This window comes from Enterobacter sp. QK-SA4, from assembly GCF_056856775.1.
Genome location: NZ_JBXFXH010000007.1, coordinates 230,687 through 346,029, shown reverse-complemented (window position 1 = coordinate 346,029; position 115,343 = coordinate 230,687). Strand labels below are relative to the sequence as shown.

Below are 115,343 nucleotides of genomic sequence, written 5' to 3'. Positions count from 1 at the left end.
GTAGACGCCGCTGTCGCGGAGCTTGCTGACAATTTCCACCGGCACGGTACCGAGATCTTCACCGATCACCATGCACTGATGGCGCTTGCTTTCCAGCGCGAGGATCGACAGCAGATCGTCAACCGGATACTGCACGTACGCGCCGTGATCGGCCGTTTCACCGTAGGGGATCCACCACAGACGCAGCACGGACATCACGTGGTCGATACGCAGCGCGCCGCAGTTCTGCATGTTCGCGCGCAGCAGGTCGATAAATGGCTCGTAGGCGCGCGCCGCCATGACGTGCGGATCCATCGGCGGCAATCCCCAGTTCTGGCCGAGCGGGCCAAGGATATCCGGTGGCGCGCCGACGGAGGCTTTCAGACAGTAAAGCTCGCGGTCGCACCAGGTTTCCGCGCCGCCTTCCGCCACGCCCACGGCCAGATCGCGATATAGGCCGATCGGCATCTTATAGCCCTGGCTCACCTGCCAGCAGGCGGCAAACTGGCTGTACGCCAGCCACTGCAGCCACAGGTAGAAGTCCACTTCATCGGCATATTTTTTACAGAACGCTTTTACTTCAGGCGTGTCGACGGACTGATACGCTTCCGGCCAGACCGGCCAGCCCCAGCGCATTTCGTCCTCTTTCACCTGATACGCGTGCAGCGCATCAAACGCCGCCTGCCAGTACAGGCTCTCGCCCTCCTGCGTTACAAACTGGCGGAACGCGGCCATCTGCTCGTCATCGCGCTGCGAAAAGCCTTTCCACGCCAGACGCAGCGCGGCCATTTTCAGCGCCGTGACGGTGGAATAGTCCACCCAGTCCGCGTCGCGCGCCTGCTTCAGTGCCTGCTGCGTGGTGCTGAGTTTCCACCACGCCTGCGCCTCTTTGCTGTTTTTGAAGTCATCTAACGCGTTAACGTCGATATAAATCACGTTCAGCCAGCGGCGGGACGACGGGCTATACGGGCTGGCGCTCTCCGGGTTGGCCGGATAGAGCGCGTGGATCGGGTTGAGCCCGATAAACGCGCCGCCGCGCTCTCCTACATCCACCAGCATCTTTTTCAGATCGCCAAAATCACCGATGCCCCAGTTGCTGTCGGAGCGCAGGGTGTAGAGCTGCACGCAGGCGCCCCACAGCTTTTTGCCTTCGAGCAACGCCTGCGGCTCGTAGCAGCGTTTTGGCGCGACGATCACCCGGCAATGGAAACGCAGGTCATCCTGGGTGAGCGTGAGGGTGTGATACCCCTCCGGCAGCTTCGCCGGAAGGTTTAACGTTTTGCCGCCGGTGGCGTGGCCTTTGTGCTGATGCCCCTCTTCGGTGGTAAGCAGCCAGCTAAACTCGCCGCGCCCCTCCACCGCCAGCGGCATCTTTTTGCCTGCGGTGAACACCTTCACGTTCGGCACCGGCGCAACCGACGCTTTCGCGTCGGCCTTGTGCATGGCATCAAGCAAACGTCTTTTGGTGTCGGCGCCAATAGACTGCGGTTTGCCGTGCGCATTAATGTAACTGAGGCTGATTCCCGCCGCCTGCGCGGCGCTGTCCAGACGTTTACTCTCCATCGCGCTTCCTTAGCGTTTTGCCTGCCAGATACGGGCCTGATAATCACGGATTGAACGGTCAGAGCTGAACATACCGCAGCGCGCAGTGTTCAGAATGCACGCGCGGGTCCAGGCCTCCTGGTCGCGATACAGCACGTCGACCTGCTTTTGCGCTTCAACGTAGGCCGTGAAGTCCGCCATCACCAGATACGGGTCACCGCCGTGTTTGTCCATGCTGTGCAGCATCTGGTCAAACGCGTGCTTGTCGCCGTCGCTGTATTTACCGCTTTCCAGCTCCTTCAGCACCGCGTCGAGCACCTTGTCTTTCTTACGCCATTTCACCGGGTCATAGCCTTTGGCCTTGATGGCTTTCACCTCTTCCACGGTGTGGCCGAAAATAAAGATGTTCTCTTCGCCCACCTTCTCTGCAATTTCGACGTTGGCCCCGTCGAGCGTACCGACGGTCAGCGCGCCGTTCAACGCCAGCTTCATGTTGCCGGTACCGGATGCTTCTTTACCTGCGGTAGAGATCTGCTCGGAAATATCCGCCGCCGGGATCAGCATTTCAGCCGCCGAGACGCAGTAGTCCGGCAGGAACACCACCTTCAGCTTGTCGCCCACTTTCGGATCGCTGTTGATCGCCGCCGCCACTTTATTGATGGCGAGGATAATGTTTTTCGCCAGGTAGTAGCCCGGCGCCGCTTTCGCACCGAACAGGAACACGCGCGGCACGCGGTCGGCCTGCGGGTTCTCGCGGATCTCTTTGTACAGCGCCAGAATGTGCAGCAGGTTCAGGTGCTGACGTTTGTACTCGTGCAGACGTTTGATCTGAATGTCGAAAATGGCATTCGGGTTGATCTCAATCCCGGTACGCATTTTCACGAACTCAGCCAGGCGAACCTTGTTCTCCAGCTTGATCGCGCGGTACTGCTCGCGGAATTTCGCGTCGTCAGCCTGTTTTTCCAGGTTGATGAGCTGGTCCAGATCGTTGGCCCACTCTTTCTTCAGGGTCTTATCCAGCAGACCGGCCAGCAGCGGGTTGCACTGCTTGATCCAGCGACGCGGCGTGATGCCGTTGGTCACGTTGTGGAATTTGGTCGGCCACAGCTGGTGGTATTCCGGGAAGAGATCTTTGACCACCAGATCCGAGTGCAGCGCCGCCACGCCGTTCACCGCAAAGCCGCTGACCACGCACATGTTCGCCATGCGCACCTGCTTATCGTGAACCACCGCCAGCTTCGCCCAGACCGCTTTGTTGCCTGGCCAGGTTTTATCCACCAGGATTTTAAACTGGTCGTTAATCTTGTTGATGATCTGCATGTGCCGCGGCAGCAGCGTTTTCACCAGCTTCTCATCCCAGCACTCGAGCGCCTCTGGCATCAGAGTGTGGTTGGTGTAGGCAAAGGTACGGCTGGTGATGGCCCAGGCGTCGTCCCAGCTCAGCTGATGCTCGTCGATCAGCACGCGCAGCAGTTCCGGGATCGCAATGGTCGGGTGCGTGTCATTGAGCTGAATCACTTCGAAGTCCGGCAACTGCGCCAGCTTGCGGCCCGCCAGGTGATGGCGACGCAGAATGTCCGCCACGGAGCAGGCGCACTGGAAGTACTGTTGCATCAGGCGCAGCTTTTTACCGGCCAGGTGGTTGTCGTTCGGGTAGAGGACTTTGGTCAGCTTCTCGGCGTCGATGCCCTGCTGCTCGGCGCGCAGGAAATCGCCGTCGTTAAATTTGGTCAGGTTAAACGGATGCGCGTGCTTCGCCTGCCACAGACGCAGCGGCTGCGCCACGCCGTTACGATAGCCAAGCACCGGCAGATCCCAGGCTTCACCGGTAATGGTGAACGCCGGTTCCCAGAGCCCCTGCTTTGTCACTTTCCCGCCAATGCCGACCTGCACATCCAGCTGCGCGTTGTGGCGGAACCACGGATAGGTATTGCGATGCCAGTCGTCCGGCGCTTCCATCTGATGGCCATCGGCAAACGACTGACGGAACAGGCCGTACTGGTAGTTCAGACCATAGCCGATCGCCGACTGGCCGACGGTCGCCATGGAGTCAAGGAAACAGGCTGCCAGACGTCCCAGGCCGCCGTTGCCCAGCGCCGGGTCAATCTCTTCTTCGAGCAGGTCGGTCAGGTTAATGTCGTGTTCTTTGAGGACGTCACCGACGTCCTGATACCAGCCAAGGTTCAACAGGTTGTTGCCCGTCAGACGGCCAATCAGGAATTCCATAGAGATATAGTTCACGTGACGCTGGCCCTTAACAGGCTTCGCCACCGGTTGAGCATCCAGCTGCTCTGCGAGCGCACCGCTCACGGCCTGCCACCACTGGTGAGGCGTCATCTCGTTTGCAGCATGAAGGCCAAAACGCTGCCACTGACGCGTCAGGGCAGCCTGGAATTGAGCTTTGTTGAAGGTAGGCTGTGACATAGGGGATCGGCATCCTTTAGAAAGAAAACACAAGTTGGCGCTAGTGTGCCTGGCTCATTTCCCCTCTTCCTCCTCCTGTGGGGGATTAGACAGGGAGGAGTAGCGGGGATGAGCATAAAAGTGTGATCGAGGCCACTCTCAGAGCATAGTTCGAGTGTGCCCGGAAGATAAAAAAGTAATCGGGGAGAATGTCAAAGAAATGAAATGCAGTTTCGGGTGAGATTAATCCGTTCTGAAATGATTACTTACGTAGAATAATAATTTAGTCATCGGGTTACATCTCCGGAGACTATTACTCTCACTCAACTTTACCCGCACTTTATTAAATTTGACGTCACTATACCTTTCTGAAACCAGTTTCAGCGCAGCGGCAATGTATACAGACAAGCCAGCAGTGACGCGGCGTTACGGCCCTTTCGAGAAAGTTCCAACATTTGCCTGAATGTTTTGTGACAGAGTGCAAATTCAGAACCACAAAACCCAGACATAACTTGCAATAGTTCTCTTTCTGTTCGACCTTATATCGTATTAATTACGAAGCGCAAAAAAAAATAAAATCTCTCGTTCCCCACAGTGAAGTGAAACCTATGTTGATTCCGTCTAAATTAAGTCGCCCGGTTCGTCTTGACCATACAGTGGTCCGCGAGCGTCTGTTGGCTAAACTTTCCGGCGCGCATAATTTCCGACTGGCGCTGGTTACGAGCCCTGCAGGCTATGGAAAAACAACGCTCATTTCGCAATGGGCCGCGGGTAAAAGCGATCTTGGCTGGTACTCCCTCGACGAGGGCGATAACCAGCAGGAGCGTTTTGCCAGCTATCTGATTGCCGCCATCCAGCAAGCCACCCATGGACACTGCGTCGCCAGTGAGGTGATGGTGCAAAAGCGCCAGTACGCCAGCCTGTCCTCCCTTTTCTCTCAGCTGTTTATCGAACTGGCCGAATGGCATCGCCCGCTTTACGTGGTGATCGACGATTACCATCTCATCACGAATCCGGTGATTCATGAATCGATGCGTTTCTTCCTGCGCCATCAGCCGGAAAACCTGACTTTAGTGGTGCTGTCACGCAACCTGCCGCAGCTGGGCATTGCCAACCTGCGCGTGCGCGATCAGCTTCTGGAAGTGGGCAGCCAGCAGCTGGCCTTTACCCACCAGGAAGCGAAACAGTTCTTTGACTGCCGCCTGACATCACCGATTGAGGCCGCCGAAAGCAGCCGTCTGTGTGATGACGTTGCCGGCTGGGCCACGGCGCTGCAGCTTATCGCGCTCTCTGCCCGACAAAACAACAGTCCGGCGCATCAGTCTGCGCGGCGTCTGGCGGGCATCAACGCCAGTCACCTTTCTGACTACCTGGTGGATGAGGTGCTGGACAGCGTCGATCCATCGACGCGTAATTTCCTGCTGAAAAGCTCTCTGCTGCGCTCCATGAACGATGCGCTCATCGTGCGCGTGACGGGGTGTGAAAACGGTCAGCTGCAGCTCGAAGAGATTGAACGTCAGGGCCTTTTCCTGACGCGCATGGACGATCCCGGCGAGTGGTTTAGCTATCATCCGCTGTTTGGCAGCTTCCTGCGCCAGCGCTGTCAGTGGGAACTGGCGGTTGAACTGCCGGAGATCCACCGCGCCGCTGCCGAAAGCTGGATGGCGCAAGGCTTCCCGAGCGAGGCCATCCACCACGCGCTGGCCGCCGGTGATGCCAGCATGCTGCGCGATATCCTCCTCAATCATGCGTGGGGCCTGTTTAACCACAGCGAGCTGACGCTGCTGGAAGAGTCTCTCAAAGCCCTGCCATGGGAAAGCCTGCTGGAGAACCCGCGTCTGGTGCTGCTGCAGGCCTGGCTGATGCAGAGCCAGCACCGCTACAGCGAAGTGAACACCCTGCTGGCGCGCGCCGAGCAGGAAATGGAAAGCGAAATGGATACCACCCTGCACGGCGAATTTAACGCGCTGCGCGCTCAGGTGGCCATTAACGACGGCGACCCGGACGAAGCTGAACGGCTGGCGATGGTCGCGCTGGATGAACTGCCGCTGGCTAACTTCTACAGCCGCATCGTTGCGACCTCGGTGCACGGTGAAGTGCTGCACTGCAAAGGCGACCTCACGCGTTCGCTTTCACTGATGCAGCAAACCGAACAGATGGCGCGTCGTCATGATGTCTGGCATTACGCGCTGTGGAGCCTGATCCAACAGAGCGAGATTTTATTCGCACAGGGGTTCCTGCAGGCCGCCTGGGAAAACCAGGAAAAAGCGTTCCAGCTGATTCGTGAACAGCACCTGGAACAGCTGCCGATGCACGAGTTCCTGTTGCGTATTCGCGCTCAGCTGCTGTGGGCCTGGTCGCGTCTGGATGAAGCGGAAAGCTGCGCCCGCCAGGGTGTGGATGTCCTTTCCAGCTTCCAGCCTCAGCAGCAGCTGCAGTGCCTGGCGCTGCTGGTGCAGTGCTCGCTGGCGCGCGGCGATCTCGATAACGCCCGCAACCATCTGAACCGCCTGGAGAACCTGCTCGGCAACGGTCAGTATCATAGCGACTGGGTCTCTAACGCCGATAAGGTGCGGGTGATTTACTGGCAGATGACCGGCGATAAAAAATCCGCCGCCAACTGGCTGCGTCAGACGCCAAAACCGGAATTTGCTAACAACCACTTCCTGCAGAGCCAGTGGCGCAACATTGCCCGCGCGCAGATCCTGCTCGGTGAAATAGAGCCCGCAGAGATTGTGCTGGAAGAGCTGAACGAGAACGCGCGCAGCCTGCGTCTGATGAGCGACCTGAACCGTAACCTGCTGCTGCTGAACCAGCTTTACTGGCAGGCGGGTCGTAAAAACGATGCCCAGCGCGTGCTGCTGGAAGCGCTGCAGCTGGCTAACCGCACCGGGTTTATCAGCCACTTTGTGATTGAAGGTGAAGTGATGGCGCAGCAGCTGCGTCAGCTTATTCAGCTCAACACGCTGCCGGAGCTGGATCAGCATCGCGCCCAGCGCATTCTGCGCGAGATTAACCAGCATCATCGGCACAAGTTCGCGCATTTTGATGAGAACTTCGTTGAACGTCTGCTGAACCACCCGGAAGTGCCGGAGCTTATCCGCACCAGCCCGCTCACGCAGCGCGAATGGCAGGTTCTGGGGCTGATCTATTCAGGCTACAGCAACGAGCAGATTGCCGGCGAGCTGGCGGTGGCGGCGACCACCATCAAAACGCATATCCGCAATCTGTATCAGAAGCTGGGCGTGGCGCATCGTCAGGATGCGGTACAGCATGCGCAGCAGCTGTTGAAGATGATGGGGTATGGCGTTTAGGTTTTGTGCGGCCTGATGCCCTCACCCGGGCCCTCTCCCACAGGGAGAGGGAGAAAGTTTTGTAGGTCGGGTGAGCGCAGCGCCACCCGACACAAGTCCTAGCACAATTCCAGCTGCAAATTATTATCTTTAATCACCTGCATCACGCCCGCTGGCGGCATCACGTCGGTGTAGACCGCATCCACCATGCTGATGCTGCCCATGTTCACCATCGCATTTCGGCCAAACTTCGAATGGTCTACCACCAGCATCACGTGGCGTGAGTTCTCAATAATCGCGCGCTTGGTGCGCACCTCGTGATAATCAAACTCCAGCAGCGAGCCGTCGCTGTCGATGCCGCTGATCCCGAGAATGCCGAAGTCGAGGCGGAACTGAGAGATAAAATCGAGGGTCGCTTCGCCGATAATCCCGCCGTCGCGGCTGCGCAGTTCGCCGCCCGCGAGGATGATGCGGAAGTCATCTTTCTGCATCAGGGTATTGGCCACGTTCAGGTTGTTCGTGACCACGCGCAGGTTCTCGTGATCCAGCAGCGCATGGGCGACCGCTTCCGGCGTGGTGCCGATATCAATAAACAGCGTCGCGCCGTTAGGGATCTGGCTGGCGACCTTGCGGGCAATGCGCTCTTTCTCTGCCGTCTGCGTGGCTTTACGGTCGTGCCAGGAGGTGTTGACCGAACTGGACGGCAGCGCCGCGCCGCCGTGGTGGCGAAGAATGCGGTTCTGATCGGCCAGGTCGTTCAGGTCACGACGGATGGTTTGTGGGCTGACGGCAAACTGCTCCACCAGCTCTTCGGTGCTGACGTATCCCTGTTTTTTTACCAGTTCGATAATAGCGTCATGACGTTGTGTTTGTTTCATCAATTATCCCTGAGAATTATGTTCGTTTTCGCGCATGGAGCGTGTCGGCAAAGGCCATCGCCAGCCCCACGACCAGCCCGGCAACGTGTGCACCGTTGGCGATAGACATACCAAACAGATCAAACCACCCGGCAATTAGCCATATTAACGCAAAGGTTATTAATCCGCGCTGCAGATAGATGCCGCTTTCCGGATCGCGCTCCCCGCGAAGCCAGACATAGCCCATCAGGGCGTACACGACGCCCGACAGCCCGCCGAACCACGGCCCGCTGAACTTGTGCTGCACATAGCCGCTGAGCAGGGCGCTGATAAGGGTGATAACGATCAGCTTGCCGCTGCCCAGACGCTTTTCAACGGCGCCGCCGAGATACCACCACCAGAGCAGGTTGAAGAGGATATGCATCACCGAGAAGTGCATCAGCGCGTGGCTAAAGTAGCGCCAGACGTCAAACTCAAGAGATGGGTCATAAGGCCAGGCCAGAGCAATCATCACGCTCTGGTCGCCCACCACGTTCATGATAATGAAGACGATAATGCAGGCCGCCATCAGCAGCAAAGTAAACGGACCCGCGCGCTCGCGGATGGTGGCGAGGAAGGGAAAACGGCTGTAGTGCAATCCGCTGTCGGTCTGCCCGGACTGCCAGCTGGCCGCCAGATAGCGCGGGTCGCCGGGGTTCTCAAGAAAACGCGCCAGCTCTTCGTTTACGCGCGCGACCTGGCTCTCGTCGGCCAGCCAGACGTCGGTCTGGTTATGTTGCTGAATGGTCAGAATAACGCCCTGCGTCGCCATATAGTCGACAAACGCCTGGGCGACGCGCGGGTTGGTAAAAGAGGTGATCATCAACATGGGCAGCGGTCGCTTATTTCCACACAAAAGGGGACAGTATAGCGGGATCAGCGCTCAAAAGCGTATTCCACTTCTGCCGGGAAATGACGATGCCAGGCATCGAAGCCGCCGTCGACGCTGTATACCGCGTCGTAGCCCTGCTGAAGCAGATACTGCGCCGCGCCCTTGCTGCTGTTGCCGTGGTAGCACATGACCATGACCGGCGTCTCGAAGTCGTTATCGCGCATAAACGCGCCCAGCGTGTCGTTAGTGAGATGAAACGCGCCCGGCGTATGGCCCATCGCAAAACTCTGCGGATCGCGGATGTCCACCAGCACCGCTTTTCCCTGGTGCATCTTCTGGTGGGCTTCTTCTACGTTAATACATTCAAACTGATCCATGGTGTTCTCTTTCTGTTGTTCAGGTTGGGTGCGCGCTGATGCCCTCACCCCAGCCCTCTCCCACGGGGAGAGGGAGAAAAGTTAGTCGCACTATTTTACCCCGTAGTGTACGTCCTGGCGGCGGGTAAACGCCATTATGTTATCCATATCACTCTAAATTGTTTTTTTGATGTTACCAAAAGCGCGTTCCTTTGCTATTATGAGCGATATCGAACATTTCTGAGCTTTAACGAAAGTGCATGAGGGTGTTATGGAAACCAAAGATCTGATTGTGATAGGCGGTGGCATCAACGGTGCCGGTATTGCGGTCGATGCCGCAGGACGCGGTTTATCCGTACTGATGCTGGAAGCTAACGATCTCGCCTGCGCGACGTCGTCCGCCAGCTCCAAACTGATTCACGGTGGCCTGCGCTACCTGGAACACTACGAATTCCGCCTGGTCAGTGAAGCACTGGCCGAACGTGAAGTGTTGCTGAAAATGGCACCGCATCTGGCGATTCCGATGCGCTTCCGCCTGCCCCATCGCCCGCATCTGCGTCCGGCGTGGATGATCCGCATTGGTCTGTTTATGTACGATCATCTGGGTAAACGCACCAGCCTCCCGGGTTCGAAAGGTTTGCGTTTTGGCTCAGAATCGGTCCTTAAGCCTGAAATCGTGCGCGGTTTCGAATATTCAGACTGTTGGGTGGACGACGCGCGTCTGGTGCTGGCGAATGCCCAGATGGTCGAGAAGAAAGGTGGCGAGGTGAAAACCCGTACCCGTGCGACCTCTGCACGTCGTGAAAACGGCCTGTGGATTGTGGAAGCGGAAGACATCGATACCGGCGAGAAATTCAGCTGGAAAGCGCGCGGCCTGGTGAACGCTACCGGCCCGTGGGTGAAGCAGTTCTTCGACGACGGCATGCATCTGCCTTCGCCGTACGGCATTCGCCTGATCAAGGGCAGCCACATTGTGGTACCGCGCGTGCATACCCAGAAGCAGGCCTACATTCTGCAGAACGAAGACAAGCGCATCGTGTTTGTGATCCCGTGGATGGACGAATTCTCGATCATCGGCACCACCGACGTGGAGTACAAAGGCGATCCGAAGAACGTCGAGATCGACGAGAGCGAAGTGAACTACCTGCTCAAAGTGTATAACGCGCACTTCAGGAAGCAGCTGTCACGCGACGACGTGGTCTGGACCTACTCCGGCGTGCGTCCGCTATGCGATGACGAGTCTGACTCACCGCAGGCGATTACCCGCGACTACACGCTCGATATTCACGACGTTGACGGTCAGGCGCCGCTGCTTTCCGTGTTTGGCGGCAAGCTGACCACCTACCGCAAGCTGGCCGAGCACGCGCTGGAAAAACTGGCGCCGTACTATAAAGGCATTGGCCCGGCATGGACCAAAGGCGCGGTACTGCCCGGCGGTGATATCGGCGACAATCGCGATGATTACGCCGCCAAGCTGCGCCGTCGCTTCCCGTTCATCACCGAAGGGATGGCGCGCCACTATGCCCGCACCTACGGCAGCAATACCGAGCTGTTCCTGGCCGACGCGAAGGACATTGCGGATCTGGGCGAGCATTTCGGCCACGAGCTGTATGAAGCCGAGCTGCGCTACCTGGTTGAGCACGAGTGGGTTCGTCGCCTGGATGATGCTATCTGGCGTCGTACCAAAGAAGGGATGTGGCTCAACGCCGAGCAGCAGTCTCGCGTGGCGAAGTGGTTACAGCAAAATGCGGGGAAGCGTGAGCTGTCGTTAGCGTCGTAATACGATCGGTGCGGGCTGATGCCCCCTCACCCTAATCCTCTCCCCGAAGGGGAGAGGGGACTTTAACACCCTCTCCCCTTCGGGGAGAGGGCTGGGGTGAGGGGTTGTTTTTACAACCTCACCGGATCAATATGCCAGATCGTCTCGGCATACTCCTTGATGGTCCTGTCGGACGAGAAATAGCCCATATTGGCGATGTTATACATCGCGGCGCTGGTCCACTTCTCCTGCTGACGATACAGTTCGTCCACCTTATCCTGACAGTCCACGTAGCTGCGATAATCCGCCAGCACCTGGTAGTGATCGCCAAAGTTAATCAGCGAATCCACCAGATCGCGATAGCGGCTCGGTTCATCCGGGCTAAACACGCCGGTCGCGATCTGCGTCAGCACCTGACGTAACTCTTCATCCTCTTCGTAATACTGACGCGGCGAGTAGCCTTTCCTGCGCAGCGCCTCCACCTCTTCCGTCGTGTTACCGAAGATAAAGATATTTTCTTCGCCCACGTGCTCCAGCATCTCGACGTTCGCCCCGTCAAGCGTACCAATGGTCAGCGCGCCGTTAAGGGCAAACTTCATGTTACTGGTGCCGGATGCCTCCGTACCCGCCGTGGAAATCTGCTCAGAGAGATCCGCCGCCGGGATGATCATCTGCGCCAGGCTCACGCTGTAGTTAGGAATGAACACCACCTTCAGCTTGTCGCCAATGTCCGGATCCTGGTTGACCACCTTCGCCACATCGTTGATGAGATGAATAATGTGCTTCGCCATGTAGTAGGCGGAAGCCGCCTTACCGGCGAAGATCTTCACGCGCGGTACCCATTCGGCCGTTGGATCGGCCTTGATGCGGTTGTAATGGGTGATCACGTGCAGCACGTTCATCAGCTGACGCTTGTATTCGTGGATGCGTTTGATCTGAACGTCGAACAGCGCTTTCGGGTTTGCCACCACGTTGAGGTGCATCGCCAGCCAGACCGCCAGACGCTTTTTGTTCAGCAGCTTGGCTTCGCGCACGGCTTTGTTCACCGTCGGGAAATCAATATGCTGTTCCAGCTCGCTCAGCTGGCTCAAATCGGTACGCCAGGTACGGCCGATATTCTCGTCCAGCACCTCAGAGAGCGGCTGGTTGGCCAGCGCCAGCCAGCGGCGCGGCGTGACGCCGTTGGTCACGTTGCAGAACCGCGTCGGGAAGATCTTCGCGAAGTCAGCAAACAGCGACTGCACCATCAGGTTCGAGTGGAGCTCGGACACGCCGTTGACCTTGTGGCTGATGACGACCGCCAGCCAGGCCATGCGCACGCGGCGCCCGTTCGATTCATCAATGATGGAAGCGCGGCTCAGCAGCCCGGTATCGTTCGGGTATTGCTCCTGCAGGGTCTTGAGGAAGTAGTCGTTAATCTCAAAGATAATCTGCAGATGGCGCGGCAGGATTTTGCCGAGCATGTCCACCGGCCACGTTTCCAGCGCTTCGCTCATCAGCGTGTGGTTGGTATAGGAGAACACCTGACAGGTCACTTCAAACGCGTCATCCCAGCTGAACTTATGCTCGTCAATCAGCAGGCGCATCAGCTCCGGAATGGAGAGCACCGGGTGGGTGTCGTTAAGGTGGATCGCGGTTTTCTCCGCCAGGTTGGCGTAGGTTTTGTGCAGCTGATGGTGGCGGCTGAGGATGTCCTGAATGGTCGCCGAAACGAGGAAATACTCCTGACGCAGGCGCAGCTCGCGGCCGGAGTAGGTCGAGTCATCCGGGTACAGCACGCGGGACACGTTCTCGGAGTGGTTTTTATCTTCCACCGCCGCAAAGTAGTCACCCTGGTTGAATTTACCGAGGTTAATCTCGCTACTGGCCTGGGCGCTCCACAGGCGCAGCGTGTTGGTGGCATCGGTGTCATAGCCGGGTATAATCTGGTCGTAGGCCACGGCCAGGATCTCTTCCGTTTCTACCCAGCGGGATTTTTTGCCTTCCTGCTGGATACGTCCGCCAAAGCGCACCTTGTAGCGCGTATTGTGGCGCTTAAACTCCCACGGATTGCCGTACTCCAGCCAGTAGTCCGGCGACTCTTTCTGGCGCCCGTCGACGATGTTCTGTTTGAACATACCGTAGTCGTAGCGAATACCGTAGCCTCTGCCCGGCAGCGCCAGCGTTGCCAGCGAGTCGAGGAAGCAGGCGGCGAGACGCCCCAGGCCGCCGTTGCCGAGGCCCGGGTCGTTCTCTTCGTCGATCAGTTCTTCTAAATCTAACCCCATCTCTTCCAGGGCGGTTTTGACGTCGTCATAAATACCGAGCGACAACAGCGCGTTGGAAAGCGTGCGGCCAATCAAAAATTCCATCGACAGGTAGTAAACCTGACGCGTTTCCTGCGAGAGCTGGGCGCGGTTTGAGCGCAGCCAGCGTTCAACTAAGCGGTCACGCACCGCAAACAGGGTGGCGTTCAGCCACTCGTGTTTGTTGGCGATAACCGGATCTTTCCCGATGGTGAACATCAGCTTGTAGGCGATGGAGTGCTTTAACGCCTCAACGCTGAGCGTGGGTGAAGAGTAGCTAAATGGAGCGTTCATATCAGTAACTTCGCCTCGTTACATCAAGCGTTGATAGAGATCGCGGTATGACTGCGCCGCGACATGCCAGCTAAAGTCCATGGACATCGCCTGACGCTGAACGTAACGCCAGAGCGATGGACGGGACCACAAGACGAAAGCACGCCGAATCGCCCGAAGCAGCGACCAGGCATTACTGTCCTCAAAGACAAACCCGCTGGCGATACCGTCCGCCAGGTTTTCCAGAGAGCTATCGGATACGGTGTCCGCCAGCCCGCCCGTGCGGCGCACCAGCGGCAGCGTGCCGTATTTCAGGCCGTAAAGCTGCGTCAGGCCGCAGGGTTCGAAACGGCTCGGCACCAGGATGACGTCCGCGCCGCCCATGATGCGGTGCGAGAACGCTTCGTGGTAGCCAATCTGCACGCCCACCTGCCCCGGATGTTCCGCCGCGGCGGCAAGGAAACCTTCCTGCAGCACCGGGTCGCCCGCGCCGAGCAGCGCCAGCTGTCCGCCCTGCTCCAGTAAACCGGGCAACGCCTCCAGCACCAGATCCAGCCCTTTCTGGCTGGTCAGGCGGCTGACCACCGCGAACAGCGGCACTTTGTCGTTAACCTTCAGGCCCATCGCAATCTGCAGCTGGCGTTTGTTTTCCGCTTTGTCCTCCACGGAATCACGTCCATAGCGCGCCGCCAGCAGGAGATCGGTCTCCGGGCTCCAGATCTGTTCATCGACGCCGTTCAGAATGCCCGACAGACGACCTTCGCGGTGGCGCTGCTGCAGCAACCCTTCCATGCCGTAGCCAAACTCCGGCTGGGTGATCTCACGCGCGTAGGTTGGGCTCACGGCGGTAATATGGTCGGCGTAATAGAGCCCGGCTTTCAGGAACGAGATCTGCCCGTTAAATTCCAGCCCGTGCATGTTATAGAACGATAATGGCAGATCGATTTCACTCATGTGATGGGCATAGTACATCCCCTGATACGCCAGGTTGTGCACGGTAAAGACCGATTTGGCCGGATGGCCGCGCGCCGCGAGATACGCCGGGGCAAGCCCGGCGTGCCAGTCGTGCGCGTGCACCACATCCGGGCGCCAGAACGGATCCAGCCCCGTCGCCATTTCTGCCCCGACCCAGCCGAGCAGCGCAAAGCGCAGCACGTTGTCGGTATAGGCGAACAGGTTCGTATCGTGATACGGGCTGCCCGGTCGATCGTATAAGTGCGGCGCGTCGATCAGGTAAATCCCTACGCCGTTGTAATGTCCAAACAGCAGGGTGATGCGTCCGGCGAAGGTCTCACGGCGGGTCACCACTTTTGCATCGGGAATACCGCGCCGGATATCCGGAAAGGCGGGCAGCAGGACTCGGGTATCCACGCCTCCGGCGATTTGCGCTGCCGGTAATGCACCCAGAACATCTGCCAGACCGCCCGTTTTTAATAACGGGAACATCTCAGAACATACATGTAAAACCTGCATCATCGCTCCTGTTTGATCTGCAGCTTCCGCAACATTTCCCGTGTGACTAACACGATCCCCTCTTCCGAACGATAGAAACGACGCGCGTCTTCTTCCGCGTTCTCACCAATCACCATCCCTTCTGGAATGACGCAGGCACGATCGATAACGCAGCGACGCAGACGGCACGAGCGCCCTACCCAGACATCAGGCAGTAAGACTGCCGAATCGATATTACAGAATGAATTTATCCGCACGCGGGGGAACAGCACCGACTGCACCACCACCGAGCCTGAAATAATGCAACCGCCGGATACCAGCGAGTTCAGCGTCATACCGTGGCTGCCGGAGCGATCCTGCACGAATTTGGCCGGGGGCAGCGATTCCATATGGGTACGAATCGGCCAGTTCTGGTCGTACATATCCAGCTCAGGCGTGACTGACGCCAGGTCGAGGTTCGCTTTCCAGTAGGCTTCCAGGGTTCCCACATCGCGCCAGTAAGGTTCCGCGTTGGGGTCGGACTGCACGCAGGACAGCGGGAAAGGATGTGCATACGCCATGCCAGCTTTAGTGATTTTCGGAATGATGTCTTTACCGAAGTCGTGGCTGGAGTTTTCGTCTTTGTCATCGTCTTCCAGCAGCTCATAAAGATAATCTGCATCAAAGACATAAATCCCCATGCTGGCGAGCGATTTGGTGTCATCGCCCGGCATGGTTGGCGGGTTAGCCGGTTTTTCAACAAAGTCGATAATTTTGTCGTCGGCATCCACGTGCATGACGCCAAACGCCGTCGCTTCAGCAACGGGCACAGGCAGACACGCCACGGTGCAGCGCGCCCCTTTTTCGACGTGGTCGATCAGCATGTGGGAGTAATCTTGCTTGTAGATGTGGTCCCCGGCGAGGATCACGATATATTCCGCGTTATAGCGACGAATGATGTCGAGGTTCTGGGTCACCGCATCCGCTGTCCCGCGATACCAGTTTTCGCCGTGGACGCGTTGCTGCGCAGGAAGGAGATCGACAAACTCGTTCATCTCTTCGCTGAAAAAAGACCAGCCGCGCTGGATATGCTGAACCAGCGTATGCGACTGATACTGCGTAATGACGCCGATGCGGCGAATGCCCGAGTTCAGGCAGTTGGAGAGCGCAAAGTCGATGATACGGAACTTACCACCAAAGTGAACAGCCGGTTTGGCGCGCTTGATGGTCAAATCTTTCAGACGGGTACCACGCCCGCCCGCAAGTATCAGGGCAACCGTTTTTAATGGTAGCTGGCGTGCCAACATTAAGGGATCGTTCTTCTCTAATCTAACCATGACTAACTCCTTTTTTATCATCTTTGGAATACGCACACTCCGTGCGCAGGCCCGTGCCAGACAGCCATTACTACCGGATTATCCGCTCCGGCAAAGGGAGGAACGGCGCGCCATTCCCCTTCAGGTAAAACAATCTCTGCGACGTCATCCGTCGCGTTCAGCGTGACCAGCCATTTATCCGACAGCAGGATTTGCAGGCGTGGTACGCCGTGTTGCCACTCTTGCGCGCTTAACGGTTGCGCGTCTTTATTCAGCCAGCGAACGTTGCCGTCCCCCTCTTCCCACCAGCTGTTGGCGGTCAGCGCGGGGATCTGCTGGCGAAGATGGATCAGTGCAGCGGTAAAATGAATCAGCCCGCTGTTGGCTTCACCCCAGTCGAGCCAGGTTAACGTGTTGTCCTGGCAATACGCATTGTTGTTACCGTGCTGGCTATGGCCGTGTTCATCGCCTGCCAGCAGCATCGGCGTGCCCTGCGACAATAAAAGCGTTGTCAGCAAAGCGTGAACGCTGGCGCGTCGCCGCTCGATGACGTCCAGGCTTCCGCCTAACCCTTCTATACCATGATTAAAGCTATGGTTATTGTTAGTGCCATCGCGATTCTCTTCGCCGTTTGCCTCATTGTGTTTCTGATTGAAACAAACGCAATCCCTGAGCGTAAAACCGTCGTGTGCCGTCAACAGATTGACGGTGGCCGACGGGCGTTTGCCGTCGCGCTTAAAGAGATCGCTTGAAGCGGCAAAGCGTCCGGCGAACTCCCCCAGCGACAGATTCCGTTCCAGCCAGAAGCGGCGCGCAGCATCGCGGTAGTGATCGTTCCACTCGGCAAACAGCGGCGGGAAATTCCCGACCTGATAACCGCCTTCCCCGATGTCCCACGGCTCGGCAATGAGCTTCACGCGCGAGAGCACCGGACAGTTTTTTATCGCCTCAAACAGCGGAGCCTGCTGGCTGAACGCCGGCGTGCGCCCCATTACGGGCGCCAGGTCGAAACGAAAACCGTCGACGTGGAACGTTTCCACCCAGTATTTCAGGCATTCATAAGCAAAATGCGTGACCGCCGGATGGCTGAGGTTGAGCGTGTTACCGCAGCCGGTCCAGTTCTCATAATCGCCATCCTGCCTGATCCAATAATAGCTACGGTTATCAATTCCGCGCATGGAGAGCGTCGGACCGTCGAGATCGCTTTCAGCACTGTGGTTCAGCACGACGTCCAGAATGACCTCAATGCCCGCCGCGTGGAGCGCCTTCACCGCATCGCGAAACTCGTCCCGCGCCTTTTCCGGATGGGCGGCATAGCGCGGCTCAAGCGCGAACATCGCCAGCGGGTTGTAGCCCCAGTAGTTGCTAAGCCCCAGCCGCTGCAGACGCGGCTCGCTGGCAAAATGGGCGACGGGAAGCAGTTCCAGGGCGGTGATGCCGAGGTGCTTCAGGTAGGCGATCATGGTGGGATGCCCGAGCGCCTTATAGGTGCCGCGCATCTCTTTGGGGATCGACGGGTGAAGGTAGGTCAGCCCTTTGACGTGGGCTTCATAAATGACGGTATTGCCCCACGGCGTCTGCGGCGGGGCATCGTCTTCCCAGTCATAAAGATCGTTCACCACCACGCTTTTTGGCGCGACGGGCGCGCTGTCGCGGTGGTCGGGCTCGCCGTAGCCCACGTGGAAGAGCGGGTCGTCTTTAAATTCACCGTCCACGCGGTGCGCGCACGGATCAATCAGCAGCTTCGCCGGGTTAAACCAGTGGCCCTTCGCCGGATCCCACGGACCGTGTACGCGAAAGCCATAGTGCACGCCTGGCCGTCCTCCGGCCAGGTAGCCGTGCCAGGTATCCCCCGTGCGCGCGGGTAAATCGTAACGGTGCTCGTTACCTTCCCCATCAAACACGCACAGTTCTACCCGCTCGGCATGAGCGGAAAAGAGGGTGAAATTGACACCCTTTCCGTCAAAACGCGCGCCAAGCGGTTCGGGTTTACCTGCCGTAAGCTGCGTCATTCGCCCTCCCGCATCAGCCAGATGGTGCCAAGCGGCGGCAGCGTCAGGCTCAGGGAGTTGGGTCGCCCGTGGCTTTCGATGGCATCGCTCTGTACCAGCCCGCCGTTACCGGCGTTGCTGCCGTGATAGTGCATCGAGTCGGTATTCAGGATCTCGCGCCATTTGCCCGGCTGGTTAATGCCGAAGCGGTAGTGTTCGCGCGGCACCGGCGTGAAGTTGCTGGCGACGATGATCTCGTTACCCGCTTTGTCACGACGCACAAAGACAAACACCGAGCGCTCGTGGTCGTCCACCACCAGCCACTCAAAGCCGTACGGATCGAAGTCGAGCTCGTGCAGCGCTTTGTGGTGGCGGTAGGTCAGGTTCAGGTCGCGCACCAGACGCTGCACCCCGTGGTGCCAGTTATCGCCGCCTTCCAGCAGGTGCCAGTCGAGGCTGGCGTCGTGGTTCCACTCGCGTCCCTGTGCGAACTCATTGCCCATAAACAGCAGTTTCTTGCCCGGGAAGGCAAACATCCAGCCGTAGTAGGCGCGCAGGTTGGCAAACTTCTGCCACGCGTCGCCCGGCATGCGGTCGAGAATCGATTTTTTGCCGTGCACCACTTCATCGTGCGACAGCGGCAGCATGAAGTTTTCGGTGTAGTTGTAGAGCATCCCGAACGTCAGCTTATCGTGATGATACTTACGGTGAACCGGATCCAGCTTCATGTAGTCGAGCGTGTCGTGCATCCAGCCCAGGTTCCACTTGTACCAGAACCCCAGGCCGCCTAATGACGGCGGACGGGAGACGCCCGCAAAGTCGGTCGACTCTTCCGCCATGGTCACGGCACCGTCCACCTGTTCGCCGATAATGCGGTTGGTATTGCGCAGGAATTCAATCGCTTCCAGGTTTTCACGGCCGCCAAACTCGTTCGGGATCCACTCGCCCTCTTTGCGGCTGTAGTCGCGGTAGATCATCGACGCCACCGCATCGACGCGCAGGGCGTCAATGCCAAACCGCTCGATCCAGTACAGAGCATTCCCGACCAGGTAGTTTGCGACCTCACGGCGACCGTAGTTGTAGATCAGCGTGTTCCAGTCCTGGTGATAGCCTTCGCGCGGGTCGCTGTGCTCGTACAGCTTCGTGCCGTCAAACTCTGCCAGCGCGAAATCATCCGATGGGAAATGTCCCGGCACCCAGTCAAGGATCACGTTCAGCCCGGCGGCGTGCGCGGCATCAATGAAATAGCGGAAGTCATCGCGGGTGCCAAAGCGGCGCGTTGGCGCATACAGCCCGGTAGGCTGATAGCCCCAGCTGCCGTCGAACGGGTGCTCGTTGACCGGCAGCAGCTCAAGGTGGGTAAAGCCCATCCATTTGGCATAGGGCACCAGCTGGTCGGCAAGCTCACGGTAGCTGAGCCAGAAGTTGTTATCGGTGTGGCGACGCCAGGAGCCAAGGTGTACCTCATAGACGGAGATGGGCGCGTCAAAACGGTTGGCCTGTTTACGCTCCTCCGTCTGGACGACCTTCTCCGGCAGGCCGCAAATCAGCGACGCGGTATCCGGGCGCATCTGCGCTTCGAAGGCATACGGGTCGGCTTTAATGCGCAGCTTGCCGTTAGCGTCGATCATCTCGAATTTATAAAGCTGCCCGGGGTGCGCTCCGGGGATAAACAGCTCCCAGATGCCGCTTTCCCGGCGCAGGCGCATCGGATGGCGGCGACCGTCCCAGTAGTTGAACTGGCCGACAACGGAGACGCGCTGGGCGTTAGGTGCCCACACGGAGAACCGCGTGCCGGTAATGCCGTCCATGGTATCGGCATGGGCACCCAGGGTTTCATAAGGGCGAAGATGCGTTCCTTCGGAGAGCAGCCAGGCGTCCATCTCTTTAAGCAGAGGGCCGAAGCTGTAAGGATCGTCAATCAGGTTTTGCTGACCGTGCCAGAGAACGGCGAGCTGATAGCGAAAAGGATTTTTACGGCGAGGCATTACGCCCGAGAAGAAGCCACGGGAATCGAGGCATTCAAGATTACCGACCTTGCGGCCGGTTTTGGGTTCAATCACCCAGACTTCTGTGGCATCCGGTAACAGTGCCCTAACTTCAAGGCCATCCTCAGTTTGATGCATCCCAAGCACAGAAAAGGGGTCAGCAAAATGACCCGCAATAAGCGCATTAATCACGTCTCTATCCACACGATCGGACATGGTATTCATCCTGTTTTTTATGTCGTCCTTTTTAAGCGCTCCGGGACGACTTTTAATGTGACCTGAACGGGACAGCACAAAAATGTGCATCCATTCTGCTCCGTTCGAACCTCAGGTAAGAAATGACTCTTCCTTAAAGCATAGCCAACGCTCTAGATGACTCCTGATAAAAAATAAGACATACGCGTGTTACTCCATGTAGTACGCAAAAAAAAGGGGTGAAAATCACCCCCGGTAGTTAACAAATTATTACGCCAGCTGGCGCAGCATGCGGCGCAGCGGCTCGGCGGCGCCCCACAGGAGCTGGTCGCCGACGGTGAACGCGGAGAGATACTCCGGCCCCATGTTCAGCTTGCGCAGACGGCCAACCGGCGTGGTCAGCGTGCCGGTAACGGCAGCCGGGGTCAGCTCGCGCATGGTGATATCGCGATCGTTTGGTACCACTTTCGCCCACGGGTTGTGCGCGGCCAGCAGCTCTTCCACGGTCGGAATAGACACATCTTTTTTCAGTTTAATGGTGAAGGCCTGGCTGTGGCAGCGCAGCGCGCCGATACGCACGCACAGACCGTCAACCGGAATGGTGTTCGCGGTCGCGAGGATTTTGTTAGTCTCAGCCTGGCCCTTCCACTCTTCGCGGGTCTGGCCGTTATCCAGCTGTTTGTCGATCCACGGGATCAGGCCACCGGCCAGCGGTACGCCGAAGTTATCCACCGGCAGCTCGCCGCTGCGGGTCAGCTGAGTGACCTTACGTTCAATATCGAGGATCGCGGACGCCGGGTTTGCCAGCTCGGTCGCGACGCTTTGGTGCAGCTGGCCCATCTGGGTCAGCAGCTCGCGCATATGACGCGCGCCGCCGCCGGACGCCGCCTGGTAGGTCGCCACGGAGACCCACTCAACCAGATCCTGCGCGAACAGGCCGCCGAGGGACATCAGCATCAGGCTGACGGTACAGTTACCGCCGACAAAGGTTTTCACGCCGTTGTTCAGGCCGTCGGTGATGACGCCCTGGTTCACCGGGTCGAGAATGATGATGGCATCGTCTTTCATGCGCAGCGAAGAAGCCGCGTCAATCCAGTAGCCCTGCCAGCCGCTTTCACGCAGCTTTGGATAGATTTCGTTGGTATAATCGCCGCCCTGGCACGTCACAATAATGTCGAGTGCCTTCAGCGCCTCCAGATCGTAAGCATCCTGCAACGTGCCTGTGGTACCACCAAAGGACGGAGCAGCCTGGCCGAGCTGGGAAGTGGAGAAGAAGACCGGGCGGATAGCGTCGAAATCGCGCTCTTCAACCATGCGTTGCATGAGTACAGAGCCGACCATACCGCGCCAGCCGATAAAACCAACGTTTTTCATAGCATTTTTTTCCTGCTGAGGGTGTGTGCTGATTGTGCAAGCCAGTATTGAACTGGGATATGCTTCACATTACAAAATGCTGCCAAAGTCGCAAGCGAAATTAATCGATGATTGCCCGGCAATCAGAAAAAGCGCTAATCATCGAAATAACACTACTAAGTATCAGGGATAATTTAAAGATGAGTGAAATCATTTCCGCGGCGGTTTTATTGATCCTGATTATGGATCCACTGGGAAACCTGCCTATCTTCATGTCGGTGCTGAAGCACACCGAGCCGAAGCGCCGCCGGGCGATCATGATCCGCGAGCTGCTCATCGCTCTGCTGGTGATGTTTATCTTCCTGTTTGCCGGTGAGAAAATTCTCGCGTTCCTGAACCTGCGCGCCGAAACCGTTTCGATTTCCGGCGGGATTATTCTGTTCCTGATTGCCATTAAGATGATTTTCCCGAGCGCGGAAGGCAGCAGCAGCGGCCTGCCCGCGGGTGAAGAGCCGTTTATCGTGCCGCTGGCGATTCCACTCGTCGCCGGGCCAACGATTCTGGCCACGCTGATGCTGCTGTCGCATCAGTATCCGAACCAGATGAGCCATCTGGTGATTGCCCTGCTGATCGCCTGGGGCGGGACGTTTATCATCCTGCTGCAGTCGTCGCTGTTCCTGCGCCTGCTGGGTGAGAAAGGAGTGAACGCGCTGGAACGCCTGATGGGGCTGATTCTGGTGATGATGGCAACGCAGATGTTCCTGGACGGGATCCGCGCGTGGATGAAGGGATGACTTTCTCCCTCTCCCTGTGGGAGAGGGGCGGGGTGAGGGCATCAGGCCGCAGAGGACTACCCATCTACCCCTTACGAATCAAATACCGGTACGGCAGCGCTTCGGTCTGCTGTGCCACCAGTTCATGCTCCATAAAGGTACAAAAGCCGGGAATATCGCGGGTCGTGGCCGGGTCGTCGGCAATAATCAGCAGCGTTTCACCGGTCTGCATGTTGCGCACGGTTTTGCGTACCATCATTACCGGCTCCGGGCAGCGAAGGCCCTGGGCATCAAGAGTGTGGTCTGGGCTGGAAAACAGGTCGGTCATGGTCTTCTCGGTCTGGTAAAAACGGCTGTAGTTTACGCCCGGTTGCGATCAATGCAAACCAGGTTAACGATTGCGCAAAAACTAACCATTGCAATGTCCTGACAAAGCAGTATCATGCTGCGGTTTTTATTGGGTTCCCTCACCCCAACGTATAAAAAGGTCACAATATGACGTCGTTTTCTGAATCACAGCGCGTAAAAGCGTTGTTCTGGCTTTCGCTTTTCCATTTGCTGGTGATCACCTCCAGCAACTATCTGGTGCAGCTCCCGATCTCCATCTTTGGTTTTCACACCACCTGGGGCGCATTCAGCTTCCCGTTTATTTTCCTCGCGACGGATTTGACCGTGCGTATCTTTGGCGCACCGCTGGCTCGCCGTATTATTTTTTCGGTCATGCTCCCGGCGCTCTTCATCTCGTACGTGATTTCCTCTCTGTTTTATATGGGAAGCTGGCAGGGCTTTGAGGCGTTAACCCACTTCAATCTGTTTGTTGCCCGTATCGCCGCGGCAAGCTTTATGGCCTACGCGCTGGGGCAGATCCTCGACGTGCATGTGTTTAACCGCCTGCGTCAGAATCATCGCTGGTGGATGGCGCCAACCGCCTCCACGCTGTTCGGTAACGTGAGCGATACGCTGGCCTTCTTCTTCATCGCCTTCTGGCGCAGCCCGGATGCGTTCATGGCTGAACACTGGATGGAAATCGCGCTGGTGGACTACTGCTTCAAGGTCCTCATCAGCATTGTGTTCTTCCTGCCGATGTACGGCGTGCTGCTCAATATGCTGCTGAAAAGGCTGGCAGATAAATCTGAAATCACGGCATTGCAGGCTGGTTAAGGGTTCGCTTTATCAGTTGTGATAAGATGAGCGAATGAGCCGTTATGGCCGTTTATCGAAAGGAAGAAGTCAATGCGCAATCTGGTTAAATATGTCGGGATTGGCCTGCTGGTTGTGGGTCTTGCAGCCTGTGATAACAGCGACACGAAAACGCCTGCTCAGGGCGCATCCGCAGAGAGCAACGCGACCGGCCAGCCGGTGAATCTGATGGATGGCAAACTCAGCTTCTCTCTGCCAGCCGATATGACCGATCAGAGCGGCAAGCTGGGGACCCAGGCGAACAACATGCACGTTTACTCCGACGCAACCGGGCAGAAAGCGGTCATTGTGATTGTGGGCGACGACACCAGCGAAGATCTGGCCGTCCTGTCCAAACGTCTGGAAGATCAGCAGCGCGGCCGCGATCCGCAGCTGCAGGTCGTGACCAATAAATCCATCGAGCTGAAAGGCCACACGCTGCAACAGCTCGACAGCATCATCTCTGCAAAAGGCCAGACCGCATACTCTTCTGTGGTGCTGGGCAAGGTTGATAACAAACTGCTGACCCTGCAGATCACCCTGCCAGCCGAAGATCAGCAGAAAGCGCAGACGGCTGCTGAAAACATTATTAACACCATCGTGATCCAGTAACGCTTCACGATGATGACGTGGCCTCCGGTGCCTGCACCGGGGGCCATTTTTTTAGCCGCCACGTCAGCAGGAGCGCAATCACCACCAGGCCCGCCGCGGCAAGATAGATCACCGGCACGCCTGCCCAGGACATCACCAGCCCCGCCAGCGGGCCGGTAATCCCTAAAGACATATCCATAAACACCGTATAGGTCGCCAGCGCTGCCCCCTGGTTCTGCTGCGGCACGGCTTTTACCGCCACCACGCCCAGCGCCGGGAAGACCAGGGAAAAGCCAGCCCCCGCGAGGAACACGCCCACTTTCGCGACCCAGGGCACCATCGCTATTCCGGTCAGCAGCAGCCCGACAATCTCTATCGCAAAGCAGATCATCGCCACGTTCAGCCCGCCAAGACGGTTGATGCCGTTAGGGAAAAGCAGGCGGGCGCCAACAAACGCACAGCTAAACAGGGTTAACGCAAAGGCTGCGCCGTCCCAGCCTTTGGCGTCGTAGAACAGGGTAATGAAGGTCGCGATTACGCCGAAGCCGGTGGTCGCCAGCGCCAGCGCCATGCCGTACGGCCAGACGCGCCCCAGCACCGCCCGAAATGGCAGCGGCTTGCCTTTGCTGGCCTTCACTTTCGGGCGCGGCAGCGCAAAGAGGATTGCCAGCAGCGCGACCGCCATAATGGTGATAGCCAGCCCATGCAGCCCGCCCAACGCATAGCAGGCCACGCCGAGCGGCGCCCCGAGCGCCATCGCACCGTAGGTGACAATCCCGTTCCAGGAGATCACCCGGCCAATGTGGGGCGCGCCTACCACCCCCACGCCCCACAGCGTTGAGCCGGTTCCCGCCAGACTTTGCCCAATGCCCAGAATGACGCGGCCCAGGCAGAGCAGCGCCAGGCTGACCAGCGGCCAGTGGCCGGTTGCGGCAGCCAGCAGGTAGCTCAGGCCACTGAGAAAACAGCCGCACAGTCCCACCACCACGATGCTTTTTGGACCGAACGTATCCGCGTAGCGCCCGGCATGCGGGCGGCTGAGGAGCGTGGCGAAATATTGCAGGCTAATCACCAGCCCCGCCCAGAAGGCGCTGAAGCCCATCACGTCATGGACATAGCCCGGCAGGACCGCCAGCGGCAGGCCAATGGTCAGATAGCTGGCAAAGTTGAAAATCACAACGGAAACGATGCGCAGATTGAGGCGCAGTCCGCTCAGTGCCGTTTCAGCGGCAGGTTCGGGCATGGGGTTCTACCTGGATTTTTTACAACAGTGTTTCACTATTACCACGGCGCAATAAGAAAATCAGCCCCGACTTTCAGATTAACGGTGCCAGACGAAGCGAAGCCCGGGCACTACACTTATCGGGTCATCATATTAAGGAACACGCATGATCGCTAACCCGTCCGACAAAGCAGGACTCCACATCTTATTAAAACTCGCCTGTCTGGTGGTTATCCTTGCGGGTATCCATGCTGCCGCTGACATTATTGTTCAGCTCCTGCTGGCGCTCTTTTTTGCCATCGTGCTTAATCCTCTGGTCACCTGGTTTTTACGCCGGGGCGTCAGCCGTCCGGTAGCCATCACCATCGTGGTTATTGTCATGCTGATTGGCCTGACGGCGCTCTTCGGCGTGCTGGCGGCATCGCTGAGCGAATTCTCCACCATGCTGCCGCAGTACAACAAAGAGCTGACGCGTAAAATTGTCGCGCTGCAGGAGATGGTGCCCTTCCTTAATCTGCATATCTCACCCGAACGGATGCTGCGCAGGATGGACTCCGAGAAGGTCATGACCTACGCCACCACCTTGATGACGGGGCTTTCCGGCGCGATGGCCAGCATTCTGCTGCTGGTCATGACCGTTGTGTTTATGCTGTTCGAAGTCCGCCACGTCCCCTATAAGCTGCGCTTTGCGCTGAACAATCCGCAAATTCACATTGCCGGCTTACACCGGGCCCTGAAGGGCGTCTCCAAATATCTGGCGCTGAAAACGCTCCTGAGCGTATGGACCGGGGTGATTGTCTGGCTGGGGCTGATGCTGATGGACGTGCAGTTCGCGCTGATGTGGGGCGTGCTGGCCTTTCTGCTGAACTACGTGCCCAATATTGGCGCGGTGCTTTCCGCCGTGCCGCCGATGATTCAGGCGTTTCTGTTTAACGGCTTCTACGAATGCATGCTGGTCGGCGCGCTGTTCCTCGTGGTGCATATGGTGCTGGGCAATATTCTTGAGCCGCGCATGATGGGGCACCGGCTGGGCATGTCGACGCTGGTGGTCTTTTTATCCTTACTGATTTGGGGATGGCTGCTGGGCCCGGTCGGTATGCTGCTGTCGGTCCCCCTTACCAGCGTATGTAAAATCTGGATGGAAACCACCAAAGGCGGCAGCAAGCTGGCGATCCTGCTCGGCCCGGGGAGGCCGAAAAGCCGATTACCCGGGTAACGGACCCGCCTGTACAGGTAGGTTTAAACCGTCAGTAATACACCATGAATTACCGCGCCCCTAATCCGTCGCGGTATTTTTATTTGCGTTAAGGCGATATTCATTCCGGTTTTAATTACGCCGCGCGCATTACGTTCAAACGCAATTCATGATTTAACGCAAATTATAAAAAATGAAATCCTTATTTATTTTCCATGCTATTATTCCCGCCTTCGCTTCAACGTAATGTAACCATTAATATTGATTAAAAATTACACCTGGCGATAACAAAAAGCCGGATGAGTATTATTTGTAAAAACCACTGCCTTTAATTGTTATTATTGATATGGAGTTGTTGATGAAAAAGATCGTTAAATGGTGTGCTGCTGCCGTATTCGTTGGCGCGCTGGCAGGCTGCGCGCGTACCGCGCCAATCGCTCAGGTTCACTCAATTGTAAGCGCGGGCCATACTGCCGATCAGGTAAAAACGGCAATTTTGAAAGCAGGCCAAAAACGCGACTGGATCATGACGGAAACCGGCCCGGGAATGATTAAGGGGCGTCTGCAGTCACGCGATCATTCGGTCCAGGTGAGTATTCCGTACACGGCCACAAGCTATTCAATCAACTATGAAAACAGCCTTAACCTGAAAGCGGCAGACGGTAAAATCCACAAAAATTATAACCGCTGGGTGAATAACCTCGACCACGACATTCAGCTGAACCTCTCCGCTGGCGCCGCGCTGTAATTTTTTTCTAAAGTCGGGCCGCGTATGGCCCGATAACCTCTCTTTATTGCCCTCAAAGGTTACGCAGGAATGTACGAAAAGGACACACTCAGCGCACTGGATGCCATTACCGAAGCGCAACGCATCGCCTTTGCCCCGATGTTATTCCAGACTGCGCTTTGTCTGCGTAACTCAGGCGTTCTCGCCTGGCTCGATAAACAAGGAAAAGAGGGGGCAAGCCTCGAGGAAATAACCGAACACAGCACGCTCGGCAGCTATGGCGTCAGCGTACTGCTGGATATGGGATTAAGCGGTCGAATCGTTACCCAACAGAATGGACGTTATTTCCTGGCAAAAGTGGGCCATTTTTTACTGCACGACGAAATGACCCGCGTAAATATGGATTTCACCCAGGACGTTTGTTATCAGGGGCTATTTCACCTGGCGGACGCCCTGCAGGAGGAAAAACCGGCCGGATTAGCCGTGTTTGGCAACTGGCCAACCATCTACCCGGCGTTATCCCAATTACCAGCTCCGGCGAAAGAGAGCTGGTTCGCCTTCGATCATTACTATTCTGACGCCGCTTTTGACGCTGCTTTGCCATATATATTCGCAAGCTCGCCGACAAAATTGTACGATGTGGGCGGAAATACGGGTAAATGGTCGTTACGCTGCTGCCGCTATGACGAAAATGTTGCCGTGACGATCCTCGATCTGCCGCAGCAGATAGCGCTGGCGCAGGAAAACATCGCAAAAGCAGGTTTTTCTCATCGTATTGCATTCCATGCTGTCGATATGCTTAGCCCAGCAAAATTGCCGGGTGACGCCGACGTCTGGTGGATGAGCCAGTTCCTGGATTGTTTCTCTCCGGATCAGATTGTCGCCATGCTGGCGCGCGTCGCACAGGCCATGAAGCCAGGCGCACGTTTGTGCATCATGGAGCTTTTCTGGGATGCTCAGAAATTTGAAGCAGCCTCTTTCAGCCTGAATGCCACCTCGCTCTATTTCACCTGTATGGCGAATGGCAATAGCCGGTTTTACAGCGTAGAGAAGTTTTATCGCTACCTGGAGAGCGCAGGTTTCAGCGTTGAACAGCGGCTGGACAACCTTGGGGTCGGTCATACCCTGCTGATATGCACCAAACGTGAACAATAGAGCAGCTTAGCTGCCCGGGTGGCCCAGCCTGCCCTTTGAATACGGTTTTTTTGTCGCGGACGCGCGTAGATGAAATTTTCACTGAACATTATCGACTGGCAGGCGAGAGCGCCAGGACTCAGCGATGCCACAGAGTGGCAGGCGTGGTCACGCCTGCAGCTGACCGTCGATCCAGCGGCCCCGCTTCCCCGCCTGACCGCTTTACCCATGATGACCGCGCGCCGCCTCAACTCAGGCAGTAAGCTGGCGGTGGATATTGGTCTTGCCATGCTGCAAAACCACGCCATTGATGCCGTCGTCTATTCCAGCCGCCACGGCGAGCTGGAGCGCAACGACCGTATTCTGCATGCCCTGGCGACCGGGCAGTCCGTTTCACCCACCGACTTCGCAATGTCCGTGCACAATTCCGCGGTGGGCAATCTTACGATCACCGCACGCCAGGCCATCGTCTCGTCATCCATTTCTGCCGGGCTGGACACCTTCCAGCAGGCCTTATGTGAAGTGCTGAGCCTGCTGCAGGCGGGCTATTCCCGCGTCCTGCTGGTCGATTTTGACGGCGCGCTGCCGGAATTTTACCATCCGGCGCTACCGCCGCAGATGCCCACCTGGCCCTACGCGCTGGCGCTGGTGATTGAATCCGGCAACGGATTGCAGTGTGAAACCCGTAGCGGCTGCACGGGTGAAGAACCCGCCCTGCCGCAAAGCCTGATGTTCCTGCAGCGCTATCTCAGCGAGGAACGTCAGTTCGTGGTGCCCGGCGAACGTTTGCTGTGGCAATGGACGCGCGCATGAACCGCCTGGCTGCCCGAATTAACTGGCTATGGCGCCTGGCGATGACCGGCTTCTGCTTCGCGCTGTTTGGCGTGGGCGGGCTGCTGCTGTCGCTGGTCTGGTTCAACCTGCTGCTCATCGTCCAGCGCGACCGCGCCAGCCGTCGTCGCCTGGCGCGTCGCAGCATTGCGGCCAGCTTCCGCTTCTTCCTGACCGTAGCGCGCGGCCTCGGCGTACTGGACTATCGCATTCACAATCTTGACGCGCTGCGCAGCGATCGGGGTTGTCTGGTGGTGGCTAACCACCCCACGTTAATAGACTACGTGATTCTGGCGTCGGTGATGCCCGAAACCGACTGCCTGGTGAAAAGCGCGCTGCTGCGCAATCCCTTTGTCAGCGGCGTCATCCGCGCGGCGGATTACCTGATTAACAGCGAAGCCGAGCCCCTGCTCGCGGCCAGCCAGCAGCGTCTGGCTCAGGGCGACACGCTGTTAATCTTCCCGGAAGGCACGCGTACCCGGTTTGGCGAGGCTATCTCCCTCCAGCGCGGCGCGGCAAATATCGCCGTACGCTGTAACAGCGATCTGCGGGTGGTGCTGATCCACTGTAGCGAACACCTGCTGGATAAAAAAAGCCGCTGGTATGATGTACCGCCAGAAAAACCTGTTTTCACCGTGGATGTCCGCGACCGCGTGAACATCGACGAATTTTACGATGCAAATGAACAAGAACCGGCGCTGGCGGCAAGGCAGTTAAACCGGCATCTGCAGCATCGATTAACATCAGGCCTTCAATCTTTGTCAGGAATTAATGATGCAAGCGCTTTATCTTGAAATTAAGAATCTCATAATCACCACGCTGAATCTGGACGAGCTTACCGCAGAGGATATTGATACCGATGCCGCGCTGTTTGGCGATGGGCTGGGTCTGGACTCCATTGACGCGCTGGAACTGGGTCTGGCGGTAAAAAACCAGTATGGCGTGGTGCTTTCTGCTGAAAGCGAAGAGATGCGCCAGCACTTCTTTTCCGTCGCCACGCTGGCGTCCTTTATCAACGCTCAACGCGCCTGAGATGTGAACGATGACTGAACAAGAAACCATTTATCAGGAAGTCTGCGGCCTGCTGACCAGGCTCTTTGAAATCGACCCGCAGGACATTACGCCCGAAGCCCGTCTTTACGAAGACCTGGAGCTGGACAGCATTGACGCGGTGGACATGATTGTTCATCTGCAGAAGAAAACGGGCAAGAAAATCAAGCCGGAAACCTTCAAGTCGGTTCGTACCGTTCAGGATGTGGTAGACGCCGTCGAACAGCTTCTGCGCGAAGAGTAAAACACCGTGCGTGGTGGACGGACGTTGCCGGTTATCCCCCTTCTGACGGGGCTGATGCTGCTGGCGTGGCCCTTCCTGATTGGATTTGGGCTGACGCACAACAGCCTGCAGTGGCTGTTGCCGGTGATGGCGCTGGTATTGCTGCTGCGGCTGCGCCAGGCGCGGCGGAACGCTGGCCCGATGCGGTATGTGGTGCAGTGCGTGGCGCTCGCGGGCATCGCGCTCTGCGCGGCAAGCTACCTGCTGAAAACCCACCAGTGGCTGCTGTTCTACCCCGTGGTCGTCAACCTTGTGATGCTGGCCGTGTTCGGGGGTTCGCTGTGGACCGCGATGCCGCTGGTCGAACGGCTGGCGCGCCTGCGCGAGCCAAACCTGCCCCCGGAGGGCGTGCGCTATACCCGCAAGGTGACCCTCGTCTGGTGCGGCTTTTTCATCGGAAACGGCGCGATGGCGCTGTTCACCGTGCTCCACGGCGACATACATCTGTGGACGCTGTGGAACGGTATGGTGGCTTATATCCTGATGGGGACGCTGATGGCGACAGAGTGGCTGGTGCGCCAGCGGGTGATTAAAAAAGAGATGCACAATGACTAACCCCCTTCCGCTGGGCCAGTGGTTAAATGCGCCCCGCCCTGACGATACGCCCGTTGCCTGGCTTGACGATCGTACCTGGACGCTTGGCCAGCTGCGCCACGACGTGACCCTGCTGGTCGACACCCTGCGTCAGCAGGATGGCGAGCGCTGGGCGCTGTGCTTTGAAAACAGCTACCTGTTTATCGTTGCGCTGCTGGCCTCGCTGCATGCCGGTAAAACGCCGGTCATCCCCGGCCATAGCCGCGTCTCGCAGCTTGAAGAACAGCAGTCGTTGTTTAGCGGCGTTCTGAGCGATCGGACTCTCGGTTTCCATGGCAAGCTGATTGTGGTGGCCTCCAGCCATCAGACGGCTAGCCGCTGGGCGCCCCTGCCGGCCATTGGCGAAAGCCGCTTCGTTGAGCTGTTCACCTCCGGCTCCACGGGTACCCCGCGCCGGGTGATTAAGCACATCGTCAGCCTGGATCGCGAAGCCCGTCTGCTGGCTGACCGCTTCGGCGAACGTCTGACCGGCTGTAGCGTTGTCGCCTCGGTCGTACCGCAACACCTGTACGGCCTGACATTCCGCATCGTATTGCCGATGGCGCTGGGGCTGCCGCTGCATGCCGCGATGCTCTACTACGCTGAACAGCTGGCCGCCCTTCCTCATGACAGACATTACCTGTTCATCAGCAGCCCGGCGTTCCTGAAGCGCCTGGATACGGAACTGCCCGCGCCGCCCGTCAGAATGCTGATTTCAGCAGGGGGCATGCTGCCCTGGTGTGACGTTTCCACCACCGCGGGCTGGCTTAACATCTGCCCGGATGAAATTTATGGCAGCACCGAAACCGGGATCCTCGCCTGGCGCCATCGCCAACAGGATAACGTCCCGTGGCTTGCCTTCCCCGGCGTTATCTTCCATCAGGAAGATGACGCCTGTCGCGTCACGTCGCCACTGATCCACGAGGCTGAAGGACTCCAGCTGGACGATATCCTGCACTTCGACAGCGAGGGGCTGTTCAGCATCGCCGGTCGTCGCGGGCGGGTGGTCAAAATTGAAGAAAAGCGCATCTCGCTTAACGAGATCGAACGTCGCCTGCTGGAGCTCGACGGCATTTGCGAAGCGGCGGCGCTGCCGGTCACGCGCGGAGGCCGTCAGGGGATTGGCGCCCTGCTGGTGCTGGACGAAGCGGTTCGCCAGCGCGGGTATATGCAGGATAAAAAAGCGCAGGAGTTCGCCTGGCGTCGCGCCCTGCTGCCGTGGCTTGAGCCGGTCGCCGTTCCGCGCTACTGGCGCATTGTCGATGAAATGCCGGTAAACAGTATGAACAAGCGTGTCTATGCGCAGTTAGAGGAGTTATTTCATGAAAATTCCTGAAATTGAGCGCCGCCAGACACAGCCGGAGAAGCTGGAAATCATTTTGCATCTCGACGCGGCGCTGTTCTGGTTTCAGGGCCATTTTGCCGTACAGCCGCTGCTGCCCGGCGTTGCGCAGCTTGACTGGGTGATGCACTACGCCACAACGTTACTGGCGCCGGGCTACCGCTTTCACAGCATTCAAAACGTGAAGTTCCAGGCGCCTCTGCTTCCGGAAACTACGGTGACGCTGGTGCTTGAGTGGCATGCCGAACGTCAGATGCTGACCTTCAGCTACCAGCGTCACGCCGGGGCGGAGCGCCATACCGCCAGCAGCGGGAAAATTCGGCTATGTCAGTAACCTTTCGCCCCTGCGTGCTGATCCCGTGCTACAACCACGGCGCCATGATCGCCCGCGTGCTGTCGCGTCTCGCGCCGTTCGGCCTGCCGTGCCTGGTGGTGGATGACGGCAGCGAAGCGATCACCCGTCAGGAGCTCGAACGCCTTGCGGCAGAACAGCCGCAGATGACGCTGGTCCGTCTGGCACAAAACGCCGGGAAAGGTGCCGCGGTCATCAGGGGACTGGAGGAGTGCGCACGCGCGGGCTATACCCACGCCGTGCAGGTGGACGCGGACGGTCAACACGCCATCGAAGATATCCCCAAACTGCTGGCGCTGGCGGAGCGCCACCCGGATGCGCTGATTTCCGGCCAGCCCATTTACGATGATTCCATTCCACGCTCGCGGCTCTACGGACGCTGGGTAACCCACGTCTGGGTGTGGATTGAAACCTTATCCCTGCAGCTTAAAGACAGCATGTGCGGCTTTCGGGTCTACCCGGTCTCGCCCACGCTGCGGCTGGCAGCGCGTGAAACGCTCGGCAAACGGATGGACTTTGACACCGAAGTGATGGTCCGTCTCTACTGGCAGGGCAACACCAGCGTCTTTCTGCCCACCCGCGTCACCTATCCGCAGGACGGGTTGTCCCACTTCGACGCGTTAAAAGATAACGTGCGGATCTCCCTGATGCATACCCGGCTGTTCTTCGGCATGCTGCCCCGCATGCCCGGCCTGCTTTTCCGTCGACGCCGCCAGCACTGGGCGCAGCAGGACGAGATCAAGGGCCTGTGGGGCATGCGCCTGATGCTGCGCGTCTGGAAGCTGATGGGGCGCCGGGCCTTTACCGTGCTGCTGTGGCCGGTAATCGGCGTGTACTGGCTTATCGCGCGTCCGGCGCGCCAGGCCTCGCGGCAATGGATTGAGAGAGTGAAGCAAGAGCTGCGTCAGCGGAACATGCCCGTTCCCCCGCGGCTCAACAGCTTTTTCCATTTCATGCGCTTCGGCAACGCAATGCTGGATAAAGTCGCCAGCTGGCGCGGTGAGCTGAAGTTTGATCGCGACGTGGTCTTTGCCCCCGGCGCGAGCGAAACGCTTAACGTCGCGGCGCCGCAGGGCAAGCTGCTGCTGGCCTCGCATCTTGGCGACGTTGAGGCCTGCCGGGCGCTGGCCCAGCTGGACGGCAGCAAAACTATCACCGCCCTGGTCTTCAGCGAAAACGCCCAGCGCTTTAAGCAAATCATGAGCGAAATGGCGCCCCAGGCGGGCGTGAATTTGATGTCGGTTACCGATATCGGCCCGGACACCGCGATTGCCATCAAAGAGAAGCTTGAGCGGGGAGAATGGGTCGCGATTGTGGGCGACCGCATCGCGGTGAATCCGCAGCGTGGCGGCGAGTGGCGCGTGATCTGGAGTCCGTTCATGGGCCAGCCAGCGCCGTTCCCCCAGGGGCCGTTTATCCTGGCCTCCATCCTGCGCTGCCCGGTGGTGCTGATTTTTGCCCTGCGCCAGCAGGGTAAGCTCGTCCTGCACAGCGAACCGTTTGCCGACCCGCTGCGCCTGCCGCGCGGTGAACGCCAGCAGGCGCTGCAGGAGACCGTCGATCGCTACGCGCAGCGGCTGGAGCATTACGCCCTCATGTCGCCGCTCGACTGGTTTAATTTTTTCGATTTCTGGCATCTGCCAGAGTCCAGAGAGAAGGAGTAAAGGGTGCTGACCGATCCCCGCTTTACGACTGAAGTTGAGATCACCATTCCGTTCCACGACGTCGATATGATGGGCGTGGTCTGGCACGGTAACTATTTCCGCTACTTTGAGATCGCCCGCGAGGCGCTGCTCAATCAGTTTGACTATGGCTATCGCCAGATGAAGGCCTCCGGCTACGTCTGGCCCGTCGTCGATACCCGGGTGAAATACCGCGATGCGGTGACCTTTGAGCAGCGTATTCGCGTCCGCGCGCACGTTGAAGAGTATGAAAACCGCCTGCGCATTGCCTATCAAATTTTCGATGCGCAGACCGGCAAACGCACAACCACCGGTTACACCATCCAGGTGGCGGTGGAAGAAGCCACCCGCGAAATGTGCTTTGTGAGTCCGGCAATACTGTTTGAACGTATGGGAGTAACGCCATGAAATGGTTGCCTTTGCTGGCGCTGATCGTCAGCCCGCTGGTCAGCGCCGTGACGCTGGATGAACTGCAGCAGCGCTTCACCGGGCAGCCCGTCGTGCGCGCGCACTTCGAACAGGTTCGCACCATAAAAGATATGCCGCAGCCGCTGCGCTCGCAGGGCGAGATGCTGATCGCCCGCGACAGCGGCCTGCTGTGGGATCAAAAAGCGCCGTTTCCGATGACGCTCCTGCTGGACGACAAGCGGATGGTTCAGGCCATTAACGGCCAGCCGCCGCAGACCGTCACCGCCGACAATAATCCGCAGATGTTCCAGTTCAACCATCTTCTGCGGGCCCTGTTCCAGGCCGACCGCAGGGTGCTTGAAGAGAACTTCCGCATCGATTTTAAAGACCTGGGCGCGGGCCGCTGGTCGCTGGTGCTTACGCCAAAAACGACGCCGCTGGACAAGATTTTCGCCACCCTCGATCTGGGCGGCGCAACCTATCTGGAGACGATTCGCCTCAACGACAAACAGGGCGACCGTACCGATATCGCCCTTTCACGCCACCAACTGACGCCCGCCAGCCTGACCGATGACGAACGCCAACGCTTTGCCGCACCGTAAATCCCTGCGCCCGGCGCTGCTGTGGGCCACGCTATGCCTGATTCTGCTGGGCGTGCTGCTGTCCCTGCTGCCCGGCGCGCGTCTGAACAGCAGCGTGCTGGCCATGCTGCCGAAGCAGACGCTGGGGGCGATCCCGCCGGCGCTCAACGACGGGTTTATGCAGCGTCTCGACCGCCAGCTGGTCTGGATGGTCAGCCCCGGCAAAGAGCCCGATCCGCGCGTGGCGCAGCAGTGGCTGGCGCTGCTGCAAAGCAGCGATTCGCTCAGCGAGGTCAAAGGCCCGATGGACGCCGCCGGGCAAAAGGCCTGGGGAGAGTTCTTCTGGCAGCACCGGAATGGCCTGATCGATCCCGCCACCCGCGCCCGCCTGCAAAACGGCGGAGAAGCGCAGGCGCAGTGGATTTTATCTCAGCTCTATTCGGCCTTTTCCGGCGTCAGCGGCAAAGAGCTGCAAAACGATCCCCTGATGCTGATGCGCGGCTCGCAGCTCGCTCTGGCGCAAAACGGCCAGAAGCTGCGGCTGATGGACGGCTGGCTGGTCACACAGGATGAGGCGGGAAACTACTGGTATCTGCTGCACGGCGAGCTGGCGGGCTCGTCATTTGATATGCAGCAGACCCACCGGCTCGTGACGACGCTTAACGCGCTGCAGGAGACGCTAAAAGCGCGTTTACCGCAGGCGCAGCTGCTTTCTCGCGGGACCGTGTTCTACAGCGATTACGCCAGCCAGCAGGCCAAACGCGACGTCTCGACGCTGGGCATCGCCACCCTGCTTGGCGTGTTCCTGCTCATCGTGGCGGTGTTCCGCTCTCTGCGCCCGCTGCTGCTGAGCGTGCTCTCCATTGCCATCGGCGCGCTGGCGGGTACGGTGGTGACGCTGCTGCTCTTTGGCGAACTGCACCTGATGACGCTGGTGATGAGCATGAGCATCATCGGTATTTCAGCCGACTACACGCTCTACTACCTGACCGAAAGGATGGTGCACGGCGCGGAGCATTCCCCCTGGCAAAGCCTGGCGAAAGTGCGCAATGCGCTGCTGCTGGCGCTGCTGACGACCGTCGCCGCCTACCTGATTATGATGCTGGCCCCCTTCCCCGGGATCCGCCAGATGGCGGTGTTCGCCGCCGTGGGGCTGAGCGCCTCCTGCCTGACGGTGATTTTCTGGCATCCGTGGCTGTGCCGGGGTTTACCGGTGCGCCCGGTTCCGCTGATGGTTATCATGCTGCGCTGGCTGGCCGCCTGGCGACGCAATAAAAAACTGTCCGTTGGTTTGCCCGTCGCGCTGGCGCTGCTCTCCGCCGTGGGGATGAGCACCCTGAGGGTGGACGACGACATCGCCCAGCTGCAGGCGCTGCCGAAAGATATTCTGGCGCAGGAGAAGGCCATTACCGCCCTGACCGGACAGAGCGTCGATCAGAAATGGTTTGTGGTTCATGGCGCCTCGCCTCAGCAAACGCTGGAGCGGCTGGAAGCCTTTACCCCGGCGCTGGCACAGGCGCAGAAAGCCGGAGAGATCGCCCGCTGGCGTACCCTGCCGCTGAACTCGCTGGCGCGCCAGAAAAGCGATCTGAAGCTGCTGCGCGAGGCTGCTCCTGCGGTAACGAACGTGCTGAAAAGCGCCGGGCTCAGCGCCGTATCCCCAAATCTCGACGCCATGCCGGTCAGCGTGGACGCGTGGCTTAAAAGCCCGGCCAGCGAAGGCTGGCGTCTGCTCTGGCTGACCCTGCCCAACGGGGAAAGCGGCGTGCTGGTGCCGGTGGACGGCGCGAAAAACAGCGCTTACCTCGGTGAACTGGCCGCGCGCCATGACGGCGTCGTCTGGGTCGATCGCAAAGCCAGCTTTGACAGCCTGTTTGCCCTCTACCGCACGCTGCTGACGGGGCTACTGTTTGCCGCGCTGGCGGTGATTGCCTGTGGGGCGATGCTGCGCCTCGGCTGGCGTAAAGGGCTGATAAGCCTGGTGCCGTCCGTGCTGTCGCTGAGCAGCAGCCTGGCGGTGCTGGCCGCAACGGGCCACCCGGTGAATCTGTTCTCACTGCTGGCGCTGGTACTGGTGCTCGGCATTGGCATTAACTACACGCTGTTTTTCAGCAACCCGCGCGGTACGCCGCTGACCTCCATGCTGGCGATTACGCTGGCCATGATGACCACGCTGCTGACGCTGGGCATGCTCGTCTTCAGCGCCACCCAGGCCATCAGCAGCTTTGGTATCGTACTGGTGAGCGGTATTTTTACCGCCTTCCTGCTGGCTCCGCTGGCGATGCCGGATAAGAAAGAGAGAAAACGTAAATGAACGCTTTTTATCGCGCCGTTGCGCTGGCCGCGGCGCTGCTGCTGGCGGGCTGCAGCCATTCGACCGATACCAAAGAGACGCGGCCTCAGGCCTGGCTCCAGCCGGGTACCAAAGTTACGCTGCCGCCGCCCGGCATCAGCCCGGCGGTAAGCTCCCAGCAGCTGCTGACCGGCAGCTTTAACGGACAAACGCAGTCCCTGCTGGTGATGCTCAACGCGGATGCGCATAAGGTGACGCTGGCCGGGCTCTCTTCCGTGGGCATTCGCCTGTTCCTGGCGACGTACGATGAGACCGGTATTCATACCGAGCAGTCGATCGTCGTGCCGCAGCTGCCGCCCGCCAGCCAGGTGCTGGCCGACGTGATGCTCAGCCACTGGCCGATTAGCGCCTGGCAGCCACAGTTGCCGAAGGGCTGGACGTTAACGGACAATGGCGATCGGCGCGAGCTGCGCAACGCCAGCGGCAAGCTGGTGACGGAGATTGTCTACCTGCAGCGCAAAGGCAAGCGCGAGCCGATCAGCATCGAGCAACACGTCTTTAAATACCACATCACCATTCAATATCTGGGTGACTGAGATGATTTATATATCCGCTGTTGGCATGGTCAACGCGCTGGGCAACTCGCCTGACGAGATTGCCGCGAACCTGACGGCAGGCGTGGCGCCGGGGATGCACGCCCGGACCGGCTGGCTGCAGGGTTTACCCGAAGCCGTACTGGGCGGCGTGGAAGGCGAGCTTCCGCCCATCCCGGACGCCTTCTCCGCACACCGCACCCGCAATAACCAGCTGCTGCTGGCCGCGCTGGCGCAGATTCAGCCCGCCGTTGACGAGGCCATCGCCCGCGTCGGCCGCGACCGCGTGGCCGTGGTGCTGGGGACCAGCACCTCCGGGCTGGATGAGGGCGATGAGCACGTGCGCCGCATGACCCATGGCGAAGCGAGCACGCGCTGGCAGTATCCGCAGCAGGAGCTTGGCGATCCGTCCCGCTTCCTCGCCAACTGGCTTCAGCTCGAAGGCCCGGCCTATACGATCTCGACGGCCTGCTCTTCCAGCGCGCGGGCGATGATCGGCGGCAAACGTCTTATTGAAGCCGGGCTGGTGGACATCGCCATCGTCGGCGGGGCCGATACCCTGAGCCGGATGCCCGTCAACGGCTTTAACAGCCTTGAATCCTTCTCCCCCACGCTCTGCGAGCCGTTTGGTCGCGACCGCCGGGGGATCACCATCGGTGAAGCCGCCGCGCTGATGGTATTGAGCCGGGAGCCCGCCGACGTGGCGCTGCTCGGAACGGGCGAATCCAGCGATGCGTACCATATTTCCGCTCCGCATCCGCAGGGCGAAGGGGCGATAAGGGCGATCGCGCAGGCGCTTAACGAAGCGGGTATGCAGCCGCAGGATATCGGCTACATCAACCTGCACGGCACGGCCACGCCGCTCAACGATCAGATTGAATCGCAGGTGGTGCACGATCTCTTCGGGGAAAGCGTGCCGTGCAGCTCAACCAAACACCTTACCGGCCATACGCTGGGCGCCGCCGGTATTACCGAAGCGGCCCTGAGCTGGCTGATTCTGACGCGCGATCTGCCGTTGCCGCCGCAGGACTTCGCCCGCTACGCGCCGGACGATACTCTGGCGCCGTGCGGCCTGCTGCACCAGCGCACCGCTCTGAAAAAACCGGTCATTTTGTCTAACTCGTTCGCGTTTGGCGGCAATAACGCCAGCATCCTGCTGGGGAGAGCCTCATGAGCTACTTATCACCCGAAGCCTATTTGCCGCACGAGGCGCCAATGATGCTGCTGGGATCCGTTGAGAACGTGACGGACGACACGGCGGTCTGCCGCGTGGCCGTCAACGGGCAAAGCGTGCTGGCGCCGTTTCTCAATGCCGATGGCGACCTGCCGGGCTGGTACGCGCTCGAGCTGATGGCGCAGACCGTCGGCGTCTGGTCGGGCTGGCATCGCCAGCAGCAGGGGCAGGAACATATCGCGCTGGGCATGGTGCTCGGCGCGCGCGAGCTGGTCTGCGCCAGCGGGCATTTCGCCGCAGGCCTGACGCTGGACATCACCGTTAAGCTGCTGATGCAGGACGAACGCTTCGGCAGCTTTGAATGCGCGATTTCCGCGAATGAAGAGACGCTGGCCACGGGCCGGGTCAACACCTTCCAGCCGAGCGCAGAAGAATTAACATCGCTTTTTAATCAGGGATCTAACGCATGAGTCGTTCCGTACTGGTCACAGGGGCCAGCAAAGGCATAGGGCGCGCCATTGCCCGCCAGCTAGCCGCCGACGGGTTTACCGTAGGCGTGCATTACCATCGTGATGCCGCAGGCGCGCAGGAGACGCTGGACGCCATCACGCAGGCGGGTGGCAACGGTCGTTTACTCGCCTTTGATGTGGGCAACCGCGAACAGTGCCGCGAGGTGCTGGAGCAGGAGATTGAAGCCCATGGCGCATGGTATGGCGTGGTCAGCAACGCCGGAATTACCCGCGACGGCGCCTTTCCGGCGCTGAGCGAAGACGACTGGGACAGCGTTATCCACACCAATCTCGACAGTTTTTATAACGTCATTCATCCCTGCATTATGCCGATGATTGGCACCCGTAAAGGGGGACGCATTATCACCTTATCGTCCGTCTCCGGCGTGATGGGCAACCGCGGACAGGTGAACTACAGCGCGGCCAAAGCGGGCATTATCGGCGCCACCAAAGCGCTGGCGATTGAGCTGGCAAAACGCAAAATCACCGTCAACTGCATCGCCCCGGGCCTGATTGATACCGGCATGATTGAGATGGAAGAAGCCGCGCTGAAGGAAGCGATGTCCATCATCCCAATGAAACGTATGGGCCAGGCTGAAGAGGTCGCCGGGCTGGCAAGCTATCTGATGTCGGATATCGCGGGCTATGTTACCCGCCAGGTCATTTCCATTAACGGAGGAATGCTATGACGCGTCGCGTGGTGATTACGGGCATGGGCGGCGTGACCGCCTTTGGCGAAAACTGGCATTCCGTGTCCAGCAGGCTGCTGGCGTATGAAAACGCGGTGCGTAAAATGCCGGAATGGCAGGTGTATGATGGCCTGCACACCCTGCTGGGCGCGCCGATCGATGATTTCACGCTGCCGGAACACTATACCCGCAAGCGTATTCGCGCCATGGGCCGGGTGTCGTTGATGTCGACCCGCGCCACCGAGCTGGCGCTGGAGCAGGCGGGGCTGATTGGCGAAGCGGTGCTCACCAACGGTCAAACCGGTATCGCCTACGGTTCTTCGACTGGCAGCACCGGTCCGGTCAGCGAATTCGCGACCATGCTCACCGAAAAGCACACCAATAACATCACCGGGACAACCTACGTCCAGATGATGCCGCACACTACGGCGGTGAATACCGGCCTGTTCTTTGGACTACGCGGCCGCGTCATCCCGACCTCAAGCGCCTGTACCTCCGGCAGCCAGGCGATTGGCTACGCCTGGGAGGCCATTCGACACGGGTATCAGACCGTGATGGTCGCGGGGGGCGCGGAAGAGCTTTGTCCGTCTGAAGCGGCGGTATTTGATACGCTGTTCGCCACCAGCCAGCGCAATGACGCCCCTAAACACACCCCGTCGCCATTTGATACGCAGCGCGATGGTCTGGTGATTGGAGAAGGCGCAGGCACCCTGATTCTGGAAGAGCTCGAGCACGCCAAAGCGCGCGGGGCCACGATCTACGGCGAAATCGTGGGCTTTGCCACTAACTGCGACGCGGCCCATATCACCCAGCCTCAGCGTGAAACCATGCAGATTTGCATGGAGCAGTCGCTGGCCATGGCGGGATTAAGCGCCCGGGATATGGGGTATATCTCCGCGCACGGTACCGCCACCGATCGCGGCGATATCGCCGAAAGCCTGGCCACCGCCGCTATCTATGGTGACAGCGTGCCGGTTTCCTCGCTGAAGAGCTATTTTGGCCATACGCTGGGTGCCTGCGGCGCGCTGGAAGCGTGGATGAGCCTGCAGATGATGCGTGAAGGCTGGTTTGCCCCGACGCTCAATTTAACGCAGCCGGATGAGCAATGCGGTGCTTTAGATTATATTATGGGAGAAGCCCGTCAGATTGACTGCGAGTATCTGCAGAGCAATAACTTCGCGTTTGGCGGCATCAACACCTCGATTATCATTAAACGCTGGGCGTAACTATGTACCAGTTAGTACTTGGAAAAATCTCCACTCTTTGCGCGGACCCGATGGCGTCAGCGCTCGCAGACAGGGCGCCTCAGGGTGCCCGACAGGCCTCCTGGCTGGCGGGTCGGACGCTGCTCGCCAGAACGTTATCCCCTCGCCCGCTCCCCGACATCATTTACGGCGAGCAGGGCAAACCGGCCTTTGCGAAGGGTCATCCGCTGTGGTTCAACCTGAGCCACAGCGGTGACGATATTGCCCTGCTGATGAGCGATGAAGGTGAAGTCGGCTGCGATATCGAAGTGATTCGCCCGAGGAAGAACTGGCAGGCGCTGGCTAATGCGGTGTTCAGCATGACGGAGCATGACGAGCTGGAGCGTGAAACGCCCGAGGAACGGCTTTCCGCGTTCTGGCGTATCTGGACGCGGAAAGAAGCGATTGTGAAACAGCGTGGCGGCAGCGCATGGCAGATTGTCAGCATCGACAGCACGGCGCAGACGCACGCGGTCAGTCAGCTACAGGTCGGCTCGCTGAGCCTTGCCGTCTGCACATCGACCCCTTATACCCTGACCCACGAGTCGATTATTCACGTTGGGACGTTCGGGGCAGAAAAATCACTAACACGCCCAGAATAATAAACCCGACGCCCACCAGCCCGTGCCAGGAGAAGCGCTCCCCCCAGCCAGGCAGCAGGATCGCGGCGCCCCACACCAGAATATAGCTGAGGCTCAGCAGGGCATAGGCTTTGCTGAGCGCCATACGGTGCAGCGCCAGATACCAGCAGCCCATGGACGCCACATACCCCGTCAACCCCAGCAGCAGCGCGCCCGTGCCGGACGAGAAGTGCCACAGCGCGGAAACAAACACCAGGATCTCACTGACCGGTGGCAGTGCCTGCATGGCATTGCGCAGCAGCAGCTGCGCCGCGCTGACTAACAGCACGCTGCATATGGCCCAGAACGCTCCTTTCACAGGCTCCCTCCCAGGATAACAATCCCAATGATGATGAACCCTACCCCCAGCCAGTGATGCGCAGCAACGTGCTCACGCCAGAACGCCTTCGCCGCCAGCGTCACCCAGACAAAATTGAGGCTCAGCATAGGATAGGCAATACCGACAGGCAGGCGTTGCAGCACCACCAGCCAGACCAGCATCCCGCTGCCCAGCGCCAGCAGTGCCAGGCCAAGCCACAGCGCGATGTGCGCCCCGCGCCGCCCGGCTTTCGCCGGACGGGTGGCCTGTTTCTGGCACAGCTGTCCCGCGCAGCTGAGCAGGCTTGCCAGTATCAGCCAGATCCAGGTCATCACTTCGGCAGATACTCCAGCAGGGCCAGACGCCCCTGAATATACAGGCTGTCCGGTTTCGGCAGATCTGCGCGCGCGATTTCATCGTGTTTTGACAAAAGAATTACCAGCGATACGCGCCCCTGCTGACGATGCTCCGCCAGCCACTGCGCGAAGTCATCTTTATCAACATAACGATCTTTCGCATCGGGATAATCCAGTCCGTAGCGCAGTTCGCCGCTTTGATCGAACATCGTGATGTCATTGCGCTTCAGCTCCCACGCCAGGCCCGCGGCCACGCCAACGTTATTGGCCAGCACGAATCGGCTTTCCTGAAGCGGCTCGCGCACGGTATCGACCAGCGACTGCGGCTGTTTGGAATCCACCACCAGGTTCGGAATGGCAAAACCAATCAGCAGCGCCAGCCCTGCAGGGCACAGTGCCGCCAGCCACCAGCGCTGCTGGCTCTGTCTGAACGTAAACCAGCCTACCGTGGCCCAGATGAGGAACGCCACCACCGCACAGAAGACTTTATACAGTTCAACCGACGTCCAGACCGGATGCTTCGACAGTCCCCACGGCGAGACCACCAGCGCCGCCACCACGCCGATAACGCCAAACGCCAGGTTAATCCCGCCGTTAATGCGTAACGCTCTGGCACCTTTTTCCGCCGCGAGGCAGGCATAGCGCGCCATCAGGATAGCCAGCGGGGCAAAGCAGGGCAGGATATAGGTCGGCAGCTTGCCTTTGGCGATGCTGAAGAACAGCAGCGGCATCACCACCCAACCTAGCAGATAGAACCCGCCACCCGCGTTTTGTCGGTCATTCCAGCCAAGACGAATCGCGCCGGGCAAAAGTGCCAGCCACGGCAGGCTGCCCGCAATCAGGAACGGTATGTAGTACCAGAACGGGGCTTTATGCTGCGCGTCGCTCTGGGCAAAACGCTGAATATGCTCAACCCAAAAGAAGTAACGCCAGAAGTCAGGCTCACGCTGCGCAATGGCCAGCCCCCACGGCAGAACAATCAGCACGCAGCTCAGGATCGCGAGCCAGCCAAAAATCAGCACCTCTTTCCAGCGCTTCCGGGCGATCACCCACGGCAGCACGCCAATCACCGGAACGGCCAGCGCCAGGAAGCCTTTGGTCATCACCCCCATCCCGCAGGCCAGCCCAAGCAGCACATAGCCACCCGCTTTTCCGGAAACGGTTTGGGCCTGCGACGCCAGCCAGAAGCTGCACATCGCCGCCACCAGCCACAGGGTGATTATAGGATCCAGCACCGCATACGTGCCGATGCCATACACCAGGAACAGGGTCAGGAAGATAAGACCGGAGAAAATAGCGGTCCGCTTATCTCGCCAGAGACGCCATGCCATCCAGATGACCAGCAGCGCGGCTAAGCCGGTAGAGAAGATAGACCCGGCGCGCACGGCGAGGTTGGTGTGCCCGAACAGCAGCTGCCCGATGCTGTTGATCCAGTAGCCAGCAATCGGTTTTTCAAAGTAACGCAGCCCCAGAAAATGCGGGACTACCCAGTCTCCGGATGCCAGCATTTCGCGGCTGATTTCCGCGTAGCGCGTTTCATCAGGCTGCCAGAGCAGGCGGATATCGACCGGAATGAGGTAGTAAACGATAAACAGTGCGAGAAGCGCTAAGCCATAACGGGCTGTTTTCATGGGACCGGACTCACGGTTTGTTGATAGCCAAGCCAGCCTTCCCGGCCAGCCATTTCATTACGGACGACTTTGCCCACGGGCAGGGTGCTGAGGTCGTCCGGCAGCAGCTCGCTCAACGGGCAAAATTCAATGCCCTCCTGAGCGGCCATCGTCAGCAGTTCATCGAAATCATGCTGATACGCAATCCCTTCCACTTCGGCATGGATGGTATACACCGGCGTGCCGGCGTCACGATGGATGCGGTCCAGAATGTAGCGATTGAACTCATCCGCCTTCACCTCGCGCCCGACCACTTCATCCCAGGTGGGAAGCGTGACCGGAATTTGCACCGTTCCGTAGCGATTTTCGCCTAACAGCGGCAAAAATGGTCCGGTTCCGCGGCAGTCGCTGTTGTAGCGAAACGCAAAGGCTTCTTTGGCCTTCACGACGCGCTGATCCGCACGCCATCCCGCCACGGCGGAGCAGCGCACGGGCTGACCGGTAATGGCCTCCAGCTCCAGCATCCCACGCTCGACCTCACGGGACAGGCGCGGGATATCCCAGACTCCCGCCCAGGCTTGCCAGGCATGGTGGTCCCAGGCGTGCAGACCCACCTCATGATGCTGCGCCGCCTCGCGGATAACGGCTTCATTACCCGCGCCGATACGTCTGCCGGGCCAGGCGGTGCCGGCCAGCAAAATATCCCAGCCGTAGAGGGATGCTGCGCGCGAGCGCAGCATTTTGAACAGAAATGCCGGTTTAATCAGACGCCATAAATGGCGTCCCATGTTGTCAGGCCCCACGCTGAAGAAAATGCTGGAACGCACATCGTGTTTGTTCAGCAGTTCCAGCAGTTTGGGTACGCCGTCACGCGTTCCCCTGAAGGTGTCGACATCAATGCGTAAACCGACTTTTTTCATGAGGCCTGTTCCGAAAGCTCCACGGTGCGCAGGAAGAAATCGAGCGTTTCGTCAATGGTCTGCTCCATCTTCACCGTCGGCGTCCAGTTGAGGCAGCGCTTCGCGTTGCGAATGCTTGGCTTACGGTGCTCAACGTCCTGGTAGCCCTTACCATAGTAGCTGCTGCTTTCCACTTCGCGGAAACCGGCAAACGGCGGGAACTTGTCGCGCAGCGGATGGCGCTCAAAGCTGGCCAGCAGCATCTCTGCCAGCTCGCGAATGCTCGCTTCGTTGTCCGGGTTACCGATGTTGATGATTTCACCGTTGCAGCGGTTATCTTTGTTTTCGATGATGCGGAACAGCGCTTCGATACCGTCGCTGATATCCGTAAAGCAGCGTTTCTGTTTCCCGCCTTCGATAAGCTTAATTGGCGAGCCTTCTACCAGATTCAGGATCAGCTGGGTGATCGCACGGGAGCTGCCGATACGCGCCGCGTTGAGGTTATCCAGACGCGGGCCCATCCAGTTGAACGGACGGAATAGGGTAAAGCGCAGGCCTTCTTTCTCACCGTAGGCCCAAATCACGCGGTCCAGCAGCTGTTTGGAGACGGAGTAAATCCAGCGCTGTTTGTTGATCGGCCCGACCACCAGGTTGGAGGTGTCTTCATCGAAGTTCTTATCGGTACACATGCCGTACACTTCAGACGTGGACGGGAAGATGATGCGCTTGTCGTATTTCACGCAGTCGCGGATGATCTTCAGGTTCTCTTCGAAGTCCAGCTCGAACACGCGCAGCGGGTTACGGGTGTACTCGATTGGCGTGGCAATGGCGACCAGCGGCAGCACCACGTCGCATTTTTTAATGTGGTATTCAATCCACTCGGAATGGATGCTGATGTCCCCTTCCACGAAGTGGAAACGCGGGTTGTCGAGGAAACGGCTGATGGCATCCGCGCCGATATCCAGACCGTAAATCTCGTAGTTGTCGTCTTTAAGCAGACGTTCCGTCAGGTGGTTACCGATAAAGCCGTTCACGCCGAGGATCAGCACGCGGGTACGGCGCTTGATGGCAACCACCGGCGCGCTAGTAATCAGCGCCCCGGCCACCAGACCCAGAGACTGCGCCAGCTGCGTGCCCTGAACGTACAGGCCGTTGTCGGTTTGTCCGGTGACGATCTCCAGCGCCTGCTCGCCGCAGCTCACAATCAGCGGAGAGACAGAGACGACGGTGCCCGGTTTGGCAGCCGGAATATCGTCACGCACGCGGGATTTCCAGACGATAAATTTGCTTACGCCCGCAAAGCTGTACGCGCCCGGCCACGGGTCGGTCACGGCGCGCACCAGGTTGTGCAGCTGGCGGGCAGGCTTATTCCAGTCCAGACGACCATCTTCCGGCGCGCGGCGGCCAAAGCAGCTTGCCTTGCTCTCATCCTGCGCGGTCTCGCTGAAGGTGCCGTTGAGGATGCCTGGAAGTGCATCACGCAGCAGCGTCTGCGCCGTCGCATTCAGCTTTTGATGCAGCTGCAGCGCCGTTTCGTCCGCATCAATAGCGACCTTCTGCTGTGCCACGATAGCGCCCGCGTCCGCACGGCGCACCATGCGGTGCAGCGTTACGCCCGTTTCCGTTTCACCGTTCACCAGCACCCAGTTCAGCGGCGCGCGGCCGCGGTAGGCGGGCAGCAGAGAACCATGAAGATTAAAGGCGCCTTTTGCGGCCAGACCTAAGATCTCGTCGGAAAGCAGGCTGCGATAGTAGAACGAGAAGATTACGTCAGGCGCGAGCGCGCGGATGCGTTCCACCCACAGCGGATGGTTTACATCGTCCGGTGCATAAACCGGGATCCCGCGCTCGGCGGCGATACGCGCCACGGAGCCAAAAAAGTTATTCTCTCCGGTCGTGTCCGGATGGGTAAAGATTGCCGCAATGTCATAGCCCGCTTCCAGCAGGGCCAGCGTGCCCGTGCACCCCATATCGTGATAGGCAAATACAACAGCTTTCATGGGTGAATTTCCTCTTGAGATGCTTTGTGTTCCTGACGGACAACACGTTGAATAAAGTAGCGCGGACGCGCGCGAACATCGTTATAGATACGGCCAATGTATTCACCGAGAAGGCCCATCCCGACAAACTGGGCGCCGATGAACATAAACAGCACGGCAAAGAGCATGAAGACCCCTTCCGCCGCCCACTGCGGGCCAAAGACCAGGCGCAGCACCACCAGCAGAACGGACAGCGCAAAACCGGCCACGGCGATGATGCTGCCGAACACGCTCAGCAGACGCAGCGGCGTGGTGGTCAGGCAGGTGATGAGGTCATACATCAGGTTGATGAGACGCATAAAGCTGTACTTCGATTCCCCGTGCTCGCGCTCGGCGTGCAGAACCGGAATTTCCGTTGCCTTGCGGGCAAAGGTGTTGGCGAGGATCGGAATAAAGGTGCTGCGCTCATGGCAGTGCAGCATCGCGTCGACAATGTGGCGGCGGTAGGCGCGCAGCATGCAGCCGTAATCGCCCATCGCTTTACCGGTCGTGCGCTGGATAAGGCGGTTGATGGTGCGTGAGGCCAGCTTGCGGAACAGACTGTCCTGACGGTTCTGACGTACCGTGCCGACCACGTCATAGCCTTCATCGGCTTTGGCGACCAGACGCGGGATCTCTTCCGGCGGGTTTTGCAGGTCAGCGTCCAGGGTGATGATCAGATCGCCCGTGACATGGCTAAACCCCGCCATAATCGCCGAGTGCTGGCCGTAGTTGCGGTTGAGCAGCACGGCAACAATATGGCTGCCTTCGGCCTGCGCGGCCTCGGTCAGCATCAGCGCGGAATGATCGCTACTGCCATCATCTACCAGCAGAATTTCATAAGCCTTGCCCATCGTGTCGCAGGCGGCGGTTGTACGGCGGATCAGTTCGGGCAGGCTCTCCTGCTCGTTATAAACCGGGATTATCACGGAAACTTTTTGTACAGGCGGTGCACTGAACATATCAATGTCCTGCAAGCTGATGGAGTGCGGTAATGACGCGGGTTGTGTCGTCATGAGTCATATCCGGGAAAAGAGGGAGAGAACAAATACGCGCGCTATTCCATTCAGAATTCGGGAGCGATACATCAGGAAAACGCTCGCGGTAGTATTTTTGGGTGTGTGCCGCGCGGAAGTGGAGGCCGGTACCGATGCCTTTCTCTTTCAGCGCCGCCATCAGGTTGTCGCGTGAGATCCCGCAGCGCGCTTCGTCAACGCGAATAATAAACAGGTGCCAGGCGTGCACGTGCGGCCATGACGGAATGGTGAGCGGCTGGAACGGCGTATCGGCAAGCTCACGCAGGTAGCGTTCAGCAATTTCCTGGCGACGCCTGTTAGCCTCTTTCAGCTTGCCTAACTGCACCAGCGCCAGCGCGGCGTTGATGTCCGCCAGATTGTATTTATAGCCCGGCGCGATCACTTCCGCCTGCGGCGCGCGGCCGTGCGTCTGGCGGTCATAGGCATCTACGCCCAGGCCATGGAATTTCAGGCTGCGGATCCGCTGTGCCAGCTGGGCATTATCCGTGACGACTAAGCCGCCTTCCGCGCAGGTCATATTTTTAATGGCGTGGAAGGAAAAAATCGCCGTTCCTTTCCAGCCCACATGACGGTTCTTGTAGTACGTTCCGGCGGCATGGGCCGCATCTTCAATAACCGGAATACCGTGACGTTCGCCGATGGCATGAATGGCGTCGATTTCACACGGCGCGCCGGCATAATGAACGGGGATAATGGCTTTGGTACGCGGGGTAATGGCGGCTTCAACGGCTTCTGGCGTCACCATTAATGTATCTTTGTCCACATCAATCATGACCGGCGTGGCACCCAGCAACACGATCATATTCAGCGTGGAGACCCAGGTCTGGGAAGGGGTAATGACTTCATCGCCCGGGCCAATATCCAGCGCCATCAGCGTGACGTGCATACCCGCGGTGGCTGAACAGACGGCAATCGCATGCTGATTCCCGGTAAGCTGACAGAATGCCTCTTCAAGTTCCTGATTCTTTGGCCCGGTGGTGATCCAGCCCGACATCAAAACGTCCTGAAGCGCCGCAATTTCCTCAGCGCCCATCGACGGCCGCGAAAAAGGCAGAAAATCACTCATTATTAATTTCCTTGCAATAAAAATGGCATGTTTTTGATATTAACCAAATGCCAGCCCGTTTATTTCAACGAACCATAAACTTATATCAAAGTAGCTCTCTTTCCTTAGGGAAAAATTAAGACAAGGTATGCAACGTTATAAAACAACTAGCAGCCGTTTGAAAAACAACAAGTTAAATTACGTTTAATTATTTTTAATGTGATCTCCTGCAACATTCTGAAATGAATTGCTTTAAACCAATCCTCAACAAACAAAAAAAATCCCGGCTATTTCATAATAATATGAAATAGCCGGGAACTTTTCTTTTTAGTTAATTGTCGCGCTTATTACAGGTTATCTGGAAAGTTTTTCGGTAATTCACTGGCTGCGCAGGCAATAACGCTTTCATTATTTGCACCGCAGTCGCGTACAAAGGTGATTGTGGCAAATTCATCAATCACTTCGGTTGGATACGCCGGGCCCGCATCGCGATAGCTGTTCATCAGCGGAATATGATCGTTCTGGAAGCAGACGGTTTTTTCCGGGTTGTTCATGACCCAGCGCGGGAAGAAGATGGTGCCGTGGAACAGCTTGTCGCCCAGGTTCACAATCAGGCTGACGTCGGTGCCGGTTGGCTCGGTCCAGGAAATTTTATAGATGCTCTCCCCTACCCGCACGATGTAAGCCTGCTGATCTTTCACCCAACGGTTGGCTACCAGACCGCTGTGAATACGGTAATCAAGCGTGGTCTCATTTTTTACGTAAATCTCGTAGTTCCAGCCGTTATCGTAGGTATATACAAGATGTTTACCAACAAAGCCGCTCAAGTCGTGTTTGTCGAAGGTGTTCATAAAATGTCTCCTTTGTTTTGATGAGAAGATTGTACCCCTTCAAAAAATGAATAAATAACGCTATGTTTTAATTAAATTCATCCAAATTTTAGATAAATCATGCATAAGACGACGCTTGAACAATGGTCTTTACTGGAAAAGGTAGTTGAGGCGGGCAGCTTTGCCAGAGCGGCGGAAGAAACGCACCGCAGCCAGTCCTCGGTGAGCTATAACCTGTCGCTGCTGCAGGAGCGACTCGGCGTGGCGCTCCTGGTCCCGGAGGGGCGACGGGCGGTGTTAACCCCGGCCGGAGAGCTTCTTCTCAACCAGGTTAAACCGCTGCTGAAAGCGTTTTCGTACGTTGAGACGCGCGCAGCGACCCTTCGCAACGGGATGCGCACGCGGTTGGATCTGGTGGTGGACTCCATTTTCCCGCGCCGCCGCCTGTTCGCTATTCTTCGTCAGTTCCAGCAGCAGTATCCGCAGACTCAGGTACGTCTCACCGAGGTGCTGGAAAATACCCGCGCCGACGCCATTAACGACGAAGCCGATGTGATGGTCTTAACCCGCCGCCAGGACATTACCGGACTCGGCGAATGGCTGATGAATATCGACTTTGTTGCCGTGGCCCATTCCCGGCATCCCCTGTTTCACCTCGACGCGCCGCTCAATGATGAGATGCTGCGCCCGTGGCCGCTCATCCAGATTGCGGACAGCCAGCCCGCCGCGCGTGCTGCCGGCGAGTCGTGGACCTTCTCCACCATCGATGCCGCCATAGAGGCCGTCGTCTCTCAGGTCGGCTACGGCTGGCTGCCGGAGGAACGCATCCAGACCCAGCTGGATCAGGGTGTACTAAAACGCCTGCCGCTGAGCCACGGCGCGCGCAGGGCAACGCCGCTACACCTGATTGTTAAGCGTTCCCTCGCCCCGCTTGATGAACAGGTTGAGACGCTATTGCGCCTTTTTAGCCAGGAGCCGTCATCCTCACCTGCTACGCTTTAAGGTCCGAACGTTAAAACGAGAAGGAGCAGATGATGAAAATCGACTTTGCGGGGAAAGTGGCGCTGGTGACCGCCTCAACCGGCGGGATCGGGTTCGCCATTGCCAGAGGTCTGGCAGAAAGCGGTGCGGAAGTGATCGTCAATGGTCGCAGCACGGAATCGGTGAATAAAGGCATTCAGCAGCTCCAGCAGGTGGTGCCGGGCGTGCAGGTGCGCGCCGCGATTGCCGATCTCAGCACGGCGGAAGGGGTCGAGTCGCTTCTGAAGGTGGCGAATGACGTCGATATTCTGGTCAACAACGCCGGGATTTACGGTCCGCAGGATTTCTATGCCACCGACGATGAGACCTGGGAGCGTTACTGGCAGACCAACGTGATGTCCGGCGTGCGTCTGTCCCGCGCCCTGCTGCCGGGTATGGTGCAGAAAGGCTGGGGACGCGTGGTGTTTATCTCCTCCGAGTCGGCCTGCAATATTCCGGCGGATATGATCCACTACGGCGTGACCAAAACGGCGCAGCTCTCGCTGGCGCGCGGGCTGGCGAAGTTCGTGGCGGGGAGCGGCGTGACGGTCAACAGCGTACTGCCGGGCCCGACGATATCTGACGGTTTCGCAGAGATGATGAAAGATGAAATCGAAAAAACCGGCAAATCGCTGGAGCAGCTGGCGAAAGAGTTTGTGATGGCCAACCGCCCCAGCTCGGTTATCCAGCGCGCGGCCACGGTTGAAGAGGTGGCCAATATGGTGATTTATGTCTGTTCGACCCAGGCCTCCGCCACCTCGGGCGCGGCGCTGCGCGTCGACGGTGGCGTCGTGGATGACATCATCTGACGCTGTCAGGCCGCACTGCCTGCGATGCGACGGGCGGTAATGTAGTGTGCCTGCCAGTAATCATCCGTCAGGGTTGAAACCGTTACGCCCTGACTGGTTGAGGCATGAATAAACTGGTTTCCGCCAATATAAACGCCAACGTGCTTGCGGTTCGGGCCCGTCTGGAAGAAGACCAGATCGCCGGCTCTCAGGCGGTATTGCGCCACCTGCACGCCACGATGGATCTGTTCACTCGTCGTGCGCGGCAAATTAAGATGCGCCGCATCGGTGAACAGGTGCTGCATGAGCGCGGAGCAATCTACCCCGCGATGCGTGGTTCCGCCCCACCGGTACTGGGTGCCTTTCCACTTCTGGTATTGATCGAGAATACGCGAGCGCAGCGGGCCTGTTTCCTTATGCACCAGCGCAGATTTCGCCGGTGATGCTGCCAGTTCACTGTTCATCGATAACATCGACGCTGGAAGTTGAAAGCTGAACGCAGAAAACGAAGCAAAACTTAACGTGAGGATTGAAATAAGCGATCTAAGAGTCATATCAAAAAAGAAATAGTGAGTGAGTTTTTCCTTACCTGTGGGGGCCAATGGTTCCCCTAAATATCTTGCGATGTGGCGATAATATAGACAGCTCGTTTTTTCACCAATTGTTATCGAGGCCAAAAATGGACTCACTTTGAGATCGCAAGATCGAGAAAAAATGAGTGGTGATATAAGGACTGTCCAGCTAAAGCAGGTAAACTGATCCGCAGAATGTGTATTTCAGCTAAGACGTATTTATGACCAATATGATTGCCGACGAGACGGTGGCTAAATCCAGCGTGCTCTCTGTCTTTGACTTTGACGGGACATTAACGCACCACGACAGCTTTATTCCTTTCCTGCGTTTTGCCTTCGGTAAACGTTACTTCGCGGGCCGACTGGTGCGCATGGCGCTGCCTACGCTGCACTGCGTGCGTCGCAAGCTGACGCGCGATGAGCTGAAGGAAGTGCTGATTAAAACCTTCCTGACGGGCGTGGATGAACACTGGCTGCGCCAGCAGGCGGAAGCCTTTTGCGAAAAATACTGGAACAAACTGATGCGCCCCGAAGGGGTTCTGGCGGTGGCGGCTGAGGTGAATTCCGGTGCGGAAGTGACCATCTGTTCCGCGTCCCCGGCGCTGGTGCTCCAGCCGTGGGCTGATAAGCTCGGCATTAAGCTAATTGGCACGCAGCTGGAAGTGAAGGACGGCAAGCTGACGGGGCGCATCACGGGCAATAACTGCCGCTGCGCCCAGAAGGTGGCAAGGCTGGAAAAAGTGTATGGCGATCTGAACGCCTATCACCTGCGCGCCTGGGGCGACACCCGCGGCGACCACGAACTGCTGGCGGCGGCGCAGGATCCGCACTGGCGGCACTTCCACCACCCGCGCAAGCGTCGGAATTCACCGATTAAGGGTTAGGTGCGGTCCGGTGCCCTCACCCCGGCCCTCTCCCACAGGGAGAGGGAGAAAACCAAATCACAGGCCCGGTAAGCGAAGCGCCACCGGGCAATGCATCAGGCCTCACGTTTTCCCGGGAACATCACGCTCGCAATAATCCCCAGCGCCAGCACGCCAAGCACCACAAACAGGCTGGCCGTGGCGCCAATGCTGTAACCGTGATGCCAGAAGTGGTCGGTGGCATTTAACCCCAGCTTGAACGCCACGAAGAACAGTAGCAGCACCACGGCTTTCTCGAGGTGCACCAGATACTGCTTCAGCGCTTCCAGCACGAAGTAAAGCGTACGCAGGCCGAGAATGGCGAACATCATGGCGCTGTAGATAATCAGCGGCTCGCGGCTCACGGCAATAATGGCCGGCACGGAGTCAAACGCGAACATGACGTCAGAGAGCTCGACGACGGCCACGCAAAGTAATAGCGGCGTCGCATAGCGCTTCGCCTTCTTCACGCGTCCGACCATCACGTCCTGGTTTTCCGGCTTTTCAAGCTCCGCATCCACCTCTTTCTGCGTCAGAATAAAGGCATTGCTGCTAATTTTTGGCCAGACCGGATAGAAGCGCTTCACCAGACGATAGGCGAGATGACCCGAGTAATCCTCCACTTCGTCGCTCTCTTCATTGCGCCTGAGCATCATCACCGCCGTCCAGCCGACGACCAGCGCGAAAATTACCTCAACGTACGGCCCCAGGCTTAACAGGCTGGTGCCGATAGCCACAAAGATGCCGCGGAAGACAATCGCCCCCAGCACGCCCCAGTAGAGCACGCGGTGACGGTACTTATCCGGCACGCCGAACCAGGCGAAGATCGCCATCATCACGAACAGGTTATCGACGGAGAGCACCTCTTCCAGCGCATAGCCGGTGAGGAACAGGCTCGCCATCTCGGCGCCGTGGTGAACGTACAGGAAACCGGCGAAGGCCATCGCCATCATGACCCAGAAAACGGACCACATCGCCGCGCTTTTCAGCGAGATCGGTTTATCGTGACGGTGCATAAAGAGGTCGATAAACATCGCCCCAACGGCCATCACCACAAAGACAACAACGGTTTCCGTCGGGAAACCGAGATGAGCAGCAGACATACAAAACCCTTTTGGCAGACAAAACACAACACCATGCAAACTGGCGTAAACCAGGAACAGAAAAGGGTGGGCCGTTAATCAGCCTTTTCACCCTCAAAGCCGCAGCCCTGTCGGCTACGTAAAGAGGGGTGTACTTTACCTTACCAGGCGGGGATCGCGCATCTGTCGTTTAGGCGCTCATGCCGCGCAAACGCTGCAGCACCGCCACCAGAACCGCCACGGACCAGCCCACCATCAACGCGCCCACCAGTCCTTCCACCCCGCCGATAAGCCGCCAGTGCTGGGGTAACGTGACGTCGCCGTATCCCACGGTGGCGTAACTGACCAGTGAAAAGTAGAAGCTGGTGTTCCAGTCATTAAACGCATCGATGACAAAATAAAACGCAGCAAACAGCCCGGCCTCAAGGAGATGGGCGAAGATCATGGAGATCACAATACCGACATTGCGTAAAACAATGCGTACCGCAGAATCGACTTCTAATTTGATGAATTTTAAAACGCCAAACATCCATAGCGAATGGATCACCACGGTTAGGGTAAGCAAAATAATAATACTGAGTAGCTGCATGATGCGTGCTCGACCAAAAGGAATATGGCCCCGCTAACGCGGCGGGGCACCTGGTCGAAGCTTAGTTGAATGGAGAGGAAAAGTTGGTGCAATAATTGCGTTGCGTGATTATCTCCCTTGCAGCGTACTCTCTTTGCGGCTGGTTCGGCTGCTGTGAACGATATATCTGAAGCGCACTATCTGTGAGTCACCTCTTATTTACATCATTTAAACCTTCCATTAACTGGATAAAAATAACGCGCCGTCGCTATAGTGGTTTTGTTTAATAAAACTGAGTTGTACCTAATAAAACAAAGAACAAACCCTGCGAGGACACAATGACAGAACATTTACGTAACGGCGCTACCGCCACCGAGGACATAGAAAGAGAGACGATGCGGAAGGTGATCTGGCGTATTCTCCCGTTTCTGATTGTCAGTTACCTGGTCTCCATTATCGATCGCGGGAATATCGGCATGGCTTCGCTGCAGATGAATGAGGACCTTGGCCTCAGCAAAGCGGCGTTTGGCTTCGCCAGCAGTCTTTACTTCGTGGCCTATTTTTTGTTTGAGGTGCCCAGCAACCTGGCCATGCAGAAAGTCGGCGCCCGGCTGTGGATCCCGCGCATTATGATCAGCTGGGGCATCGTTTCCATGTGTATGTCCCTGGTGCAGAACACCACGTCGCTCTATATCGTCCGTTTTCTTCTCGGTGCTGCAGAGGCGGGCTTCTTCCCGGGCGTAGTGCTGTATCTGACCTGGTGGATCCCGTCCCGCTACCGCGCACGCATTATTGCGTCCTTTATGGTCGCCATCCCGCTCGCTAACTTCATCGGTTCCCCGCTTTCCGGATTGATACTGTCACTGGATGGCTGGCTGGGTCTTCGCGGCTGGCACCTGCTGTTCATTATTGAAGGCTTGCCGGCGGTGCTGCTGGGTATTGCGGCCTGGTTTATTCTCCGGGATCGCCCTCATCAGGCGAACTGGCTTAGCAGCGAACAGAAACAATGGCTGGAAACCACGCTGGAAACCGAGCGCAATCAGCAAAAGAGTATCGGGCACCAGACGACGTGGCAGCTGCTGAAGCATCGCCAAATCTGGCTGATGGCGCTGATTTACGCGGGCGCATCTTCCGCGGGCACCACGATCAGCGTCTGGTCTCCTCAACTGCTGAAATCCTTCCATCTCGATAACCTTGAGACAGGTCTGCTTAACGCTATTCCTTACGGTCTGGCATCTGTTCTCATGATTGTATGGGGACGGAATTCCGATCGTACCAACGAACGCCGCTGGCATACCGCACTCACGCTGTTCATGATTGCCGCCGGTGTGTTCGCCGCCTTTGTAAGCGTCTCGCTGTCTGCCACAATCGTTATCCTCAGCATTATGCTGATAGGCGCTTATTCAATGAAAGGGCCTTTCTGGGCGCTGGCATCCGGTTGGATGAGCAGTACCTCAGCGGCGGCGGGACTGGCCGCGATTGGCGCCATCGCAAACCTGATAGGCGGGGCGGTGATGGTAAACGCGTACGGCATTATCAATGAGCGGACGGGCAGCTACACGCTGGCTATGCTTCCGCTGGCCGCGCTGTGCGTGGCCGGGGGTATTGCGGTGCTCATTATGGGGCGGCAGGCCCGCCGCGCTCAGCTACACGAAAAACAGGTCACGCATTAACGATGACAGAAGCGGGACATTTGTCCCGCTTCTGCGTTTAAAGATTTTCTTCCGCCGCGTCGCTCGTTTCACCAAAGAACTGCTGACAGAAGGGCTTACTGGCTCCCATTTTCTGCGAAAGACGGCTTGCAGCCGCCTTCATCAACTGCCCTATCTCCTTCTCACGACGATCTTCCGTCAACCGCGAGATGGGACCGGTCAGGGCTAACGCCGCAACCAGCTTGTCGTGAACGCCGAAGACAGGCATCGCAAACGCAGCGGTATGGGGATCGCGTGCGCCTGACGTGTAGAAAGGGAGTTCAGCGTCTTCCTCCGGCAGGCTTTCATTGAGCCCCCAATGACGCAATACCTTACTGATGGCCGAATTATCGAGCGGGAACTGGCTGCCGGGAAGATTGCTGTGTCGCAGGCCATGCGACGCTTCAGCGCGAAACAGGCAAAGCCGCTGCCCTCCCTCCAGTACATACCAGCTGGCACTCTCCTGAGATGCCAGGGATAAGGCCTGAAGCTCTGGCTGAACCACCCGGGAAAGGTGAAAAGATTGTTCATACAGCTTGCCGAGGTAAAGCAGACGTGGGCCCAGCGCATAATTGCCGTCTTCATGCCTGACGACGTAATTCATCCGTTCAAGAGAATTCATCAAGCGGTAAACCGTGGTTTTGTGATAACCCGACAGCTGTGCCAGCGCGGTCAGCGTCAGGCTCTCATCTCCAGGACGGAAGCAATCCAGTAAAGCCAGCGCTTTTTCAACCGCTACAACGCCTTCATTCCCCATCATTATCTCCTTGTTAGCCCGGCAGTGAGTGTACCTCAAATTTTGTGAGTCACTTCGTGTTTACATCACAAACGCCACCTCGGGTCTGGCTAAAAGGAAAGCAACACCGCTATAGTTGTTTTGTTCTGTACACCTGCATTGTACCCAGTAAAACAATATGGAGGCATTTATGTCCGTTACTGAAAAAAAACCGATTAATCGCCAGTTCGAGCGCGTTTCTGCCGAGGACGTTCGTCGGGCTGCCGAGTATCAGGCAGCTATTCTGGCCGACGTGGCCGGTCGCCGCGGTACGCTTCATGGCCGCATCAAACCGCTGGCCCCACATATGTCCGTTGCGGGTCCGGCCGTCACCGTGGAAGTCCGTCCGGGTGATAATCTGGCGATTCATGCCGCGATGGCGGTGGCGCAGCCCGGTGATGTCCTGGTCGTCGATGGCAAAGGCGACCTGAGCTGCGCGCTGCTTGGGGAAATCATGGCCACTCAGGCTCAGGCGAGCGGCATTGCGGGCATTATTATTGATGGCGCTGTACGTGACGCCGACACCCTGAGCAAAGGTCACTACCCCGTCTTTTCTGCCGGTCTGAACCCCTGCGGCCCGACAAAGTTAATCTCTGGCCGGGTTAATCATCCCATTTCAGTCGCCGGGGCGACGGTTCAGGCCGGGGATCTGGTTGTCGCGGATATCGACGGCGTGGTCGTTATCCCGCGAGATGAGGTTCAGGAGGTTATCGCTCTGGCAAAAGAAAAGCTGGAGATGGAGATCCGGCGCCTTGCCGCCATCCGTGAAGGCGATTTACGTCCACACTGGCTTGATGACGCGCTTCGTAAAGCAGGAATGTTAGCTGACGGGGAGACGCTGTGATGGGGGGCAAAGACGTAGTACTGGTTACCGGTAGCGACCTGGCGGAGCAGGCCATGGTGATGTTGCAGGGCTTTGAGGTAGTGTTTGCGGGCCGTCAGCCCACAGAAGATGACCTGATCGCGCTGTGTAAACGACACAATCCTGTGGCAATCCTGGTACGTTACGGCAGGATCACCGCGAAGGTCATGGATGCCGCCCCGGCTCTGCAGGTCATTTCCAAGCACGGAAGCGGGATCGATGTGATAGACCAGACGGCAGCGGCCGAGCGCAACATCGCCGTCCGCTCTGCGCCTGGCGCAAACGCGGCGGCAGTGGCTGAACATACCTGGGCGCTGATCCTGGCCTGCGCAAAGTCGGTGGTGCCTCTGGACAAGCGGCTGCGAGACGGGCACTGGGATAAGGCGACGCATAAATCCATTGAGCTGGAGGGCTTAACGTTAGGGCTAATTGGGTTGGGTGCTATCGGCTCGCGCGTGGCGACTATTGGTCACGCTTTCGGCATGAAGGTGCTGGCTTACGATCCCTATGCTAAGTCCATGCCTGCCCTGTGCGAACGCGCAGAAACGCTGAACGGACTTCTTTCCCGTTCCGATGTTATCTCTTTGCACTGTCCGCTGACCGATGAGAATCGGGGAATGATCAATAGCCAGACGCTTGCACACTGCAAGCGGAACGCCATTCTGGTCAATACGGCACGCGGCGGACTGATCCACAGTGAATCGTTACTGGCGGCGCTCCGGGATGGCACGCTGCACAGCGCGGCGCTGGACAGCTTTCCCCACGAGCCGCTGACGGCGCCGCACCTCTGGCAGTCCGTAGAAAACGTGGTTATTTCACCGCATATTGGCGGCGTTACCGCAGCGTCATATATCAAGATGGGGACCGTGGCCGCGAGCAATATTCTGGCCGTGACGGACGCAACCACCGTCAGCCCATAAAGCCAACCGTGACGAGTGGCAGCGCGCTTAGGTCACTTGTCCTCTGCTGTGTAGAGACATTAAAGTTGTATCCTTTAACCTGAAAAAGACTTTAAAGTTGTAAAGTTTTAAAAAAACACATACAAAACATGATGCTAAGTGTGTATCACACGCTGTTCCAACATTATGCCTTGATGTTCTTGCAGGAACTGCAATTTACAGGAGGAAAAAGGTGTTTTTGTAGTTATCTGGCGTTACGTGACAGTGTTGGTCAGATACTTCCACCTCTTCAGAGTTAAAGTTTGATATATGGGAAAAAAAACGCTCCCGGACGGGAGCGTAAGCCAGTGACTTCGGCGTCAAATGAGGGTCTAACAAGTGGAGCTGCGGGTTAATTCTGGGTGATCTGACTGCGATGCTTATCAGCCTGCTGCTGGTGAACAACGGAAGACTGACCATTATTCGCCTTCTCATGTACAGCTGCGGCCTTCTCATGCTCGCTCATTTCAGAAAATGACTTTGCTGTTTCGTTGGTAGCTCCGGGTTTAGCTTTCATCATTTTTTTATGCATTTCAGCCATGTCCTGGTGGGCAGCAGAATTGCTGTTTTGCATCATGTCATGGGACATTGCGGCCTGATCGTGACTGCTCATATCCATCATTGTCATGCTGTCTCCCTGAATTGCACTTTTTTCAGCAGATGACTGCATCTGGTGGGCAGGTGCCTGTGCATTATTTACCTGGTCATGCATGTTCATTGTCTCTGCAGCCATGGCAGATGAAGCGGCAGCCATAATGGCAACAAATGATACGAGAATCTTTTTCATGGTTGGGTCTCCGGTGTTTACATACCCAAACAATCAATGGCTTATAACAGAGAAAGCAGTTGATCTCAGGGCGGGTTAATCATCACTCCAGGAACCAGGTGATTGTGTTATCACGCTGCTCCTGATTTATGAATAATTATAAAAAACCGCCTCTGTTTATCGCGTGACTGAATGATGACAATTTTGTCACCTTCCAGGTTTCTCCTGAACAACGGGATTAATCCATTAACAGGCGCACTTTGAACACAATTTCACGCCCCTGCTGTTCTGCTGACAGCTCGCCGCCGTGAGCATGAATGATCGACCTTGTAATTGATAATCCCAGCCCCGCGCCTTCCGTGTTGTAGAACCTTGATGAGTCTGCGCGATAGAACCGGTCAAACAAACGTTCCAGATTAGCGGGAACCTGGCCGGACATCGTATTCGTAATCATCACGTTCACACAGTCACTGTCACGCTCAAGGTGTATCGCTGTACAGGTGTTATCGGGAGAATACTTGATTGCATTGGAAAGCAGGTTACTGAAAGCACGTCGGAGCATATCGCTGTCTCCGGCAACAACGCCCTCTCCTTCAACCGTGATTGTCTTTCCTGTTTCGTCTGCCAGGGGCTCGAACAACTCACGTAATTCATTCAGTTCGGCTGCCAGATCCACATCATGTTTATCCAGCCGCAGCAGACCATGCTCTGAACGTGCCAGAAAAAGCATGTCACTGGTCATTCGTGACAACCTTTTCAGTTCTTCCAGGTTAGCGAATAAAATTTCGCGGTAATGCGAAACATCCCTTTCCTTAGCCAGTGCAAACTGCGTCTGCATCATCAGATTACTGACTGGTGTGCGCAGCTCATGCGCGATGTCAGACGAGAAATCTGACAGTTTCCGGAATGCCCCCTCCAGGCGATCAAACATATTATTGAACTCCTGCATGGTCTCAGAGATTTCCGGCGGAGCCAGATCGGGATTTAGACGCTGATCCAGGCTGTGTACGGTCATGGAGGAAGCCAGACTGGTCATTTCCCGTAGCGGTTTCAGACCAATACGTGTGGTCAGCCAGCCCAGAAAAACAGAAATAAAGACCAGACCGATATTGAACCAGAACAGCCAGGTACTGAGTTTGTCCATAAACAGGGTGTGATACCCAGTATCCGTGGCAACCGTAATGATGACATGTTTGCTTTTACCCTGTTCCGGCGTCACGGCAACCCGCCGCGAGATACTGCGGTACACGGTGTTATTTTCTTCCGTCTGGATCATATAGTCGAGAATATCACCCGACTTATTAAGCAGGACCGCTGGAACAACAGAATTTTTGGCATAGAGTTCAACAATTTTTTCATTTTCCATGTTTTTTATAGAAATGAATAAGCCATTGTGCCCCACCATCGCATCGTTTATTTTTTCTGATAATGACTTAATATCCGTTTTGTTCCTGAACGTCTCTGTTTTAAGAAACTCTTCGGTGAGCTGAAGTTTACCTGTCAGAAAATCGCGGTCCTGATTATCGAAATAGCCATTAAGGGTGCTAATCAGGATAAAACTTGATAACCACCATACCGTAAGCATCACCGCAGAAAAAATCAGGCTCAGGCGTGTGGTCAGGGAAATTTTGAACCTCACTCTTCTCTGATCTCCAGGACATATCCGGCACCGCGAACGGTATGGATCAGTTTTGGCTCAAAGTCATCATCAATTTTACTTCTCAGACGTCTCACGGCGACATCAATCACATTCGTATCACTGTCAAAATTCATGTTCCAGACCAGGGACGAGATAAGACTCCTGGGTAACACTTCTCCGGTGCGTTGCAGCAGCAACTCAAGCAGAACGTATTCTTTACCGGTGAGATGGATCTTCTTCCCCGAACGGATCACGGTCCGGCGCACCATATCAACGGTCATATCGGCGATGGTGCAGACTGTTGCGGCCTGCGAGCGTGCCCGGCGCAGTAGGGTTCTTACACGTGCAACCAGCTCCGTAAAATCAAAGGGCTTAATCAGGTAGTCATCTGCGCCAAGCTCCAGTCCTTTCACTTTGTCCCGCACGTTGTCCTTTGCGGTTAAAAACAGGACCGGTTCTTCGTGCCCGGACTCCCTCAGTGCGCTGATGATTTGCCACCCGTCGAGGAAAGGCAGCATCACGTCCAGTATTATCAAATCATACTGTCCCTTCGACGCGGCCCCGAGACCATCGCGGCCATTATTAAAGAGATCGGCCTGATAGCCTTCCTCAACCAGTCCCTGCTGCAGGTAACGACCTGTTTTTTGTTCGTCTTCAACGATTAAAATACGCTGCATGGTCAACTCGCTGATATGAAAGTAAAAATCTCACGCATGAGCTTTGGCTGTCCCCTAGCTGACCTGAGACGGAGCAAGCATTCCGAGCCACGCTACGGCGCCCAGAATGATAATCGCAACAACGAATTCTGTCAGGATGCTGTTTCGCATCAGGGCAACGCTGCGATCATAATTCCCTTCCCTGACCATAACTTCAAGCCGGGGACCCAGGTGAAACCGGTTTGCTGCAGCCAGAAGAAGCATCAGAACAAACAGAGCCGTCTTGGCAAGCAATATCCTCCCCCAGGAACTGTTGAATAAGGGAGTTAAGTTACCCTCAGCAATATACAGATAGTTGACCAGCGCACTCAGGATCAGGGCTACAACAATCACCGTTCCTGCCGTGGCAAATTTTGCCAGGGAGTCAGATATCACAATGACGCTCTGTGCATTATGCTCGTTTCTGCGCATCAGCAGGATAGCAAATGCAACCAGAGCACCTGTCCAGGCACCTGCAGCGCCGAGATGGGTCAGATCGCTCAGTAAATGGAGATAGTAATGCAGACCGTCATGCATAACGGCGTGTCCTCCCCAGGCAAGTGTAGCCAGCGCCACGCCCCCACTCATCGTCATCAGCAGGCAGGACAATACTCTCTTATTAGTGTAAAGGAACAAAGCACCGAGTGTGGTAAACAGGGCACAGAGCCTGACAATCCAGCTAATACCCACATCAGTTTCTTCTATCACCATCTCGATAACATGGATGGATAATTCTCTGAGGTCAGTTACTCCACTCATGGCATTAGATACCAGGAGCATATTAATGCCAGTAAGAATGATGCCTGTAACAACAGCAAAAGTTATAAACGACCTGAAATTAGTCAGGTTATAGGTTTCATGTCTGACACCGCTTATTCCATATATCTGAAAAAATGGCAATCCAAATATTACCATCAAATCCAGATAAAGAAGAAAACGAATAACAATCATAATCAGGTCGTTCATAATATTACTTCACTGTAAAGGTGTAATTACCGGTAATAGGGTGCGTATCTGAAGAAACCGCGCGCCAGTCAACACGATAAGTGCCAGCGGGTAAAGGCTCTCGCGGAATAATGACCATCGATTTAGGGTCAGCGCCTGGCGCCACTTTTGCCGCGACCGGCATCGGAGAATGTGATGACATGCCTTTCATACCCGTCATCGTTAATTTTGCACCTGAGAATTTCACGGTCAGATTTTCCGAGAAATTAAGCTGAATCTTTTCCGGGGCCGCTACGGCTGAATCAGCCTGTGGCACAGAGCTTTTTAATTCCGGATGGGCCATAGCAGAGAAAGCAACGCCCATAACGAGGCCACCTGTAAGAATGGCTTTATTTAAAATCGACATTTTATTTACCTGTTTAGTTGAGTGTTTTATATCAGTGCGTTAAAACCAGATTCTGGCTCCCGCCAGGAATACTACCTGATGGTCTTTCTCACCTTCTCTTTTCGCCATATCGGATGTTTTCCCGTAAAGTTGATTCCAGGAAACGCCTATATAGGGTGCAAACTCACGGCGTATTTCATAGCGCAGCCGGAGCCCCAGCTCTGTGTCAGTCAGTCCCCTGCCGCGACCCCGCGATTCATCATCCTGACTGTAGAAATTCACCTCATAGGATGGCTGGAGTATGAGCCGGTTAGTCAGTAAAACGTCGTATTCTCCTCCCAGACGAAGGGCTGCTTTTCCGCCATTACTGACAAAACCCGTAATTTCAGACTCAAAATTATAGAGTGCCAGCCCCTGAAAACCGACAGCAGCCCAGGTCCGGGCAGAAGCAGGTCTGAAATCCTGCCTGACACCCGCAACCAAATCCCACCATGGGCCAACCGCATGTCCCCAGAGTAACTGCGCTTCAGCCGCCTCCGTTTCCCCATTGCTTCGTTCACCTTCACTCTTTAGCCAAATCCGATCTGTGTCGCCTCCAATCCAGCTGTTAACACTCCAGCTGAAATTGTTGGTGTTATCCGACCGTTGCCATTCCAGTTGATCCAGCAGAACCAGATAATTAATCGCACTGTCGTGAATCGCATGCCCCTGTAAATTGCCGAATGCAGCCTTCCGGTCGGCATCGGTAACAGGCGGAATTGGCGTTCTGCTCTCAGTTACAATGGGCTCCATTGACGTCATCTCAGTGAAATTCTCATCTGCTGGCATCTGCATGGCAGACATGTCGTGCCCGGCGTGGGGATCTGCAGAGACGGAGCCCGCCGCAATAGAAAGCTGTGAGGTAAACAAACCGGCGACCAGAACAGGTATGGCCTTCAAATTTCTCTTCATTCGCATCATTCCTCCACCCGGACTTCACGAAACATTCCCATTTCCATGTGATAGAGCAAATGGCAGTGATACGCCCAGCGGCCAAGCGCATCTGCTGTCACTCTGTAACTGCGTTTTGTACCAGGGGGAACATCTATTGTGTGTTTACGAACCATGAAATTACCGTTTTCATCTTCCAGATCGCTCCACATACCATGCAGGTGAATGGGGTGAGTCATCATGGTATCGTTGATCAGCGTGATCCTGAGCCGCTCACCGTATTTCAGCAGCACCGGTGCGGCATCTGAAAACTTGATTCCGTTAAATGACCAGGCAAACTTTTCCATGTGGCCGGTTAAATGCAGTTCTATGGTACGGCCAGGTTCACGTCCGTCAGGATCCTCAAAGCGGCTTTTCAAATCCGCGTACGTGAGAACCTTTCTTCCGTTATTTCGAAGACCAATACCCGGATCATTTAATTTCGGAGAGACGCTCATCGCCTGCATATCAACCAGTGGGTTATCCGTTTCTGACGCAGGATGACTTTGCATACCCGGCATTCCGGCCATCCGGGAATGATCCATACCGGCCATGCTGCTGTGATCCATGGGCGCGGAGGATGTCCCGCTATCCGGAAGGTCAGCACCGTCCATAGACATCATCTCTCCGCTGTTATCCATGCCTCCCATCTGGCTGTGGTCCATTCCTGCCATATCATGTCCCATTCCCCCCATACCCATATCTTCCATGGTCAACAGAGGACGGGGATCGAGGGGGGGAACGGCAGCACTTAACCCCTCTCTCGTGGCCAGTGTCCCTCGAGCGTAACCGGTCCTGTCCATGGATTGTGCGAAGATGGTATAGGCCTCACCCTGAGGCTCCACAATGACATCATAGGTTTCGGCAACGGCAATCCTGAATTCGTCAACGGTAACCGGGTTTACATACTGGCCATCTGCAGCCACGACCGTCATTTTCAGCCCGGGGATACGGATATCGAAATAGGTCATTGCCGAGCCGTTGATAAACCGTAAGCGTATCTTTTCACCGGGACGGAACAGTCCGGTCCAGTTTTTCAGCGGGGCCTGCCCGTTCATGAGATAGGTGTAGGTGTAGCCACTGACATCCGCGAGGTCAGTCGGATTCATTTTCATTTCAGCCCACATTTTCCGATCGGCAATGGTGGCTGACAGCCCCCTGGTATTCACGTCGCGGAAAAAAGAGCCAACGGTTGGTTTATTGAAATTGTAGTAATCCGACTGTTTTTTTAATTTTTTCAGCAGGCTGTGAGGATTTTCATCGGTCCAGTCAGACAACATGACCACATGCTCACGATCGTAAGTAAACGGTTCTGGCTCCCCGGCATCGATGATAATGGCACCGTATACCCCCTCCTGTTCCTGCAGACCGGAATGGCTGTGGTACCAGTAAGTCCCGTTCTGCTTAACCTTAAAGGTGTAAACGTAGGTATCATCAGGCTCTATGCCCATAAAACTCAGCCCCGGAACACCATCCATATTGGCCGGAAGAATAATGCCGTGCCAGTGAATGGACGTCTGTTCATTAAGACGGTTTTTGACCTTCAGGGTAATGGTGTCACCTTCTTTCCAGCGAAGAACGGGCCCCGGCAGGCCTCCATTGATTGTTTTGGCCTGACGCTCACTGCCCGTGATATTGACGGCCGTTTCACCAATGGTCAGGTCAAACTGAGTACCCTGCAGGGATGCGGCAACTGGCAGGCTCAGACTGGAACGCGCATTGAAACTCCATACGCCAAGACTTCCGGCTACGCCAGAGAGGGTTAACCCCTTCAGGAAAGTTCGTCGAGACGTTTTCAACAGCATGCGCATTCCCTTATTTAAAGTATGGTTACTGACAGAATTCGAGAACCGATTTAAATTAAATTACTGGTTCATCCACTTACAATGAAATGAATCTAGCACACCTTAAGAAACAAATTCATTACAATCGTGTAATGTACATAGCTGTATTACATTTACGTCATCTTCCCCACAGGTTGATTATTTTTATATATGATCATAAGGACATCTTTTATGTACCTCAGAAGGTAATTACACATGAATATATTAATCACGACCACTGCGTTTACAGCTTTATTTTGTGGGGCAGCTTTTGCTCAGTCCAGTGATATTGCCCATGAAGCACATCGATTTGTTAATAATGCCTCAGCCGTCAGTCATGTGAATTCCTCGACGCATGAAAACTTACCGGACAGGGTTAATAAAAACAACACGCCCTCATTCTCTGAAATGAATGAACATGAAAGGGCCATTGTTGCTCATTCATTTATGAACAACAGCGCGTCCTATGCGCATCAGAAAATGATTGAGGAACATAAAAAAATGCTGTCCGGCAGTGATGCAAATTCAAAGACCTCGTCTTCTTCTTTTAACGAACTGAATGCCGGAGAAAAAGCCGCTCTCGTGCATGAGCAGGTCAATAATGCCGGTGCGGAAGCACATCAGACGCAGGCAAGAAAGCTTCGCGGGCTGTATTCGACCAGGTAACTGCAGGCGGGTTAGTGCTTAGCGTCAGGTGCGCAGCAGGGCTTTACTGACGGGTTACGTAGCAGGACATGAGCCCCATATTGCTCTGCCGTAACCTGTTTCAGTCCCGTTAATCATCACCGTCGGGCTGGTCATACAGTTCCCAGAGCTTCAGGAGCAAACGGGAAACAAGATATGTTACAAAAATGACGACCATCAACGGTGCTCCCGATTAACTGACAGATGACACGCCTCCTGAAAACCCCTAGCATACGCCGCAGTGTTCATGCTAACGGCGAATTCCAGTAAATGTATTCTACCGATGTCGTAAAAGAAAATGCCTACCTTTCAGCCACCCGCTCGGGGCTGGAATCGAACGAGATCGCTACTCTTCAGCGCTCCTTGCCTTCCCGGTTTAATCTGCGGCATTTGAAAAAAAATGAATCATTAAAACTCGTACTGCAAAAGAAAGCGGGAAAATCACGTGTCGTGGCCTATAAATTTACGTCCGGTTCATTTAATTACACGGCGTATCGTATATCAGATAAAAAGTTCTATAACCTTTCCGATACTTCCGGGAAAGGCAGTCTCGATTATCCGTTACCGGCCACAGCAAGACTCAGTTCGCCTTTCAATCCTGCAAGACTTAACCCGGTATCGGGAAAAGTGAGTCCCCATAATGGCATTGATTATTCCATGCCCATGAACACGAAAATAGTCAGCGTCATCGACGGAAAAATCACCCGGGCCGAATACAACAGTACCATGGGATATTTTGTTGAAGTAACGGGAAAAGCCGGTGTTAAAACTCGCTATCTCCACCTCAATAAAATACTCGTTACTAAAGGGGCCAGGGTTACACGGGGAGGTGCTATTGCGTTATCCGGTAACAGCGGACGTTCATCCGGTCCTCATCTGCATTACGAGCTGGTCATCAATAACAACCCTGTTAACTCTCTGGCGTTCCGGGCAGCGGCACCCGCTGATAACAAACTCGAACAGCATGCCTTTGCGCATGCCAGAGACTACGAACGATACCTGGACTGATAACGGGACCGCGACGCGGCCCCGTCTGCCGGATTAATTTTTTTTATCGTTTTCACTTCCGTGATGTTGATGATCTCCATGCCCTCCGTGGCCGTGGAAAAGATGCATTAGCGGGCAGACCAGCAATAACAGATATGGCCAGTAACCTGCCACATGTGACCAGTGTTCGCGCAGGAGGGCAAATGCCGCGATCGCGGCGACAGCAATAAGCGCATAGGTGGTACTTTTCATACTGGACTCCTTCTGTTCGTAACTGACCCTTCACTCAGTGTTATTTCCCGAGCCTGACACTTTTCAGACGCAACGCATTCACAATGACGCTGACGGAGGAAAGAGCCATGGCCGCCGCCGCAATAACTGGCGACAGCAGTATTCCATACACAGGATAAAGCAGACCTGCAGCCACAGGCACGCCAAGTGCGTTGTAGATAAATGCAAAAAACAGATTCTGACGGATATTTTTCATGGTGATCTCTGACAGATGACGGGCCCTGTTCAGTATCATCAAGTCGCCTTTGAGAAGGGTGACTCCGGCACTTTCAATTGCCACATCTGTACCCGTTCCCATGGCTATACCCACGTCAGCCGCTGCCAGCGCCGGGGCATCATTCACACCGTCTCCGGCCATCGCAACCACATGGCCAGACTCTTTCAGTCGGGTTATCACTGCTTTTTTGCCATCCGGCAGAATTCCGGCTTCAACCTCATCTATTCCCAGTTTCCGTGCGACTGCTTCAGCAGTAAGCTGGTTATCCCCGGTGAGCATAACGATGCGGATCCCCGCCTGACGCAAAGCTTTAAGCGCATCCGGCGTGGTTGTTTTCACGGGATCCGAGATAGCTATCAGGCCTGCAAGGTCCCCGTCTGTGGCCACATAGATAACGGTAGCGCCTTCCATCCGCAACGTATCCGCAACGGCCTTTTGATTATCAATAACTATACTGTTTTCCTGCATAGCCAGTTCATTACCAATAACAACCCGTTGACCTTCGACATCGCCTGAGACACCTTTACCCGACGGTGCATCGAAATGAGTGACTGCGGGTATTGCGATCCCCTTTTCCTGTGCTGCTTTAACTACTGCCATACCCAGCGGATGCTGCGAGCCTTTTTCCACTGCGGCTGTTACACGCAAAAGAGATGTTTCCCCACCCGGATTGAGACTGATAATCCCTGTCACCGTAGGCGAACCTTCCGTGAGCGTGCCTGTTTTGTCGACAACCAGCGTGTCCACTTTTTCAAGACGCTCAAGGGCTTCGGCATTCCTGATTAACACCCCGGCCTGGGCTCCTTTGCCCACCCCCACCATTATCGACATCGGCGTGGCCAGCCCCAGCGCGCAGGGACAGGCAATAATCAGGACCGACACAGCCGCAATGAGACCGTGCGCCATCCTGGGCTCGGGCCCCCAGACAGACCAGATCACGAAAGCAACAACCGCGATAAGTATCACCAGAGGAACAAACCAGCCTGAAACGCTGTCAGCCATTCTCTGGATGGGGGCACGCGAACGCTGTGCATCAGCGACCATCTGAACAATTCGTGAGAGCATTGTTTCATCACCGACTTTCTCTGCACGGATGATGAGACTCCCTGTCTGATTAATGGTCCCCCCGATGACAGGGTCACCCTCCGTTTTGGTAACCGGCATAGATTCCCCGGTCACCATCGATTCATCAACGGTTGTTTTGCCTTCGATCACGATACCGTCGACCGGAATACTCTCTCCAGGTCTGATGCGGAGCTTATCGCCAGGCAGGACATCTTCCGCATTAATATCCGTTTCATGACCGTCATGATCCAGCCGTCTGGCGGTTTTGGGGGCAAGGTTCAGAAGCGCAGTAATGGCGCCTGAGGTTTGTTCCCGTGCCCGCAGCTCAAGAACCTGTCCCAGCAGAACAAGCACCGTAATAACTGCTGCGGCTTCAAAATAAACGGCCACCAGGCCATCCATGTTTCTGAACGATGCAGGAAACCAGGAGGGGAAGACGGTTGCAATGACGCTGTAAACCCAGGCTACGCCGGTCCCCATTGCAACAAGGGTAAACATATTCAGGGAGCGGTTACGTAACGACATTCCGGCCCGGGCGAAGAATGGCCAGCCACACCACAACACGACAGGGGAGGCCAGAAGCAGCTGCAGCCATGTGTTGTACTGTGGCGGTACTGTATTCCTCAACTCGGGAAACAGATGAGATCCCATTTCGAGTACCAGAACCGGAAACGCCAGCAACAACCCCAGCCAGAAGCGTCTTGTCATGTCGTGAAGTTCATCACTCGGCCCCGTGGATGCCGTAGCTACGAGCGGCTCCAGTGCCATTCCACAGACAGGACAGCTTCCGGGACCACTGCGGCGTATCTCCGGGTGCATCGGACATGTCCACACACCTTCAGAATTCTCTTTTTCCGCCTGGTGGTGAGGCTGTTTTATCTGATCAGGGCTGACTTCGTGATGATCGTGGTGATGGTGATGGGAATGTTCACTGGCATCTTCGGTAAGATAACGATCGGGATGGGCTTTAAATTTACTCTCACAGCTGGCGGAGCAGAAATAAAGTTGATGGTCCTGGTATCGAATGCTGCTGTGCGCCCTGTCGGGCAGGATGGCCATCCCGCACACGGGATCTCTCACCTTATGCAATACGTGGCCCTCGTCCGGGGATAATGTCTGCTCAGAAGCAGTCTGGTTGTTGTGTTGCACTGCATTGTCATTTTTCACAGTAACTCTCCTTATGCATACCGAAGCATCTTCTGTCTTCAGGGTATGTCATGGATGCGATTACCACGAATATCGCCGGCACAGGAGTGCCTGCTACCGGCGTCCCGTTATCAGCCGTTCCGCTGACTATTCGATTCGCTGGAAGACTTTTTTACTTCCATCCGGTGAGAATGCGATAACATCGTAAGCCTCTTTTCGGGCTCCCATCTCCATTCCAGGACTTCCTGCTGGCATACCGGGGGTGGCGAGACCGTATATACCTGAACCAGACTGCATTGCCTTATGTATCGTTGTCGCAGGCACATGGCCTTCAATGATCAAATTACCGGCAACCGCGGTATGACAACTTCGCAGTCCTGCAGGAATAGCATGCTTTTCTTTCAGGGCTGACAGCGCCTGATCATTCATGACGTGAGTTCGTACTTCAAACCCGTCTTTTTCCATCGCCTTGCCCCACAGGGAACAACAGCCACAGTTTTCAGATTTGTACATATCAATCACTTTTTCACTCGCCATCGCGGGCAGTGAAAGGCCGAGAGCCAGCGCCATCAGAACCACTTTTTTCATACTCACCTCTGTATATTATCGATTTAAACCCTGACGTCAGGGTGAATCAGTAAAGAAGGACACCCACAGGGGGTGCCCTTTCAGGTTCAGGACACGCTTTTTTTATGTCTGCGCAGCCAGATTAATTTGTAGGCGGCAGGAATAATGAACAGGGACAGCAGCGGAGCCGTGATCATCCCACCAATCATGGGTGCCGCGATACGGCTCATGACTTCTGAACCTGCACCGGTTCCCCAGAGTATTGGCAGCAGACCCGCAATGATCACCGCCACGGTCATGGCTTTCGGCCGGACACGCAGTACGGCACCATGATAGAGGGCTTCATCAAGGCCTTCCGGTGTGAACGTCTCTTTACGGGACAATTCCGGGTGCGCTTCAATGGCATGACGCAGATACATCAGCATGACCACGCCAAACTCTGCTGCCACCCCGGCCAGAGCGATAAACCCCGTTCCGGTTGCGACAGACATATGGAAGCCCTGCCAGTACAGGAACCATATCCCGCCAACCAGGGCGAACGGCAGGCTCATCAGGATCAGCAGGGCTTCATCAACCCGGCGGAATGCCAGATACAACAGGATGAAGATGATCATCACCGTCATCGGCACCATCAGCTTCAGTTTCTTGTTGGCATGCTCAAGCAGTTCAAACTGTCCGGAGAATGACACGCTGGTACCCGGTCTCAGTTTCACTTTCTGACTGATCGCCGTTTTAATGTCATTAACCACCGACACCATATCCCTGCCGCGCGCGTCAATGTAAATCCAGCTGGCTGGACGGGCATTTTCCGTTTTCAGCATAGTCGGCCCGGAAACGACCTTAATATCCGCAACATCGCCCAGCGTGATCTGCTGCTTCATCGGGGTCAGGATCGGCATCTGTTTCAGGGCCTGCGGGCTGTTCCGGTAATCCTGCGGATAGCGGATATTAATCGGGTACCGGGCCACGCCTTCAACCGTTTCCCCTACCGTCGCGCCGCCGATGGCTGATGAGATGAACAGCTGCACATCGCCCACCGTCATTCCGTAGCGGGAGGCTTTTTCCCGGTTGATATCCACATCAATGTAGCGCCCGCCTTCCAGTCGCTCTGCGAGAGCAGACACTACGCCGGGTACGGTTTTGGCGACCGCTTCGATACTCTGCGCCGTTGCATCGATATCGGACAGAACCGTTCCGGACACCTTGATACCTATCGGGCTTTTGATCCCGGTTGAGAGCATATCAATACGGTTACGGATTGGCGGCACCCAGAGGTTTGCCAGCCCCGGTAAACGGACGGTCCTGTCGAGTTCTTCAATAATCTTGTCAATCGTCATGCCTGGACGCCACTGATCCTCAGGTTTGAGCTGGATCGTGGTTTCAACCATTTCGAGCGGTGCGGAATCCGTGGCGGTCTCTGCTTTACCGGTCTTGCCAAATACAGAGGCCACTTCAGGAACGCTTTTGATTAACTTGTCCGTCGTCTGCAGGAGCGCTGCAGCTTCAGCCGGAGAGACACCCGGCAGGGTCGACGGCATATACAACAGGTCGCCCTCGTTAATCTTCGGCAGAAACTCACCGCCCACCTGGCTCAGCGGCCAGATAACGGTGAAAATGGACAAGGCCGCAACCAGCAGGGTTGTTTTTGGCCAGTGGAGAACCCGCAACAGCAATGGATGATACGCTTTGATCAGTACCCGGTTCAGGGGGTTACTGGTCTCTGCAGGAATTTTCCCCCGGATCCAGAATCCCATCAGAATCGGAATGACGATGATGGCCAGCGCGGCCGCGCCCGCCATGGAGTACGTTTTCGTGAATGCCAGCGGGCCAAACAGACGTCCTTCCTGACCTTCCAGGGTAAAGATAGGAATAAAGGACAGGGTGATGATCAGCAGGCTGATAAACAGTGCGGGTCCCACTTCAACGGAGGCATCGGTAATCACCTTCCAGCGGGTGGCGTTGTCAATCTGTTCACCCGGATGCTGATGATCCCACTCCTCAAGCCGCTTATGCGCATTCTCAATCATCACAATGGCGGCATCCACCATCGCACCGACGGCAATCGCTATCCCTCCCAGCGACATGATATTGGCGTTCAGTCCCTGGAAGTGCATGACGATAAAGGCGATACACAGACCAAGCGGCAGAGAGATAATCGCCACCAGGGCAGAACGTACGTGCCACAGGAACAGGGCACAGACGATGGCCACCACGATAAACTCTTCCAGAAGTTTGGAACTGAGGTTATCAATCGCCCGGTCGATGAGCTGGCTGCGATCGTAGGTGGTCACGATTTCAACGCCTTCCGGCAGGCTGGCCTTCAGCGTCTCAAGTTTATCCCTCACTGCCGTGATAACGTCGCGTGCATTTTTACCCGACCGCAGGATCACCACGCCGCCAGCGACTTCGCCCTGGCCGTTCAGCTCGGCAATACCACGCCGCATTTCAGGCCCGGTCTGCACGCGGGCAACATCCCGCAGATAAACCGGCACGCCGTTCTCGCCTGTTTTCAGGACGATGTTATTAAAATCATCAATGCTCTGAAGATAACCGCTGGCACGGACCATATACTCAGCTTCGGCCATTTCAACGGATGAGCCACCGGCCTCCTGGTTAGACGATTCAAGGGCCTGTTTCACTTCGGGCAGGCTGATACCATACTGAGACAATTTTACCGGATTGACCTGAATCTGGTACTGTTTCACCACGCCGCCAACCGAAGCGACCTCAGCCACGTTCGGGATGGTTTTCAGCTCAAATTTCAGGAACCAGTCCTGCAGAGAACGCAGTTCTGAAAGGTCGTGTTTTCCGCTGCGATCGACAAGGGCATATTCAAATATCCAGCCCACCCCCGTGGCGTCCGGACCGATTTCAGAACTCACACCGGCGGGCAGTTTTCCCTGTACCTGGTTCAGGTACTCCAGCACGCGGGAACGGGCCCAGTACAGATCGGTGCCGTCTTCAAAAATGACATACACATACGAATCACCGAACTGTGAAAAACCACGCACGGTTTTTGCGCCAGGCACGGACAGCATGGTGGTGGTAAGTGGATAGGTGACCTGGTTTTCTACAATCTGCGGGGCCTGGCCGGGATAGCTGGTTTTGATAATGACCTGCACATCTGACAGGTCAGGCAAGGCATCGACAGGCGTGTTAATAATCGTCCATGTGCCCCAGATGCTGAGAAACAGGGCCCCCATCATGACCAGGAAACGGTTGGCGACAGAGCGCCGGATAATCCATTCAATCATCGTCGTCTCCTCAGTGCCCTGAATGCATATTTACAGGCTGGTCAGACATTGCTGGCATACTGCTTTCTGTTTTTTCAGGGTGGCGCATACGTTCCAGTGCGCCCGTAATATTGGCTTCAGAGTCAATGAGGAACAGGCCACTGACCACCACGGTATCGCCTTCATTCAGGCCGGAGCCGATGCCGGACTGTTGCTGTGACTCATGCAGAACGTGGATCTGTTTCGGCACAAACTTGCCTTCATCATCAACAGTAATCACGCGCTGTTCTTTGCCGGTATCGATAACGGCCTGGCTTGGTATCAGCAGCATCTCCTGGCTTCTGGTATTCAGTTTCAGATAGGCATTCATGCCCGGCTTGAGAAACTCATCCTTATTAGAAACCTGGAGACGGACCTGAAGCGTACGGGTTGTCTGATCCACGCTGGGAAGAATATTCCATTTTTCGACATGGAATGTTTTATCCGGATAAGCCGGTACCGAAATTTCAAACTGCGACGTATCTTTCAGCAGATAGGCGATAGATTCTGGCACTGCAGCGCTGATCCAGACCGGGTCCATTCCCTGAATCTGAGCCACCACCTTATCTTTCGAAATATTCATGCCGGTGCGCAGGTCAAATGCAGTAATGACACCATCAATAGGTGCTTTAATGGTAAAACGGGTCTGAATGCTCCGGGTAGAACGCAGTCTCTGAATATCCTCTTCCGGCATACCTGCCAGGCGAAGCCGTTCCAGAACGCCTTTAATTTGCGTGGAAGTACCACCGGTGCTGGATAACAGAAGGAATTCACTCTGTGCTTCCACCCAGTCCGGAATGGTAATATCGATAAGTGGCGTCCCCTTCTTCACATGATCGCCAATCGTCATGGGGTAGACTTTTTCGACAAACCCGTCAGAACGCGCCTGCACAATAACAAACTGATACTCGTTATAGCTGACATTAGCCGGGATTGTCTGAGAATAATTCAGCATTCCTCGCGTGACTTTTTGCGTTTTTAATCCCAGATTCTGAACCTGGGTTGGGTCGATACGGATCCCGCCACTGCTTTTATCGCCACTGTCATCAGCATATTTTGGCACCAGGTCCATATCCATAAAGGGCGATTTTCCGGGTTTATCAAATTTGGTATCCGGTTTCATTGGGTCATACCAGAAAAGCACCTTTCGTTCCGGTGCCTTTTGTTCTGTTTTTTCTGTCTTTTGTGCTGAGTTTACATACTGCCAGGCAGTAACCGATATCAGCCCCCCTGCTATGAGGCTGCTGATAATTATTGCAGCATATTTTATCTTTAAAGAAGCCATACAATTTTCCGCTAAAAAATCAAAACACCTGGCATATGCGCCTGACGGTTAACTCACACATATACCTATGTGAATGTACAGGCGCACAGGATGTAATCGCTCCGGACAGCCAATCAGGACTGCGTCACGTTAATGCTTTTGAGTAAGGAGATATTGCCCTGCTGAATAAACGAGAAATCGACATGGTTGCCTGTTTTCAGGGCATTAATAGCATCGTCTGCATTAACAAAAGTAAAGCGCATGGTCATTGCAGGCCAGCCCACCGCTGGAATTGCTTCATGCGAAATGGTGATTTTCTTAGTATTCATATCAATGTCTTTAACGACACCGGTGCCCTTGATAACTTGCTGTACCGAAGCATCACTGGCAGTATTCATATCGCCATGCTGATGTGTTTCAGCATGAAGACCGGCAGAAAACATGACAGAGAAGGCACCAAATAAAACGGCTTTAAGTGAATTACGCATTTTAATTTCCTGATTAATTAAATAAATTTACTCTACCCAACCGCCACCCAGCGCGGTAAACAGATTAATTTCGTTAACCTGCCGGGAATAGGTAAGATCGAGAATGGTTTGCTGGGTAGCGAAGAGGGAACGTTCTGCATCCAGCACTTCGATGTAACTGACAGCACCACTTGCATACAATCCTCTGGCACGCTGGAGAGTTATCTGAAGTGAATCAAGATAACGCTGCTGTGACTCAAGTTGCTGGCTAAGGCTGTCGCGCAGCGCAAGCGTGTCGGAAACATCCTTAAAGGCTGACTGAATTTTTTGTTCGTAATTAACCACCGACTGTTGCTGGCGAATTTCAGCCAGCTTCAGATTGGCTTTATTCCTGCCAGCATTAAATATAGGAATTTCAATTTTAGGGATAAAATTCCACATTCCACTTCCTGACGTAAACAGGCTGGACAGCTCCGTACTGCTTGCGGAAAGACCACTGGTCAGGGTAATTGAGGGGAAAAAGGCCGCTCGCGCTGCGCCAATATTGGCATCAGCCGCTTTCAGCTGATATTCCGCTTCCATAATATCCGGTCGCTGCAGCAAAATTTGTGAAGACAGATTTGGTGGCAATTTTACTGGGGCTATCTCCCCGCCTTTCATCCCTTTTTCTGACGGAAGTGCGCGGTACGTTCCCAGCACCAGTTGCAGGGCATTGTTTGCCTGAGCCAGATCGCCTTCTCGTTTGGCTATTTCGGCGCGGGTACTTTCGATTTGTCCTCGCGCCTGTTCAAGTGCCAGAACGTTCGTACTCCCGGTCACGAGCTGCTGCTCAACGAAAGCATAGGACTGTTGATAATTTTTCAGCGTTTCCCGCGCAATACGAAGTTGTTCGTACGCCAGTTGCTGGCTGAAATAGCTTTGTGAAACGTTGGATACCAGCAGGATGTGTACGGCCCGACGGGCTTCTTCGCTGGCAAAGTAGTTCTGGCGATCAGCATCACTCATGTTCTTAAGTTTGCCGAAAAAATCGAGCTCATAGCTGAGCTCCAGTCTCGCGTCGTACTCCTGTGTGGTCGGCTTGTCACCTTTCAGACCACCGCTGTATGTTATCCCGGATGAGGCATTCAGCTGGGGATAACGATCTGCATCCGTGACGTTGAACTGGGCTCGGGCCTCTTCAACCTTCAGGGCAGCCATTCTCAAATCACGGTTATTAGTCAGAGCTTCACCGATCAACCGGGTAACCTGGGGATCGACAAAAAAGTTACGCCAGCCCGTATCCTGATAGCCATTTACCGCTGGCGTCAGGCTGTTATGGGACAGTGAAAACTGCTGGGGTACCGGTGCTGCGGGCCGCTGATATTCAGGCGCAAGCGACACGCAGCCTGCCAGGATGAATATCGTGCTAATGCTGAGTAATTTTAATTTGAACATAACGCTTCTCGTCCAGGCAGACCTGGTAAATGGTTCAAATGAAGTCCAGAGTATTGATAGGGGTACTTTACCTAACGCTCTCTGTTTGCCGGGTGACAGGATAATGACAATGTTGTCATTTTTGCTGTAATCCGTTGATAACGATCGTGGGCGCAATAGAATGACATTAGCAGCCAGCCGGGGAGCAAGATGAAAATATTGATCGTCGAAGACGAAATTAAAACAGGTGAATATCTCAGCAAAGGGCTTACAGAGGCAGGGTTCGTAGTGGATCACGCTGATAATGGTCTTACCGGATATCATCTCGCCATGACAGCCGAGTATGATTTAGTCATTCTGGATATCATGCTACCTGATGTGAACGGCTGGGATATCATCCGCATGCTGCGCACTGCCGGAAAGGGTATGCCGGTCTTACTGCTGACAGCCCTCGGCACGATCGAACATAGGGTCAAAGGACTGGAACTGGGTGCGGACGATTATCTGGTTAAACCCTTTGCGTTTGCCGAACTGCTCGCCCGGGTGAGAACCCTTCTGAGGCGGGGAAACACGATGATCACGGAAAGCCAGTTTAAGGTGGCTGACCTCTCGATTGATCTCGTATCCAGAAAAGTCAGTCGCGCCGGAAACCGCATTGTGCTCACCAGTAAAGAGTTCAGCCTGCTGGAATTCTTCATTCGCCATCAGGGAGAGGTTCTTCCCCGCTCCCTGATTGCCTCTCAGGTCTGGGACATGAATTTTGACAGCGACACTAATGCGATCGATGTCGCAGTAAAGCGACTCCGCGCTAAAATAGACAACGATTACGAGACAAAGCTGATCCAGACAGTCCGGGGCGTGGGCTACATGCTGGAGGTCCCGGATGCATAGCAAACCTTCCAGACGCCCTTTCTCACTCGCTCTGCGGCTGACCTTTTTTATCAGCCTGTCCACGATACTGGCTTTTATCGCATTCACCTGGTTTATGCTGCATTCTGTTGAAAATCATTTTGCCGAGCAGGATGTCAGCGATCTTCAACAAATCAGCACCACACTGAACCGTATACTGCAGTCCCCGGTGGATCCGGATGATAAAAAAATAAGCAAAATAAAGGAATCAATTGCCAGCTACCGCAACGTTGCCCTTTTGCTCCTCAATCCCAGGGGGGAAGTGCTCTTTAGCTCAGCTCAGGGGGCGGCACTACGCCCGGCAGTGAATTCAGCAGATTTTAGCGAGCACAGCCGCGCACGGGATGTCTTTCTCTGGACGGTGGAGGATCCTGCGGGACCGATGGATACCGGGTCCGAAATGAAGATGGAAACATACAGGATTATCGCCTCCTCTGGTCAGGCGATATTTCAGGGCAAACAGCAGAACTATGTCATGCTGACTGGCCTATCCATTAATTTCCATCTCCATTACCTCGATGCGCTGAAAAAGAACCTGATTGCGATTGCCGTCGTGATAAGCCTGTTGATTGTTCTGATCATTCGAATCGCTGTCCGTCAGGGGCACCTGCCCCTTCGTAATGTCAGCAATGCCATTAAAAACATCACCTCCGAGAATCTTGATGCGCGACTGGAACCGACACGCGTTCCCATTGAGCTGGAGCAACTGGTTATCTCGTTCAATCATATGATTGGAAAGATTGAGGATGTCTTTACCCGCCAGGCCAATTTCTCTGCCGATATCGCGCATGAGATCAGAACGCCCATCACCAATCTGGTGACGGTGACGCAGACTGAAATCGCACTGAGTCAGGATCGAACACAGAGGGAACTTGAGGATGTCCTCTATTCCAGTCTTGAAGAGTATAACCGGATGACCAAAATGGTCAGCGATATGCTGTTCCTGGCACAGGCAGATAATAATCAGCTGATACCTGACAGGGTCATGTTTGACCTCAGAGCGGAAGTCATGAAAGTCTTCGAGTTTTTCGAAGCCTGGGCCGAAGAACGCAATATCACGCTCAAATTTAACGGGATGCCCTGCCTGGTTGAGGGAGATCCACAAATGTTCAGAAGGGCGATCAATAATCTGTTATCCAATGCCCTGCGTTATACCCCGGAGGGACAGGCAATCACCGTCTCAATAAGAGAGCAGGAGAGCTTTTTTGACCTTGTGATTGAAAATCCGGGGAAACCAATCCCTGAAGAGCATTTATCAAGGTTGTTTGACCGTTTTTATCGGGTGGATCCGTCCAGACAACGAAAAGGAGAAGGCAGCGGCATCGGCCTTGCGATTGTGAAGTCAATCGTGGAAGCACATCACGGAAGAGTGCAGGTGGAATCGGACGTACACTCAACGCGTTTTATCTTATCCGTGCCCAGACTGGAGAAAATGATTCCGGACACCCAGTGCTGGGAATAAAGATTTAAATGACAAAGATGTCATTAGCCTGTCATGCAGCAAACAGAAGCCATTCGATATAATTAGTGCAACTTATCAGGAAGGCTGGATTGCTTTATCAATATCCGGCGTCAGTGGACGCCAGGAAATGAATATCCAGTCCCCTCCCGGAGAAATAAACACTTCCGAACCTGTTTCAGTTATGGAACTGAAAACACCGGTTGTACTCCCCCGGACATCACTAATTAAGAAATGGAGAGTTATCATGAAAAATATCGTATTAGCATCCTTGCTGGGCTTTGGCTTAATTTCTTCGGCCTGGGCCACTGAAACCGTGAATATCCATGAGCGGGTCAACAATGCACAGGCACCTGCTCACCAGATGCAGTCTGCTGCGGCTCCTGTCGGGATCCAGGGGACTGCACCTCGTATGGCCGGTATGGACCAGCATGAACAGGCCATTATTGCTCATGAAACCATGACGAACGGGTCGGCGGATGCGCACCAGAAAATGGTGGAAAGTCATCAGAGGATGATGGGAAGTCAGACCGTTTCCCCTACCGGGCCGTCGAAGTCATTAGCGGCAATGAATGAGCATGAAAGAGCTGCAGTTGCCCATGAATTTATGAATAACGGTCAGTCTGGCCCACATCAGGCCATGGCCGAAGCGCATCGTCGCATGCTCAGTGCAGGCTGACGGCGAGGGAAGTATCTGTGCTGTCCTTATTTCCTTGATAGATTTTTCCGTAACCGGATATATGGCAACATCTTTGCCCCCTACAGGGGGCATTTTTATCAGATTCTGCTACAGTTAACGGGCATCAACGCTAAAAGGATATTTTTTATGAAAGCCAGAAACACTTTATTTGCAGTATTAATGTTATCCCTGCCAGCGATTTCAGCAGAACATTCAGAAATGAAAATGACTGATATGTCTACCTCGGCTTCGTCACAGGAATATATGGCTGGCATGAAAGACATGCATGACAAAATGATGGCTGCCGTAAATGAGTCCGATCCCGACAAGGCTTTTGCGAAAGGCATGGTAGCGCACCATGAAGGGGCAATAGCAATGGCTGAGACCGAGCTCAAATACGGAAAAGATCCGAAAATGAGAAAGCTCGCGCAGGACATCATTAAAGCTCAAAAAGGTGAAATTGAGCAGATGAATAAATGGCTTGATAGTCAAAAGTAAACATTGTAGAAATGTCACGACAAGCGTGATTTTACATCGTTCCTGGGCGCGGGAGTCGGTTAATCTTTATATAATTCAAACCCGATTAATTTCGGGTTTTTACTACTCTGTACTCCGGTCCTTTGTTGAGGACCGGAATATATGCACCTGAGATGCTTATTTAATACATTATCTCGTCATGGATACAATGTCGCTCAGGATCTCAACCAGCTCGCTTCTCTCCTGCGTTCCGTCATGATAGGTTGATCTTGAGATGATTCTTTCTGATGTCATCTGAGGCCAGAATTTATCTAGTACATTATCGGGTTTCATTCCCACAGCCCGGCCGATTATTTTTTTAGCGTCACAGGTGTCCGTAAACGTGACGGCTACACCAGTAATTTCCTCGATAAGATCCGGGCACAGATAGTTTTCTATCTCACGTTTGCGCGTAGCGAAAAATACCTTACCGGCCTCCTCTACTTCTTTTTTACGCTTCTGGATGGACAGAACCTGTGCAGGGTCTCCCCCAATATCGGAGTCCAGAAATACGCACCAGGGAAGCCCCAGATCTTTGGCCAGATTCAATGTAACCCAGTGTTTGACGCTACCACACCCTCCTATGAGGACTGGCACTATTTTCACGTCCTCCAGAGAGGCTGGCAGCGCACCTGACTGTTTTAATGAACTGGCCGCATGCCTCAGGAAAGTAACATCCGACTTTCCCTCTACCAGAACAATCCCCTGCGCCCTTTCCATACCGGTCTCTGGCAGCACCCCCAGGCTTTCAGTGGCTTCCTTCAGCACTGCGTCATCCGGCATTTTTACTACGGGTTCACCCGCCTCATTTCGGGTAACATAACGTACGCCTTCGACAGGGATTAATCCGGCCAGCGCCGGGACATGGGTGGTGACGATAATCTGACGGTGCGGCTGGCCTGCCAGTGCCAGTAACGCTTTCATCAGCATCATCTGATAGTTCGGATGCTGTGACGTTTCAGGCTCCTCTATGGCATAAATCACATTTCTGGGCGTCCCCGCGACATTCTTTTCAGCCTCAGCCCGAAAAAAATTCAACAGGATAAGCCTCCTTATCCCGCTGCCGCGCTTATTGATGGGGATGCCATTTTCCCCGTCCAGGGTGAAATTGAAGGTCCACTTGGGTTTCTCCTTAAATCGTGGAGTCAGTTCACTGGCGAGTTCGGGGGCCATTTCACGTAATTTATCCAGCGTTCTCTGTGCGACATCCAGGACGCTGTCCTGAATCTCATTTTCCAGCGCTGTAATTTTGTCCTGCAGCGCAGCCTGAGCGTCTTTTACGGCCTGCTGTAAGGGGTTTTTAGCTTCGGAATCCCCGTCGCTGCTTTCCCTGTCGGCTTTGAAAATCGCATACGTGGGCAGCAAATCGAGGATCTTACCCCATAATGATTTTGTGTCGGTTCCGAACTCTTTATCGACATCCAGCATAATTTCCGAACAGGTATAGGGGGCTGCGGCTTCCCTGATGGCCTGACGCCATAACGATGCAGTGCGTTTATCCGCCACATTTTTTTCAACTTCTTTTCCCACCGCCTTGAGCTCAGAAATTTTCATGCCCAGTAAATTTCTCAGGGGCTCCTCATCCGGGTGGATGCAGCGGATGCAGGTCTGCTCCGGTTTTCCTGAGGTCGTTGCTTTAAACGTTTTGACGATTTCAAAATTGCCGTCCTCATTCAGCAGATGTTCTGAGGCGAGCGTGGTCTGCACCCTGTCGTCGATCATGATAAAATCGGGCAGGTCATCAAATTCACAGGCTATTTCAAAACGGCCGTCCCCTTCTCTTAGGCTGAAACAGTTCATGTCATTCTTGTCAGCCTTCATTCCTTCTGTTTCAAAAAAAATAGCCAGCGCTTCCAGAAGCGTTGATTTCCCAAAGTCATTACGACCGACAATACCCGTCATGCTTTCATCAATAATGATTTCAGTAGAGTTTCTGTAGCCTCTGAAGTTTTTCAGTTTTAATTTTCTGAGCCGCATATGAAGTCCTGTGTGTAAGAAAGCGTTTTGCTGCAACCTGAATACAAAATATATTTTCAAATGCCTGCCAACAAGCAGGGATAACCGTTATTCAGAATATCTTAACGACATTTCGGGATTATGATCTGGTCGCGCTTTCAGAACTTTACTGCCCCTCAAAACACCGGAAACTAACTTGTGGTTGGTTACATGGCAAAGTTAAAACTCCAGAATCACGGGTAATGATTTCAATGCTTATTATATTTTTTGGAATTGACTCATGAGCTTTATAATTTAAATGATAATAATAACCATTCTTTTATGCGTAATATTTGCTACTGACACTGATGAATTTAAAAGAAGATAGATTTTCATTTACGGATTATTTCCTAAATTCATCGATAATGTGATCGACATAAAATTTTCACTGAAGAATGAAGAGATAATTTAAGGCCGAGCGAAATAGCTCAAAATGGTGTATTTAACATAACAGAAGAAATGAAAGGCTCTATCGCAACCTGATACTTCAGGCCGCTAAGGGGTTAATCTTGTTGAAGAAAAATTAGACCGGGAAGCGCCAGGCGTCACCATTTCTCCCGCCTGGCTGGAAGTGAAGAATAATTGTGCATAGCTCCGTATTCGGGCTTTGCATCTGACAATGGTTCCCTGGATGAAAGTACGATCTCCACTCCAAGGACGCTGAACACCCTAAACAAACGCTCAAAACCCGCACTTGCAGGGTTGGCCTCTAGTCGGGCATAAGTTTGCTGTGTTATACCCAAACGTTCAGAAACATCTTTTTGCGTCAGTCCATTGGCTTTGCGAAAGCCGATTAAAACAGGACGTAACTGATTCAAAGTCTTCAAAGCGTATTGAGTGTTCATAAGTGACCTTCCGTATCGACGAGTTAACAAGCATAACGCAGGGATTTACAGCATATAGGCTGTAATGCTCATTAACAGACTATAGGCTGTAATACGAATCCTGCCAAGATGCGGCATCTTTCAAATACAAGGCCGTATTGGGTAAGCAGTACACCGTTATATAGCACCCCTTGCCCCTTTGCTGGAGAGGGACCCACGTGATCGCAGGTCTTTTAGACGTTGTTGCTAACCGGCATCATACACAGGTGGTAACCCCCAGGGAAACTCTATGAGTGATAATTTATTCCTGCCCCAGTCAAAATATAAAACCTTATCTAACTAGCTTTCTTAGTATTTTATAAATGAAGTGAAATTAGCGAAGAAGTTTTACATTGTAAAGTGAGCAAAAATATTTACCATTCAACTGGCAAAATTTACAATCTGCAGCCCTTAGCCTGAGAAAATGCACATTAACAGAATAATCATCAAGTCCGATAGAGGCATAACTTACGTCCTCAAAAATATCAGAAATAAATGAGTTGAAATTACAAAAATTAACTTCACTTAACATCTTGAACACCGCAGAAATATATCTATCATGCATTATCTTGACTTCGATAACCTTAGATAAACTTGAATGCGACTTACATTTGAAGAGATCAAAGAGAAAGTAAATCAGCATATTTTTATTGTCCGAAATCCATTTTAAAATTTTATTACGTGCACATGGTAATATATACACTGGATTTTTGAAAGGGTTTGAAACGTCAACCACAAGGGAACAATAACCATGAGGATTTATTCCACTTATAATTAAGTCACTAAGTCCTTTCACTGCATTCAAATAGTTATCAAAACAAACCTCATATAAACTGGTACTATGAACTGCACATTTAGATTCAAACAACCATCTATGACGCAGATAACCAATGCCTTTAGAGTGTATATCTTCAACAATACATTTGTGACAGCAACGAATGTTTGAGATGTTTACCAATGGATATGAATTAGTTATGTGAAAATTTTTCCGACAGGCATCTTCAACAGCGTTAAAATACCCGTAAACACCAGAAGATAACGACACTATATTGGAAGTTAGTATATAACCATTTCTAGTGGCAAGAATGTCATATATATCCTGCAAGCTATGCAATTTGTACATATCAATCAGTTCGAAACGAGGAAAGGCATCGTACCTTAGTGCGCCATGCTTTGATATTATGTTCCTGCAATTGGATAAGTTATACATTATCTGTGAACGCAGAAGAAAACTGTGCCACAATTCATTTTCGTAAACCATATAACTCCCTCTTATTTAATTAGTTCCATTTTTCTGAGAAGTATCATTGTCATTGGTAGTTTATCTCTGTATTTCAAAAGCCAGCCATGCCCTCCCAGTAAAGCATCTAGACTTGTAAGTGACATCGAGTACTGCCCCTGAGATAAAACATCATTTATTAATGATGATGAGATAATATCTCTCTCGCTCCAGTCTACTCTTTTATTTTTATAGCATCGTATTGTTTTAGGAAGACAGGAATTAAGCCAGTCACATTCATGTTTATTTAGCCAATAGAAACTTGCATAACAACTTTCTTTGACTAACTTTCGTGTTATAGAAACGGATTGATTATGTATAAATCTTAATATTTTCTGCTTATGACGCCGTCTTAAAGAATCTTTTTTACATTTTTTACGCCATGAGCATAAACCGTAACAAGATGAAATTACAGAGGATACAGCTCCTTCCGATAATGAGTTTTTCTCAGCTATGGATGCCAGACTAAACCCCCTTACAGCCATAGACTTGATAAGCAATTCAGTGAATATATTAATTTTTGTGTTTCGCTTAAACGCCCTCAGGTATTTTTTATAAATAAGTGTTTTAATGTAACATCTGCTGCGACTAAATTCCTTCCCAAGGTTGCTAACACTAGTATTATTTTCAACTATATGAAAACTGTATTTCTTATGACTTTTAAAGATTTCTTTCTTTTTATTAGTACGACTTCCTGCATACGTTGGCCAGCAAGTATTTAACAAACAATAACAAAGCAAAAGATGCTTTGTGGGATGCTGACAACATTTGTCTTTGAGTATAGGCTCCCAGTAATGATAATCAGTTAGGGATGTTGGTATAAGTCCCGATGAACCCTCCCCAAATAACTGGCACTTAGCATAAACATGTGCGTAGAATACATTTTTCTTTAAATTTCCATCCAATGATAATAAATTCAACTTTTTAAGTACATCCATGTAATTGGGGTGTGTAATATCTTTTCTTCTGATTATATTTAGGGACTCATAACAAAACTTAGCAAAATCGAAGTCTATCTCATTGCTAAGTTGTTCTGTATACGAAACAGGAGGCATCAGTCCAATACGTATGTGCGGTGAAGAAGGGACATGGATGCTTTCAAGCGCTACCGGATGCCGATGGCAGGTTGTAACCCCATGAAGCTGATGCGCCAGATGCCAATAAGTAACACCATAATGAAAAGTATCTTCACGAGCGCAAACCGGGCAAAACTTCAATAGTGTGCGCTGCCCTAGTGAAAAATTACTAAGGCGGCACAATCGATTAAGCCTGGCAGGGGTCGTGTTGAAATCCATAATTTCATTACGACTGATTGGTAGTGCCCAGGCAAAAAGAGGGAGTAAAGTCTGTTCATGCCAGAGCTGATCTGCACTTTCGGATGTATGAAGAGAAATAGCCTTTAATCCTGAATTGAGAATTGGATGGACGTTCATATCAGGTTTGTTGAAAATGATCGTTAACAGAGAAGATGGGGACATACCGTACACGGTAGTTGTCCGACAAAACCGGCTGAACAAGGATTCATCAGGCAAAACAGGCAACATTCTCATTTCCCACACCTCTCTTTGACCGTTACGAACTGTTACCTCATTACAATTTATTAAGTGGATCTATATTTATAAGCCCGCAACGCTGAAGAGCATCGTAGGTATTTTTCTTTTCAGCTGTTCTGTTGATAACAAGATCGTGGTCAAGAGACAGTATTTTCTCGTCGAAATTGCGCAAAACCTCGTCTATTTTTCCTACGAATTCCTTGTGCTGTGGCCTGTCTATATCCCCAGGGATCAAAGACTTTAGGGACTTCTCTGCCATGATTTTAGCCGAAGCATCACCCTCATTAGATGCAGAGAGCCATTTAGCTTCCTCATCTTCAGTCGCGGCCCCCGGGAGTGGAGTATCCTTATATTCCTCCGTATGACTCACGAGTACCGGTACAGAGGCCGACAAGACTGCGCCAGTGATGATTTCATTGCCGCTACCGATAACCTTTAATTGTGCCCCCCGATAAATCATCTGAGCCAATCCAATATTGCCTTTAGATAAAATGAATAATTTTTCGTTTAACTCATCATTTAATGGAGTTTCAACATTTGTCCATTGTAATGGCCATAAATAATGAATAAACGATTGCCAGTCTTGTGAATCGTATCTAACATTCTTAATTTTCATGTAACCACCAGACTCTGCCCGCCTGGCAATTCTCATTTTCTTTGTCAGCGTCTCGTCAAAAGGATGATTTCCACAAAAAACCATAGATACCCCCATGGAATCTACAATTTCATGTAAAAAATCAATCAACTTACTCTCACCCCCGGTGACCTGCCCCCGTTGATTAGTACACCCCGATGTTAGTAATGTCTTCATAAGCCACATGAGGACATCCCCATGAAGAAGCGTTTTTCCGACGAACAGATCATCAGTATTCTCCGCGAAGCCGAAGCTGGGGTACCCGCCCGTGAACTCTGCCGCAAGCATGCCATTTCCGATGCCACGTTTTACACCTGGCGTAAGAAGTATGGCGGTATGGAGGTGCCTGAAGTTAAGCGCCTGAAGTCGCTTGAGGAAGAGAACGCCAGACTCAAGAAGCTGCTTGCCGAAGCCATGCTGGATAAAGAGGCGCTTCAGGTGGCTCTTGGGCGAAAGTACTGACGACAGACCAGAAGCGGGAAGCCGTGATGTTGATGTGTGATGCGACCGGTCTGTCGCAACGTCGTGCCTGCAGGCTTACAGGTTTATCCCTGTCGACTTGCCGCTATGAGGCTCACCGTCCGGCTGCTGATGCGCATTTATCAGGGCGCATCACTGAGCTGGCACTGGAGCGCAGGCGTTTTGGCTACCGTCGTATTTGGCAGTTGCTGCGCCGTGAAGGGCTTCATGTTAATCATAAGCGCGTGTACCGGCTTTATCACCTCAGTGGCCTGGGCGTAAAACGCAGAAGACGTCGTAAAGGGCTGGCAACAGAACGTCTGCCGCTGCTCCGTCCGGCGGCGCCCAATCTGACCTGGTCGATGGATTTCGTCATGGACGCACTTTCCACCGGTCGCAGGATCAAGTGTCTTACCTGCGTCGATGATTTCACAAAGGAATGCCTGACGGTCACTGTTGCCTTTGGGATTTCAGGCGTTCAGGTCACGCGTATTCTGGACAGCATTGCACTGTTTCGAGGCTATCCGGCGACGATAAGAACTGACCAGGGGCCGGAGTTCACTTGCCGTGCACTGGATCAATGGGCCTTTGAGCATGGTGTTGAGTTGCGCTTAATCCAGCCGGGCAAGCCAACGCAGAACGGATTTATTGAGAGCTTTAACGGACGATTTCGCGATGAATGTTTGAATGAGCACTGGTTCAGCGATATCGTTCATGCCAGGAAAATTATTAATGACTGGCGGCAGGATTATAACGAATGCCGCCCGCACTCCACGCTGAATTATCAGACACCGTCTGAATTTGCAGCGGGCTGGAGAAAGGGTCATTCTGAGAATGAAGATTCCGACGTTACTAACTGAGTGTTGTATCTAATCGTGGGGGCAGGTCACCGGTTCTTGAAAATTTAAGCCTCTGCATTTCATCAATAACAAGGATACCCAAAAATGATGATTTAATTCTTTGTGCAATCTGGCGAGCCAGAGCACCATTTCTAATCTCAGGTGTAGTTCGTTCAATACCAATTGCATCATCTAATTTTTGTAAAATCTCTTCACAAAGGTCTCTCACACTTGAATTGTATGGACAATTAATCTTTACCCATACAATTTGCTTACTGAAGCCGGGAAAAACTCCTTTATAGCTGCTGTGTTCTATAATCTGAGGGAAATGATCCATGACTTGCTCAATCATGGTAGTTTTTCCAGAACCACTCATTCCAACTATCGTAATAGTTTCAGCCTGGGATTTAAAATATCCACTTTCTGGCTCAATATCAGGACGCTCATTTCCATAGTAATGAAGATATTGAATTGTTCCGCTTTTTAAAGGATTACGAGCTGCATAGCTTTCCCTAAGTGCCCGTAAGATCATCTTATAAGCCTGGATAAGATTGGTTTGAGGGCAACGGAATTTCTTTATACGTTCGACATACTGCTCTCTAACATTCGCCGGGGCAGTCCAGCGGATTTTTTCGTCAATTTCGGGGAAATAACTCATTTCCAGAAGTACTTCATCTTCCGTAAGCGCTTCAGGAAGTGCTTCAATTAAGGGATTGCCACGATACTCAGGTAACTCCTGTTCTTTATATATCGCTGAAACGCGCCGTATAAGATTCATTATTCTGCGTCCTCAGTCTTCTTCTTACCTTTTAACCATCTTTGTTTCTCCTCCCGGCCAGGCAAAAGCAGAACATTACTGGATGAAGGAAGTAGGGGTTCAGATCTTCCATTAGCAACATGAGTTCGCCCTAATGAATCAAGTTCATTTTTCCTGTTCTTTTTAATATCTTTACCATGTACCCGGCGAGATTCGTATATTTCATTTAATCTTTCGTTACCTTTCCTGTTAAATTCATCTTTATTATTGATATTGCTGAGCGAATCCAGAGTAAATAAATTAATTTCTTTTTGAGTATCTACCCAATCAGCCATTACATCTGTATCAAGATGAGCTTTCCCTTTAAATACATCTCTTTTCTTAAGTAGGTAATGTTTTTTGAAAATGCTATTTTTGTCAAATCTTACATATATATAATCTACGCAATTGTCATCTATTCTTGCTTCACAAGTGGTTCTTCCAAATACTCTGACACCTGATGCAATTTCAGGATCACATTCATAAAAAAGATTATTGTACTGAATCCCACCGGCGGTAATGTTAGCGTTCACAGGGATTAACAATCGTGCGATCACTTCGTCGGCCCCAACGGCTCTTGCGCTGAATCTCCCGTGCTTTAAGCTTATCATCCAACTATTTTTTGGTGATATTACGAGATCATTTTCAATCAGTAAGGGATTGATATAAGCCAGTTCCTCATACGTTCTCTGATTATGTGCAAGTATCTCCCGAATCAGTAAAGACGTGACCTCCTGAATCGTTAAACAAGCCCTGGATTGCGGTGTTGGCTCTCCTTTAACAATCTTTCCCCTTCGTGTTGTTCCAATAAGCCTATGAATAACCTCATCATTCAGAATGCCGAAACAGCGTTCAACAATGCTTTTTCTGTCGCCTCTACCGACTGGCGCAAACTCAAGTTTTGTCAGGGGGGTCATCTCTTCCTGAGGTTTAAGACCAATCATCTCCCCGTTGTCACACATCAATGTTAATGGAATGTGAGAACAAGGCCAATCATCATCAGTAATAGAGATTCCAAATAATCTACAATATTCTTTTTTTGGCATAAAGCAATTTGCTAACGCTTGTCGGGCGGCTCGCCATGAAGCATGGTATAAAGAAACATGAAGGCCAACAATCATTCTTGTTGCACGATCCACCACTGTATAAATAGTAGGACGCCCAATGACTTTTCGTCTGTTTAAACTCGAAATAAGATGTACATCAGCGACAGTTGAGTCTATTTCGAAAACATCACCCGGCAAAACAGTTGTATTAGCCACACTACCTAAAAGCGCCCGCATTTTGAGGTCTATTTCTTTTTTCGTGTTCTTCTTATTTATCGAGAAATCTTTAGTGAAGAGTTTTTTATTCCAGTATGAAAATTGTTTTAAAGAAGGAACATATGGAGCTCTATTTTCTAGGTTTGCTGTTTTAATTTCATCCCTAAAATACAAATCAATATGTCTCTCTAATGTTTTCTTTATCGTATCTCCGTTAACTTTATAATGATACGTAATGAGAGATTTTCTAATATTATTTATATCTCTTTCATTAAGAATGAAAACACGTGATCGTTCATTAGGTAATGCTCTGTTTTTTTTGGAATTCCCAAGTTTAATTTCATGTTTGATTCTACTTTTCCCAGCGGCGCCACAGTTCGAGAATGCGGGTAGCAATGCATAAATATCCTGCCCATGTCGCCAATACAACGCCAGAAGCGTTCTGATAGTATATTGTGATATTTTTTTATTTCTTGAGTAATCCATTAAAAGGTGCGACTTTTTATGTAATGCATAGTCGAACAGAAACATTCTGTCATCTACAAGATCTTTAATGATATTGTAATTTTCATCTCGCCTTCCTCTGTCTTTATCTGTTAATTCTTTCTCATCTACTAACATATATGAAGGATATATATAATCTTTACAAGTTATGCTATTTGATTCAATATAATATTTAAACATTGAAAATGAGAAAGGGATTGGCTTACCCGTTCTTTCTGATTTTATTTTAAACAAAATTAACAAATCGACCTTTCTGTCAAAATCCAAAACACGGTAAAGTCCCTCTGCAAGCAAATCAGTGCCTTGAGAGAGCCAGACTGAATTCCTAATAATATCCATTTGCGTTCAGTCCTATATAGTGGTCATTGGAAATTATCTTTATCAGACCGGTTTCGAGTATTGGATATGATAAATCAACATTTATCATTTTTAATCCAATCATTGCCTGCAATAACATCATCGCTTCTTGTGCATCTACCCCAAAGATTGATGAAATCATTGCACGTAGTCCTACTATGGGATAAACATCTGGTTTAAGCTTCCATAGGATTTTATCAAGAGGATATTTATCATAAAATTCAGAACCATCTCTTAATACAGAAGTAGCCCAGCAAATGTTTTTACCGACGACGTTATTGAGTTCCGAGCCAACATAAATTTGAAACTCAACATCAATCAACTGCCAAAACATCCTCTCTATTTCAAGTTTTTAAGCTTCGCGTTCAGGTATGCTCTCGTTATGTTTTACTGCTATAGCTTTGTATCGAAGTCCGCCTTCAGGAGTTCTCAAGGTCAGTAAAAAATCGGTTGTCATAACATTCAGAACTTCGACAGGTACTCCTCTTACTCCCCTCACCATAGGATGTTGAAAATGTAGATGATTTGCTATTTGTTGGGTAAGACGGAGAGGAAAGAGTGGGAATTGTTCCCGGATATCAATCACCGAGTCATTAAACTCAGCCAGATAGAAAAAGTTACTTTCGACAGAAGAAAGGAGATGATGGTTTCGAAACGTCTTAAGGCCAAAGACTATCGAACGGTTTCCACGGGATTTAACGTCCTGAGCTCTAAGCCAGGGCTGATAACTTTGGCCATAGCCCACTCCTATGCCGTCACCTAGCGCATTTTCATAATCCAAATAGGATTTGAGACGCCTACCCCTAGCCATGATCGTACCCTAAAAACGACATTGATACGTACCTATATGTGCATTTTATAGTCTCCAACCCTATAACCACACATTCAGTAAGTATACAACATTAGCGTCGTTTTTTGAGAATGGTTACAACTTTAGTGCTTTGTGTACAACTTTATTGTCCTCGGACATCTGCCAGCGCCTGAGCACACGCCCAGGCACTTGCCCATGCCCACTGGAAGTTGTACCCGCCGAGCCAGCCGGTCACGTCCATCACTTCGCCAATAAAATAGAGCCCCGGCACGTTGCGCGCTTCCATGGTGCGGGACGAGAGCTCATTCGTATCGACCCCGCCCAGCGTGACCTCTGCCGTGCGGTAGCCTTCGGTGCCGTTTGGCTGAACGCGCCAGTTTGTCAGGGTCTCGACCAGCGTTTCCTGCTCGCGGCTATTCAACTGCTTAAGCGACACGTCCGGAATCTGCCCCAGCACCTGCAAACATTCCACGAGACGTTTTGGCAGCTGCATTGCCAGGGTGTTTTTCAGGCTTTGATTCGGGTGCGCGGTACGCTGCTCGTTAAGGAACGCGTCGAGATCGCAATCGGGGAGCAGATTCACCGTGACGAACTCACCCGGCTGCCAGTAGCTGGAGATTTGCAGCACCGCCGGTCCGGAGAGGCCGCGATGGGTAAAGAGCAGATTTTCGCGGAACACCGTCCCGTCTTCGGCGGTAATGACCGAGGGAACAGACACGCCGGACAGCGTCTGAAGCTGTTCGAGAAGCGGTTTATGCAGCGTAAACGGCACCAGCCCGGCGCGCGTAGGCAAGACTTTCAGGCCAAACTGTTCGGCAATCTTATAGCCGAACGGGGAGGCGCCCAGCCCCGGCATCGACAGGCCGCCGCTGGCGATCACCAGGCTGTCAGCGCTGACGGTTTCACCGTTCAGCTGCAGCGTATAGCCCTGGTCGTCGCGGGCGACTTCCAGCACTTCCGTGCGCAGGCGCATGACGACGCCGCCCTTCTCGCACTCGGCCACCAGCATATCGACAATCTGCTGCGCGGAGTCGTCGCAGAACAGCTGTCCCAGCGTCTTCTCATGCCATGCGATGCCGTGCTTGCCCACGAGATCGATAAAATCCCATTGTGTGTAGCGCGCCAGCGCAGATTTACAAAAATGACGGTTTTGGCTCAAATAGGCCGCGGGTTCAACATACAGATTAGTAAAGTTGCAGCGCCCGCCGCCGGACATCAGGATCTTACGGCCAGGCTTTTTACCGTTATCCAGCAGCAGTACGCGACGACCCGCCTGTCCGGCCATTGCCGCACAAAACATACCCGCCGCACCGGCGCCAATTACCACGGCATCAAACCTTTCCACGTCAAAACCCTCTTTGTTAACTGCCGCGGATTGTAAAGTTTCCTCTGTGGTCACACCAGCGTAAAAAGATATTACAAAGGCATTCCATTGAAATTTAAAGAATATCCTTTATGAAGCATTTCTCAAATCAGGTGGTATGTCAAAAAAAGTCTATATTTCACTTTGCCCGCCGCGCATTTGTCCTGGATAATGCGCCGCGTTCATGTCCTCAAAATGGCGTAACGTCCTATGCTACATTTGTTTGCCGGCCTGGATTTACATACCGGGCTTTTATTATTGCTTGCTCTGGTTTTTGTACTGTTTTACGAAGCGATCAACGGCTTCCACGACACTGCAAACGCAGTAGCGACGGTTATCTACACTCGCGCAATGCGATCGCAGCTTGCGGTTGTTATGGCGGCGGTATTTAACTTTTTTGGTGTTCTCCTGGGCGGGCTGAGCGTTGCGTATGCCATCGTGCATATGCTGCCAACGGATCTGCTGCTTAACGTTAGTTCTGGCCATGGCCTCGCTATGGTGTTCTCAATGCTGCTTGCTGCAATTATCTGGAACCTCGGTACCTGGTATTTTGGCCTGCCTGCATCCAGTTCTCACACGCTCATCGGCGCGATTATCGGCATCGGGTTAACCAACGCCCTGATGACCGGGACATCGGTTGTTGATGCGCTGAACCTGCCTAAAGTATTGGGCATTTTCGGCTCCCTGATCATCTCCCCTATCGTGGGTCTGGTAGTCGCGGGGGGATTGATTTTCATCCTGCGTCGCTACTGGAGCAACACGAAAAAACGTGCGCGTATCCACCTGACGCCAGCAGAGCGTGAGAAGAAAGACGGCAAGAAAAAGCCGCCGTTCTGGACGCGTATCGCCCTGATCATTTCTGCTATCGGCGTGGCCTTCTCACACGGCGCGAACGACGGGCAGAAAGGCATTGGTCTGGTGATGCTGGTTCTGATCGGCGTCGCACCGGCAGGCTTCGTGGTGAACATGAATGCCTCCGGTTACGAAATCACACGTACCCGCGATGCGGTCAACAACGTTGAAACCTATTTCCAGCAGCATCCTGACCTGCTGAAAAAAGCGACCGGCGTTGATCAGTTGATCCCTTCTCCGGAAGCCGGTGCAACCACCGCGCCTGGCGAATTCCACTGCCATCCGGCAAACGCGATTAACGCGCTGGAACGCGCCAAGGGCATGCTGGGCGACATCGAAAGCTACGACAAACTGGCCGTTGAACAGCGTGGTCAGCTGCGTCGTATCATGCTCTGCATCTCTGACGTGACCGATAAAGTCGCGAAGCTGCCAGAGGTGAATGGTGACGACAAACGTCTGCTGAAGAAACTGAAAAGCGATATGCTCAACACCATTGAGTACGCGCCAATCTGGATCATCATGGCCGTCGCGCTGGCACTCGGTATTGGTACGATGATTGGCTGGCGTCGTGTGGCGACCACCATCGGCGAGAAGATCGGTAAGAAAGGCATGACCTATGCGCAGGGTATGTCCGCGCAGATGACGGCGGCAGTGTCTATCGGTCTGGCGAGCTACACCGGTATGCCAGTATCCACCACCCACGTACTCTCCTCGTCCGTGGCAGGTACCATGATTGTTGACGGCGGCGGTCTGCAGCGCAAAACCGTGACCAACATTCTGATGGCCTGGGTGTTTACACTCCCGGCATCCATCCTGCTGTCTGGCGGTTTGTACTGGATTTCGCTGAAGCTGATTTAATCGGTTGAAGGCGACAAAAAAGCGGGTCAGGAAACTGACCCGCTTTTTTTATGGCTGTTGTTTTTACTAAACCCATTGCTGTAATCAGGACAATCTGAACACTATCTGTTCAGATTTTTACTGCACAAATAACTATTATCCTCGCGAATGTTCTCAGTCCAAACAACACCCATGACGGAATAGACTATGCCATTCAAAACGGCTACTAAATGGATTCACTCCCTTGTGACGCTTTCGCTTCTGACTCTGGTCATTGGATTTCTCTGGTTAAACCATCAGCCCAATCAGCGAAATAGCGATGAGCTACAGCGCGCTTATAAATTATCCGATAGCGTCTGGCTCTATATGACCGTGAACAATCAGGGCGGCACAACCGTACCACCAATCTACCGTTATTATCTCTCGGGGGCGCTTGCAGGGAAAGACACTGATATTATCCATCAGCTTGCTATGAAGTATCCGGTAATCGAAGGTACAGGCACGATAACCTCGGCCAGTATTGATACAAGCGGGGAAGTGAACATTGCCTATAGCGGAAAGGTTATTTCGATTGAGAACAATATCTCCAGTCTCCGGTTCTCAGTTAAGCCCTGAGCCAGATGAAAGTAGGCGGGGCTTTCCCCGCCTGCTGTGATGCTCAGTGCCAAATCATCAATGCAATCATACTGACCACGACCAGCCCGCACAGGGCGCTGGTCAAAATGAACTGACGACGCAGGCGCTCGCAGCGACGAATAAACTCTTCATCGTGATGATCGCGGTAGCGCTGGTAGTAGATGTATCCCACCAGACGCATCTGCTTGCTGGGCTGTCCATGCGAGGTGAAGAACCCTCCACCGTCCACATACTGATAAAGCAACGGATCGCAACCACGAAGTACCACTAACAGCGCACGTAACGATGAGAAGTAGCGCGCCATATTCACTATGCAAACCACGCATAACGCCCAAAACAATGCGACGGTGCTAATCATACATCCTCCCCGGCGTCCGCCCACGAAGCAAGGCTCCTGAGCTACCGCACCCCAATGCCCTGACAGACAGTTCAGTGAAAGAATGACCAAAAGTCGATCCGGTTCGCGTTTTAATATCCGAACGGCTCATTTAATAGTGTAGGAGATCCGTTAATTTTTTTGCCACAAGGTTAATCGTTATCAACACCAAAGCTTGAAAAATATGTTTAACTGGGCCGTAATGAAAGTATCAGACGACGGCATTCTCACTTAGTCATCGATAACTTAAGGAAGGAGTAACACTATGGCTTACAAACACATTCTCATCGCGGTTGACCTCTCCCCTGAGAGCAAAGTGCTGGTTGATAAAGCGGTATCCATGGCACGTCCCTACAACGCGAAAGTTTCGCTGATTCACGTTGACGTGAATTACTCCGACCTCTACACCGGTCTGATCGACGTGAATCTTGGCGATATGCAGAAGCGCATCTCCGAAGAGACTCACCATGCCCTGAGCGAACTCTCCACCAACGCGGGCTATCCAATTACCGAAACCCTTAGCGGCAGCGGCGACCTGGGCCAGGTGCTGGTTGATGCGATCAAGAAATACGATATGGACCTGGTGGTTTGCGGTCACCATCAGGACTTCTGGAGCAAGCTGATGTCTTCAGCGCGCCAGCTGATTAACACCGTTCACGTGGATATGCTAATTGTTCCACTGCGTGACGAAGAAGACGAATAAGCGCGTTAAATTCCCCTCACCCTAACCCTCTCCCCAAGGGAGAGGGAATAGATCGAGGCCACAGGCCGGGTAAGGCGAAGCCGCCACCCGGCTTTTTTATTCCGGCGTACCCGGATAAATATCAAACCGGTGCCCTTTGGTGGTCACCGCGTTAGCGGTCGCAACGTTCGCCAGCGGCGGCGCATAGTCCGGGCGCTTTACCACCACCCGCTTCGTGGCAAGCTGACGAGCCGGCTCCAGCAGGCCATCGGCATCCAAATCCGGCCCCACCAGCGACTGAAACACCCGCATCTCTTTCTTCACCAGCGCGCTTTTCTGCTTATGCGGGAACATAGGGTCGAGATAGACCACCTGCGGGCGCGGGGTGATATCCGTCAATGCCGTCAGGCTGGAGGCGTGGATCAGCTGCAAACGATCCTGCAGCCAGGGGCCGATTTCCGGGTCCGCGTAGCCTCGCGCCAGCCCATCGTCGAGCAGCGCAGCGACCACCGGATTACGCTCCAGCATCCGCACGCGACAGCCGACAGACGCCAGCACAAACGCATCGCGCCCCAGTCCCGCCGTGGCATCGACCACGTCCGGGAGGTAGCTCCCTTTGATGCCGACCGCTTTGGCCACCGCTTCGCCGCGACCGCCGCCGAACTTGCGCCGGTGCGCCATCGCGCCGCCGACAAAGTCGACGAAAATCCCGCCGAGCTTCGGTTCGTCGCGCTTGCGTAATCCGAGATGTTCCGGCGTCATCACCAGCGCCATCAGGTTTTCTTCATCGTGCTCCAGCCCCCAGCGGGCCGCCAGAACTGATAAGGCGCCGTCTCCGGCGTCTGTTTCATCTACTAAGCAGATCTTCACGTAACAATCAGCCTTTGATCCCGTAATGCTCAAGCATCGCATCCAGCTGCGGCTCGCGTCCGCGGAAGCGTTTGAACAGCACCATTGGCTCTTCAGACCCGCCGCGGGTCAGGATGTTATCGAGGAACGACTGGCCGGTTTCGCGGTTGAAGATCCCCTCTTCTTCGAAGCGAGAGAAGGCATCTGCCGCCAGCACGTCGGCCCACAGGTAGCTGTAGTAGCCGGCAGCGTAGCCGCCTGCGAAGATGTGGCTGAAGGCATGCGGGAAGCGGCCCCAGGTCGGCCCTGGAATAACGGCAACCTGCTTTTTAATCTCGGCCAGGGTCTCAAGGATTTTCGCGCCCTGCTCCGGGCTAAACTCGGCGTGCAGGCGGAAATCGAACAGGCCGAACTCCAGCTGGCGCAGGATAAACATCGCCGCCTGGTAGTTTTTCGCCGCCAGCATTTTATCCAGCAGCTCTTTCGGCAGCGGCTCGCCGGTCTCGTAGTGACCGGAGATAAACGCCAGCGCGTCCGGCTCCCAGCACCAGTTTTCCATAAACTGGCTTGGCAGCTCGACCGCATCCCACGGCACGCCGCTGATACCGGCCACGCCTGCGGTTTCGATGCGGGTCAGCATATGGTGCAGACCATGACCAAACTCGTGGAACAGGGTAATCACTTCGTCGTGGGTGAACAGCGCCGGTTTGCCGCTTACCGGACGGTTGAAGTTACAGGTCAGGTAAGCGACCGGCTTCTGCAGAGAACCGTCGGCTTTACGCATCTGGCCTACGCAGTCGTCCATCCACGCCCCGCCGCGCTTGTTCTCACGCGCGTAGAGATCGAGGTAGAAGCTGCCGCGCAGCTCATTTTTCTCGTCATACAGCTCGAAGAAACGCACGTCCGGGTGCCAGACGTCGATATCGGTACGCTCTTTGGCGGTGATGCCGTAGATGCGTTTTACCACTTCGAACAGGCCGTTAACGGCTTTGTTTTCCGGGAAGTACGGGCGCAGCTGCTCGTCGCTGATGCTGTAGAGGTGCTGCTTCTGTTTTTCGCTGTAGTACGCGATATCCCACGGCTGCAGCTCGTCCACGCCGAACTCGGCTTTCGCGAAGGCGCGCAGCTGGGCCAGCTCTTTCTCACCCTGCGGACGGGCGCGTTTCGCCAGATCGGTCAGGAAGTCGAGCACCTGCTGCGGGTTCTCCGCCATTTTGGTGGCGAGGGATTTATCGGCGTAGTTTTCGAAGCCCAGCAGCTGCGCCAGCTCGTGACGCAGGGCGAGGATTTCCGCCATTACCGGGCTGTTGTCCCACTTACCGGCATTCGGCCCCTGATCGGAGGCGCGGGTGCTGTACGCACGGTACATCTCTTCGCGCAGGGCCTGGTTGTCGCAGTAGGTCATCACCGGCAGATAGCTCGGGATATCCAGCGTTAACAGGAAGCCTTCCTGCTCTTTCGCTTCAGCCTGGGCTTTTGCCGCCGCCAGCGCGCTTTCCGGCATACCGGAAAGCATAGCTTCGTCGGTAATCAGCTTCGTCCAGCCCATGGTGGCGTCGAGCACGTTGTTGCTGTACTGGTTGCCCAGCTCGGACAGACGCGCGGCGATTTCGCCGTAGCGGGTCTGCTTCTCTTTTGGCAGGCCAATCCCGGACAGCTCAAAATCACGCAGGGCGTTATCGACCGATTTTTTCTGCGCCGTGCTCAGTTCGGCATAATGGTCGCCGTCGCGCAGGTCGCGGTAGGCTTTGTACAGCCCTTCGTGCTGGCCGACCCAGGTGCTGTACTCAGAGAGCAGCGGCAGGGTCTGTTCGTAGGCTTCGCGCAGTTCCGGGCTGTTTTTTACCGAGTTCAGGTGGCTCACCGGGGAGAAGATACGCCCCAGCACGTCGTCCACTTCGGCCAGCGGCTGACACAGATTTTCCCAGGTGTACGGCGCGCCCTGCGCTACCACGCTTTCTACCGCCGCGCGGCAGTTGTCCAGCGATTGCGTAACGGCTGGAACCACATGCTCAGGGAGGATTTTAGAAAACGGCGGCAACGAAAAAGGCGTCAGTAATGGATTGGTCATAAACGCTGTCCTGTTGAAATAGGTGAATGAAGCGCGCATCCGGCGCTGTGCATATGGGATCTAGAATGGGGTTAAGTGTAGAGGATTTCAATGCCGGACGTTGCGCTTTCGCGGCAGTGGAAACTTTTCTGTATACTGTGGCCATACGCTCTATTTTTGCCCGATGGCGCTACGCTTATCGGGCCTACGTTTACTACCTGGAACACATTCATCCATGCTCAGTTATCGCCACAGCTTCCACGCAGGCAACCACGCCGACGTCCTTAAACACACCGTTCAGAGCCTCATCATCGAATCGCTCAAAGAGAAAGAGAAGCCGTTTCTCTATCTGGACACCCACGCGGGCGCGGGCCGTTACCAGCTGAGTGGCGAGCATGCCGAGCGTACCGGTGAATATCTGGAAGGGATTGCCCGCGTCTGGCAGCAGGACGACCTGCCTGCCGAGCTGGAGCCGTACATCGGCGTGGTGAATCACTTCAACCGCAACGGCCAGCTGCGCTACTACCCTGGCTCACCGCTGATTGCACGCCAGCTGCTGCGCGAGCAGGACAGCCTCCAGCTGACCGAACTGCATCCGAGCGACTTCCCGCTGCTGCGTTCCGAATTTCAGAAAGACAGCCGCGCCCGCGTGGAAAAATCCGACGGCTACCAGCAGCTGAAAGCCAAGCTGCCGCCGGTTTCCCGCCGCGGCCTGGTGCTGATCGACCCGCCGTACGAAATCAAAACCGACTATCAGGCGGTGGTAACCGGTATCCACGAAGGGTACAAACGCTTTGCTACCGGCACCTATGCCCTGTGGTACCCGGTGGTGCTGCGCGCGCAAATCAAACGCATGATCAAAGACCTGGAAGCAACCGGCATCCGTAAGATCCTGCAGATCGAGCTGGCGGTACGCCCTGACAGCGATCAGCGCGGCATGACCGCCTCCGGCATGATTGTGATCAACCCGCCGTGGAAGCTTGAAGCGCAGATGAACAACGTGCTGCCGTGGCTGCATAAAACGCTGGTGCCAGCGGGTACAGGCCACGCCACCGTCAGTTGGATCGTGCCGGAGTAATCGCAGCCATCGGTGGAAACTATTGATTTCAGGTATACAATCGCGGCAATTCACGATTAAGGACAAAAGCAATGACTAAGCATTATGACTACATCGCCATCGGCGGCGGCAGCGGCGGCATCGCCTCCATCAACCGTGCGGCCATGTACGGCCAGAAATGCGCGCTGATTGAAGCCAAAGCGCTGGGCGGCACCTGCGTGAACGTGGGTTGTGTACCGAAGAAGGTGATGTGGCATGCGGCGCAGATCCGTGAAGCTATCCATATGTATGGCCCGGACTACGGCTTTGACACCACCATCAACCACTTCGACTGGGAAAAACTGATCGCCAGCCGTACCGCCTACATCGACCGCATTCACACCTCGTACGACAACGTGCTGGGTAAAAATAACGTTGACGTTATCCACGGTTTCGCCCGCTTTGTGGACGCGAAAACGATCGAAGTGAACGGCGAGACGATCACCGCCGATCACATCCTGATCGCCACCGGCGGTCGTCCGAGCCACCCGAACATCCCGGGCGTGGAATACGGCATCGACTCCGACGGTTTCTTCGAACTGCCTGCCCTGCCAAAACGCGTTGCCGTTGTTGGCGCGGGTTACATTGCGGTGGAACTGGCCGGCGTGATTAACGGCCTGGGCGCAGAAGCGCACCTGTTCGTACGTAAACACGCGCCGCTGCGCAGCTTTGACCCGCTGATTGTCGATACGCTGGTTGAAGTGATGAACACCGAAGGCCCGACCCTGCACACCAACGCCGTGCCAAAAGCGGTGGTGAAAAACGCGGACGGCAGCCTGACGCTTGAGCTGGAAGATGGCCGCAGCCAGACCGTCGATTGCCTGATCTGGGCGATTGGCCGTGAACCTGCGAACGATAACTTCAACCTGGGCGTGACGGGCGTAAAAACCGACGAAAAAGGCTATATCGTCGTCGATAAATTCCAGAACACCAGCGTACCGGGCATTTATGCGGTCGGCGACAACACCGGCGCGGTTGAGCTGACGCCGGTCGCCGTTGCGGCGGGTCGTCGTCTTTCCGAGCGCCTGTTCAACAACAAGCCGGACGAGCATCTGGACTACAGCAACATCCCGACCGTGGTTTTCAGCCACCCGCCAATCGGCACCGTCGGCTTAACCGAGCCGCAGGCGCGCGAGCAGTACGGCGACGACCAGGTGAAAGTGTATAAATCGGCGTTTACCGCGATGTACACCGCCGTCACCTCACACCGTCAGCCGTGCCGCATGAAGCTGGTCTGCGTCGGTCCGGAAGAGAAGATTGTCGGTATCCACGGCATCGGCTTCGGCATGGACGAGATCCTGCAGGGCTTCGCCGTGGCGCTGAAGATGGGCGCAACCAAGAAAGACTTCGACAACACGGTGGCCATCCACCCGACGGCCGCGGAAGAGTTTGTTACTATGCGTTAATCCTGATGCCCCTCTCCTGAGGGGCATTTTTTTAACATTCATAAATCGTTGCAAAACGAATGCTCCGAAAATAGTGATCTACCGCACATTTCCCTCCCCATCTACCGAAGCGAATGTCTACGCTTATAAGACGCCCGGATAAACCTGTCTTTTTGAACACACAACCGGAGGTCCCTATCACCATGTTCAACCAGAAACTACAGGCTACCGAGAACATCGAGTTCGAGATTGCAGAAGAGCTGCGCTACGAGACCGATCCCTGCGAGTTGAAACTGGATGAAATGATTGAGGCGGAGCCGGAACCCGAAATGATCGAGGGGCTACCCGCCTCCGATGCGTTGACGCCCGCAGACCGCTATCTTGAACTGTTCGAGCATGTGCAGTCGACGCGGCTGTTTGCGGACAGTAAAACCTTCCCCGACTGCGCGCCGAAGATGGATCCGTTAGATATCCTGATCCGCTACCGCAAGGTCAGACGCCACCGGGATTTCGACCTGCGCCAGTTTGTGGAGAACCACTTCTGGATGCCGGAAACGTACGGCACAGAATATGTCTCCGACCCGGGACTCTCCCTGAAAGAGCACATTGATAACCTGTGGCCGGTGCTGACGCGCGAGCCGCAGGATCATATTCCCTGGTCTTCCCTGCTGGCCCTGCCGCAGGCCTATATCGTCCCCGGCGGGCGATTCAGCGAGACCTACTACTGGGATTCCTATTTCTCCATGCTGGGGCTGGCGGAGAGTGGCCGTAACGATCTGCTCAAGTGTATGGCGGACAACTTTGCCTGGCTGATTGAACGCTACGGGCATATCCCCAACGGCAACCGCACCTATTATCTCAGCCGCTCGCAGCCGCCGGTCTTTGCCCTGATGGTGGAGCTGTTCGAGGAGGACGGCGTGCGCGGTGCGAAACGCTATCTGGATCACCTCAAAATGGAGTACGCCTTCTGGATGGACGGCGCGGAGTCGCTGCTGCTTAACCAGGCCTACCGCAGCGCCGTGCGCATGCCGGACGGTTCACTGCTCAACCGCTACTGGGACGACCGTGATACCCCGCGCGACGAATCGTGGATTGAGGACGTGGAAACTGCCCGTCACTCGGGTCGTCCGCCCAATGAGGTGTATCGCGACCTGCGCGCGGGTGCGGCGTCCGGCTGGGATTACTCGTCCCGCTGGCTGCGCGATCCGTCGCGGCTCGCCAGCATCCGCACGACGCAGTTTATCCCCATCGATCTGAACGCCTTCCTGTTCAAGCTGGAAAGCGCTATCGCCAACATCTCCGCGTCGAAAGGGGATAAAGAGACGGCAGAGGCGTTTCGCCAGAAAGCCAGCGATCGCCGCGCGGCGGTGAACCGCTATCTGTGGGACGAGGAGAGCGGCTGCTACCGCGATTACGACTGGCGACGCGAAGAGCTGGCGCTGTTTTCTGCCGCCAGTATTGTGCCGCTGTATGTTGGAATGGCGACGCACGAGCAGGCAGAACGTTTGTCTGATGCGGTCAAATCGCGGCTGCTGACCCCAGGTGGAATTCTGGCGACCGAGTACGAAACCGGCGAGCAGTGGGATAAACCCAACGGCTGGGCGCCGCTGCAGTGGATGGCGATTCAGGGGTTCAAGCAGTACGGCAACGACTCGCTGGGCGATGAGATCGCCTGGAGCTGGCTGCATACGGTGAACCATTTTTATAAGACGCATCACAAGCTGATTGAGAAGTATCACATCGCCAGCAGCACGCCGCGCGAAGGCGGCGGGGGTGAGTATCCGCTGCAGGACGGTTTCGGCTGGACGAACGGCGTGGTGCGGCGGCTGATTGGGTTGTATGGGGAGCCTTAAGTGGGGTGCGGTCTGGTGCCCTCACCCCGGCCTCTCCCACAGGGAGAGGGAAAAGAGATCAGCGAATCACCTCATAAATGGCAGCCTGAATGGACTGCCATTTTTTCGTGGTGGCATCCGGCTGCGACTGCGCGCGGCGTGTGGCCATGTCGAGATCGTGCTGCTGGCGTTTCACCACGGCAGGCACGGTGCAGAAAGCTTTGAGATACTCTTTACGAACCGAGGTCAGAGACTCGCCGTTCGACATGGCGTGGCTGAGCGTGTTGATGAAGCGACGGCACGGCTTCTCTTCCACCATGTTCTGCCGATAGCGTAACATCAGCTCCAGCACATCGTCATAGCCTGCCGACATCGCCTCTTCGGTCCAGGAGAGCTTCCAGTCCATGCCGCCCTGCAAAAACAGCAGGGTCACGCGGGTATCGTTGCGGTTAATGGCCGAGCGGAAATTATTCTCGTCCCAGGTGACCCCCATGCGCGTGAGCGTTTCGCGCGAAGAAGGCGTCTCGCGCATTTCCTGCGGAGAAGCCGCTTCAGCCGCGCTGGCGGTTGCAGGCTGCGGTTTGCTGCTGGTCACCAGCCAGAAGCCCCCCGCCACGATAGCAATCACCATGACGCCAACCGCCCCCCATAGCGCACCGGAAATGAGCTGCTCGCGTTGTTCGGGGGTACGCGGCGCGCGCTGGGTCGGCTTTTCAATGGTGTCACGGACTTCAAACAGATCCCCACCGGTGACCCGATCCATTTTCTGCGCCTTTTCCCAGAAGGTATGCAATTCGCTGGCATCTACCGCCATGAATCCGGCCGGATTGACGCGCGTTCTCCCCTCTTCAAACGCGCGCTGAACGGGCCGCGCGATCTGCGCATAGTAGTTATCCAGCAGCTGGATTTGCGCCGAGCTTAACGTTTTTTGAACGGTGATGCTGTTGCGGATTTGCCGAATGTCATCAAGGAAGGTTTGCAGCGTTTTGCGCGGTTCAACCAGCAGCGTCAGCATGGAAGGGTCGCTGAACAGCGAAGCGTAATAGCGGCTGAACTCTTTTTTATCCACCAGCATCTGCGCCAGTTCGCTGAACATCATGCCGCTGAGGACATCATTGATCTCGCCAAGCTTCAGCCAGCGCCGCACGCGGTCAGCGTTAAACAGGGTCTTAAGATGGTTGTTCAGCCGCACCTGATCGGGCCAGGCCTGCTGGATGAGCCCTTTAATCATCAGCTCAATCGCGCGTACCTGCTTGTGCGCCTGCTGCTGCTGGAGTTCGCTTCCCGGTGCCAGGTCAGTGCTGTAGGTCAACAGCGGCTGCTGCAGGCGAAGATGTTCCAGAGCGGTCACAAACCGCATCGCCGCAATAAGCTGGTTTTCACTCACATCCTGTCCGCTTTCATACTGCGGAACGCGCTGCTGCAGCAGGCGAAGCTGGAGCGTAAATTCCGACATCTCGGCATCATTCAGGTTGAGTTTTTTCGCAACGGCTCCCCAGCCGCCCAGAGCTAATCGCGCGCTGTCGAGTTGTTCCAGGAACCAGCGTGGATCTTTGCCCTCAGAAGCATGTACATTCAGAAGGAGTAAAATTTCCACCGACGCATGGCGAATGACCGCCAGACAGTGTTCAAACTGTTCGCGAATATGATGTGATGTGCTGAGAGTCATTGTTTTCCTTAAGCGACAACGAAGACATCCGGAATGGGCACGAAACGCCCTTTATTCTTTTTATTTATACGCGGTTAACCATACCTGACTTTCTGTTGAAATAAAGTGACAACCCTAAAATGATTTAAAATGTTTCAGGAGAATCTGAATGCCGGTTTTAATTACCTCTCGTCTGACCTGTTCGCCCCTTCAGGAACAAGACTGGCCCTTTTTTCTGGCGCTACAGCAGCACCCGGACGTAATGCGCTTTGTGGCGGAAGACCGTCCCGTCGCGGCGATCCGCGAGGCGTTTGATTCGCGCCTGGCCCCATGGGCACCGGGCAGCGCGCACTGGCTTTGTCTCGTCGTACGTGACACCGCCTCACAGGCCCCGCTGGGCGTTACCGGGTATATTCATCGGGAGGAGGACTGCGCAGAAGTGGGCTTCCTTTTCGCACCCGAGGCGCAGGGGAAAGGTTACGGCTTTGAATCCCTGAAAGTGCTTTGCGATTACGCTTTTCATCAGGGCGGTATACGGCGACTCACCGCCACCGTCACCGCGGGAAATGTTGCGTCAAGACGCCTGCTGGAAAAAGCCCGCTTTCGCCTGGAAGGTGAATTACGCGAAAGCTATTACCTTGCGGGGCGCTGGCAAAATGACTGGCTATTTGGTTTATTACAGCAGGAATACCTGAATAATAATTCCTGACCAACCGCTTTTTAGCAGATATTTCCCGGACGTCGTTTCCTCTTTAATGTCACTATTAAGAGGAAACGAATATCAAACGTCATTCGCTGAAAATATTCTCAGCGGCCGCTGCGTTAATAAAAAAACATCCGGGTCTTTCTCTGGAGAAATATCGTGATGAAAATGGGTTATCGGCTATGGCTGCCTGCGTTCTTTATCACTGTCAGTATGCAGACACATCCATACTAAGGGTTTCCTTAAGGGGCTCCTTCCCCCTAAGCCCGTGTATCACAGGAACATACCGCCTGATACTTCAATACGTTGCGCATTCATCCAGCCCAGCTTATCGCTGAGCAGTGCCGCAATGGCATCGCCAATATCGTCCGGCAGCCCCACCCGTCCCAGCGCCGTCTGCGAGGCCAGAAGCTGATTCAGCTCCGCGTTGTCGCGCACGCGTCCGCCGCCAAAGTCAGTTTCTATCGCGCCCGGCGCAATGATATTGACGGAAATTCCGCGCGCGCCCAGCTCTTTCGCCTGATAACGCGTCAGCACTTCCATCGCCCCTTTCATGGCCGCGTAGGTCCCTGAGCCCGGCTGGGTAAAACGGGCCAGCCCGCTGGAGACGTTGAGGATACGACCCCCGTCGTTAAGCAGCGGCAGCAGGCGCTGGGTCAGGAAGAAAGGTCCTTTGAAATGAATGTTCAGCGCTTCATCAAACTGAGCCTCCGTCGTGTCGGCATAGGGCGCGTATAAACCCGTTCCGGCATTGTTCAATAAATAGTCAAAGGTTTCGCGCTGCCAGACGGTCTTAAGGGTTTCCTGAAGCTGTCGGGCAAAATGATCAAAACTCGTGATATCACCGACGTTGAGCTGTAATGCCGCTGCGTTGACGCCTTTTTGCTGAATTTCATTCACAACATCCAGCGCTTCCTGCTGGCTACGGTTGTATGTCAGGACAATTCCCGTGCCGTCTGCCGCCAGCTTTAACGCAGCGTTTTTGCCCAGACCACGGCTACCACCCGTCACTAATGCGATACGTTCACTCATCATAAACCTCGTTTTGGCTGTTAAGGAGATTGAGAAAGAGCTTATTAGGTGATAGAAAATCAATAAAGATGGGTTAAAACGCTTCACTGTTTCACCAGAAACAACAATGAGCTTCCTCTATGGATAAAATTCACGCAATGCAGCTGTTCGTCCGCGTCGCGGAACTGGAAAGTTTTTCCCGCGCGGCCGAAACATTAACCCTGCCGAAAGGCAGCGTCTCGCGGCAAATTCAGGCCCTGGAAAACCGGCTTGGCACCCAGCTATTGCACCGCACCACGCGCCGCGTCAGCCTGACGCAGGACGGCATGGTCTATTACGAACGGGCAAAAGATCTGCTGGCAAACCTTGATGAACTCGACGGTATGTTTCAGCACGATCCCTCCAGCATCAGCGGTCGGCTCCGCGTGGATATGCCCGTCGGCGTTGCTCGAAATTTAGTCATCCCCAAACTGCCTGCTTTTCTGCAGCACTATCCGGGCATTGAACTCGAGCTCAGCAGCAGCGATCGTCTGGTGGATGTGATCCGCGAAGGGTTTGATTGCGTGGTGCGCGTCGGCACTTTGAAGGATTCAGGGCTGATTGCCCGTCCGCTGGGCAAGCTGTCGGTGATTAACTGCGCCAGCCCGGACTATCTGGCGCGATTTGGCTATCCGGAAACCCTGGACGATTTAGGCTCGCACGCCGTGATCCACTACGCCGCGATGCTGGGAACCCGCCCGCAGGGCTTTGAGTTTTATAACGGCAGTGCGGCGCAGTGGATAAAAACGGGCGGGGTGTTAACCGTCAACAGCACGGAAACTTACCAGGCTGCCTGTCTCGCCGGGCTGGGCATTATTCAGGTTCCGCGGGTTGGGGTGCGCGATTTACTGCGCGCGAAGAAACTGATTGAGATCCTCCCGCAATACCGGGCCGAAGCGATGCCCGTCTCCCTGATTTACCCTCACCGCCGCAACCTCTCCCGCCGGGTCCATCTGTTCATGGAGTGGCTTACCGAACTCACAAAAGCTTACGTGGACTAGCCGCAAGCTATAATTCAAAAACACATCCAGCTCAACGAAAAGGAAAATGCGCGTGACGCCGGAAAACAACCCGCAACGACCCACCCAACATTTAGAGTATGAGCCCGTCAAAAAGATGGAAACCGGGCCCGAAGAGGCCAAAACGCCAGGCACCGCCAGCAAAGCGCTGGGGACCGTCACCGGCATCGCCGCGAGAATTCAGCAGTTTCCCATGGTTGCGCATCTGATACGCGCGACCGAGCGCTTTAATGACCGCATGGGGAACCAGTTTGGTGCCGCCATCACCTATTTTTCCTTCCTGTCGATGATCCCAATCCTGATGGTGTCGTTTGCGGCAGCCGGTTTTGTGCTCGCGTCGCACCCGACGCTACTGCAGGATATCTTCAATAAAATCCTGAATAACGTCAGTGACCCGACCCTTGCCAGCACCCTCAAGAGCACCATCAATACCGCCGTTCAGCAGCGTACCACCGTGGGTATCGTCGGTTTGCTGATTGCGCTTTACTCCGGCGTTAACTGGATGGGCAACCTGCGCGAGGCCATCCGCGCCCAGTCGCGCGACGTCTGGGAGCGTAAGCCGCAGGACGAGGAGAAAATCTGGGTGAAGTATCTCCGCGATTTTGTTTCGCTGATTGGCCTGCTCGTCGCGCTGATCGTGACGCTTTCCATTACCTCCGTGGCGGGCTCGGCGCAGCAGATGATCATCTCCGCGCTCTACCTTGATTACATCGAATGGCTGAAGCCCGCCTGGCGCGGCATTGGGCTGGCCATTTCCATCTTTGCCAACTACCTGCTGTTCTTCTGGATCTTCTGGCGCTTGCCCCGCCATCGTCCGCGCAAGAAGGCGCTGATTCGCGGCACGTTGATTGCGGCGATCGGCTTTGAGGTGATCAAAATCGTGATGACCTACACGCTGCCGTCGCTGGTGAAATCCCCTTCTGGCGCGGCGTTTGGCTCGGTGCTGGGACTGATGGCCTTCTTCTACTTTTTCGCTCGCCTGACCCTGTTCTGCGCGGCATGGATTGCCACCGCCGAGTACAAAGGCGACACGCGAATGCCCGGTAAAACGCACCGCTAGCCCCGCTCTCGGGCTGAAATTTCAGCCCGATTCATCATTTCAGCATATAAATCCAGTCCGTAACTTTTATTTAACCGAAAACCAGTTTAATTGACTAATATTTAAAATCTGTGAAGCATTTCATAGACGTGTTTTCGCTGGCCTGAAAATTATCCGCTTTTTGTTGCTTTTATCACCAGCGCGCGGCTTTGTTACAGATTGAAATGTCGCTTTTGCTGTGCGTAATATGGCCTTTCGTTCGACAAAAATAAGAAAATATTATGCAAGCAACAGCCACCACACTCGACTCAGGAACGGAAAACGTTCCGGTAAACTCGCGCAATAAAGTTGTCGTCGCCTCGCTGATTGGCACCGCCATTGAGTTCTTCGACTTTTATATTTATGCCACCGCCGCGGTCATCGTCTTCCCGCATATTTTCTTCCCGCAGGGCGATCCGACGGCGGCCACGCTGCAGTCTCTGGCGACCTTTGCCATCGCGTTTGTTGCGCGTCCGATTGGCTCTGCGCTGTTTGGACACTTTGGCGATCGCATTGGCCGAAAAGTCACCCTGGTGGCCTCGCTGCTGACGATGGGCATCTCCACCGTAGCCATCGGTCTGCTGCCGACCTATGAAACCATCGGCATTCTGGCGCCGGTCCTGCTGGCGCTGGCGCGTTTCGGTCAGGGTCTGGGGCTGGGCGGTGAATGGGGCGGCGCGGCGCTGCTGGCCACCGAGAACGCCCCGGCGCGCAAGCGCGCGCTGTACGGTTCATTCCCGCAGCTGGGCGCGCCGATTGGCTTCTTCTTTGCCAACGGGACGTTCCTGCTGCTCTCGTGGCTGCTGACGGATGAACAGTTCATGAGCTGGGGCTGGCGTCTCCCGTTTATCTTCTCAGCCGTGCTGGTGCTGATTGGCCTGTATGTGCGTGTTTCGCTGCATGAGACTCCTGTTTTTGCGAAAGTGGCCGCGGCGAACAAGCAGGTGAAAGTGCCGCTGGGTACGCTGCTGACCAAACACGTCCGCGTGACCGTACTGGGCACGTTCATCATGCTGGCAACCTATACGCTGTTCTACATTATGACCGTCTATTCCATGACGTTCAGTACCGCCGCCGCGCCGGTTGGCCTGGGGCTGCCGCGTAACGAAGTGCTGTGGATGCTGATGATGGCGGTGATCGGGTTTGGCGTGATGGTTCCGATTGCGGGTCTGCTTGCGGATAAATTCGGTCGTCGTGCAAGCATGATTACGATCACCACGCTCATCATGCTGTTTGCTCTGTTCGTCTTTCCGCCGCTGCTGGGTTCAGGTAGCCCGGCGCTGGTGATGGCCTATCTGCTGATTGGCCTGAGCCTGATGGGGCTGACCTTCGGCCCGATGGGCGCGCTGCTGCCTGAGCTGTTCCCGACGGAAGTGCGTTATACCGGTGCGTCGTTCTCCTACAACGTTGCCTCTATTCTGGGCGCGTCCGTTGCGCCGTATATCGCCACCTGGCTGCAGGCGAACTATGGTCTGTTCTATGTGGGCGTCTATCTGGCGGCCATGGCGGCGCTGACGCTGATTGCGCTGCTGCTGACGCACGAGACGAAGCACCAGGCTCTGTAATTCACTGCGGCCTGATGCCCTCACCCCGCCCCTCTCCCACAGGGAGAGGGAGGAAGTCCCGTAGGACGGGTAAGCGCAGCGCCACCCGGCAAAAACGGGTCGCACTTTACTTCTTCATCTGCGACAAAATAGTCCGGCACTGATTCGCTTCGCCCTCAGACGGCGAAATCAACGCCAGCAGCGCTGCGGCCGGGGTGACCAGCGTCGCCAGGGCCGCAGCCACCGCACCGCGCGCAATCAGCGGTCCGGGCTTCACGCCCGCCTGCGGGTTTTTGAAGGTTCCGCGCACGTAAAGCGGCGAGCGCAGGGTGATGATGCGGATCCCCTTACTTTCCGGGTCAATCGTCAGATCAAGCTGCTCCGAGGCCATGCTGGCGGTCCCGGTCACGTTAATCACCGCGTTTTCCGTGTCGAAGGCAAATATCTGCGGACGCGCCACGCCGTTAACCAGATCCAGATTGGCCGCCGCGCAGTTTACCCGCACCTCGTCATCACCGAAGATTTGCCCGATGACGTAGTTACCGACGTTCAGCCCCAGGATCTCCATCAGGTTTCGGCTCACCAGCCCGTCGTTCATCAGCAGCTTCAGGTTACCATTGCCGCTGCCCAGCAGCGCCGCCACCGAGTTCCCCACGCCGCGAATGTCGGCATCACCGTTCATTTCACCGAGGGTTTTCTGCATCAGTTCTACGTTCTGCATCAGCTCTTTCAGCTTCAATCGACGCGCCTGGATCTCCGCTCTTCCCTGCATCGGCTTTTTATCACCTTCCAGATGAATATTCGAGGAAATCGTCCCGCCCGCCATGCCAAATTTCAGCGGCTGCAGGCGCAGATCGGCGTTTTTGAGGAGGATATGGGTCGAAAGATTGCTGATCGGCAGCGTACTGCCATGTTCAATTTTTCCGCCTTTGAAGCGCACATCCGCATCCATCACGTCCCATTTGTCGGTTTCGAAGCGATCGTATGGCAGCACTTTGCCGGCAGGCTGAACATCCTTTTTGACCTCTTTCGACTTGGTCCCTTTACCCGAGTCCACGCCAATTAGCGGGCCCAGGTCGGCCAGCCGCAGCTGACGGGACTCAACATCCCCTTCCAGTTTCGGGCGCGGTTTTCCGGTGGTGTAGGTCAGCGTGCCGTGAATATCACTGTCGCCGATGCGGCCGTTGAAATCCCGGTAGTCAAAAACGGACGATTTTTCGGTGTCGATTTTGGCAACCAGATGCCCGTCCGTTTCGAACGGCGGGGTATCCGGCAGCAGCACGCCGGTCAGTTCATACAGCTCGCCCAGCGAATCGCCGGCAAATTTAAGCTGAAGGTCGACGCCGCCCATATTCATCGGATCGTTGACCGTGCCAACGAACGCCACGCGGGTGTTACCGGAACGGAAGTCCGCCTGAACCGGGAACGGCGTGCCTTCGCTCCGCAGCGCCAGCATGCCGCCAATTTTCCCTTTACCGCTGAGAGGCCGATCGTTGTAGCGTCCTTTTGCCGTCAGGCCGAAGACATAGTCACCCACGCTTGCCGCGTCGCCTTTTGCTTTCGTGCCCGTGACCTCGCTAAACGGTAGCGGTTTGCCCAGCGGATCGACGAGGATCTCCACATCCGCCTTGCTGACCTTATCGTCGATGGCGATCCGTCCGCGATCGAAAAGAATATTGTCGAGACGGAATGACCAGGAGGAAGGCTGGGCATTCGGATCTTTTTCGCTGTCGCTGGCAAGGTTAAACGTCCAGTTATTGTTTTTTTCTGAAAGTCGGATCAGACGCGCATCGGGCTGCTGAAGTTTGATCCACGGCAGATAGACCGTTTTGGTGAGGAGCGCCAGCGGAGCCAGCGTGGCTTCAACGCGCGGCAGGTGGATCATGGTGACGTCCGGGATATCCGGCGGGTTGCCGAGAATGATGTCGTCGGCATGGACGTGTGGCCAGGGGATCCAGCTGCGCCAGCCGGGCTCCTCTTTCTGACGCTCCCACACCACCCCTAAATCACCGCGTATGGCGAAGGGGCGGTTCAGTTCGGTTGAGACTTTCTGGTTGATGGTCGGCTTGAGACGGTTCCAGTCAAACGTCGCAATAATGATGGCGACGACCACGATCAACAACAAGAAAATCCCTGCTGTCCAGGAGATTACCCTGGTTGTTCTCGTCATTTTTATCCCCTTTCCTGATGACCTGTCCTGTAAAACTATAGTCCAGACAAAGGGAAGCGGGCTTATCAGAGGGTCGTTATAACGCTATCGAGGCGATCCATGGGGACCGGGCGGGAGAGATAATAGCCTTGCGCCGCCGCTGCGGGGGAGTTTTGCACATCACGCCACTCTTCCAGTGTTTCCACACCTTCAACAATCACGCCCTGGCAATAGCGGTTCATCAGCTGTAATAACAGCGTAAACAGATTCCGCCCTTCCGGGGTTTGACGCAGCATAATGAACAGGTCGCGGGCCACTTTGATGTAGTCGTAGCGCACTTCACTCAGGGCGGAGAAGTTCGCCATGCCGGTGCCAAAGTCATCCAGCCACAGCGGGCCGTATTCGCATATCGACGCAAACGAGGAATCCTGCGGC

General features: G+C 54.7%; 100 protein-coding genes and 4 pseudogenes (2 of these 104 running past the window's edge). 49 read left to right on the top strand and 55 right to left on the bottom strand.

The features are described from left to right. On the bottom strand, window positions 1–1,542 hold the 5' portion of the coding sequence (gene malQ / locus AC1VYI_RS03085) for a 4-alpha-glucanotransferase (protein WP_045355955.1). The gene continues 537 nt to the left of window position 1, outside the view; the window shows 1,542 of its 2,079 coding nt (coding positions 1–1,542); it begins with the start codon at window positions 1,540–1,542; its stop codon lies beyond the left edge, outside the window. A gap of 9 nt (window positions 1,543–1,551) precedes the next feature. Next, entirely contained in the window at window positions 1,552–3,945 is a 2,394-nt protein-coding gene (gene malP, locus AC1VYI_RS03080; protein ID WP_047749090.1) for a maltodextrin phosphorylase, read from the bottom strand. Between the two features lie 587 nt (window positions 3,946–4,532). Between malP and malT the strand changes: the two genes are divergently transcribed. Continuing rightward, window positions 4,533–7,238, top strand: coding sequence for an HTH-type transcriptional regulator MalT (malT, locus tag AC1VYI_RS03075; RefSeq protein ID WP_023309505.1), 2,706 nt, complete (start codon window positions 4,533–4,535; stop codon window positions 7,236–7,238). 98 nt (window positions 7,239–7,336) lie between these two features. Here the strand turns inward: malT and AC1VYI_RS03070 are convergent, their stop codons facing one another. From AC1VYI_RS03070 to glpE, 3 genes are read right to left on the bottom strand one after another with little or no spacing between them, the layout of a single operon-like run. Next, entirely contained in the window at window positions 7,337–8,095 is a 759-nt protein-coding gene (locus tag AC1VYI_RS03070; RefSeq protein ID WP_008503060.1) for a DeoR/GlpR family transcriptional regulator, read from the bottom strand. A gap of 16 nt (window positions 8,096–8,111) precedes the next feature. Continuing rightward, on the bottom strand, window positions 8,112–8,942 hold the full coding sequence (gene glpG, locus AC1VYI_RS03065; protein WP_134867063.1) for a rhomboid family intramembrane serine protease GlpG: 831 nt from the start codon (window positions 8,940–8,942) through the stop codon (window positions 8,112–8,114). A gap of 47 nt (window positions 8,943–8,989) precedes the next feature. After that, entirely contained in the window at window positions 8,990–9,322 is a 333-nt protein-coding gene (glpE, locus tag AC1VYI_RS03060) for a thiosulfate sulfurtransferase GlpE (RefSeq protein ID WP_006177908.1), read from the bottom strand. Between the two features lie 250 nt (window positions 9,323–9,572). Here glpE and glpD point away from each other — a divergent pair, with 250 nt between their 5' ends. After that, window positions 9,573–11,081, top strand: coding sequence for a glycerol-3-phosphate dehydrogenase (gene glpD, locus AC1VYI_RS03055; RefSeq protein ID WP_226484399.1), 1,509 nt, complete (start codon window positions 9,573–9,575; stop codon window positions 11,079–11,081). 110 nt (window positions 11,082–11,191) lie between these two features. Here the strand turns inward: glpD and glgP are convergent, their stop codons facing one another. From glgP to asd, 6 genes are all read right to left on the bottom strand, one after another. Further along, window positions 11,192–13,639: a glycogen phosphorylase gene (gene glgP / locus AC1VYI_RS03050; protein WP_045355952.1), complete on the bottom strand. Its 2,448-nt coding sequence runs from the start codon at window positions 13,637–13,639 to the stop codon at window positions 11,192–11,194. Between the two features lie 18 nt (window positions 13,640–13,657). Next, window positions 13,658–15,091, bottom strand: a complete 1,434-nt coding sequence (gene glgA / locus AC1VYI_RS03045; RefSeq protein ID WP_023309509.1) for a glycogen synthase GlgA — start codon at window positions 15,089–15,091, stop codon at window positions 13,658–13,660. Next, window positions 15,091–16,386, bottom strand: a complete 1,296-nt coding sequence (gene glgC, locus AC1VYI_RS03040) for a glucose-1-phosphate adenylyltransferase (RefSeq protein ID WP_023337914.1) — start codon at window positions 16,384–16,386, stop codon at window positions 15,091–15,093. The genes glgA and glgC overlap by 1 nt, the downstream gene beginning before the upstream one ends. A gap of 17 nt (window positions 16,387–16,403) precedes the next feature. Then, the gene (gene glgX, locus AC1VYI_RS03035; RefSeq protein WP_134867062.1) at window positions 16,404–18,377 is read right to left on the bottom strand and encodes a glycogen debranching protein GlgX; all 1,974 of its coding nucleotides are present in this window, start codon (window positions 18,375–18,377) and stop codon (window positions 16,404–16,406) included. Further along, window positions 18,374–20,560 (bottom strand): 1,4-alpha-glucan branching enzyme, encoded by a 2,187-nt coding sequence (gene glgB / locus AC1VYI_RS03030; RefSeq protein WP_032668275.1) that lies wholly within the window; start codon window positions 20,558–20,560, stop codon window positions 18,374–18,376. The genes glgX and glgB overlap by 4 nt, the downstream gene beginning before the upstream one ends. Window positions 20,561–20,809: 249 nt before the next feature. Beyond that, window positions 20,810–21,913 (bottom strand): aspartate-semialdehyde dehydrogenase, encoded by a 1,104-nt coding sequence (asd, locus tag AC1VYI_RS03025; protein ID WP_033146834.1) that lies wholly within the window; start codon window positions 21,911–21,913, stop codon window positions 20,810–20,812. Between the two features lie 179 nt (window positions 21,914–22,092). Between asd and yhgN the strand changes: the two genes are divergently transcribed. Beyond that, a complete protein-coding gene (gene yhgN / locus AC1VYI_RS03020; protein WP_003861574.1) occupies window positions 22,093–22,686 on the top strand; it encodes an NAAT family transporter YhgN in 594 nt (197 codons plus the stop codon). Window positions 22,687–22,750: 64 nt separating this feature from the next. Here yhgN and tusA read toward each other — a convergent pair whose 3' ends face one another. Continuing rightward, the gene (gene tusA / locus AC1VYI_RS03015; protein ID WP_008503071.1) at window positions 22,751–22,993 is read right to left on the bottom strand and encodes a sulfurtransferase TusA; all 243 of its coding nucleotides are present in this window, start codon (window positions 22,991–22,993) and stop codon (window positions 22,751–22,753) included. A gap of 167 nt (window positions 22,994–23,160) precedes the next feature. On the opposite strand from tusA, the gene AC1VYI_RS03010 reads away from it, so the two are divergent. Then, complete coding sequence (locus AC1VYI_RS03010) at window positions 23,161–23,826, top strand: 7-cyano-7-deazaguanine/7-aminomethyl-7-deazaguanine transporter (RefSeq protein WP_032648297.1); 666 nt, start codon at window positions 23,161–23,163, stop codon at window positions 23,824–23,826. Between the two features lie 72 nt (window positions 23,827–23,898). Continuing rightward, window positions 23,899–24,456, top strand: a complete 558-nt coding sequence (locus AC1VYI_RS03005; protein ID WP_023309515.1) for a DcrB family lipoprotein — start codon at window positions 23,899–23,901, stop codon at window positions 24,454–24,456. Window positions 24,457–24,460: 4 nt separating this feature from the next. Here the strand turns inward: AC1VYI_RS03005 and AC1VYI_RS03000 are convergent, their stop codons facing one another. Continuing rightward, the gene (locus tag AC1VYI_RS03000; RefSeq protein WP_134867061.1) at window positions 24,461–25,678 is read right to left on the bottom strand and encodes an MFS transporter; all 1,218 of its coding nucleotides are present in this window, start codon (window positions 25,676–25,678) and stop codon (window positions 24,461–24,463) included. 145 nt (window positions 25,679–25,823) lie between these two features. On the opposite strand from AC1VYI_RS03000, the gene AC1VYI_RS02995 reads away from it, so the two are divergent. From AC1VYI_RS02995 to acpT, 20 genes are all read left to right on the top strand, one after another. Further along, entirely contained in the window at window positions 25,824–26,873 is a 1,050-nt protein-coding gene (locus tag AC1VYI_RS02995) for an AI-2E family transporter (RefSeq protein WP_023309517.1), read from the top strand. A 337-nt stretch (window positions 26,874–27,210) separates the two neighbouring features. Further along, the gene (locus AC1VYI_RS02990) at window positions 27,211–27,600 is read left to right on the top strand and encodes a lipoprotein (protein WP_023309518.1); all 390 of its coding nucleotides are present in this window, start codon (window positions 27,211–27,213) and stop codon (window positions 27,598–27,600) included. A gap of 69 nt (window positions 27,601–27,669) precedes the next feature. Next, window positions 27,670–28,734, top strand: coding sequence for a methyltransferase (locus AC1VYI_RS02985; protein WP_134867060.1), 1,065 nt, complete (start codon window positions 27,670–27,672; stop codon window positions 28,732–28,734). Window positions 28,735–28,803: 69 nt separating this feature from the next. Beyond that, a complete protein-coding gene (locus AC1VYI_RS02980) occupies window positions 28,804–29,526 on the top strand; it encodes a beta-ketoacyl synthase chain length factor (RefSeq protein WP_134867059.1) in 723 nt (240 codons plus the stop codon). Further along, window positions 29,523–30,338: a lysophospholipid acyltransferase family protein gene (locus AC1VYI_RS02975; RefSeq protein ID WP_032662215.1), complete on the top strand. Its 816-nt coding sequence runs from the start codon at window positions 29,523–29,525 to the stop codon at window positions 30,336–30,338. Before AC1VYI_RS02980 ends, AC1VYI_RS02975 begins: the two co-directional genes overlap by 4 nt. Continuing rightward, window positions 30,319–30,576, top strand: coding sequence for a phosphopantetheine-binding protein (locus AC1VYI_RS02970; RefSeq protein WP_008503081.1), 258 nt, complete (start codon window positions 30,319–30,321; stop codon window positions 30,574–30,576). Before AC1VYI_RS02975 ends, AC1VYI_RS02970 begins: the two co-directional genes overlap by 20 nt. Before the next feature lie 10 nt (window positions 30,577–30,586). Beyond that, on the top strand, window positions 30,587–30,838 hold the full coding sequence (locus AC1VYI_RS02965; RefSeq protein ID WP_008503082.1) for an acyl carrier protein: 252 nt from the start codon (window positions 30,587–30,589) through the stop codon (window positions 30,836–30,838). Window positions 30,839–30,844: 6 nt separating this feature from the next. Then, on the top strand, window positions 30,845–31,432 hold the full coding sequence (locus AC1VYI_RS02960) for a COG4648 family protein (protein ID WP_045355944.1): 588 nt from the start codon (window positions 30,845–30,847) through the stop codon (window positions 31,430–31,432). Continuing rightward, window positions 31,425–32,786, top strand: a complete 1,362-nt coding sequence (locus tag AC1VYI_RS02955) for a class I adenylate-forming enzyme family protein (RefSeq protein WP_134867058.1) — start codon at window positions 31,425–31,427, stop codon at window positions 32,784–32,786. Before AC1VYI_RS02960 ends, AC1VYI_RS02955 begins: the two co-directional genes overlap by 8 nt. Then, the gene (locus tag AC1VYI_RS02950; RefSeq protein ID WP_023309524.1) at window positions 32,773–33,126 is read left to right on the top strand and encodes an ApeI family dehydratase; all 354 of its coding nucleotides are present in this window, start codon (window positions 32,773–32,775) and stop codon (window positions 33,124–33,126) included. Before AC1VYI_RS02955 ends, AC1VYI_RS02950 begins: the two co-directional genes overlap by 14 nt. Then, complete coding sequence (locus AC1VYI_RS02945; RefSeq protein WP_134867057.1) at window positions 33,117–34,808, top strand: glycosyltransferase family 2 protein; 1,692 nt, start codon at window positions 33,117–33,119, stop codon at window positions 34,806–34,808. Before AC1VYI_RS02950 ends, AC1VYI_RS02945 begins: the two co-directional genes overlap by 10 nt. Window positions 34,809–34,811: 3 nt before the next feature. Further along, on the top strand, window positions 34,812–35,234 hold the full coding sequence (locus AC1VYI_RS02940) for an acyl-CoA thioesterase (protein ID WP_226484404.1): 423 nt from the start codon (window positions 34,812–34,814) through the stop codon (window positions 35,232–35,234). Beyond that, the gene (locus AC1VYI_RS02935) at window positions 35,231–35,836 is read left to right on the top strand and encodes an outer membrane lipoprotein carrier protein LolA (RefSeq protein WP_023309527.1); all 606 of its coding nucleotides are present in this window, start codon (window positions 35,231–35,233) and stop codon (window positions 35,834–35,836) included. The genes AC1VYI_RS02940 and AC1VYI_RS02935 overlap by 4 nt, the downstream gene beginning before the upstream one ends. Then, window positions 35,805–38,129 carry an MMPL family transporter gene (locus AC1VYI_RS02930; RefSeq protein ID WP_226484406.1) on the top strand — a complete coding sequence of 775 codons (2,325 nt, stop codon included), beginning with the start codon at window positions 35,805–35,807 and terminating at the stop codon, window positions 38,127–38,129. The genes AC1VYI_RS02935 and AC1VYI_RS02930 overlap by 32 nt, the downstream gene beginning before the upstream one ends. Then, a complete protein-coding gene (locus AC1VYI_RS02925) occupies window positions 38,126–38,704 on the top strand; it encodes a DUF3261 domain-containing protein (protein ID WP_023309529.1) in 579 nt (192 codons plus the stop codon). The genes AC1VYI_RS02930 and AC1VYI_RS02925 overlap by 4 nt, the downstream gene beginning before the upstream one ends. 1 nt (window position 38,705) lies before the next feature. After that, window positions 38,706–39,875, top strand: a complete 1,170-nt coding sequence (locus AC1VYI_RS02920) for a beta-ketoacyl-[acyl-carrier-protein] synthase family protein (RefSeq protein WP_134867056.1) — start codon at window positions 38,706–38,708, stop codon at window positions 39,873–39,875. Beyond that, entirely contained in the window at window positions 39,872–40,345 is a 474-nt protein-coding gene (locus AC1VYI_RS02915) for a hotdog family protein (RefSeq protein ID WP_023309531.1), read from the top strand. The genes AC1VYI_RS02920 and AC1VYI_RS02915 overlap by 4 nt, the downstream gene beginning before the upstream one ends. Continuing rightward, window positions 40,342–41,073: a 3-ketoacyl-ACP reductase FabG2 gene (locus tag AC1VYI_RS02910; RefSeq protein ID WP_032662188.1), complete on the top strand. Its 732-nt coding sequence runs from the start codon at window positions 40,342–40,344 to the stop codon at window positions 41,071–41,073. Before AC1VYI_RS02915 ends, AC1VYI_RS02910 begins: the two co-directional genes overlap by 4 nt. Continuing rightward, window positions 41,070–42,299: a beta-ketoacyl-ACP synthase gene (locus tag AC1VYI_RS02905; protein WP_134867055.1), complete on the top strand. Its 1,230-nt coding sequence runs from the start codon at window positions 41,070–41,072 to the stop codon at window positions 42,297–42,299. Before AC1VYI_RS02910 ends, AC1VYI_RS02905 begins: the two co-directional genes overlap by 4 nt. 2 nt (window positions 42,300–42,301) lie before the next feature. After that, complete coding sequence (acpT, locus tag AC1VYI_RS02900; RefSeq protein ID WP_134867054.1) at window positions 42,302–42,919, top strand: 4'-phosphopantetheinyl transferase AcpT; 618 nt, start codon at window positions 42,302–42,304, stop codon at window positions 42,917–42,919. Here the strand turns inward: acpT and arnF are convergent. The 8 genes from arnF to AC1VYI_RS02860 form a co-directional block, all read right to left on the bottom strand. Further along, window positions 42,867–43,256, bottom strand: coding sequence for a 4-amino-4-deoxy-L-arabinose-phosphoundecaprenol flippase subunit ArnF (arnF, locus tag AC1VYI_RS02895; protein WP_023309535.1), 390 nt, complete (start codon window positions 43,254–43,256; stop codon window positions 42,867–42,869). The two genes, acpT and arnF, sit on opposite strands and share 53 nt — an antisense overlap. Continuing rightward, on the bottom strand, window positions 43,253–43,588 hold the full coding sequence (gene arnE / locus AC1VYI_RS02890; RefSeq protein ID WP_039263049.1) for a 4-amino-4-deoxy-L-arabinose-phosphoundecaprenol flippase subunit ArnE: 336 nt from the start codon (window positions 43,586–43,588) through the stop codon (window positions 43,253–43,255). The genes arnF and arnE overlap by 4 nt, the downstream gene beginning before the upstream one ends. Continuing rightward, a complete protein-coding gene (gene arnT, locus AC1VYI_RS02885; protein ID WP_226484408.1) occupies window positions 43,588–45,243 on the bottom strand; it encodes a lipid IV(A) 4-amino-4-deoxy-L-arabinosyltransferase in 1,656 nt (551 codons plus the stop codon). Before arnT ends, arnE begins: the two co-directional genes overlap by 1 nt. Then, window positions 45,240–46,142, bottom strand: a complete 903-nt coding sequence (arnD, locus tag AC1VYI_RS02880) for a 4-deoxy-4-formamido-L-arabinose-phosphoundecaprenol deformylase (RefSeq protein ID WP_023309538.1) — start codon at window positions 46,140–46,142, stop codon at window positions 45,240–45,242. The genes arnT and arnD overlap by 4 nt, the downstream gene beginning before the upstream one ends. Continuing rightward, the gene (gene arnA / locus AC1VYI_RS02875) at window positions 46,139–48,121 is read right to left on the bottom strand and encodes a bifunctional UDP-4-amino-4-deoxy-L-arabinose formyltransferase/UDP-glucuronic acid oxidase ArnA (RefSeq protein WP_047743441.1); all 1,983 of its coding nucleotides are present in this window, start codon (window positions 48,119–48,121) and stop codon (window positions 46,139–46,141) included. Before arnA ends, arnD begins: the two co-directional genes overlap by 4 nt. Next, entirely contained in the window at window positions 48,118–49,101 is a 984-nt protein-coding gene (arnC, locus tag AC1VYI_RS02870; protein WP_134867414.1) for an undecaprenyl-phosphate 4-deoxy-4-formamido-L-arabinose transferase, read from the bottom strand. Before arnC ends, arnA begins: the two co-directional genes overlap by 4 nt. Before the next feature lies 1 nt (window position 49,102). Then, window positions 49,103–50,242, bottom strand: coding sequence for a UDP-4-amino-4-deoxy-L-arabinose aminotransferase (arnB, locus tag AC1VYI_RS02865; RefSeq protein WP_023309541.1), 1,140 nt, complete (start codon window positions 50,240–50,242; stop codon window positions 49,103–49,105). Between the two features lie 326 nt (window positions 50,243–50,568). Beyond that, window positions 50,569–51,072, bottom strand: a complete 504-nt coding sequence (locus AC1VYI_RS02860) for a phenolic acid decarboxylase (RefSeq protein ID WP_008503103.1) — start codon at window positions 51,070–51,072, stop codon at window positions 50,569–50,571. A 99-nt stretch (window positions 51,073–51,171) separates the two neighbouring features. Here AC1VYI_RS02860 and AC1VYI_RS02855 point away from each other — a divergent pair, with 99 nt between their 5' ends. Together AC1VYI_RS02855 and AC1VYI_RS02850 are read left to right on the top strand one after the other, a co-directional pair. Next, the gene (locus AC1VYI_RS02855) at window positions 51,172–52,053 is read left to right on the top strand and encodes a LysR family transcriptional regulator (protein WP_023309542.1); all 882 of its coding nucleotides are present in this window, start codon (window positions 51,172–51,174) and stop codon (window positions 52,051–52,053) included. A 32-nt stretch (window positions 52,054–52,085) separates the two neighbouring features. Beyond that, window positions 52,086–52,880: an SDR family NAD(P)-dependent oxidoreductase gene (locus AC1VYI_RS02850; protein WP_134867413.1), complete on the top strand. Its 795-nt coding sequence runs from the start codon at window positions 52,086–52,088 to the stop codon at window positions 52,878–52,880. Window positions 52,881–52,885: 5 nt separating this feature from the next. Here the strand turns inward: AC1VYI_RS02850 and AC1VYI_RS02845 are convergent, their stop codons facing one another. Next, entirely contained in the window at window positions 52,886–53,413 is a 528-nt protein-coding gene (locus tag AC1VYI_RS02845) for an NlpC/P60 family protein (RefSeq protein ID WP_045355931.1), read from the bottom strand. A 239-nt stretch (window positions 53,414–53,652) separates the two neighbouring features. On the opposite strand from AC1VYI_RS02845, the gene AC1VYI_RS02840 reads away from it, so the two are divergent. Then, window positions 53,653–54,315, top strand: coding sequence for an HAD family hydrolase (locus AC1VYI_RS02840; RefSeq protein ID WP_014885577.1), 663 nt, complete (start codon window positions 53,653–53,655; stop codon window positions 54,313–54,315). A 95-nt stretch (window positions 54,316–54,410) separates the two neighbouring features. Here the strand turns inward: AC1VYI_RS02840 and AC1VYI_RS02835 are convergent, their stop codons facing one another. Beyond that, a complete protein-coding gene (locus AC1VYI_RS02835; RefSeq protein WP_023309545.1) occupies window positions 54,411–55,436 on the bottom strand; it encodes a TerC/Alx family metal homeostasis membrane protein in 1,026 nt (341 codons plus the stop codon). 169 nt (window positions 55,437–55,605) lie between these two features. Further along, window positions 55,606–56,004, bottom strand: a complete 399-nt coding sequence (locus AC1VYI_RS02830; RefSeq protein ID WP_023309546.1) for a potassium channel family protein — start codon at window positions 56,002–56,004, stop codon at window positions 55,606–55,608. A gap of 317 nt (window positions 56,005–56,321) precedes the next feature. Here AC1VYI_RS02830 and AC1VYI_RS02825 point away from each other — a divergent pair, with 317 nt between their 5' ends. Next, a complete protein-coding gene (locus AC1VYI_RS02825) occupies window positions 56,322–57,656 on the top strand; it encodes an MFS transporter (RefSeq protein WP_059445654.1) in 1,335 nt (444 codons plus the stop codon). A gap of 37 nt (window positions 57,657–57,693) precedes the next feature. On the opposite strand, the gene AC1VYI_RS02820 is transcribed toward AC1VYI_RS02825, so the two are convergent. Next, window positions 57,694–58,431 (bottom strand): IclR family transcriptional regulator, encoded by a 738-nt coding sequence (locus tag AC1VYI_RS02820; protein WP_023309548.1) that lies wholly within the window; start codon window positions 58,429–58,431, stop codon window positions 57,694–57,696. Between the two features lie 169 nt (window positions 58,432–58,600). On the opposite strand from AC1VYI_RS02820, the gene AC1VYI_RS02815 reads away from it, so the two are divergent. Beyond that, window positions 58,601–59,293, top strand: a complete 693-nt coding sequence (locus AC1VYI_RS02815; RefSeq protein ID WP_134867053.1) for an RraA family protein — start codon at window positions 58,601–58,603, stop codon at window positions 59,291–59,293. Next, window positions 59,293–60,231: an NAD(P)-dependent oxidoreductase gene (locus tag AC1VYI_RS02810; RefSeq protein WP_134867412.1), complete on the top strand. Its 939-nt coding sequence runs from the start codon at window positions 59,293–59,295 to the stop codon at window positions 60,229–60,231. The genes AC1VYI_RS02815 and AC1VYI_RS02810 overlap by 1 nt, the downstream gene beginning before the upstream one ends. A gap of 370 nt (window positions 60,232–60,601) precedes the next feature. Here the strand turns inward: AC1VYI_RS02810 and pcoE are convergent, their stop codons facing one another. The 7 genes from pcoE to pcoA form a co-directional block, all read right to left on the bottom strand. Continuing rightward, window positions 60,602–61,036 (bottom strand): copper resistance system metallochaperone PcoE, encoded by a 435-nt coding sequence (pcoE, locus tag AC1VYI_RS02805; protein ID WP_000723069.1) that lies wholly within the window; start codon window positions 61,034–61,036, stop codon window positions 60,602–60,604. 217 nt (window positions 61,037–61,253) lie between these two features. After that, on the bottom strand, window positions 61,254–62,654 hold the full coding sequence (pcoS, locus tag AC1VYI_RS02800; protein WP_001211180.1) for a copper resistance membrane spanning protein PcoS: 1,401 nt from the start codon (window positions 62,652–62,654) through the stop codon (window positions 61,254–61,256). Then, window positions 62,651–63,331: a copper response regulator transcription factor PcoR gene (gene pcoR, locus AC1VYI_RS02795; protein WP_001188930.1), complete on the bottom strand. Its 681-nt coding sequence runs from the start codon at window positions 63,329–63,331 to the stop codon at window positions 62,651–62,653. The genes pcoS and pcoR overlap by 4 nt, the downstream gene beginning before the upstream one ends. A gap of 54 nt (window positions 63,332–63,385) precedes the next feature. Next, window positions 63,386–64,264 carry a copper resistance inner membrane protein PcoD gene (gene pcoD, locus AC1VYI_RS02790; RefSeq protein WP_229692861.1) on the bottom strand — a complete coding sequence of 293 codons (879 nt, stop codon included), beginning with the start codon at window positions 64,262–64,264 and terminating at the stop codon, window positions 63,386–63,388. A gap of 55 nt (window positions 64,265–64,319) precedes the next feature. After that, window positions 64,320–64,700 carry a copper resistance system metallochaperone PcoC gene (pcoC, locus tag AC1VYI_RS02785; protein ID WP_000025662.1) on the bottom strand — a complete coding sequence of 127 codons (381 nt, stop codon included), beginning with the start codon at window positions 64,698–64,700 and terminating at the stop codon, window positions 64,320–64,322. Between the two features lie 39 nt (window positions 64,701–64,739). Beyond that, on the bottom strand, window positions 64,740–65,630 hold the full coding sequence (pcoB, locus tag AC1VYI_RS02780) for a copper resistance outer membrane transporter PcoB (protein ID WP_001378118.1): 891 nt from the start codon (window positions 65,628–65,630) through the stop codon (window positions 64,740–64,742). Between the two features lie 5 nt (window positions 65,631–65,635). Further along, a complete protein-coding gene (gene pcoA, locus AC1VYI_RS02775; protein WP_000925240.1) occupies window positions 65,636–67,453 on the bottom strand; it encodes a multicopper oxidase PcoA in 1,818 nt (605 codons plus the stop codon). A 234-nt stretch (window positions 67,454–67,687) separates the two neighbouring features. Between pcoA and AC1VYI_RS02770 the strand changes: the two genes are divergently transcribed. Continuing rightward, window positions 67,688–68,137: a copper resistance protein gene (locus AC1VYI_RS02770; protein WP_001023257.1), complete on the top strand. Its 450-nt coding sequence runs from the start codon at window positions 67,688–67,690 to the stop codon at window positions 68,135–68,137. Between the two features lie 288 nt (window positions 68,138–68,425). After that, on the top strand, window positions 68,426–69,163 hold the full coding sequence (locus AC1VYI_RS02765) for a peptidoglycan DD-metalloendopeptidase family protein (RefSeq protein WP_000287501.1): 738 nt from the start codon (window positions 68,426–68,428) through the stop codon (window positions 69,161–69,163). A gap of 33 nt (window positions 69,164–69,196) precedes the next feature. Here AC1VYI_RS02765 and AC1VYI_RS02760 read toward each other — a convergent pair whose 3' ends face one another. The 7 genes from AC1VYI_RS02760 to silC all read right to left on the bottom strand — a co-directional run bounded on the left by AC1VYI_RS02760 (window position 69,197) and on the right by silC (window position 78,865). Beyond that, window positions 69,197–69,394, bottom strand: coding sequence for a DUF2933 domain-containing protein (locus AC1VYI_RS02760; RefSeq protein WP_000843494.1), 198 nt, complete (start codon window positions 69,392–69,394; stop codon window positions 69,197–69,199). Between the two features lie 40 nt (window positions 69,395–69,434). Further along, window positions 69,435–71,882 (bottom strand): Ag(+)-translocating P-type ATPase SilP, encoded by a 2,448-nt coding sequence (silP, locus tag AC1VYI_RS02755; RefSeq protein ID WP_001353604.1) that lies wholly within the window; start codon window positions 71,880–71,882, stop codon window positions 69,435–69,437. 126 nt (window positions 71,883–72,008) lie between these two features. Continuing rightward, window positions 72,009–72,449 (bottom strand): DUF411 domain-containing protein, encoded by a 441-nt coding sequence (locus tag AC1VYI_RS02750; RefSeq protein ID WP_000758228.1) that lies wholly within the window; start codon window positions 72,447–72,449, stop codon window positions 72,009–72,011. 86 nt (window positions 72,450–72,535) lie between these two features. After that, window positions 72,536–75,682, bottom strand: a complete 3,147-nt coding sequence (gene silA, locus AC1VYI_RS02745) for a Cu(+)/Ag(+) efflux RND transporter permease subunit SilA (protein ID WP_000574029.1) — start codon at window positions 75,680–75,682, stop codon at window positions 72,536–72,538. A 10-nt stretch (window positions 75,683–75,692) separates the two neighbouring features. Further along, a complete protein-coding gene (silB, locus tag AC1VYI_RS02740; RefSeq protein WP_000157620.1) occupies window positions 75,693–76,985 on the bottom strand; it encodes a Cu(+)/Ag(+) efflux RND transporter periplasmic adaptor subunit SilB in 1,293 nt (430 codons plus the stop codon). A 113-nt stretch (window positions 76,986–77,098) separates the two neighbouring features. Next, window positions 77,099–77,452: a cation efflux system protein CusF gene (cusF, locus tag AC1VYI_RS02735; protein WP_001246155.1), complete on the bottom strand. Its 354-nt coding sequence runs from the start codon at window positions 77,450–77,452 to the stop codon at window positions 77,099–77,101. Between the two features lie 27 nt (window positions 77,453–77,479). After that, complete coding sequence (gene silC, locus AC1VYI_RS02730; protein WP_000475506.1) at window positions 77,480–78,865, bottom strand: Cu(+)/Ag(+) efflux RND transporter outer membrane channel SilC; 1,386 nt, start codon at window positions 78,863–78,865, stop codon at window positions 77,480–77,482. A gap of 189 nt (window positions 78,866–79,054) precedes the next feature. Between silC and silR the strand changes: the two genes are divergently transcribed. The 4 genes from silR (at window position 79,055) to copM (ending at window position 82,389) form a co-directional block, all read left to right on the top strand. Then, window positions 79,055–79,735: a copper/silver response regulator transcription factor SilR gene (silR, locus tag AC1VYI_RS02725; RefSeq protein ID WP_000697968.1), complete on the top strand. Its 681-nt coding sequence runs from the start codon at window positions 79,055–79,057 to the stop codon at window positions 79,733–79,735. Then, a complete protein-coding gene (silS, locus tag AC1VYI_RS02720) occupies window positions 79,728–81,215 on the top strand; it encodes a copper/silver sensor histidine kinase SilS (protein WP_134867052.1) in 1,488 nt (495 codons plus the stop codon). Before silR ends, silS begins: the two co-directional genes overlap by 8 nt. Before the next feature lie 244 nt (window positions 81,216–81,459). After that, complete coding sequence (gene silE / locus AC1VYI_RS02715) at window positions 81,460–81,891, top strand: silver-binding protein SilE (protein WP_000790485.1); 432 nt, start codon at window positions 81,460–81,462, stop codon at window positions 81,889–81,891. A gap of 147 nt (window positions 81,892–82,038) precedes the next feature. Beyond that, window positions 82,039–82,389, top strand: a complete 351-nt coding sequence (gene copM / locus AC1VYI_RS02710) for a CopM family metallochaperone (protein ID WP_000647571.1) — start codon at window positions 82,039–82,041, stop codon at window positions 82,387–82,389. A 168-nt stretch (window positions 82,390–82,557) separates the two neighbouring features. Here the strand turns inward: copM and AC1VYI_RS02705 are convergent, their stop codons facing one another. From AC1VYI_RS02705 to AC1VYI_RS02685, 5 genes and pseudogenes are all read right to left on the bottom strand, one after another. Beyond that, entirely contained in the window at window positions 82,558–84,384 is a 1,827-nt protein-coding gene (locus AC1VYI_RS02705) for an AAA family ATPase (RefSeq protein ID WP_001239419.1), read from the bottom strand. Window positions 84,385–84,947: 563 nt separating this feature from the next. Next, window positions 84,948–85,247: a helix-turn-helix domain-containing protein gene (locus AC1VYI_RS02700; protein WP_001097216.1), complete on the bottom strand. Its 300-nt coding sequence runs from the start codon at window positions 85,245–85,247 to the stop codon at window positions 84,948–84,950. A 352-nt stretch (window positions 85,248–85,599) separates the two neighbouring features. Next, window positions 85,600–86,526, bottom strand: a complete 927-nt coding sequence (locus tag AC1VYI_RS02695; protein WP_134867051.1) for a hypothetical protein — start codon at window positions 86,524–86,526, stop codon at window positions 85,600–85,602. Between the two features lie 11 nt (window positions 86,527–86,537). Next, window positions 86,538–88,094, bottom strand: coding sequence for a TnsD family Tn7-like transposition protein (locus tag AC1VYI_RS02690; RefSeq protein ID WP_001324699.1), 1,557 nt, complete (start codon window positions 88,092–88,094; stop codon window positions 86,538–86,540). Between the two features lie 40 nt (window positions 88,095–88,134). Continuing rightward, window positions 88,135–88,860 (bottom strand): annotated as a pseudogene (locus AC1VYI_RS02685) (ATP-binding protein); the annotation flags it as partial. Between the two features lie 69 nt (window positions 88,861–88,929). Between AC1VYI_RS02685 and AC1VYI_RS02680 the strand changes: the two are divergent. Continuing rightward, window positions 88,930–90,050, top strand: a protein-coding gene (locus tag AC1VYI_RS02680) for an IS3-like element ISSen4 family transposase (protein ID WP_087451024.1) whose coding sequence is annotated in 2 segments (ribosomal slippage) — window positions 88,930–89,188 and window positions 89,188–90,050 — 1,122 coding nt in all. Because the reading frame shifts where the segments join, the coding sequence is not laid out codon by codon here. Between the two features lie 28 nt (window positions 90,051–90,078). Here the strand turns inward: AC1VYI_RS02680 and AC1VYI_RS02675 are convergent. The 4 genes and pseudogenes from AC1VYI_RS02675 to AC1VYI_RS02660 all read right to left on the bottom strand — a co-directional run. Continuing rightward, a pseudogene (locus AC1VYI_RS02675) lies at window positions 90,079–90,807 on the bottom strand (ATP-binding protein); the annotation flags it as partial. After that, window positions 90,807–92,930, bottom strand: coding sequence for a transposase (locus tag AC1VYI_RS02670; protein ID WP_000351437.1), 2,124 nt, complete (start codon window positions 92,928–92,930; stop codon window positions 90,807–90,809). The pseudogene AC1VYI_RS02675 and the gene AC1VYI_RS02670, both read right to left, overlap by 1 nt. Continuing rightward, a pseudogene (locus AC1VYI_RS02665) lies at window positions 92,917–93,759 on the bottom strand (TnsA endonuclease N-terminal domain-containing protein). Before AC1VYI_RS02665 ends, AC1VYI_RS02670 begins: the two are co-directional and overlap by 14 nt. A 142-nt stretch (window positions 93,760–93,901) precedes the next feature. Continuing rightward, complete coding sequence (locus tag AC1VYI_RS02660; RefSeq protein ID WP_134867050.1) at window positions 93,902–95,104, bottom strand: BaiN/RdsA family NAD(P)/FAD-dependent oxidoreductase; 1,203 nt, start codon at window positions 95,102–95,104, stop codon at window positions 93,902–93,904. A 228-nt stretch (window positions 95,105–95,332) separates the two neighbouring features. On the opposite strand from AC1VYI_RS02660, the gene pitA reads away from it, so the two are divergent. Continuing rightward, the gene (gene pitA, locus AC1VYI_RS02655) at window positions 95,333–96,832 is read left to right on the top strand and encodes an inorganic phosphate transporter PitA (protein WP_023309552.1); all 1,500 of its coding nucleotides are present in this window, start codon (window positions 95,333–95,335) and stop codon (window positions 96,830–96,832) included. 186 nt (window positions 96,833–97,018) lie between these two features. Beyond that, the gene (locus AC1VYI_RS02650; protein WP_134867049.1) at window positions 97,019–97,426 is read left to right on the top strand and encodes a hypothetical protein; all 408 of its coding nucleotides are present in this window, start codon (window positions 97,019–97,021) and stop codon (window positions 97,424–97,426) included. 43 nt (window positions 97,427–97,469) lie between these two features. Here the strand turns inward: AC1VYI_RS02650 and uspB are convergent, their stop codons facing one another. Continuing rightward, window positions 97,470–97,805 (bottom strand): universal stress protein UspB, encoded by a 336-nt coding sequence (gene uspB, locus AC1VYI_RS02645; protein ID WP_003861224.1) that lies wholly within the window; start codon window positions 97,803–97,805, stop codon window positions 97,470–97,472. A gap of 283 nt (window positions 97,806–98,088) precedes the next feature. Here uspB and uspA point away from each other — a divergent pair, with 283 nt between their 5' ends. Continuing rightward, entirely contained in the window at window positions 98,089–98,526 is a 438-nt protein-coding gene (uspA, locus tag AC1VYI_RS02640; protein WP_003861223.1) for a universal stress protein UspA, read from the top strand. 96 nt (window positions 98,527–98,622) lie between these two features. On the opposite strand, the gene rsmJ is transcribed toward uspA, so the two are convergent. Next, window positions 98,623–99,375 (bottom strand): 16S rRNA (guanine(1516)-N(2))-methyltransferase RsmJ, encoded by a 753-nt coding sequence (gene rsmJ, locus AC1VYI_RS02635; protein ID WP_134867048.1) that lies wholly within the window; start codon window positions 99,373–99,375, stop codon window positions 98,623–98,625. A 7-nt stretch (window positions 99,376–99,382) separates the two neighbouring features. Next, the gene (gene prlC / locus AC1VYI_RS02630; protein ID WP_023309554.1) at window positions 99,383–101,425 is read right to left on the bottom strand and encodes an oligopeptidase A; all 2,043 of its coding nucleotides are present in this window, start codon (window positions 101,423–101,425) and stop codon (window positions 99,383–99,385) included. Between the two features lie 214 nt (window positions 101,426–101,639). Here prlC and AC1VYI_RS02625 point away from each other — a divergent pair, with 214 nt between their 5' ends. The 3 genes from AC1VYI_RS02625 to AC1VYI_RS02615 all read left to right on the top strand — a co-directional run bounded on the left by AC1VYI_RS02625 (window position 101,640) and on the right by AC1VYI_RS02615 (window position 105,738). Then, window positions 101,640–102,482 carry a 23S rRNA (adenine(2030)-N(6))-methyltransferase RlmJ gene (locus AC1VYI_RS02625; RefSeq protein ID WP_023309555.1) on the top strand — a complete coding sequence of 281 codons (843 nt, stop codon included), beginning with the start codon at window positions 101,640–101,642 and terminating at the stop codon, window positions 102,480–102,482. A 71-nt stretch (window positions 102,483–102,553) separates the two neighbouring features. Next, window positions 102,554–103,906 (top strand): glutathione-disulfide reductase, encoded by a 1,353-nt coding sequence (gene gorA, locus AC1VYI_RS02620; RefSeq protein ID WP_045355924.1) that lies wholly within the window; start codon window positions 102,554–102,556, stop codon window positions 103,904–103,906. A 182-nt stretch (window positions 103,907–104,088) separates the two neighbouring features. Further along, entirely contained in the window at window positions 104,089–105,738 is a 1,650-nt protein-coding gene (locus AC1VYI_RS02615; protein ID WP_059446307.1) for an alpha,alpha-trehalase, read from the top strand. A 58-nt stretch (window positions 105,739–105,796) separates the two neighbouring features. Here AC1VYI_RS02615 and AC1VYI_RS02610 read toward each other — a convergent pair whose 3' ends face one another. After that, complete coding sequence (locus AC1VYI_RS02610) at window positions 105,797–107,386, bottom strand: STY4199 family HEPN domain-containing protein (RefSeq protein WP_134867047.1); 1,590 nt, start codon at window positions 107,384–107,386, stop codon at window positions 105,797–105,799. 148 nt (window positions 107,387–107,534) lie between these two features. Between AC1VYI_RS02610 and AC1VYI_RS02605 the strand changes: the two genes are divergently transcribed. Together AC1VYI_RS02605 and AC1VYI_RS02600 are read left to right on the top strand one after the other, a co-directional pair. Then, window positions 107,535–108,074, top strand: coding sequence for a GNAT family N-acetyltransferase (locus AC1VYI_RS02605; protein WP_023309578.1), 540 nt, complete (start codon window positions 107,535–107,537; stop codon window positions 108,072–108,074). Between the two features lie 71 nt (window positions 108,075–108,145). After that, window positions 108,146–108,244, top strand: a pseudogene (locus AC1VYI_RS02600) (lysozyme); the annotation flags it as partial. A 97-nt stretch (window positions 108,245–108,341) separates the two neighbouring features. On the opposite strand, the gene AC1VYI_RS02595 reads toward AC1VYI_RS02600, so the two are convergent. Then, the gene (locus AC1VYI_RS02595; RefSeq protein ID WP_134867411.1) at window positions 108,342–109,100 is read right to left on the bottom strand and encodes an SDR family NAD(P)-dependent oxidoreductase; all 759 of its coding nucleotides are present in this window, start codon (window positions 109,098–109,100) and stop codon (window positions 108,342–108,344) included. 119 nt (window positions 109,101–109,219) lie between these two features. Here AC1VYI_RS02595 and AC1VYI_RS02590 point away from each other — a divergent pair, with 119 nt between their 5' ends. From AC1VYI_RS02590 to AC1VYI_RS02580, 3 genes are all read left to right on the top strand, one after another. Continuing rightward, window positions 109,220–110,119: a LysR family transcriptional regulator gene (locus tag AC1VYI_RS02590; protein WP_226484413.1), complete on the top strand. Its 900-nt coding sequence runs from the start codon at window positions 109,220–109,222 to the stop codon at window positions 110,117–110,119. 52 nt (window positions 110,120–110,171) lie between these two features. Then, entirely contained in the window at window positions 110,172–111,197 is a 1,026-nt protein-coding gene (gene yhjD, locus AC1VYI_RS02585; protein ID WP_109846200.1) for an inner membrane protein YhjD, read from the top strand. 260 nt (window positions 111,198–111,457) lie between these two features. Further along, window positions 111,458–112,780, top strand: coding sequence for an MFS transporter (locus AC1VYI_RS02580; protein WP_045404756.1), 1,323 nt, complete (start codon window positions 111,458–111,460; stop codon window positions 112,778–112,780). A 106-nt stretch (window positions 112,781–112,886) separates the two neighbouring features. Here AC1VYI_RS02580 and AC1VYI_RS02575 read toward each other — a convergent pair whose 3' ends face one another. Continuing rightward, window positions 112,887–114,929, bottom strand: a complete 2,043-nt coding sequence (locus AC1VYI_RS02575; RefSeq protein ID WP_226484415.1) for an AsmA family protein — start codon at window positions 114,927–114,929, stop codon at window positions 112,887–112,889. A 65-nt stretch (window positions 114,930–114,994) separates the two neighbouring features. Then, on the bottom strand, window positions 114,995–115,343 hold the end of the coding sequence (gene pdeH / locus AC1VYI_RS02570) for a cyclic-guanylate-specific phosphodiesterase (RefSeq protein WP_023309584.1). It continues 425 nt past the right edge of the window; 349 of the gene's 774 nt are visible here — the last part of the coding sequence; its start codon lies beyond the right edge, outside the window — the gene reads right to left on this strand; the stop codon is at window positions 114,995–114,997.

Bases quoted from the DNA above. Each gene is read 5' to 3' on its own strand.
- malP (WP_047749090.1), bottom strand. From the start codon at position 3,945: ATGTCACAGCCTACCTTCAACAAAGCTCAATTCCAGGCTGCCCTGACG.
- malT (WP_023309505.1), top strand. From the start codon at position 4,533: ATGTTGATTCCGTCTAAATTAAGTCGCCCGGTTCGTCTTGACCATACA.
- AC1VYI_RS03070 (WP_008503060.1), bottom strand. From the start codon at position 8,095: ATGAAACAAACACAACGTCATGACGCTATTATCGAACTGGTAAAAAAA.
- glpG (WP_134867063.1), bottom strand. From the start codon at position 8,942: ATGTTGATGATCACCTCTTTTACCAACCCGCGCGTCGCCCAGGCGTTT.
- glpE (WP_006177908.1), bottom strand. From the start codon at position 9,322: ATGGATCAGTTTGAATGTATTAACGTAGAAGAAGCCCACCAGAAGATG.
- glpD (WP_226484399.1), top strand. From the start codon at position 9,573: ATGGAAACCAAAGATCTGATTGTGATAGGCGGTGGCATCAACGGTGCC.
- glgP (WP_045355952.1), bottom strand. From the start codon at position 13,639: ATGAACGCTCCATTTAGCTACTCTTCACCCACGCTCAGCGTTGAGGCG.
- glgA (WP_023309509.1), bottom strand. From the start codon at position 15,091: ATGCAGGTTTTACATGTATGTTCTGAGATGTTCCCGTTATTAAAAACG.
- glgC (WP_023337914.1), bottom strand. From the start codon at position 16,386: ATGGTTAGATTAGAGAAGAACGATCCCTTAATGTTGGCACGCCAGCTA.
- glgX (WP_134867062.1), bottom strand. From the start codon at position 18,377: ATGACGCAGCTTACGGCAGGTAAACCCGAACCGCTTGGCGCGCGTTTT.
- glgB (WP_032668275.1), bottom strand. From the start codon at position 20,560: ATGTCCGATCGTGTGGATAGAGACGTGATTAATGCGCTTATTGCGGGT.
- asd (WP_033146834.1), bottom strand. From the start codon at position 21,913: ATGAAAAACGTTGGTTTTATCGGCTGGCGCGGTATGGTCGGCTCTGTA.
- yhgN (WP_003861574.1), top strand. From the start codon at position 22,093: ATGAGTGAAATCATTTCCGCGGCGGTTTTATTGATCCTGATTATGGAT.
- tusA (WP_008503071.1), bottom strand. From the start codon at position 22,993: ATGACCGACCTGTTTTCCAGCCCAGACCACACTCTTGATGCCCAGGGC.
- AC1VYI_RS03010 (WP_032648297.1), top strand. From the start codon at position 23,161: ATGACGTCGTTTTCTGAATCACAGCGCGTAAAAGCGTTGTTCTGGCTT.
- AC1VYI_RS03005 (WP_023309515.1), top strand. From the start codon at position 23,899: ATGCGCAATCTGGTTAAATATGTCGGGATTGGCCTGCTGGTTGTGGGT.
- AC1VYI_RS03000 (WP_134867061.1), bottom strand. From the start codon at position 25,678: ATGCCCGAACCTGCCGCTGAAACGGCACTGAGCGGACTGCGCCTCAAT.
- AC1VYI_RS02995 (WP_023309517.1), top strand. From the start codon at position 25,824: ATGATCGCTAACCCGTCCGACAAAGCAGGACTCCACATCTTATTAAAA.
- AC1VYI_RS02990 (WP_023309518.1), top strand. From the start codon at position 27,211: ATGAAAAAGATCGTTAAATGGTGTGCTGCTGCCGTATTCGTTGGCGCG.
- AC1VYI_RS02985 (WP_134867060.1), top strand. From the start codon at position 27,670: ATGTACGAAAAGGACACACTCAGCGCACTGGATGCCATTACCGAAGCG.
- AC1VYI_RS02980 (WP_134867059.1), top strand. From the start codon at position 28,804: ATGAAATTTTCACTGAACATTATCGACTGGCAGGCGAGAGCGCCAGGA.
- AC1VYI_RS02975 (WP_032662215.1), top strand. From the start codon at position 29,523: ATGAACCGCCTGGCTGCCCGAATTAACTGGCTATGGCGCCTGGCGATG.
- AC1VYI_RS02970 (WP_008503081.1), top strand. From the start codon at position 30,319: ATGCAAGCGCTTTATCTTGAAATTAAGAATCTCATAATCACCACGCTG.
- AC1VYI_RS02965 (WP_008503082.1), top strand. From the start codon at position 30,587: ATGACTGAACAAGAAACCATTTATCAGGAAGTCTGCGGCCTGCTGACC.
- AC1VYI_RS02955 (WP_134867058.1), top strand. From the start codon at position 31,425: ATGACTAACCCCCTTCCGCTGGGCCAGTGGTTAAATGCGCCCCGCCCT.
- AC1VYI_RS02950 (WP_023309524.1), top strand. From the start codon at position 32,773: ATGAAAATTCCTGAAATTGAGCGCCGCCAGACACAGCCGGAGAAGCTG.
- AC1VYI_RS02945 (WP_134867057.1), top strand. From the start codon at position 33,117: ATGTCAGTAACCTTTCGCCCCTGCGTGCTGATCCCGTGCTACAACCAC.
- AC1VYI_RS02935 (WP_023309527.1), top strand. From the start codon at position 35,231: ATGAAATGGTTGCCTTTGCTGGCGCTGATCGTCAGCCCGCTGGTCAGC.
- AC1VYI_RS02930 (WP_226484406.1), top strand. From the start codon at position 35,805: ATGACGAACGCCAACGCTTTGCCGCACCGTAAATCCCTGCGCCCGGCG.
- AC1VYI_RS02925 (WP_023309529.1), top strand. From the start codon at position 38,126: ATGAACGCTTTTTATCGCGCCGTTGCGCTGGCCGCGGCGCTGCTGCTG.
- AC1VYI_RS02920 (WP_134867056.1), top strand. From the start codon at position 38,706: ATGATTTATATATCCGCTGTTGGCATGGTCAACGCGCTGGGCAACTCG.
- AC1VYI_RS02915 (WP_023309531.1), top strand. From the start codon at position 39,872: ATGAGCTACTTATCACCCGAAGCCTATTTGCCGCACGAGGCGCCAATG.
- AC1VYI_RS02910 (WP_032662188.1), top strand. From the start codon at position 40,342: ATGAGTCGTTCCGTACTGGTCACAGGGGCCAGCAAAGGCATAGGGCGC.
- AC1VYI_RS02905 (WP_134867055.1), top strand. From the start codon at position 41,070: ATGACGCGTCGCGTGGTGATTACGGGCATGGGCGGCGTGACCGCCTTT.
- acpT (WP_134867054.1), top strand. From the start codon at position 42,302: ATGTACCAGTTAGTACTTGGAAAAATCTCCACTCTTTGCGCGGACCCG.
- arnE (WP_039263049.1), bottom strand. From the start codon at position 43,588: ATGACCTGGATCTGGCTGATACTGGCAAGCCTGCTCAGCTGCGCGGGA.
- arnT (WP_226484408.1), bottom strand. From the start codon at position 45,243: ATGAAAACAGCCCGTTATGGCTTAGCGCTTCTCGCACTGTTTATCGTT.
- arnD (WP_023309538.1), bottom strand. From the start codon at position 46,142: ATGAAAAAAGTCGGTTTACGCATTGATGTCGACACCTTCAGGGGAACG.
- arnA (WP_047743441.1), bottom strand. From the start codon at position 48,121: ATGAAAGCTGTTGTATTTGCCTATCACGATATGGGGTGCACGGGCACG.
- arnC (WP_134867414.1), bottom strand. From the start codon at position 49,101: ATGTTCAGTGCACCGCCTGTACAAAAAGTTTCCGTGATAATCCCGGTT.
- arnB (WP_023309541.1), bottom strand. From the start codon at position 50,242: ATGAGTGATTTTCTGCCTTTTTCGCGGCCGTCGATGGGCGCTGAGGAA.
- AC1VYI_RS02860 (WP_008503103.1), bottom strand. From the start codon at position 51,072: ATGAACACCTTCGACAAACACGACTTGAGCGGCTTTGTTGGTAAACAT.
- AC1VYI_RS02855 (WP_023309542.1), top strand. From the start codon at position 51,172: ATGCATAAGACGACGCTTGAACAATGGTCTTTACTGGAAAAGGTAGTT.
- AC1VYI_RS02850 (WP_134867413.1), top strand. From the start codon at position 52,086: ATGAAAATCGACTTTGCGGGGAAAGTGGCGCTGGTGACCGCCTCAACC.
- AC1VYI_RS02845 (WP_045355931.1), bottom strand. From the start codon at position 53,413: ATGACTCTTAGATCGCTTATTTCAATCCTCACGTTAAGTTTTGCTTCG.
- AC1VYI_RS02840 (WP_014885577.1), top strand. From the start codon at position 53,653: ATGACCAATATGATTGCCGACGAGACGGTGGCTAAATCCAGCGTGCTC.
- AC1VYI_RS02835 (WP_023309545.1), bottom strand. From the start codon at position 55,436: ATGTCTGCTGCTCATCTCGGTTTCCCGACGGAAACCGTTGTTGTCTTT.
- AC1VYI_RS02830 (WP_023309546.1), bottom strand. From the start codon at position 56,004: ATGCAGCTACTCAGTATTATTATTTTGCTTACCCTAACCGTGGTGATC.
- AC1VYI_RS02825 (WP_059445654.1), top strand. From the start codon at position 56,322: ATGACAGAACATTTACGTAACGGCGCTACCGCCACCGAGGACATAGAA.
- AC1VYI_RS02820 (WP_023309548.1), bottom strand. From the start codon at position 58,431: ATGGGGAATGAAGGCGTTGTAGCGGTTGAAAAAGCGCTGGCTTTACTG.
- AC1VYI_RS02815 (WP_134867053.1), top strand. From the start codon at position 58,601: ATGTCCGTTACTGAAAAAAAACCGATTAATCGCCAGTTCGAGCGCGTT.
- AC1VYI_RS02810 (WP_134867412.1), top strand. From the start codon at position 59,293: ATGGGGGGCAAAGACGTAGTACTGGTTACCGGTAGCGACCTGGCGGAG.
- pcoE (WP_000723069.1), bottom strand. From the start codon at position 61,036: ATGAAAAAGATTCTCGTATCATTTGTTGCCATTATGGCTGCCGCTTCA.
- pcoR (WP_001188930.1), bottom strand. From the start codon at position 63,331: ATGCAGCGTATTTTAATCGTTGAAGACGAACAAAAAACAGGTCGTTAC.
- pcoD (WP_229692861.1), bottom strand. From the start codon at position 64,264: ATGGTAATATTTGGATTGCCATTTTTTCAGATATATGGAATAAGCGGT.
- pcoC (WP_000025662.1), bottom strand. From the start codon at position 64,700: ATGTCGATTTTAAATAAAGCCATTCTTACAGGTGGCCTCGTTATGGGC.
- pcoB (WP_001378118.1), bottom strand. From the start codon at position 65,630: ATGAAGAGAAATTTGAAGGCCATACCTGTTCTGGTCGCCGGTTTGTTT.
- pcoA (WP_000925240.1), bottom strand. From the start codon at position 67,453: ATGCTGTTGAAAACGTCTCGACGAACTTTCCTGAAGGGGTTAACCCTC.
- AC1VYI_RS02770 (WP_001023257.1), top strand. From the start codon at position 67,688: ATGAATATATTAATCACGACCACTGCGTTTACAGCTTTATTTTGTGGG.
- AC1VYI_RS02765 (WP_000287501.1), top strand. From the start codon at position 68,426: ATGTATTCTACCGATGTCGTAAAAGAAAATGCCTACCTTTCAGCCACC.
- AC1VYI_RS02760 (WP_000843494.1), bottom strand. From the start codon at position 69,394: ATGAAAAGTACCACCTATGCGCTTATTGCTGTCGCCGCGATCGCGGCA.
- AC1VYI_RS02750 (WP_000758228.1), bottom strand. From the start codon at position 72,449: ATGAAAAAAGTGGTTCTGATGGCGCTGGCTCTCGGCCTTTCACTGCCC.
- silA (WP_000574029.1), bottom strand. From the start codon at position 75,682: ATGATTGAATGGATTATCCGGCGCTCTGTCGCCAACCGTTTCCTGGTC.
- silB (WP_000157620.1), bottom strand. From the start codon at position 76,985: ATGGCTTCTTTAAAGATAAAATATGCTGCAATAATTATCAGCAGCCTC.
- cusF (WP_001246155.1), bottom strand. From the start codon at position 77,452: ATGCGTAATTCACTTAAAGCCGTTTTATTTGGTGCCTTCTCTGTCATG.
- silC (WP_000475506.1), bottom strand. From the start codon at position 78,865: ATGTTCAAATTAAAATTACTCAGCATTAGCACGATATTCATCCTGGCA.
- silR (WP_000697968.1), top strand. From the start codon at position 79,055: ATGAAAATATTGATCGTCGAAGACGAAATTAAAACAGGTGAATATCTC.
- silS (WP_134867052.1), top strand. From the start codon at position 79,728: ATGCATAGCAAACCTTCCAGACGCCCTTTCTCACTCGCTCTGCGGCTG.
- silE (WP_000790485.1), top strand. From the start codon at position 81,460: ATGAAAAATATCGTATTAGCATCCTTGCTGGGCTTTGGCTTAATTTCT.
- copM (WP_000647571.1), top strand. From the start codon at position 82,039: ATGAAAGCCAGAAACACTTTATTTGCAGTATTAATGTTATCCCTGCCA.
- AC1VYI_RS02705 (WP_001239419.1), bottom strand. From the start codon at position 84,384: ATGCGGCTCAGAAAATTAAAACTGAAAAACTTCAGAGGCTACAGAAAC.
- AC1VYI_RS02700 (WP_001097216.1), bottom strand. From the start codon at position 85,247: ATGAACACTCAATACGCTTTGAAGACTTTGAATCAGTTACGTCCTGTT.
- AC1VYI_RS02695 (WP_134867051.1), bottom strand. From the start codon at position 86,526: ATGGTTTACGAAAATGAATTGTGGCACAGTTTTCTTCTGCGTTCACAG.
- AC1VYI_RS02690 (WP_001324699.1), bottom strand. From the start codon at position 88,094: ATGAGAATGTTGCCTGTTTTGCCTGATGAATCCTTGTTCAGCCGGTTT.
- AC1VYI_RS02670 (WP_000351437.1), bottom strand. From the start codon at position 92,930: ATGGATATTATTAGGAATTCAGTCTGGCTCTCTCAAGGCACTGATTTG.
- pitA (WP_023309552.1), top strand. From the start codon at position 95,333: ATGCTACATTTGTTTGCCGGCCTGGATTTACATACCGGGCTTTTATTA.
- AC1VYI_RS02650 (WP_134867049.1), top strand. From the start codon at position 97,019: ATGCCATTCAAAACGGCTACTAAATGGATTCACTCCCTTGTGACGCTT.
- uspB (WP_003861224.1), bottom strand. From the start codon at position 97,805: ATGATTAGCACCGTCGCATTGTTTTGGGCGTTATGCGTGGTTTGCATA.
- uspA (WP_003861223.1), top strand. From the start codon at position 98,089: ATGGCTTACAAACACATTCTCATCGCGGTTGACCTCTCCCCTGAGAGC.
- prlC (WP_023309554.1), bottom strand. From the start codon at position 101,425: ATGACCAATCCATTACTGACGCCTTTTTCGTTGCCGCCGTTTTCTAAA.
- AC1VYI_RS02625 (WP_023309555.1), top strand. From the start codon at position 101,640: ATGCTCAGTTATCGCCACAGCTTCCACGCAGGCAACCACGCCGACGTC.
- gorA (WP_045355924.1), top strand. From the start codon at position 102,554: ATGACTAAGCATTATGACTACATCGCCATCGGCGGCGGCAGCGGCGGC.
- AC1VYI_RS02615 (WP_059446307.1), top strand. From the start codon at position 104,089: ATGTTCAACCAGAAACTACAGGCTACCGAGAACATCGAGTTCGAGATT.
- AC1VYI_RS02610 (WP_134867047.1), bottom strand. From the start codon at position 107,386: ATGACTCTCAGCACATCACATCATATTCGCGAACAGTTTGAACACTGT.
- AC1VYI_RS02605 (WP_023309578.1), top strand. From the start codon at position 107,535: ATGCCGGTTTTAATTACCTCTCGTCTGACCTGTTCGCCCCTTCAGGAA.
- AC1VYI_RS02595 (WP_134867411.1), bottom strand. From the start codon at position 109,100: ATGAGTGAACGTATCGCATTAGTGACGGGTGGTAGCCGTGGTCTGGGC.
- AC1VYI_RS02590 (WP_226484413.1), top strand. From the start codon at position 109,220: ATGGATAAAATTCACGCAATGCAGCTGTTCGTCCGCGTCGCGGAACTG.
- AC1VYI_RS02580 (WP_045404756.1), top strand. From the start codon at position 111,458: ATGCAAGCAACAGCCACCACACTCGACTCAGGAACGGAAAACGTTCCG.
- AC1VYI_RS02575 (WP_226484415.1), bottom strand. From the start codon at position 114,929: ATGACGAGAACAACCAGGGTAATCTCCTGGACAGCAGGGATTTTCTTG.